This window comes from Enterococcus sp. BSD2780061688st2 D3, assembly GCF_005844145.1.
Lineage (GTDB): Bacteria > Bacillota > Bacilli > Lactobacillales > Enterococcaceae > Enterococcus_B > Enterococcus_B durans.
The window spans coordinates 1-109,937 of sequence record NZ_SPHN01000012.1; the positions used below are offsets into that span (position 1 = coordinate 1).

Sequence of the window (109,937 nt, forward strand, 5' to 3'; positions counted from 1 at the left end):
ACGAAAATTGCTTTTCAAATTTTTGTGAATTTCGGCTTATTTCCGAAGGAGTTGCTTCTGCTCCCACCGTTTATTCGTTTTTAAAGAATGAGACAAAAGTGTTTCTTAATTTTGTCCCAACCTCACATCATTATTCTCTTGGGATCAAAGCGAATTGTTCAAGGTCAGGGGAATAAATCACTTTATGACCTTGCCAAGTCTTGACCATCAAAGAATGATCGAATCTATTTTTAACTTCAGCTAATTTTTGTTCATAAGTAGCATTCCTCAATGGAAAATGCTGGATTTTGTCTGGTGTGATCAAAAAAACAAAATCAGGATGAAACGTTCGTGTGATTTCTTCAGGAAGAGAGTCTAAACGTTCGATTGGGTCCATAGCTATCTAACTTCCTTAACTTAGAATTGAGCAGTATCTGGATCTTTTGCTTTTCCAACTACGCCGTCCAATTGATCGATTTGTTTCATTTCTTCTTCGGACAATTCAAAATCAAATAGTTCAGTATTTTCTTTGATACGGCTAGGTGTTACTGATTTAGGCAATGGTAAAAAGCCGTGTTGTAAAGACCAGCGAAGAGAAACTTGAGCGATGCTCTTGTCATGTGCTTTTGCAATTTCTTGCATTTCAGGAACATCGAAAATTTTCCCAGTTCCTAGTGGGCTGTAAGCCTCCAAGATCATATCGTGTTTTTTAGCATAATCCACGACTTCTGGTTGTAATTCTCCTGGAGCAAGGAAGATTTGATTGACCATTGGCATTACTTTTGCTGTTTTAGCCAAAGTATCTAAATGGTGAGGTAAGAAGTTGCTGACACCAATCGCTTTGATTTTACCAGCTTCATATAATTCTTCAAATGCACGCCATGTTTCTGCATTTGCTTCTTCCCAATTGTCGCGAAATGCAACGGGATTAGGCCAGTGGATCAAGAATAGATCAACATAGTCTGTTTGCAATTTTTTCAAGGATTCTTCAAAGGAAGACATCACTAAGTCATAGCTGTGATTTGCATTCCACAATTTTGTGGTAAGAAAAATTTCTTCTCTAGGAATGCCACTTTCTTTTATTGCTTGTCCTACACTTTCCTCATTTTTATAGCCTTGTGCAGTATCGATGTGACGATACCCTGCTGCTAATGCTTCTTTTACTGATGCAACGGCAACATCTCCATCTGGTGTTTGCCATGTGCCAAAACCAACGACTGGGATCTTATAGCCGTTTGCTAAACGATACGTACTTGTTAATGAATCCATACTCTCAACTCCTTAATTTTTATTTCCTCTTTAATTCTAGCTCATTTTCCAAAAAAAAGAATCCATTTTGTTTCTTCTTTTTTTATTTTAGTAAAATCAATAAAAAAATGTTTTTCATTCTAGTATTTTGCCGGTAAATTACGTAAACTAAATCAGAAGGGAATGAGAGAATGGATATCTATTTAAAAAAAGCAATTTTGCATATTATTGATCGCGAAACTGGTTCTCCAGTTTTTTCTCAAAAAGAATTGGATTTGACAAAAGATTTTACTCGAGAGTTTTTACAAAAGAAAATCCAAAAAATTTCTTCTGCACAAACAAAGACCGGCCAGTTGACACAAGAAAGTGTAATCGGTACGCATTTAAAAAACTGTGAAGAAAATTTTGTTGAAGCGAGTGAATTGATTGTACAACGGTGGTTTGACGTCTATCAAGAAAGTGAAGAGGCACCAAGCGCAGATGTTTTTGTTGTCTTGTACGAGATGGATACCGTCATGTATTTAGCTTTGTTAAAAGTAAATTACCGAGAATCATATACTCACTTTGTCGAAGCAGATGAAACAGGCATCGATAATCGTTTGATTTTGAACAGGGCGATCCTTGGTTCAAAATCACAGAAAGCGGATGAAGCACTTGCTGTGAACTTAACTGAATTGACGTATGAATTGATCGAAAAGAAGTATGAATTCTCTGGGAAAAAAGAACTTTACTTTTCTGGAAGAGTGATCGAGAGTGTTCCCGCTCCCTCGTTAGAAGAAAACGTCAAGGTTATCCAAAAGGTTGCCAAGAGTCTAGGTAAGAAATTTGAAACGGAAGAGTTTGATATCATGGCAGATTTGAAGGAAGCTGTCTATGATACGATTGAAGAAAAGGGCAGATTAGATCATGAAATGATTGCCGAAAAGGTGTTCAAAGAAAACATCACAGCAAAATTGGCGTTTCAAGAAGAAGTACAGGAACAAGGTTTTGTTCCAGAAGCGCCACCTGTTAAAGAAGTACAAGAAATATCCGAGAAAAAATTTGGAAAACAAAAATTTAAACTATCAAATGGAATCGAATTGATTGTCCCTGTCGATGTTTACCGCAATCCTGATTTGATCGAATTCGTGAATAATCCAGATGGAACGATTTCAGTCATGATCAAAAATGTCGATGAAGTTTTAAATCGTTTATAGGACACGACTGAGCGATTCAAAAAATCGGTTAGATTTTCAACAAATAAGCCTGAGCACTGCGGAAATGATTATTTTCGTAGTGTTCAGGCTTATTTTTATTATTCTAACTGTTGCGCAGCAGCTTTTGGAATCTCATTGACCTTTACTTCTTCCCAATTCAAAACGCCTTTTCTCTCGTTCACTTCTAATTTGAGATATGCGTTCATCTTCAATGGTCTTTCTCTTAGTTCTTTAAAAGAGACTTCTTTTTCTTGACCTTCTTCATTATAAGCCGGTTGTTTATACGTATAGTACGTGTTTTTTCGGTCGCCCTCTGTATGTCTTTCGCCATTTGTCGTGATCTTTGTATAATAGGTTTCTCCCATGTAGTAATAACGATAAGTAGCAAAACTACCGCCTAAAAAAATCGCAACTACAATGAGCGCGCCAAGCCATTTTTTCATCATCCATTTCACCTCAATCTTATTATTCAATAAAATAGTCGATTCGTCTATTGAATCAATTGGAATGTAAAACTTTATAAAGAAAAATTAAATCTTCTACTTTTTAATACTAGGTAGTTGATTCTTTTTGATGATGTTGTTATGATACTCCAGTACTAAGTGTTACAAAGTATTTTTACACATAGAAGGTGACAGAAGTTGAAAGGGATGACCGAGTTATTAAAAGGCTCATTAGAAGGTATCGTCCTGCAAATCATCAAGAACAAGCAGGAAACATATGGATATGAGATCACGAATGAGCTAGTGGCTACTGGCTTTTCAGAAATCGTGGAAGGAACAGTGTATACTGTTTTATTGCGATTGGAAAAGAAAGGGTTAGTAACGACTGAAAAGAGAAAGTCAGAACTTGGTCCAGCAAGGAAGTTTTATCAGTTGAATGATAAGGGTGATAGATATCTAGAAGAATTTTGGGAAAAATGGCGTTTCTTAGTCTCTCAATTGGCAAAAGTAAAGACAAATGAAGCAAGTGAAGAAAGAAGAGATGAAAAATGAAATTTTATGACAAAATCACAGGTAATGATATTAGAAGAGCGTATCAGGAATTTGATGTGCGTTCAGATAAACTGCCGCTAGATTATCAGATAGCATGGAAAGAGATCCAAAGTAGTTTATGGGACTATTCGAATTTTTCCGGTAGGAACCTAGTCCCTATTTTGGATGGGATTCTGGGACTACTAGAAGAATCTGCACTAGATGGAATCTCAATCGATCAAATCATTGATGGGGATGCGAAGAAATTCAGTGCAGCGGTCGCAGGAGTTGAAGGTGCAGAAAATTACCGCGATAAATGGCGGAAGCAATTAAACGAATCCGTAGCTAAAAAACTGAAGAATTGAGGGATGAACTATGGGAATCCAACAAATGATCGATGAAAAAAAAGAGTGGCGTGTCCACATGATCCGTGTCAAGAGTTTACCGAAAGACTATCAAATCGTTTATAAAGAGATCCAAAAATATTTTTTTAAAGTAGCGCCGATTGGTGTGACTGAAAAGGATGGTGTGCTTTCTGAATTAGTAGAGTTATTCGAAGAAGGGGCGCAAAGCGGGAAAACAGTTCTTGATATCACAGGAGAAGACGTCGCTTTATTTGCAGATCAACTAATTGAAGGAAAACCAACATTGATCGAAAATCGTCAAATGAAACAAACACATTAGATAGAGTGATAATTCGTGTAACTTTTGTATTACATCAGTAGATAGGAAGAGGCCGAGACAAAAGTCGTTTAGGTTTGAGAAATTGGAGAAAAAAACGAACAATACGCTTTTTGTATTGCTCGTTTTTTTGAATTTCCGAAAAGCCTGTCTTCTGCTCCCACCGTTTATTCGAGTCTCTGTAGCAAACCTGATTTTTAGATTTGTTCCACATTTTTGTTCATTTTAGTTTATCATAGAAAAATAGAATAGGAAGATGACGCTTTATGTGAATTATCAAGCGTGGTATAAATAATTATCTAGATTTAAAATACAAAGGAGTGGAATTCATGCATATCGAGCATATTGCGATTTGGACAAATGATTTAGAAAAAATGAGAGCGTTTTACGAGGGCTATTTTGGCACAAAAAGTTCAGAAAAATATACTAATCCCAAAACGAGATTCCAATCTTATTTTTTAAGTTTTCCTACTGGTGGCAGAATCGAATTGATCACCAAACCATTTTTATCTGATCGATCAGTAGATACATTAGGCTATGCGCATCTTGCATTAGCAGTCGGAACAAAAGAAGATGTGGATTCATTTGCGGAACGATTCATCGCTGATGGCTATCCACTACTAAGTGGTCCAAGAACGACGGGAGATGGTTATTATGAGGCAGTGATCCAAGATCCAGAGGGAAATTTTATTGAACTTACAGCTGATTGAGAGTTCAAAAGTCGTTGAAGGGTTTTCGCTAAGCACAAGAAATAATGCTATGTATGATGAAGGAGGTGTAGTTATGCATTTTCATGAACAAAAATGTATCGATGAACAATCATTACTAGAACTTTATGGCTCTGTTGGCTGGACGGCTTATACAACAGATAGCAAACGACTAATGAAGGCGGTGGAGCAGTCACTTAAGGTCATCACAGTTTGGCAAGAGAAAGAATTGATTGGATTGATCCGCAGTGTGGGGGATGGTGAAACAATTCTTTACATTCAAGACTTGTTGGTACACCCTACCTATCAAAAGCAAGGCATTGGGACAGCACTGATGAAGAAGATGGTAGAAGCTTATCCAGATGTGAGGCAAAAAGTATTACTGGCAGAAAATGACCCTGTGATAAAAAGATTCTATGAAAAAAATGGGTTCCATCTAGCAGAGCAACAAGGAGTAGCTTGCTTTTATAAAGAATATTAAAAAGAATATCAGTATTCAGTTGATCCCAACGAACCGATCAGAGTGTGTTTTTGTTACAAGCAGATTTGGTAATCACGAAATACCCCTCACTTTTCCAAGTGATCATTGATGAATGGCAAGGTTATTTTTAAAAGACTTAATTGCCGAAATTTCAACGGTTGTGTATGTACGTTCTTCAAATACCGAACTGTTCAACAAGGCGAGTGTTCTTAGTTGACTTTGACCAAGTTTGACGTATAATAGGGTTTGTTCAATACTTACAAAAAGTAAGGCGGACATAATCTTTTTTATTTAAGCTAAAAAGGACTATAATGAACAAGTGAGAGCGAAAATCGAGCTCTAAAACATTTAGGAGGTTTGTTAATTATGGCAAAAGAACATTATGATAGAAGTAAACCACACGTAAACATTGGGACTATTGGTCACGTTGACCATGGTAAAACCACTTTGACTGCTGCAATCACTACAGTATTAGGTAAAAAAGGCTTAGCAAATCCTCAAGACTATGCTAGTATCGATGCGGCACCTGAAGAACGTGAACGTGGGATTACAATCAATACTGCGCACGTAGAATATGAAACTGAAAAACGTCACTATGCACACATCGATGCACCAGGACATGCGGACTATGTGAAAAACATGATCACAGGTGCTGCTCAAATGGACGGAGCCATTCTAGTTGTATCTGCAACAGATGGACCAATGCCACAAACACGTGAACATATTTTATTGTCACGTCAAGTAGGTGTTAAATATTTGATCGTCTTCTTGAACAAAATCGACTTAGTAGATGATGAAGAATTGATTGATCTTGTCGAAATGGAAGTTCGTGAATTATTAAGCGAATATGGTTTCCCAGGTGACGATACACCAGTCATCAAAGGTTCAGCATTAAAAGCTTTACAAGGAGATCCTGATGCAGAAGCAGCTATCATGGAATTGATGGATACTGTTGATGAATATATCCCAACACCAGAACGTGATACAGACAAACCATTATTGTTACCAGTGGAAGATGTCTTCTCAATCACAGGTCGTGGGACTGTTGCTTCAGGTCGTATCGATCGTGGTGCAGTTCGTGTAGGTGATGAAATCGAAATCGTCGGTATCAAACCTGAAACACAAAAAGCTGTTGTGACTGGGGTCGAAATGTTCCGCAAGACATTAGACTATGGTGAAGCAGGGGATAACGTTGGGGTATTGTTACGTGGTATCCAACGTGAAGATATCGAACGTGGACAAGTAATCGCAAAACCAGGTTCAATCACACCACATACAAAATTCAAAGCAGAAGTGTACGTATTGACAAAAGAAGAAGGTGGACGTCATACACCATTCTTCAATAATTATCGTCCACAATTCTACTTCCGTACAACTGACGTAACTGGAACAATCGTTTTACCTGAAGGCACTGAAATGGTTATGCCTGGAGATAACGTAACGATCGATGTTGAATTGATCCATCCAGTTGCCATCGAAAACGGAACAACTTTCTCTATTCGTGAAGGTGGTCGTACAGTAGGTTCAGGTATCGTAACAGAAATCGAAGCCTAATTTGCTCATTAAAGAGAATCTATTTAAATAAAAGACTGCAGACAAAGAAAAAATTCTTTGATCTGCAGTTTTTTTGTTATAATAAAAGATAACGTTTGCTTTTTACGAAGTAGTTCTACGAACATCCAGTTCTGTTCAAGATGCGCAGATCAAGATTGTCGTTTACAGCTTGATCCAGGTGTATCCAGTCAGAGTGAATAGTTTTATAGAATAAAAAGCAGTGATGAATGTAGGGATGCGGTGGAACTCAAAATGGTTGTAGGAGGGAAGAAACGATGAAAGCAGTTTTGCTTGAGAATGTATCAAAAGTATTTCCTGATAAAAACAAAGCGATAGACAATATAACAATTAGCATTGAACCAGGAGAAGTGTTTGGATTCTTAGGTCCGAATGGTGCGGGGAAAACCACCACTGTGAAGATACTCAATGGTATGCTTCAACTATCAGGAGGGCAGTGCCGGGTATTCGATATCGATCCTATGGAAAATCCTGAAAAAGTACATGCATTGGCTGGTGTAGTCACAGAGCATGCACAAATGTACGATAACTTGTCAGGTATTGAGAATCTTATGTTTTATGGAGCAGCATTCGGTATAAATAAGAGCGAGAGTTTCAAGCGTGCTACTGCACTTTTGGAAAGACTGAATCTGACTGAAGCAAAAGATCGCAAGCTAGGGTCTTATTCTACTGGGATGAGACAAAGACTTTCTCTTGCGCGTGCAATGATCCATCAACCTAAAATTTTGTTTCTAGATGAACCTACCTCTGGACTGGACCCTGAAAGTGCCCAAAGCGTCAATCACATGATTCGAAAATTGGCCCAAGAAGAAGGGATGACGATTTTCTTATGTACACATCAATTGCGTTATGCTCAGGAGATTTGTACTTCTTATGGTTTGATCGACAAGGGAGCATTACTTGCAATGGGCACACTTGAACAGCTTCGCGCAAAGATCCATTCTGGTATGACGGTAAAAATCGAGACGAATTATATGCCCGATAGTGTGTCTTATCGAAAAATCGAACAAGGGATGTTTGAAGTTGACGTCCAGAAAGAAAAAGAAATCCCTTCACTTGTGAAGCAGATCGTGGAGGCAGGTGGGGATATTTACCATGTTTCTGCCGAGCAGCCAACGTTGGAAGATATCTATTTCAGCTTGATCGAAAAACGAAAGGGGAACGAGTAAAATGTTGCATACTATGCAGTGGGCCATCATCAAAAAAGATTTGCAAAGTATCACGACCAACAAACAGGTATTTGTTACCATATTGATGGTTCCTTTGGCATTGACGATTGTTCTACCCACTATTTTTATTATGATGGTCCATTTTGTCCCATTAGATTCTCTCAATTTACAAGCACTATTAGAGATGATCCCACGGACAGGTGCGGATCAGGATGTCAAACAGAGTTTGATCAAGCTATTGATGAATAATATCATGCCTGTGTTCTTTTTGATGATACCTATCATGGCTTCGTCTGTTATGGCGGCAAGCTCATTCGTGGGAGAAAAGGAAAAGCAGACCTTGGAAACATTGCTTTACTGTCCTCTTCCACTAAAAAAAATTTTCCAATCAAAAATAGCGGCAGCATTTCTATTAAGTATGATCGTTTCCTTTACTTCTTTTTTTGCCATGATGATCGTGACGCAAGTTGAAATACTTGTTTTGATGGGTACCATGTTCTTACCTAGTATAAGTTGGCTAGTCATTCTGTTATTGGCGTCACCTGCAATATCTTTTATCGCGATCACGATTACTGTACGCGGTTCTGCAAAAGCGCAGACTGTAGAAGAAGCACAGCAGCGCGCTGTTTTTCTTATTTTACCTATCTTGCTTTTTATCATTGGGCAGTTTATGGGAATCATGCTTGTAAACACTTGGATCACATTAGGATTGAGTATTGCTTTGATCCTCCTTGCTTGGTTGCTTGTACGAGGAGTTACGAGGAAGTTAAGCTATGAAACATTATTGAAGTAGAAGCATCTTTCGAGGAGAGTAGTCCAGTCAGGAATGAAACTAGAAGTGACGTTTAGGATCAAAAGAACATATTTTGCGGAGTGAAATGGAGGAATACGAAATAGACAAAAGCAGCAGTTATCTTCTTACTAAGAAGATAACTGCTGCTTTTGATTTACCGTTTCCGATGAAAGACGGCAAGTATTTGCAAGATAGGATTCTTGAGAAACAATACTTTTAAGATTTCTTTTTATTCGCATTAGCGTCTGCGAAACCATTTCTTTAATCCAAATAATCGGTTTTTTGGAGTTTCTACAGGCGCATTATCGATGATCAATAAGGCAATCATGACATAGGTGATCCAACTATCTCTTGAGTAAAGCGTATAGCGTGGAATCCAGTTGGTTGCATATTTATCTTTGTATTCACGTAACCCATGGAATGAGTAGAAGTGAGAACCGAATTCATAGACAAGATAAGCGATTCGCTCTTGAATGAAACTCTTTCTAGAAGTTCCCACATTTGCTAAAGGTGCCATTCCCAAATTAAAGTATTCGATCTGTTCTTCTTTCATATACTCGAAGAGATGTAAGAAGAGAAAATCCATACTTCCAGATGGTGCTCGGTCTAGATCGTAACGCATCAAATCGATCGTGCCGATTCTATTATCTGTATAGGTAGGCATAATGGAGGCGAAAGCGACCATTTCTCCTTCTGGGCTATTCACAATAGCAATCGGTGCTCGTTGCAAGTAATCTTCTGAAAAGAATCCTAAGGAAAAACCTTTTTCTTTTCGCGTACCTAACCAACTATCAGAAATTTTCTTCAAGTCAGCCATTTGACTAGCTGAAAAGGGTGGTTGGATGACTTCAAAGGTAAATCCTTCACGTTCGATTCGGTTTAAGATTGCCCGAGATCCCTTCATTTTTTTGCCGGAAGTAGTGAAATCGGCTAATTTTACGTGCGCTTCTTCGCCCATTTTAATGAAGTCGTACCCAAATTCATGAAGGATCATCACGATCTCTTCACTTGTCTCATAGAAAACAGGGAGGTAGCACAAACGGTCTGTTTCTTCGATAAATGCCTCGATTGCTTCAGCAAAATCTTCTTTTTTCCCAGAAGGGTCACCCATCACGATGCATTTATTGTTATAGCAAGCAAATTGCAGTAAGACAGTTGGTTGCCCATCTTTTTCATAAATGAACATCCGCTTGTCTTTTAAGAAAATCAGTTGACTATCTGAATTTCCGCCAAAAGAATGTAATACTGACAATGCTCGTTCCTCGTTAAATGGTTCGCCGATCTGTTGTTTCTTCCCTTGTAAAAAATGAACGAGGAGAATGATGATGAAACTTACAGCGATAATTGCAAGTAATCCAGAGAACCAAATCTTTTCAGAAGGGAAAAGGAAAAACGAGATAAAGTGATGCTTCCGATGGGGGAATTCCGGCATGTTATATACCCCGATAATAATGTAAAGAAGGGATAAAGTGCCGGTGATCAGACCATCTACTGTCAACCATTCCCAAGAATAGATGATTTGTTCCCGAAATAGTTCATTTTTGGAAGCAACGATGATCAACAATAAGATCGTTAGAAAAACAACTGCTGTTAGGCTAAGATCTGTGATGCCAACATAGATCAGTGAAAGGAGGATCAAGCAAATCGTTGGCCAGTAGGCTCTTTTTACGCGAGCTGCCATTGCTCTTCCCATGACTACAAATAAAAAGCCTAATAAGATACTTGGAAATTGAATGATCAAGTGCAACCTCAAAGGATTCAAGCTGTGCAACCAGCGAAACTCAGTAAAAGCTTGTGGGATCGTTGCAGAGAGAACCAACATGATGCCCGAAAAATATAAAAGGACAACAACGATTTTATGCGCGATTTCTGTCGCTAATTGCCTTGGGATACCTGAGTAACGTTTATCAAAAGTTGAGCCGATATTTTTAAAGAAAAAGACGATCCCGATCAAGAAAGGGATAATATAATAAAAGACCCGATAAAGTAAGATCCAAACAACGACAGTTTCTTTAGGTACGCCAATCGCGGATAAGCCGATGATCATCATGACGTCAAAACTACCGATTTCACCGGGTATCATGGAGACGATCCCGATAACCGAAGCGGCAATAAACAGAGGAATCGTTTGCCAAAGATCGATCTTGATTTCCATCAAATAGCCTACTGCTAGGAAACTAAATAATACCCCTGACCATTCAAGAAAAGATACGAGCAATAATTGACCTTGTGTTTTTAAGGAAAGCCCGCCGACATACCCTTCTTTTTTCAGCGTAGTGACAAGGAACACGATCGGGAAATACAATCCTCCGCCAATCAACCAGATCCAGTATTGTTTAAGGAATGGAGCGACAGGACTGAATAAGACCATGAAAAAGGAAATCAGACTGTAAACCGAAAGACCAGCCATCAAGAAAAGAAAGATCTTAGAGAGGGCTTGCATCAGCTGTTTACTTTCTTTTTTGTGGCCATAAAGTTCAGAACGCAAGCCGATACTGACGAATCCGCCAAATCCTGCGATATTGTTGATGGTATTGATCAGCCAGCTTGTCTCAAATAAATATTGCGGTTTTTGCTTTTGTCCAAGCAATCGATTTAAAATAAGATCATAACCAATCATAGGAAGTACCGCGACTAAGCCGATGAGCAGCATCAATCCGGTTTTCCAAAGAGGAATGGTGGCGAATGTCTCTGCTAACTGGTCAACAGATAATGTTTTTCCAATTGAAATTAGTTCACTAACGATAATTACGATGACTGAAATCAAAAATATCATTTTAAAGAGACCTAAATGGTTTTTGATCCACTGCACGGTCTGTTTTATCAAAAAAATCACCTACTATTCTTTATTATTCAGCTAAAAATTCTAGTACTTCTTGATTAAATCGTTCTGGATCTTTTCTAGCGAGTTGATGCCCCTGCTCTTTTACAAGAACGAAGGAAGCATTTGGGATCGTTTTGGCTAAGTAAAGTGAATGCTTTAATTTGATCACATCTTTTTTCCCAACAATGATCAATGTCTTCGATTTGATTTTTTCCAAATCTGCTGTAGAAAGTCCCACATCTTGCAATAATAGATTTATTACTAGTAGATTTCTTCTAAGCGTTGGACGAAAGATCGATAGCAGCCAAACCCATGCATAATGCAAGTAACTAGCTATTCTTGCAGAAAAAAGAACACCTTCTACTAGAGTATTTCCTGAATTTAAAATCAGCCGATGCACTTTTTCAGGATAACAACTTGAAAATACTAAAGCGAGGTTTGCACCATCGCTAAATCCTAAAATGTTTGCCTTTGTAATCCCTTCTAACAACATGATGGTATAAAGATCTTCAGCCATTAAACGGAAGCTCAAGGTATTTGCATTGTTCGTTGATCGACCGTGTCCGCGACTATCGATCAGATATACTGTATAAAACTGTTTAAAAACAGGTACTTGTTCTGAAAAAAAGCGGCCACTGCCGTCATTACCATGAAGTAAGAAAAGCGGAAATCCTTTACCGCATTTTTCGTAATAAATCTCACTACCATCAGCCATTTTTGCATATTTCTTTTCATTTTCCACATAATCACCTACTGGTTAAATTATAACGACTTTTCTTTGATAAGGACAATGCTTTTCCTAAAAAAACAACGATCAATTTCGTAAGATAAGAAAAAATAGTGAATTTTTCATTTTTTATTAAGAGAAGCAACGAATTTTCTCTCTTAAATAGCCAAGGAAGATAATAAATAGTAAGATAAATAAGATGTCAAAATAACTAGGTGAGTTTTTATGAAGAAAAAAAGAAAATCGATTTTTCGATGGCCGTTGCGGTTGCTTGCCATTGCGGTGCTTGTAGGTATCCTTTTTATCGGAGGAAGAACCTATACATCCATCAAGCAGGTGGAACAATACGATTCGGAAATTGCGGTAGCTACAAAAAAATATCAAATGGAAAATTACAAAAATCTGATCAAAGGGATCATTCTCACAGAATCAAAAGGTAAGGGTACTGATTTGATGCAAAGCTCGGAAAGTGCCTATGGAAAAGCAAATATGATCAACAACCAAGAAGAAAGCATTGATCAGGGAGTTAGCTATTTGGCTGAAATGATCACTGAGGCAAACGAACAAGGCTGTGATCTTGCTACGGCTATCCAGGCGTATAACTTTGGCAAAGACTATATTGCTTACGTCAAAAAGCATGGAGGCAAAAATAGCGTAGAATTAGCAGAAGAATATTCCAAAAACGTACTAAGCCCGTTACTAGGAAATAATGGGAAAACGAAATATCGTTATTGGCGAGTTCAGTCCTTACTTTACAATGGTGGGTATCTCTATCATAATGGAGGTAACATGTTCTATTCAGATGTTGTGGATATGAATGAAAAACTAATCGAATTATATGAAAAAGTATGGAAATAGTTCCAAGTATTGAATGATTAAGAAAGAAGGAGTGCTAATATAGGTGGAAAATAGACAAGAAGCAACAGAAAATGTCACTAGAAATGGATCAAAAGATTGGCTTTTACGTTTTATCAAAGGAATGTTTATTGGCTCTGGATTTATTTTGCCAGGGGTAAGTGGTGGCGCATTAGCTGCTGTTTTTGGTATGTATGAACGGTTGATTTCTTTTTTGGCTCACATCACGAAGAATTTCAAAGAAAATGTTTGGTTCTTTTTGCCTGTGGGACTTGGAGGCATCACCGGCGTTTTCTTACTTTCATTTTTAGTTAGCTTTTTATTAGGGGCGTACGAAACAACCATTCTCTGGTTTTTTGTCGGTTGTATTGCTGGAACAGTTCCTGCGTTGTGGAAAGAGGCAGGGAAAAAGGGGCGGCAAACGACGGATGTCGTGATCATGGTCGTCACTTTTGTAGTTGCTTATCTTTTTCTACTTTATGGGGCACAACTTTTCGATGGTCAAGTGGAGCAAAATACAGTTACTTGGATCATTGCAGGCGGACTGATCGGTCTTGGAATGATCGTTCCTGGACTTAGCCCTTCTAATTTCCTTGTATACATGGGTCTTTATAAAGCAATGGCAGATGGCTTTAAAGAGATGCGTTTGGACGTGATTTTACCGATTGCATTGGGCGGAATTGTCTGTGTGTTGGGATTATCAAAGATCATGGACTATATTTTCTCTAAAGCCTATAGTAAACTGTTCCATTTTATTCTAGGTGTCGTCTTTGCTTCAACGATCATGATCATTCCAACAGATTATTCTGGACTTGGACTCTTGGGAATCTTACTTTGTCCAGTTTTATTCATTGCCGGAGCACTGCTCGGTTGGTGGATGAGTCGTCTGGAAGAACGATATAAATAGAAACGGTTGCTTTACACATGATTGGTCAAACCAGCAACAAATGCTTGGTGTTCGATCGTGTGTTTTTGTTTTGTTTAAAATATAAAAAAATAAGTTGTTTTTGCTACTGGAACAAGCTAGACTTAATTACGTTGATTATTTTTTGAAAGTTGGCGAAAAATGGAAAATAAAGAAATAAGAGGTCTCTCTCAGGAAGAAGTGAAAGAAAGAATTGCCTCTGGACAACAAAATGATTATCAAGAAGATGCTACGAAAAGTACTGGGCAGATCTTCAGCGATAATATTTTGACGCTTTTTAATTTTTTGAACTTTGGTATTGGAGTATGTTTACTCTTTGTCGGTGCGTACTCGAATATGGCATATCTAGCAATCATCATGGTAAATATCATCATTGGTATTTATCAAGAAATCCATGCCCGAAATCTCGTGCGAAAATTATCGATTGTTTCGCAATCGGAAGTTTTAGTTATCCGCGAAGGGAGAGAGTTATCCCTTAGTACAAAAGAATTGGTATTAGGTGATATCGTCAAAATCGGTGCAGGGGAACAAATCCCGTCAGATCTGCGGGTGCTATCTGGTCGCGCTGAAGCAAATGAAGCGTTATTGACAGGTGAATCAGATTTGATAGTAAAAACAGCAGGTGATGAATTACTGTCAGGTAGTTATCTGACAAGTGGTTCCGTCTTTGCAGAAACGATCCGAGTTGGTGCAGACAATTATGCAGTCCGCCTGACCAGTGAAGCAAAAACACACAAAGCAATCCATTCAGAATTGGTGGATTCGATCCGTAAGGTTTCAAAATTCACTAGTTTTGTCATTATCCCACTAGGTATTATTTTATTTTTAGAAGCATTGTTCATTCGTGATGCGTCGATCAAAATATCAGTTATTGCTTCGGCAGCTGCTTTATTAGGAATGTTGCCAAAGGGCTTAGTGCTTTTGATCAGTATTGCCTTAACGACTGGTGTCACAAAACTGGCGAAAAAGAGAATCTTAGTCCAAGATATGTATTCGATCGAAACACTCGCACATGTCGATACGCTTTGTCTAGATAAGACAGGAACGATTACAGAAGGTAAAATGAGTATCCAACGAGTTGAAGCACTTCATCCTGTCTATGAAAATGCCATTTCTGAGATCATGGGTACTTATTTAGCTGAGAGCAGCGACAATAATATCACGATGCGCGCATTAAGAGATTATTTTGCCGTTTCAAATCGCTACGATGTAACGGAAAAATTAGCTTTTTCATCTGACCGTAAATGGGGGGCGATGGAATTCCCTGAGTTAGGAGTCATTTATGTTGGGGCGCCTGAGCGTTTAGTTACAGAGGAACAATTACCAGAAAGTTTATTGTCAGCGCAAGCCAACGGGTATCGTGTACTAATGCTTGGACTTGCACCAAATCAGCGGTTGACGGATGGTGCACCACATGGCGTGGAGCCACTCGCATTGTTTGAAATTGATGATCCGATCCGTAAAAATGCTAAGCAAACTTTGGCTTACCTGCATAATGAAGGAGTCGATCTAAAAGTCATCTCAGGTGATAATCCATTTACAGTATCGAATATTGCCAGACGTGCAGGTCTATCAAACTATGATTCTTATATTGATCTTTCAACATTGACGGAAGAATCAGAAGTTCGAAACGCCGTACATGAATACTCCGTCTTTGGACGAGTGAGCCCGCAACAAAAGAAAATTTTAGTGAACGAATTAAAAGAAAGTGGACGTACAGTTGCCATGACAGGCGATGGCGTCAATGATGTTTTAGCATTGCGAGAGGCCGATTGTAGTATTGCAATGGCGGAAGGTGATGGTGCAACTCGTCAAATCGCTAATTTGGTCTTGTTGGATTCCGATTTTACTACTTTACCAGAAGTTTTGTTTGAAGGGCGACGAGTAGTAAATAACGTGACGAAAGTTTCAGGGATCTTCTTCATCAAGACGATCTATTCGTTTATCTTGTCTATTATATGTGCAGTGACAGCGATTGGTTTTCCTTTCATCCCAATCCAAATCACTCTGATCGATCTAGCCATTGAAGGCTATCCTTCTTTCTTCCTTTCGTTTGAACAAGATCGAAGAAAAGTCACTTATCGCTATTTACCAACCGCTCTGATCAATGCATTACCGAATGCGTTGTTAGTTGTATTAAATATCATTGTGGTGTACTTGTTAGGCGACATTTTATCGTTTACGAATATGGAAACAACGACACTGATGTATTACTTGTTGATAGGGATCAGCTGTATGGCAGTAATCAAAGCTTGCTACCCATTCAATCCGTTACGTATATTCTTAGCAGTCACGACAGTTATCGGTATATATGTTGCAGCAATGCTTTTCCATCATTTACTAGAAGTCAATCTTGGTCTAGGAACGACTTGGCCATACTTTGTCGGGTTCATGGGAATAAATATCGTCTTACGTTTGCTTTATTGGAAGGCAGATATCCAAAGTTATTTGCTCAATAGATTTGCAACAACTAAAGTTTTTGAGTAAGCAATAGTGCCACTTTCTGTAGGAGTAGATGGGCAAAAAATGAATCGTGAGTATAATGCTTGAAAAAGTATTGAATTATGATACAATGAACGATGTATAATTGTGTCCTTTAAAATCGCACTGATTTTCGTTAGTGCGATTTTTTACCGGTTATTCTCCTGAGAGTATCTCTCTTAAGATACTACAAGTATTGCTTACAGGGGGTGAAAACATGGCTCAGCGAATACCTCAAGAAGTCATTGAATCGATCCGAAGTCAAACGAACATCGTTGAGGTAATTGGGCAATATGTCCAATTAAAAAAATCTGGAAAAAATTACTTAGGGTTATGTCCATTTCATGAAGAAAGAACGCCATCTTTTTCAGTGGCTGAAGATAAGCAGATTTTTCATTGCTTTGGTTGCGGAAAAGGAGGAAATGTCTTTACCTTTCTCCAAGAGCTAGAAGGGCTTAATTTTCCGGAAGCAGTGATAAAAGTTGCTGATTTTGAACAAATCCCTTTGGAAGAACAGTGGCGTAATCAAGCGTTGCCTGTTGAAAACAGTGACTCAATAAACGGAAAACTGATTTTAGCCCATGAAAAAGCAGAAGAAGTGTATCATCACATGTTGCTTCATACAAAAGCAGGTGAACAAGCTTTGAACTATCTGCTCCAACGAGGGCTGACAGAGGAACTGATTGCCGAGTTCAAAATTGGATTTGCACCAAATGAGCGGTCATTTTTAAATCAAGTATTTAAAAATGAAAACTATGATCAAGAAGTTTTGGAACGTTCTGGTTTATTTGTATCCCATGATGATGGCCGATTATCAGATCGGTTTTATCAAAGAGTCATGTTTCCGATCAAAAATCCACAGGGACGAACGATTGGTTTTTCTGGGCGCTGGCTCGCACCGGAAAAAGGACAAGAAAAAGACCAGCCTAAGTACTTAAATAGTCCTGAAACAGAGTTGTTCAATAAAAGACAAGTGTTGTTTAATTTGGACAAAGCCAGAAGTGAAATCCGAAAAAGTGGTGAAGTTCTTTTATTTGAAGGTTTCATGGATGTGATTGCAGCATGGCAAGCAGGCATAAAAAATGGCATTGCTTCTATGGGGACTAGTTTAACAAATCAACAGATCCAGCATATCGAACGTTTAACAAAAGAGCTAGTCTTTTGTTATGATGGTGATAAGGCAGGTTTTGAAGCAACAAATCGAGGAATTGAATTGCTTCGGCAAAATAGTCGATTACGCCTATCGATCATTGTGATACCAGAAAAACTTGATCCTGATGAATATTTACGTAAATATGGAAACGAGTCTTTCAATGAATTGCTTTCTCATGGTCGAGAAACGGTATTTACATTTAAAAGCCGCTATTTGAAGCAAGAAAAGAATTTAGATAATGAAAAAGATAAAATAGAATATCTTGAAGAGGTGATCACGGAGTTAAGTAAGGTCGTTTCACCGATTGAACAAGATATGTATCTCTCGCAATTAGCAGCTGAATTTCAAGTGAACCGTGAAACGATCCAGACGCAATTGAGAGAACTTCGACGAGAAAATCAGCGAAGTCGCACAGAACAACAGCCAACGGTGGTCCCAGAAAGACAAGCTGTCAAAACAAGTACAGCGAAAAAAAGACCACTGACCCAGGTTGAAAAAGCAGAACAAATACTTTTGTATCGGATATTCAAAGAGGTTTCTGTTCGTAATCTTCTAAAAGAGCAGAATTTCCAGTTTATCCATGATACTTATGCAGAGGTCTATTTTTTATTCGATGCATTCGTATCACAACATGATGAATTCAACCTTGCAGAGTTTTTAGACTTTTTGCAAGATGAAAAATTAAGGCGGTTAGTGGTGGAGATCGAATACTTGCGCGTGGCAGAAGAAAGTACGCCAAGGGAGATCCAAGACCTATTGCGAGTGATCAGTAAATCTGGTTTAGCTGATGAAATAATGATAAAAAAACAGATGCAGCAAGAAGCTAGAAGAACTGGTAATAAGCAGTTGGAGTTGGAATTGACGATTGAAATCATTGATTTAACAAAACAGTTAAAAAAAGCCGAATAGCTACTCAAGGGGGGCCTTCTTTTATGGCAAATGTAACAGAAAAGAAAAAGTATGAAGCAGCGGTAGCAGCTTTTATCAAAGAAAACAAACCAAAAAAACAAGTTGTATATGATGATCTTTCAAATAAACTTGCGACACCATTCACGTTGAATGCAGACGAAATGGATAAATTGATCCAAAAAGTGGAAGATGCAGGAATCAGTGTCGTTGATGAAAACGGCGAACCATCTGTTCACAGTTTAAAGAGTGCAGAGAAAAAAGCAGAACAAGCGAAGACCGAAGATCTATCTGCACCAACGGGTGTAAAGATCAATGATCCTGTAAGAATGTATTTAAAAGAAATCGGCCGTGTGTCCCTTTTAACAGCAGAAGAAGAAGTAGCTCTAGCATTGAAAATCGAAGAAGGCGACCAAGAAGCAAAACAGCGTTTAGCTGAAGCAAACCTTCGTTTGGTTGTAAGTATTGCTAAAAGATATGTAGGACGAGGTATGCAATTTTTAGACTTGATCCAAGAAGGTAACATGGGCTTGATGAAGGCTGTTGAAAAATTTGATTACCGCAAGGGATTTAAATTTTCTACGTATGCTACTTGGTGGATCCGTCAAGCAATCACTCGTGCCATCGCTGACCAAGCGCGTACGATCCGTATCCCAGTGCATATGGTTGAAACAATCAATAAATTGATCCGTATCCAACGTCAATTACTGCAAGACCTTGGAAGAGAACCAACGCCTGAAGAAATCGGTGCAGAAATGGATCTCCCTACAGAAAAAGTACGTGAAATATTGAAAATTGCGCAAGAACCAGTTTCTTTAGAAACACCAATCGGTGAAGAAGACGATTCACATCTAGGTGATTTCATTGAAGACCAAGAAGCAACGAGTCCTGCGGAACATGCAGCGTATGAATTATTGAAAGAACAATTAGAAGATGTATTAGATACCTTGACTGACCGTGAAGAAAATGTTCTGCGTTTGCGTTTTGGTTTAGATGACGGACGCACTAGAACATTAGAAGAGGTCGGAAAAGTGTTTGGGGTTACAAGAGAACGTATCCGTCAAATCGAAGCGAAGGCATTGAGAAAACTACGCCATCCTTCTCGCTCAAAACAATTGAAAGATTTCTTAGAATAGTATCTGCAATAAGATTGGGACAGAAGTGTTTAACTCCGAGAATTTCGGCTTATTTCTCGGAGTTGCTTCTGCTCCCACACTCTTCGTGGAATCATTCAAAGTAGAACAACCAGAACAGAAATTATACATTTCTGTTCTGGTTTTTTGCTTTTTCGCTTTACTATTGAATATTCATCTTTACTGAATAAATAAGAATTTCTCGATCACATACCATCACATTACATCAAGCATTTTTTAGAATCAATTGTTGGAAAAACCAATAATTCTAAAAAAGAAAATAATTGTTTCAAGCAATTTTATGGAAATCATAAAAATAGGCTATTGGCGTGAGGTTCAGAATATGGTAGATTTAATGATAGCGTAAACCTAACAAAAGGAGCCGATCCCTAAGTGATAAAAAAATGTCCAAAGTGTGGATCAGATAAAATCGAGGACAAATCGACTTGTCCTGATTGCGGTTATCAAATCGAAGAGATAGATCAACACACCAATGAAGAAAACGAATCAATTTCCCAGTCACACGAGGGTTCTTCAGAAGAAGTTTTTCCAGATAGTGAATTAAATGATCCAATCGAGTGGTCAGAACTAAAAGATCTACCTTTGGAATCTGTGATGGAAATCTTTAAAAATGATGTAACCCCTGAAGAAAACGTAATGTCGCAAACGGCAACGAACTTGAATGATAAAGAAGAAAAGCAATCGCTGACGATAGAGAAAAAGCTGGTAAAAGAAGAACAAACAAAAGATCAGCCAAAAGACCAGTCTCTTGAAAAAACAATAGATACTGAACAGAAAAAACGAGTGGCGGAACTAAAGGAATTTGTGGATCAGGAAGAAGAAAATTCCATCTTAGCTGCCTACATCAAAGCCCATCGTGAAGATACGACCGAAGAGCATGCAAAAGAATTGATGAAGATGATCAACGATAAAATCGCAGCAAAAGAGGGTCAATCGTCAGTTCAAATGCAAGAAGTCACAGATGCATCTGCATCAGAAAAAGCAGAGGTATCAAAAACGCTAGAAGCAAAAGCACGATTGGAAGAAGAAGTGCCGCCAGTAATCGAATCCATAAAGGAAGAGGAAAAGGCGGAAAAAGAAGTAAAAGAAGTAGAAGAAGTAAAAGAAGAAAACAGTGGACCATTAGAGCCAATAAAAACGAATAAGCCACTTTCTGATTCGGAAAAAGAGATAGATACACCTATTGCTGCTTCTATCAAGAAGAGCGAAGAGGCAACTGATACGAAAGAAAATGAAACACAACAGCCGACTCCTGAAACGGTGATTCCTGAGACAGAGCCTCAAAAGGAAGAATTGCCATCATCAGAAGAAAATGAGGATGACAAAAAAGCGGCTAGAAAGAAAAAATCAAAAAAAATCCCGTATATAGTATTGGCAATTGCGGTACTGATTGGAGCGGGCGGCTGGGCGTATTATGATCACCAGCAAACGGTTCAAGCACAAATTGCAGCAGAAGCGAAAAAGCAACAGCAAAAAGTAAATGAGTTGAAGAAGACACTCGCTACTTTCTACTATGATGGGGCGCATCAGTTTTTACGTACTTCTATGATCAATCAAGATTTGACGAAGTTAAAAACATCGTTGAATGAGGTCAAAGGAGAAAAAGGCTATGCTGATCTAGAAAAAACGTATGAAGATATCCAAACAAAGGTAAAAGATATCAAAGGTGTCAACGAGTTGTTTACTACTGAGGCGATCATTGATGATCACTTAGCTGATGATCTGAAATTAAAAGCGGACCAAGAAATCAAACGTTTCGCAACAGACGATTCTGATTTTGGACAACTGCTAAAAAAAGCGCAAGATGAAGCTGAGGCACAATACGATCAACTGCAAACAGCGAAAGAGAAAACCAATATCGTTTTTGCTGATGATAAAGTCGCAGACTCTGCAACTCGTGAGCAATATACAGATGCACAAAAGGCTGTAGATCAGGTGAAAAATCAAGAGCTAGCTGTGACTCTAAAAGATCAGTTAAAACAAGTAGATGATATATTGACCAAGAAAGAGGAACAACAGAAAAAAGAAGAGGAAGCGAAAAAGGCAGAAGAAGCGAAGAAAGCAGCAGAAGCAGCAGAGGCAGCAAGAAAAGCACAGGCGGCACAGCAAGCAGCACAAGCACAAGCTGCACAGCAAGCAGCCAATTCTTCTTCAGTAAATAAAAATTCTGCGAATCAGCCAATCATGGCTACACGTCCAAGTGATGTAGCAGATACAGCAAATGCAGCTTGGAATTGGGCACCCGGTGTTCAAGAAAGCGTGATTAATACATGTATTCAGCGAGGCTACATCGTTCAAGGCGGTTATCGGTTGGAAAAAGTTAGAATCGAAAATGGCCAAGGGTACTACAATCTTTATGCAACTTCTACCAAATCTTCATTAATGAATGGAATCGGTGAAAGTGCGTTACCATTTTATATTGTGACGATCAACTGTAAAACAGGCTGGTTTGGCGGTAACGGCAGTCGTTAAAAGGATACGCAGAACAAAAACTTAGGTTTACTTTATTTTTCTATTCAACATGAGTAGGGGATCTCTATTCAGTATGTTGGGAAATGAGGGACCTAAGTTTTTTTGTAGTTATTGCCGGGTAACACGCTACTAATCAAAGGGACATTATGGTATGATAGCAAAGAAAGTTGGCAGAGATAACCTGTCTTTCGTATAAAGGAGAAATAAAATGAATGAATTATTAGCAACGATATTTACCGGTATGGTAATTGATGAAAATGAAAAAAATTATTTTGTTCAAAAAAATGGACAAACTTTTGGATTAAGTAAAGTAGAAGGCGAACATCGGATCGGTGAAGCGGTTGAGGGATTCGGCTACCAAAATCAAAAGCACGAAAACCGTTTTACAACAGTGATACCGAAAAGTCGGATCGGACATTACGCGTTTGGCACAGTCACTTCTTCCAGAAAAGATCTAGGGGTTTTTGTAGACATCGGCTTGCCCGATAAAGATTTTGTCGTTTCACTAGATGAATTACCTACAATGACAGAACTCTGGCCTAAAAAAGGCGACCGTTTGATGATTTCTCTAAAAGTGGATGCGAAGGATCGTATTTGGGGTAGTTTAGCGGATGAAAAAATCTTTAAATCATTAAGTAAATTTGGAACAGAAGAAATGAAAAACAAAGATATCACTGGGACAGCGTATCGCTTAAAATTAACTGGTACCTATATATTGACAGATGATTTTTACCTAGGATTCATCCATCCATCTGAACGATACAATGAACCAAGACTCGGAGAACAGGTAAAAGGCCGGGTAGTCGGTGTCAGACCAGATGGGGTACTAAACATCTCTTTGAAGCCAAGAGCATATGAAGCAATTTCTGATGATGCACAAATGATTTTAACGATCATCGAACGGTCTGCCGATCAGCAAATCAATTTCACAGATAAATCAGATCCAGAAGAAATCATGAAAGCATTTGGAATCAGCAAGGGAGCATTCAAACGTGCACTAGGCAATCTATTGAAACAAGGATTGATCAAGCAAGAAGATGGTGTAACGAAACGAAATAAAAATTCTAATTGAGAATGGCTTGCATGTTTTTCTTAACTAGCTTATAATTATTTTAATTTAGAGAGTAAAAATAGTCTGGTTAATTATAATTATTATAAATTGTTGGGGTTGAAAAAAATGGTTATGAACGCTATGTCAGTAATGAAAAAAACAAAACAGCAGTTACACGAATCTGGGTTTAAACTGACCCCGCAAAGAGAAGCAACTTTGCTTGTTCTGTTAGAAAATGAAAAAGAACACTTATCCGCAGAAGAAGTTTTTTTTCTAGTAAAAAAGAAAAGCCCAGAAATTGGTTTAGCTACAGTGTATCGTACATTAGAAATATTAACTGATCTAAAAATCATCGATAAGGTGAACTTTAACGACGGTGTTGCACGATATGACTTGCGAAAAGAAGGGGCTAAACATTTCCACCATCATTTATTATGCTTGAAATGTGGAACGATCGAAGAAGTGGAAGAAGATCTATTGATTCAGGTAGAAGAAGTAGTAGAGGACCGCTATCACTTTTTAGTAAAAGATCATCGCTTAACTTTTCACGGTATCTGCCAAAAATGTTATAATCAGGAAAAAGAAAGTAAAACCGTCTAATGGAACAGACGGCTTTTTCTTTGTCTGCACCTAAAAGAGACTATCGAAAATGAAGGCTATCTGATATGATAGAGTAGCACGAGGTGGATTATTATGAAAGAAGAACTCAATGATTATCTCCACTATCTGACGATTGAACGAGGATTATCATTAAATACTAGAAAAAGTTATGAACGTGATTTAGCGCAATACCTTCATTTTTTGGAGGAAAAAAAAATTACTGCATGGCAAGATGTCGATCGTTTCATAGTGATCAGTTATCTAGAGAAGATGCATGATGAAAAAAAAGCACCCGCGACTGTCACACGGATGATCACAAGTTTAAGAAGATTCCATCAATTCTTACGCCAAGAACGTATTACTGATCATGATCCGATGCAGCATATCGATACACCTAAAAAAGCCCAAAAGTTACCTAGCACACTGTCTTTGAAAGAAGTTGAACGTCTGATCGAAGCTCCAGATACAACCAAAAATCTGGGGATCAGAGATCGCGCAATACTGGAAGTCATGTATGCTACAGGAATGCGGGTGAGTGAACTGATCGGTTTGAAATTGAGCGATCTGCATTTATCTTTAGGGTTAGTACAGACGATCGGTAAAGGAGATAAAGAAAGAATCATTCCTTTAGGTGATTATGCAATCCAATGGTTGGAACGTTATTTAGACGAAGTGAGACCATTACTTGTCAAAGACGCTACTGAAGTCCACGTTTTCGTGAATAATCATGGTTCAGGATTATCACGACAAGGTATTTGGAAAAATTTGAAACAATTAGTGCGTGATGCCGGTATCACAAAAGAAGTGACGCCACATACTTTACGCCATAGTTTTGCTACTCATTTACTTGAAAACGGTGCGGACCTCCGAACTGTTCAAGAATTGCTAGGCCATGCGGATATATCAACGACCCAAATCTATACACATATCACGAAGAAAAGAATGACGGATGTTTATAAGCAGCATTTTCCAAGGGCTTAGTCATAGGAAGGTGAAAAAATGTTAACACATTACCGAAAAGAAAATCGTAAAATCGCTATGGGACTTTTAAGTTTCCACAAGAAATTAGCGGATAAAGAAAACCGGCTGAAAGAGATCGATACGTATGAAACAGAAGAAAAGTATGAGATTTTCTTCTTCACTCCTGAAGGCTCAACCAATATCCAAGGGATCATTGGCGTTTATTGGGGAGATGAAGAGGAACTAGTCATTCATGATGTAGCGTTGAATCCTTCTTATCGTGGAGAAAAGATGGGCTTTCTAATGTTGGATGAACTTGAACAGAAATATCCTGAAAAGAAAATTCGTGCCACAGAGATCACAGAGCCTTATTTTACCAAATGGCTGAATGAGAAAAAGAAGAAAGAGTGAACACGGTGACAGAGATCAATATCAAATTAGATGTATTTGAAGGACCATTGGATCTCCTTCTTCATTTGATCCAGCAAATGGAAATCGATATTTATGATATCCCTATTGCGACGATCACGGAACAATACATGAATTATATCCATACCATGAAGACGCTAGAACTTGCAGTTGCGGGAGAATACCTGGTGATGGCTGCTACCTTGATGGCTATCAAAAGCAAGACTTTACTGCCTGTTCAAGAAACAATCATTGAAGAAGACGGCTATTGGGAAGAAGATCCGCGCGATGAGTTAGTGAATCAGTTGCTTGAATATCGGAAATACAAATATGCTGCTGAAAAACTAACAGAAAAAGCACAGGAAAGAAGCTTGTATTTTACAAAAGAACCACTAGCCGTTGATGACTTGATCGGACAGGAAAGGCCGTTGAAACGTGGACAAGTGAAGCAAGTCGATTTGTTTCGTGCAATGCAGAAGATTTTGGAACGAAAGCAATTTTCGAAAAAAATTGAAAAGACCATTGCGCCAGACGATACAACGATCGAGGAGCGGATCATCTTTGTTGAAGAGCGTTTAAAAAGAAACAAACAAGGTTGCACTTTTGATTCTTTTTTTGAATCGCCCTCAAAAACAGATATCGTGACAACCTTTATGGCAATATTAGAGATGATGAAAAATGGACAGATCGTTGCCCAACAAGAAGAAAATTATGAATCAATCATGCTTTATCCAGCAATAGGAGATACCAACAATGACGAAATTAAGTGAACTTGAAGCGATTCTTTTTATAGTCGGTGAAGAAGGAATCGCCTTAGATGAAATCAGCCATATTTTAGCAATCGACAAAGAGGAAGCACTACGACTGGTCGCAGAGCTAGAAGAGAGATATGAAAATGACTCAACGAGCGCATTACATATCTTGGAGACAGAGGCGCATATCGTTTTGACGACCAAAAAAGAGCTAGCGCCGTTGTTGAAACGGTATGCTCAAGGAACGTCAAATACGCTTTCCCAAGCAGCTGTTGAAACTTTGGCAATCATTGCCTACAAACAGCCAATCACAAGAGTCGAAATCGAACAAATCCGAGGTGTACAAGTTTCAGGGGCCGTTCAACGTCTATCTGCCCACAATCTGATTGAGGAAAAAGGAAGAGTAGAAGGACCAGGACGTCCGATATTATACGGGACAACTTCTTATTTCTTAGATTACTTTGGTCTCAAATCGCTGAAAGAATTACCGGATATACAAGAAATGGAACTTTCATTAAAAGAAGATGCACCATTAGATCTATTTTTTGATGGAACGAATGAAGGAGAACAATCGTAATGGAAAGACTACAAAAAGTAATTGCCCATGCTGGCATAACTTCACGACGCAAAGCAGAAGAATATATTTTAGCTGGCAGAGTGAAAGTCAATGGCCAAGTCATCAAAGAACTAGGGGTCAAAGTAACGAAAAATGATGTGATCGAAGTAGATGAAGTGCCAATCTATCAAGAAGAATTTGGCTACTATCTATTGTATAAACCAAGAGGGGTCATTTCAGCAGTCGCTGATGATAAAGGACGTAAAGTTGTGACCGATCTTCTTCCGATGGTCAAGGAACGGATCTACCCAGTTGGACGTTTGGATTATGATACATCAGGCATCCTGTTATTGACAAACGACGGTGATTTTGCACAACGTTTGACCCATCCAAAACATGAAGTAGATAAAGTATATGTTGCTAAAGTAAAAGGTATTGCCACGAAGTCTAACCTAGCACCGATCACTAAAGGTGTCAAAATCGAAGGAAAATGGACTTCTCCAGCTAGATATCAAATCTTGTCTGTAGATCCAAAGACAAACCATAGTATCGTGGAATTGACTATCCATGAAGGCCGCAACCACCAAGTCAAAAATATGCTGCAGGCAGTAGGGCTACCCGTCCAAAAACTAAAGCGTGAAAAATATGGTGATTTGACGCTTCAAGGCTTGCGTCCTGGAGACTATCGTGAGTTGAACAAAAAGGAAGTAAGCAGTTTATTGAATCACTCAAAATAATTACTTACTAATTATAAGTATAAAAGATTGCATTTTTTCTAAAGGTATGTATAATGAAAGGGTAAACAAAAAATCATAAATGGTTCGTCTTCAGGGGCAGGGTGAAATTCCCGACCGGTGGTTAAAGTCCACGACCTACTTTTCAAGTAGCTGAACCGGTGAAATTCCGGTACCGACAGTACAGTCTGGATAAAGAAGATAGAGCTTATTTGACGCAGACTTTTGCCAAATAACTCTAACTCTCCCTGTGCTAAGGAGAGTTTTTTTATTTGCAAATGATCGAGTCGTTAAAAAAGTTCGCTGAAGAGGAGTCCTAACAGGAGGATTTCAAATGAAGAACACCCGTGTACAAAAAATGGTCGCTGTAGCAATGTTTGCTGCGATCGGTTTGGTTTTGCAATATTTTGCATTTCCAATCATGCCAGCTTTTGGTTTTCTAAAGATCGACTTTAGTGATATCCCAGTACTGATCAGTATGTTTTTATTTGGACCACTAGCAGGCGTAGTCACAGCATTCTTGCGTTCAATCCTACATCTAGTGACTACTGGCTTTTCACCAGATAATCTAGTAGGAGATGCGGCAAGTTTCTTAGCAACATCGATCTTTACATTACCGATATTCTACTTCTTTAGAAAGAAAAAAAATGAAGGTAGAAATAAATTTGCTGGAGTGATTTCTGGTACTCTTGCGATGACTTTGTTCATGAGCGTAGCCAACTATTTCGTGATCACGCCATTATACCTGATGTTTCTTGGTTTAAATGCGAATCAGATGTTGGGGATGCCTTTAACAAATTACGTGTTGATCGGTATCGTACCGTTTAATTTGATCAAAGGATTTATCGTTAGTGCAGCGTTCCTAGTGTTGCATGCAAAACTACTCCCTTGGTTAAGTCGCAAACAACATAAACTGGAACAGCGACATACGGTAATAAAATAGCTGCTCAATCATTAAATAACTTATAAAATATAAAGCTTGGAAGAATCTCATGTAGATAATGATGTTTCTTCTAAGCTTTTTTGCTGTTTTAAAATTACATATACCTTGTTATTATAGTAAAGATACAGAGGATGAATTATACTGTACATATAAATTAGATAAGGGGAAAATCAGAAAAATCCTATTTTAAATAACATTTATTCCCTTTGACTGGTGATTAGCATTCTTGAAATAGTCATTCGAGATACGAGGAATGGTTGAACTTAGCTACATTGAAAAAATAAATCAGGAAGAAGTATAGCAAAAAGAAGTAGCTAATGACAATAAATTGAGTAAGTGACTTATGATGTCAAAAATAGAAGGAATCATCTTGATTTGTTTAACCTTTTTGATTATTGGTTTTTCAGAGTATGCATTTGCAGATATCGCTATCAGTGAGAGAGGAAAAAATCGAACGATGACGAAGAAACTAACGATCGAAGAAACAACCAATGAAGTAAGCCAAACATTTTTCATTGATTCAAACGTGTCACTAACAGAAACAGAAAAGCACGAGTTATTAGAGAGAATACATGAGAGTAGAAGACAGCTCTTGCCGAGAGCAACTGGTGTTGCCTTGACCTATTTCATTATTCGCAGTGGCAATACAACAAATTGTGAGCTACTAACAAGATTTAATGCGACTAGTTCGATCAAGACTATTTGGTGGGACCAATTAAAGGTGCAAAACTTGGATTTGATCAATAAACAAACGTACGCTACTTTTCGTTCAGTACTACGAAGTTTGGATGCAAATCGTTATGGAACGGAAAGAATCGGCCATTTGTCCATACCATTAGGAGAAACGAGAGGGTATGTAACAACTACAGGTACGATGGTTGAATCAATGAAAGATGGTTGGGGAACCTTAATGAACTTTTCAGGTGGGGCAACGATCAATTAAGGAGGGGACGGAGAATGAGAGGACTTGTGCCACAGGCATTAAAAATTTTGAACGAACGATTTACCTTAACAGAGATCAATCCAGAGATGATTCCAAAGTCTACTTATGAAGGAGAATGTTTCAACGCTCTTGTCTCAATGAAAAATACGCAAAAACTCTCGTGGATGGAGCTACATGTCAAAGTGTATCAAATCAAACGAGAAACAGCATCAGAACTGTATTTTTCGGTTGGTCAGAGTCAGTTTAATCCGATCCCTTCATTGGAAAATATGGAAGAACTTTTATTGGTTTTTGTGGAAGAACAAGTCGACTACTTTCACCTCAACTGTGTACGCCTTTTTCTAGAAATATATGTAGCAATCGGTGTCACAGAGAAAGACCGGCAAGAAAAAAATGATTGGTATTTAGAATATCAGCGCAGCAAAGAACTATTGGATAATTTTCATTTGTATACGTATTGATTGGAAGAATCACCGACAGTGAAATAGAAAAATGATAGTAAGATTTGAGAAAATCATGAATAAACGTAAAGACCAACATTTTTAGTGGACCCAACCAGATTTCCCGATGAGCGTGAGAAGTAAGAAACACTTTTGTCTCATTTCTCATTCTTTAAAAACGAATAAACGGTGGGAGCAGAAGCAACTCCTTCTTAAATAAGCCGAAATCCACAAAAATTTGAAAAGCAATTTTCGTGGATTTCTTCTTATTTCTCGGAGTTAAACACTCCTGTCCCAGCCTCAATTTTTTTACTGAAAATGTGAATAGAATAGTTATCAACAAATAAAATGAAAATTTTCTCGCATTATTTTTATGAAAAAAAATACATTATATAAAATAATGTAAGCGTTTTATAGATGGTGTTTGAGTATTTTCTTCTTTAATGCATAAAAATGTATTTTATACAAACAAGTGTGAAAATCATCGCTTTTTGAATGATAAATAGGTTTATTTATTAGCTGAAAGAAACCGCTACAATAAAGATGAAAAAGCTTTCCAATAATTTTATAGAAGGAGGTATAGAAAAAACGAACCTTTTTGAATAAAACTTTTCGATTCTACGAGTTATTATTTTTGTTATTTAGCTATTTTTGATAAAATAACATTTGAATCGAAACTAAAAAGATTCTAAAGAAATAAGAAAGGAAGAAGAACATGGAACAAACAAAAAAGAAAAAATTTCAGATGCCTTCAGCGTATACGGTCTTATTCATCATTATTGCGATTATCGCTGTATTGACATGGTTCATCCCGGCAGGACATTATGGTGTTGACGCTGATGGGAATATTATTGCTGGATCTTATGAACGAGTGCAACAAAATCCCCAAGGACTATGGGATATTTTCATGGCACCAATCAATGGGATGTTAGGGGTTCCTGCTGGAGAACTAACAAAAGAAACACCAGCGGCTATTCCAATTTCTTTCTTTATCTTGGTTGTTGGGGGATTCCTAGGGATCATCAACAAGACAGGGGCACTAGATGCAGGGATTGCTTCTGTAGTGAAAAAATTTAAAGGTAAAGAAAAAATGTTGATTCCTGTATTGATGATCTTGTTTGCTCTAGGCGGATCAACTTATGGGATGGCAGAAGAAACGATTCCATTTTATGCGTTGCTTATTCCAGTAATGATGGCAGTTGGTTTTGATACTGTAGTTGCTGTTGCAATCGTTTTAGTAGGCTCACAAGTGGGTTGTTTGGCTTCAACAGTTAACCCATTTGCCACAGGGGTTGCTTCACAGGCTGTAGGTATCTCTATGGGTGAAGGAATTGGCTTACGTTTCTTGATGTTCGTTGTATTAATCACGATTTCTATTCTATATGTTTATCGTTATGCATCAAAGATCGAAAAAGATCCGACAAAATCACTGGTTTACAACCAACGCGACGAAGACATGAAACATTTTGATATCGATTCGATTGGTCGCCAAGAAACGATCACGAAACGTCAAAAACATGTAAACGTTCTATTCTTTATTACATTTGGTATCATGATCATCAGTTTGATTCCTTGGACGACTTTGAATTCAAACTTCACTATTTTTGAATCGTTGACAAAATGGATAACAGGTATACCTGTTGTTGGTACAGTTTTAGGTAAGAACATGCTTCCGCTAGGTGATTGGTACTTCCCTGAAATCACAATGCTATTCTTAGTAATGGCAATCGTTGTGGCATTTACTTATGGGATGAAAGAATCAGATTTTATCTCTGAGTTTTTAGCTGGTGCTTCTGACTTGATCGGTGTAGCAATCGTTGTAGCAGTAGCTCGCGGTATCCAAGTCGTAATGAACAATGGTTTGATCACAGATACGATCTTACATTGGGGCGAACAAGGACTAAGTTCATTATCATCAAGTGTCTTCTTGATCTTGACATTCATCTTCTATATCCCAATGTCATTCTTGATCCCATCAACTTCTGGTTTAGCAGCTGCTACGATGGGAATCATGGGACCAATGGGTGAATTTGCTGGAGTCGGCAAAGACTTAGTTATCACGGCTTATCAATCTGCATCAGGTTTAGTGAACTTGATCACACCAACTTCTGCAATCGTGATGGGTGCGGTAGCAATTGCCCGCTTCGATATCTCAGTATGGTGGAAATTTACTGGTAAGTTGATTGCTATCCTTTTTGTATCCATTTGTGTTATCTTAGGTGTAGCAGCAATGTTATGATCCTCTCCTAACAAATTTTAGATTTGTAGAGGAAATATGTGGTGTAGCAATAACCCTACACGTTACAAGATCCAAGCTCTTGTAGACTAATTATTTTTGAAAAAAGAGGTTGTGTCTGTTGTTTTGACATGACCTTTTTATTATATTAGGAGGCTAAAAACATGAAACAATTTGTAACTGAACAACATCGTGAACAAGCAGTAGAATCTTTAAGTGAATTGATTCGAATCCCGTCTGTTTTAGATGAAGGAGATTCTGGTGAAGGTCATCCGTTTGGTAAAAAAGTTGTTGCGGCTTTAGACAAAGTGTTAGAAATCGCTGAAGGTTTAGGATTCAAATCGTTTAAAGATCCTGAAGGCTACTATGGCTATGCAGAAGTTGGTTCAGGAGATGAACTCTTCGGTATTTTATGTCATATGGACGTGGTGCCTGCCGGAGATGAAAATAACTGGAAGACAAAACCATTTGATCCAACTGTAAAAGATGGTTTCATCATCGGACGTGGATCAGAAGACGATAAAGGGCCTTCTATGGCGGCGATGTATGCTGTTAAAGCTCTGATGGATGCAGGTGTTGAATTCAAAACGCGTATTCGTTTCATTTTCGGAACAGACGAAGAAAATCTATGGCGTTGCCTAGAAAAATACAATGAAAAAGAAGAAGGCGTTACACAAGGTTTTGCGCCAGATGCTGTTTTCCCATTGATCTATGCAGAAAAAGGCCTATTACAAGCTTATTTAACTGGACCTGGAACAAGTGAATTCTCTGTTCATGCTGGTGGAGCATTAAATGTTGTTCCTGATGAAGCACCTTATTCAGGTGAAAAATTAGCGGAAGTTAAAGATGCATTGAACAAACATCACTTCGATTTTGAAGACAAAGGTGATGGCATCGTGGTCCTTGGTAAGAGTATCCACGCAAAAGATGCGGCAGAAGGCGTCAATGCTATCTCACGTTTAGCCATTGCCCTTTCAGAAGTATTTGATTTTGCACCTATCCAATTTTTAGGTCAGTTAGTACAAGAAAATGCGACTGGTGAAAAAGTGGTAGGTAAAACAATCGATGAACAGTCAGGCGAATTGACAATGAACTTTGCTAATTTGGAAATCACACCAGAACATACAAAAATTGGTGTAGATATGCGTATCCCTGTTTCATTCAAAAAAGAAGATCTTGTTGAAAAAATGAAAGAAACTGTTGAAAAATACGATTTGACATATGAAGAGTTCGACTTCCTTGATTCACTTTATGTTCCAAAAGATAGCGAATTGATCCAACAATTGTTAGGAACGTATCGTGATATCACTGGAGATATGACCGAACCACTTGTGTCTGGTGGAGCTACATTTGCGCGGACGATGAATCAATGTGTAGCCTTTGGTGCCTTATTCCCTGATACTCCAGACCTAATGCACCAAGCAAACGAAAAATGGGAATTAAGCAGTATGTATAAAACGATGGAAATCTATGCAGAAGCGATTTATCGTTTGTGTGGGAAATAAGTTTCACTAGGTTTTCTTGAAAAATAGTGTGAATCAGAAATTTCTTGAAGTGATCTTCAAAGGTTAGTGCAAAATCTAACACTTGAGGATCGCTTTATTTATTTACCTCAGGAATCAGTAAAAAATAGTTGCATTTTCAGCGTAATTTCCTTAGTGTAACTTTATAATGATCAGATAAAATTGATTGAAAAAGGGGAGAGACAGTGAAATTATTTAAACGAATACTTATAGGTTTAGTCATCATATTAGGCATAGGAGGCGGCGCTGGCTATTACTATCTGCAACAGAGTACGTATGAGCCTTCCATGCAAGCAACTCAAGCTTCTCAACATGGCAAAGATAAAGGAGACTACTTATTATTTGGACAAAAGAACAATAAAAAGGAACCTTTAGTGATCTTTTACCCAGGTGCATTAGTAGAACCAGAAAGTTACAGTATTTGGGCAAATGATTTAGCAGAAAACGGCTATACTGTTGCTATTGCCAAAATGCCGCTAGATTTAGCCATTTTGAGTGGAAACCGCGCAGATAAAATCAGAGAAGATTTTCCCGATAGAAATTACGTGATTGGTGGCCATTCGCTGGGTGGCGTGATGGCAAGCCGTTATGCGAATGCAAACTCAAAAGAACAACAATTAAAAGGGATCTTTTATTTAGCAAGTTACCCTGACAAAAAAGGAACACTTGCAAAAAGTAAACTACCTATCTTGAGCATCACTGCTTCCAACGATCAGGTATTGGACCAAGAAGCTTATGAGTCAGCAAAAGAATATTTGCCAACGCAGACAGAATATGTTTCGATCGAAGGTGGAAATCATGGGGGCTTTGGTAGTTATGGCGAACAAAAGGGAGATGGAAAAGCGGAGATCACGAACGCAGATCAACAAACAGCAATCGTCAACACTCTACTGAATTGGTTAGCTGGGCTGTGATCTGCTCAGTCGCTGTTTAGGGTCAAATAAGACACAAGAAGAAGGAGCGTGGGACAAAAGTAAGAAACACTTCTGTCCCAGCCTCTTCTTTCTTCTAAATTTTTTCTTGTTAATGAGATAGCTGTATTATGATCTTTCTAGTAAGATTGCTCTTACCGGACATTTTTGGTAGGCTTTTTGTACGGGTTCTTTTTCTTTTTCAGAGACGAATTGTTGATGGGCTTCTGGTTCTTGTGCAAATAGCACGATGCCCTCTTCATCATAATCAAAAATATCTGGCGCCTCGATTTGGCAAAGTCCACAAGCGATACAACGCTCAGGGACGAGTTTACATAGTAATGACATTTCTAACCATCCTATTCTTAAGGGGATTAATATGACTGAATTTATTTTATCTTTATTTTTATCAAGAAACAAGCTAAGGGTATCTAGCCTATTTCAACTAATTAGTGGGAAGCGTACGACGTCTGTTTTGATTTATAGTTTTTTGAATGATCTTTTATTGGTTCATGGGAGTTTTCCAACATTGAAGCAAGAAGAATTTTTGGCGATCATTACTCGCTTGGAGCAAGAAAAGCTGATTGTTCTGATTGATAACCACGCATCAATCACCACGCTTGGGAAGAAGAAATTAGAAAAAATCGAATTTTCTTATCAAGGAGTGCACTATGATCGATATGGCAGGACCTATTTGACTTGCTGGCGTCTCCTCAAGTTTGCTGTCCAAGTAGTCTCGAATCTGACAAATGGTACAGCAAATTATTTACCGATTGAAACAAGTCCGTTTTATACATTCCAAATAAAAAGATGGCTAGCTAGTACAAAGTTGAACCGAGAAGAATTATCAGAAAAAATCTATCAGGAATTCGTAGCGTTGTTTACTGGGATGCCAGAAGAATTGGCTGACTTTCTAGCCAATCAATTTTCAGGAGAACATGACTTAGGGCTTTTACCTTATCAATTGACGGATAAACAAGAAACTCAAGCAACGTTATTCGAAGCAAAAGCAATTCATGTCATGTTACAGAATCTCGAAAAAAGAAATGACTTCTTACTTTTTAGATTGCTCAAGCCGCTATTTGATCAGAATCTAAATCAGAGTATGCTGATTACGCGAAAGCTTATTTTAGAAGGATATTCTGTTGAACAAGTGATGTCTGTGCGTCAACTAAAAAAAGGAACAGTAACAGATCACTTGATTGAATGGTTGCTTTTTTTTGATGATTTTCCTTACACAACGATGATTTCAAAGAAAACAGTGGACTCTCTTAGTCGGTTGAATGATGTCCGTTCTTGGAATTATCGAGAAATAAATGCGCAGTTCTCTCTAGATTACGGAGAATTCCGCTTTTATCAACTTGGTCTATTGAAAGGAGAACTTGAACATGGAACTGATCGATGAGCTACGCAAACGATTTGGTTTTTCATCTTTTCGACCAGGTCAAGAAGAAATTATCCAAGCCCTTTTGCAAGAACAAAATGTGCTAGCTGTCTTACCAACTGGCAATGGGAAAAGTCTATGCTATCAGCTAACTGGCTATTTGAGGGAAGGGCTAGTAGTCATCGTTTCCCCGCTTCTATCGCTGATGGAAGATCAGGTCACACAGCTTCAAAAGCAAGGAGAGAAAAGAGTAGTTGCATACAATAGTTTGTTGTCTAAATCAGAAAAAGCTTATGTGCTGCAACATCTAGCAGAATATAAATTTTTGTTTTTAAGTCCAGAGATGTTGACTCAAAAAGAGCTTCTGAATGTTTTGCAACGACAAAAAATAGGCTTATATGTCATTGATGAAGCCCATTGTGTTTCTCAGTGGGGAGTGGATTTTCGTCCGGAATATCAGCAATTGGGAGTGATTGGTAAACGGTTAGGATCACCCGTGACGCTCGCATTGACGGCAACGGCGACAACGGTTGTTCAACAGGATATCGAAAAGGTGCTTTTTGATTTGCCACCGCAAGTAGTGAGACATTCTGTCAATCGTAAAAATATTTCTTTATTTGTCAGAAAAACGGAAGACAAAGATGAAGAATTAGCTACTTTGATGAAACAGGCGAATGGCTCAATGATCATCTATTGTGCGACTAAAAAAGAAGTGGAACGACTGTATCAATTGTATCGAGGATCATTTTCAGTTGGCTATTATCATGGTGGATTAGATGCTTCACAAAGGAGACAGTTGCAGTTACAGTTCAGTCAAAATAAATTACAATTTCTAGTTGCTACCAATGCTTTCGGAATGGGTATCGATAAACCAGATATCCGAGCAGTCGTCCATTATGATCTGCCAGATAGTTTAGAAAATTATGTTCAAGAGATTGGTCGAGCCGGCAGGGATCAGCAACCAAGCAAAGCAATTTTGTTATACAAAAAAAACGATGAGCGTATCCATTATTTCTTTAACCAATTGTCCAGAGAGCAACGCCAAGTATTTGAATTTTATCTAGAAAATGATCTTGATAACAACGAATTTTTTGATGAAGTACAGCAAAAGTGGTTGGAGGTCGTTGAAAAAATGACTGATCCGCAACAATGGGTGGATCGATTAAAGGCACAAGAAAAAGCAAAGCAGTATCGCTTACAGCAAATGCTTCATTATATCAATAGTGAAACTTGTCGAAGAGAATTGATTCTTGATTATTTTGGTGAAAAATTGGTCGACAAGCCAATACAATGTTGTGATAAAGACGGAGCAGAGTTATATGGAGAAGCAAAAACAATAACACCACCAATTGTACAGAAAAGCTCGTGGCAGGAGATTTTACTAAATTTGTTTAAAAAAAACAACGGATAGCATTTTTTTAAGACAATGGAGTTCTTACTATGGTATAATACTCACGAAAGAATTTAGGAGGTTAACAAGGTGAGCAGAAAAGATCGACATCAATCATCAGAAAATAACGAAACACAAGAACCATGGGAACAACCGATCTATGATACGGAAGATGAATTTTCTTCAAGAAGTTCTCAACGACAACAAAAGAAAGGCAATACATTATTCTTGTCTCTCTTTTTAGTTCTATTAGTTTTATGTATCGCGATTCCAGCAGGAGCTTATTTCTGGATCAGAAACGGTTCAACGAATAGTGCATCAAGTGCATCATCTTCTTCGACAACATCATCATTGGTTGAAAGTTCTTCCACAAAAGAAGAATCTTCGGCTGTAGAATCAAGTAAAGAATCTGAAAGTACTTCTGAGAGTCAAGCAGTAGTGGAAACTACTCCTTCAAGCAGCAGTGTTAGTCAAGGAGAAGCAACTCCTTCTTCATCTGTTGTAGATCAAGAGGAAGTACAACCTTCAAGTAGTGCGGCGGCTGAAACGACACCATCTTCTTCATCTACTGCGCCAGCAGGTTCAACTACAACGGTCCAATCAGGTGAAGGTCCTAAACAAGTTGCAGAGCGTGCAGGTATTACGATCGATCAACTGTTTGAATTAAATGGGATCGATCCAAACAACTACTTCCTTTACCCAGGACAAGAGTTACGAATTAAATAATCATGAGACATGTTAGAAAAAGAGTCATCTGATACTCAAGACTCTTTTTCTACAGTCTCTTTTTGTATGAAGGTAGATAAAAAAAGAGTGCATCCATGAAGTTGTTTGCACTGTTGACTGTAAAAAAAGAAGGCGCAGTGACTTTGGTCGCAGCCCCTTCTTTTTTGAGAAAAGGGAGTTAGAAAATGACAAGAATCAGTATTGCAATAGACGGACCTGCTTCTTCAGGAAAAAGTACTGTTGCGAAAATTTTAGCAAAAGATTTCAACTATATTTATACTGATACAGGAGCAATGTATCGCGCAGTGACCTATCTGGCTATAACTCATCAGATTGCTTTTTCAGACGAAACAAAGTTAGTAGAATTATTGGATCACTATCCGATTTCTTTTAGTCAAGAAATTGATGGGCAGCATGTATGGGTAGCAGACGAAGATGTTACAACAGCTATCCGTCAACCAGATGTGACTCGAGCTGTTTCGGAAGTTTCAGCACATAAAAAGCTGCGTGAAGCGTTAGTGGCGATCCAACGTCAAATTGCTAAAGACGGAGGAGTCGTGATGGATGGACGTGACATCGGAACTTCAGTATTGCCACAGGCAGAAGTGAAGATCTTTTTAGTTGCCAGTGTCACTGAACGAGCACAGCGACGATATAAAGAGAATCTCGAAAAAGGAATCCCTACAGATTTAGCGACATTGACGGAAGAGATCCAAGCACGCGACCATTATGATTCCACCAGAAAAGCATCTCCATTGAAACAAGCAGAAGATGCAGTTCGAATCGATACTACTGGTAAATCGATCCCGCAAGTCGTGCAAGCAATCAAAGATGTAGTCAACGAAAAAGGCTATCGTTTGTAAAAAAATGAAAAATTACGAAAATTCCGCTTTTTTTAGAGTAAAACAAACGAAATCGCTTTATTTTTTTTAAATAATCAATTAAACTTAAAGCAGTACCGTGGTTACGGCAGAATGTTGGTTAGGAGGACAAGTGTTATGACAGAATTTGAACAAAATCAAACAGATAGCAATCAATCGATGGAAGATGCAATGAATAGCGTCCAAGAAGTAAATGTCGGTGATGTTGTCAAAGGCGAAGTGTTAGTAATCGAAGACAAACAAGTGGTTGTAGGGATCGAAGGGGCTGGAGTAGAAGGCGTCATTCCTGCAAAAGAGTTGTCAACTTCACCTGTCGAAGAAATCAACGATATAGTAAAAGTTGGAGATGTCTTGGATCTAGTTGTTATCAGTACGATTGGCAAAGATAAAGAAAACGGGAGCTATTTACTTTCCAAACGTCGTTTAGATGCAAAAAAAGTATGGGAAGATATCGAAAAAGATTTCCAAGCTGGAAATGTGATCGAAGCACCAGTGACAAACGTCGTGAAAGGCGGATTGGTCGTTGATGTAGGCGTTCGTGGCTTTGTACCAGCTTCAATGGTGGAAGACCATTTTGTTGCTGATTTTTCAGAATACAAAGGGCAAACGTTGACGTTCAAAATCGTTGAAATCGAACCTTCAGAAAATCGCTTGATCCTTTCACATAAAGCAGTTGTCGAAACTGAAAAAGAAGAGAAGAAAAAAGCAGTTTTAGCAAATATTCATGAAGGCGACACGATCGATGGTCGTGTAGCACGTCTTACTGATTTTGGTGCTTTCGTTGACTTAGGCGGAATCGATGGACTAGTCCATGTATCTGAGATTTCTCATAGCCATGTTGCTAAACCAAGTGATGTCTTAGCTGTAGGCGATGAAGTAACAGTGAAAGTACTATCTATCAACCCAGAACAGGAACGTGTATCATTATCAATCAAAGATACGTTGCCTGGACCTTGGTCAGATATCGAAGAAAAAGCGCCAGCTGGATCAGTCTTAGACGGTAAAGTGAAGCGTTTGACAAGTTTTGGTGCCTTTGTGGAAGTATTCCCTGGGGTAGAAGGACTTGTTCACATTTCTCAAATCTCACACAAACATATCGCTACACCTCATGAAGTTCTTCATGAAGGCGATGATGTGAAAGTGAAAGTGCTAGAAGTAAATCCTGAAGAGCATCGTATTGCTCTTAGCATCAAAGCTTTAGAAGAAAAACCAGCTTCTGAAGAAGAACCTAAAGATGTAGAATCTTATGAATTGCCAGAAGAAAACACTGGATTTACAATGGGAGATCTTTTAGGGGATGCATTAAAAGAAGAAGTAGAAGGAAACACATCAGACGATTCAGAAAAATAATCGTATCGTTTGGTAAAATCAAAAGCAAGCGGATCGAAAATCTTAAAAAGGTTTTTGATTCGTTTTTTGTTTTTGATGGTTGTTTGAAGTTAGGGGGAAGTAGCGGAAATAGTAAATATGAATCCGTAACTTCGAGAGAACTTTTTAGTATAGTAGGCTAGAATAGACTTTTTTTGATTGTAACTTTCAAATAGGACAGGTTTTACGATCAAAAAGCTGTTTTTGCCTGAAAGGAAGATAAATACTTTGTTTATTTGTCAGTCTATGCTTGAAAGTTAGTGAGACATTCGTTAAACTGAATAAGATTGGAAACTTGTGAGGAGGAAATAACTATGGCAAATCCAACAATTGCAATCGTTGGCCGCCCGAACGTCGGTAAGTCTACGATTTTTAACCGCATCGCTGGTGAGCGTATCTCGATTGTCGAAGATACTCCTGGAGTAACTCGCGATCGCATTTACGCAAAAGGTGAATGGTTAGATCGTGAGTTTAGCGTGATCGATACAGGTGGGATCGATTTAGGTGATGAACCATTTATGGATCAGATCAAACACCAAGCTGAGATCGCCATCGAAGAAGCGGATGTGATCATCTGTGTGGTTAGTGGACGTGAAGGTGTCACTGATGCGGATGAGGTCGTTGCAAAAATATTATATCGTAGTAACAAACCAGTGATATTAGCTGTTAACAAAGTAGATAATCCTGAAATGAGAAATGATATCTATGAGTTCTACTCATTAGGGTTAGGCGATCCATACCCAGTATCTGGGAGCCATGGATTAGGTATTGGTGATATCTTGGATGAGGCAGTGAAATTCTTTTCTGATGAGAATGAAGAGGAAGATGATGATACGATCAAGTTTAGTCTGATTGGTCGTCCAAACGTCGGTAAATCTTCTTTGATCAATGCAATCTTGGGAGAAGATCGTGTCATTGTTTCTGATATTGAAGGAACTACACGTGATGCAATCGATACGCACTTTGTATCAGAAAATGGTCAAAAATTCTTGATGATCGATACCGCTGGAATGAGAAAGCGCGGCAAAGTCTACGAAAATACTGAGAAATACAGTGTGATGCGTGCGATGCGTGCCATCGATCGTTCTGATATTGTTTTGATGGTATTGAACGCAGAAGAAGGAATCCGCGAACAAGATAAACGAGTAGCGGGCTATGCTCATGAAGCTGGCCGTGGTGTGATCATTGTGGTAAATAAATGGGATCTTGTCGAGAAAGAAACGAATACGATGCGTGATTTTGAACAAGAAATCCGCGAAGAATTCCGCTATCTCGATTATGCACCGATCGTTTTTGTTTCTGCAGTCACAAAGCAACGGCTTGAACGTTTGCCTGAAATGATTGAAGATGTGAGCATGAATCAAAACTTACGGGTATCATCTGCTGTTCTTAATGATATCATCATGGATGCAGTGGCCATCAATCCGACACCAACGGATAAAGGAAAACGTTTAAAAATCTTCTATGCAACTCAAGTAGCTGTTAAGCCACCGACCTTCGTTGTTTTTGTCAATGAAGAAGAGTTGATGCACTTTTCTTATGAACGTTTCTTAGAAAACCAAATTCGAAAAGCATTTACCTTTGAAGGGACATCGATTCGCATCATTCCTAGAAGAAGAAAATAGGCATTTTAACACATCAAGTAGAATTTTTCAAAAAAAATAGTTGGTTTTAAATATTACGTTTTCATGACTAAAAAAAGCATGTGAAAATTGGTAAAAACCTTGCTATTAAGCGGTTCATATGATATCGTGATAACAGAATATTGAACTTGATCAATATTTCTTTTAAACTTCTGGACCACTCAGAATGTTTTTAACTAAACTGATGTTTTACATCATATCTCTTGTGGAGGAGGTGAATCTATCCATGGCAAACAAAGCAGAATTAATCGAAAAAGTTGCTTCAGCTACTGACTTAACTAAAAAAGATGCAACTGCAGCAGTAGATGCTGTATTTTCAACTATTCAAGATGCTTTAGCTAACGGCGAAAAAGTTCAATTAATCGGTTTTGGTAACTTTGAAGTTCGCGAACGCGCAGCTCGTAAAGGACGTAACCCACAAACTGGTGAAGAAATCGAAATCCCAGCTAGCAAAGTACCTGCATTCAAACCAGGTAAAGCATTGAAAGATGCTGTTAAATAAGACAGCTAAAAAGCACTTGTAGCTCTCCTGCTACAGGTGCTTTTCTTTATACATGACGTGGGGCTTAAGCATAAAAATGAGAAAGGCTCCTCGTTCGCTCTCGTGAGTTGTAGGAACTAGCAAAGTTTCGTGGAGCGGGTCTTTTTACAACTTAGCCCATAGTGTTCAAAGTGCTGACCTTCAACAATAAATCAAAAAATCTCAAAATATGGAAAGCTATTTCGAGATTTTCTTCCTTATTGCTCAGGTCAAGACGCTCTTTTCACAACCTATTCCACGGTGTTCAAAGACCAACTCCTTGAAATAAGTCTGAATTTTTCAAAACATGGGAAGCTGTTTCGAAAAAATCCATTCTTATTGTCGGCGGAGCTGAACGGTCTTTTCACAACCTATTCCACGGTGTTCAAAGACCAACTCCTTGAAATAAGTCTGGATTTTTCAAAACATGGAGAGCTGTTTTGAAAAAATCCATTCTTATTGTCAGCGGAGCTGAACGGTCTTTTCACAACCTTATCCACGGTGTTCAAGAAGCAACTCCTCAGCAATAAGCTCTAGATTTCCAAAATATGAGAAGCTATTTTAGAAATCTAGTTCTTATTTGCTCGGAGCTGTGCGCTTCTTTCACAACCTTTATCCACGGTGTTCAAAGGCTTGCATCTTCAACAATAAGCCTAAACAGATTAAAAACATGAGAAGCTGTTTTTCTCTGTTCATTCTTATTGCTTGATGCAGAACAGCCTTTTCACAACCTTTATACATATCTTATCCTTTTTCGTTTTTACTTACTAATGGTAAAATAAGGGAAAGGAGGGGTGCACATGGAATTGGATTATGAGTTGCATGGTGAAACGGCTAAAATCTTTTATGCAGAAACTTTAGTTAGTCAGTTAAAGTCTCTGAAGATCGAGCAATCTGTGCTGTTTTTGACGAATCAGCGGTATTATGACTTATTTGCTGATAAAATCAATCAGTTGTTTGCGAATCCTCGTAAGATTGATTGGTACATCTGTGCAAACACGCAATGCAATCATTTGATCGAATTAAGCAATCTACTTACTTTTGCCAAACGTTATCCTGAAAATGAAGCATTCCTCATTATTGGTTTTGGAAACGAAGGGATCATGGACTTGGCTGGCTTTTTTCAAAAACATACACCGCTGGAATCGAAGCTATGGCTTATTCCAGTATCTATTCGCTCGATGGCTCGGGCATTGACACCAGAGCGAATCATTTTGCAGCTGCCTAACCAAGTTGTTCTTCAAACGCAGACCCTCCCAGAACGAATCGTCTACGATCAAACCATCAGTGAAAAACAAATCAGTGGCAAACAAATCGATTTTTTGACTTTTGTTTTTTGTGGGATCCTATGCGACCACTCATTTTTACAGACATTATATAAAAATTATCCAACTACGCAGCAGTTATACCATCGGCCATTTACTGGGATGCTAGAAGAAATGATCTATTTTTATCAAGAAGAGGCTGACAAACTCACAAATTATGGTAAACTGTTTGAACAAGCTTTTTATTTGTCAGAAAACGGGCATTTATTATCTGCTAGTATGAAAAAATTACTAGGGATGCTTTTCCAATTTGTTTGGAATGTGGAAATCACAAAGATGCCTTTTCAACTAAAAAATTTCTTTATATGGTTAAAGCATCTCAATTATCCGATCGATTGGCCAGAGCAGCTATCGAAAACGGATTATTTAGAAAATGTTCTGCAATTAGCTGAAAAAAGCAAAAAAATTCTCATTTTGGAAGAAATCGGTATAATAGGTGGTTACCAATCACCAACTGAGAAAGAATTATTGAAAACTATGGCAACTTACGAAAAGATTGTCAATGAGATAAGAGGGATTAAATGAATACAAATAGTGAAAAGATGCTACAAGCATTATCAGAGGAAGACTTAACGCAAGCACAGCTATATCTAGCACAGGCTCTAAAAGAAGATCCAGCAGATGTATTAGCTGAATTGGGAGAAGAATTATTAGCGCTCGGTTTCTTAGAAGAAGCGAAACAAATCTATGAGCAGTTACTTGTACAATATCCTGAGAATGACGAGTTGAATATTCCATTAGCGGAGATCGCGATCGAAGACAATGAGATCGATCAAGCGTTTGATTATTTAGAACGAATTTCTAAAGACAGTGAGTATTACCCACAAGCTTTATTAGCGATTGCTGATTTATATCAAGTAATTGGTATACCAGAGGTCAGTGAAGCAAAATTGAAGGAAGCAGCAGTGTTATTACCAGAAGAACCACTGATCCAATTTGCTTTAGCAGAACTTTATTTTTCAGTTGATCGTTTTAAAGAAGCAGCAATGATCTATGAACGTCTGCTATCTTCTGACATAGATGAAATCTCTGGTATCTCTATGCAAGAACGCATGGGTCAATCGCTTAGCATGCAAGGAGAATTTGAAGCGGCGATCGAACCATTAGAGAAAGCACTCCAAGAGGAACGAACAGATGACCGTCTTTTCCAACTTGCTTTTACAAATCTTCAACTAAAAGAAAATGAAAAAGCCATCAATTATCTCCAAGAATTGCGAGAAGTTAATCCGCAATATCAGTCTTTATATCTTTATTTAGGACAAGCATTACAGGAAGAAGAACTGATCGAAGAGGCTCAAAAAGTTTTAGAAGAAGGAATAAAGGAAAATCCATATCAAGTAGAACTTTATCATTTGGCATCAGAGAATGCGTTTCGACTTCATGATAAAGAAAAGGCTGAGAAGCTGCTGTTAGAAGCGCTTGAGTTAGGGGAAAAACAAGATGAAACGTTATTGACGTTAAGTAATCTTTATCTAGATGATGAAAGATATGAAGATGTGATCGAAGTCGTGAACCAGATGGAGGAAACAGCTAATCCTTATGCAGAATGGAATCTAGCCCATGCGTATAATGAACTAGAAGATTTCTCTGTAGCGGCTGTCCATTATGAACAAGCTTATCATGAACTAGAACATGAACCAGACTTTCTGAAAGAGTATGCCTTTTTCTTACGTGAGGAAGGACAACTAGAGCGAACACGAGAATTACTTACCCATTATTTAGAACATGAACCTGGAGATTTGGAGGCACTGTCAGTCTTAGATGATCTAGCAGAGAGGTGAGAAAGATGCTGATAGATGTAAGAGAAAAAAAGAATTTTTTGACTTGGATGGTGAATCACGTCTCTTTTAGTCGAAGGGAAGTTTTTTGGATCTTAAATTATTTAGCAAACCATGAAGCGATATTGAGTAATGTTCACTTCGTGGAGGGAGCCAACCAAGCAAACCGCGGCTTACAGATTAGTGATCTGTCTTTCGATGGGGAACCAATGAAGCTGTTTTTGGAAGGAAAAGAATTTACCGATACAGATCAAATTTTTCATGAGATCCGTTTGAATTGGAAAAGACCATTATATGTAGAATGCTTATTTGAGAATGCGTGGCAAACACGAGAGTATTTAATGATATTGGAGGATAATCCTTTTGCTTCATGGGATGATTCGATCAGTGAAGAAGATGCAGAATTGATCGAACATTACTTTAAAGAAAAAGAGCAAGAAGTACGGTTGAAGATGCTCTATGCACAAATCGATCAAGCATTAGAAAAAAAAGACAAAGATGCATTTCTTGCATTGTCAGATGAGGTCAATCGGCTCATTCTCAAAAATAGTTCGGAAATGAGCGAGCATACACGAGAACGTCCGTAACAAGGCGTAAAAAAGTATTTTAAAACCCCGTATTTCCAAAGTCAGGAAATACGGGGTTATTTTGATGGCGAAATCAGGCAGTTTGGTTATTATAATCGCTTCAACAATTTTGTTTGAGGTTTAAGATAAGTGAACCCTTCTCCTTCTACTTCATGGACGTTGATCACAGAAACAAATGCTTTTTCATCAATATCATGGATGATTCGCTTCACTTCGGTTATTTCACTTGAACTAACGACGATGTAGATGATTTTCTTCGACTGTCCAGAAAAACCACCTTCACCAGATAAAAACGTCACACCGCGTTCTAAACCAGTCATAAGGAGTGGCGCAATCTCTTCATTTTTATTCGATACGACCAAGATTCCCTTAGCAGCGTAGCCACCGTCTAAAATCGAATCAATGACTCGACTAAATACGTAAGAGACGATCAAGGTGTACATCATTCGTTTTAGATCAATATAAGAAAGGGAAGCAAGTAGGACAATGACATCTAGCGCCAACAGCGAACGCCCCATGGAGATGCCATAATTTTTCTCTAAGATCCGTGCGATGATGTCACTACCACCGGTTGTTCCACCCATCCGATAAACGAGACCGCTACCGATACCAGCAACTAATCCAGCAAGTAACGATACGATCAGCAGATCATGTTGTAGATTGATCTGTAAAGGTACACGTTGCCAGATCCAAAGAAATGCAGACAGTGAGAGCGTACCTAAGACGGTGTAAGCCAAGGAACGTTTACCGAGGATCTTACCACCGATAAGGATCAACGGTATATTGATAAATAAGGTAGAATAGGCGGGGTCAATCCCAAAAAGTGCTTTAAGTATCAAGGTGATACCTGATACACCGCCTTCTGCTAATTGATTAGCGATATTCAAATAAACTAAACCAAAAGCATAGATGCTTGTCCCGATAATGATAAGCACTATCTCTTTGATTGTTTTTAATGAAGTCATCAAATCCCTACTTTCAAATGATTAATTTTTCAAAATATTTCAACTTTTTACATTTCCTTACATAATGTAGCATGGAATATTCATTTTCACAATTGCTCTTGCCTAGGATTTGGCAGAAAATTTTGGTAAGATAGTGTGTGAGGTGAAACTGATGAGTGACGAACGTTCATTAAAAAGTATGCAAAAAGAAGTAGATGACTATATCCAACAATTCAAGGTGGGCTATTTTTCACCGCTGGCGCAGATGGCTCGATTAACCGAAGAAGTAGGCGAACTAGCACGAGAAGTGAACCATACATATGGAGAAAAAAGTAAAAAGGCCTCTGAACCTGACAATTCTGTTGCGGAAGAATTAGGAGATGTATTATTTGTGACGATGATCATGGCGAATTCTTTAGAAATAGATCTAACAGAGATCTTTGAAAAGAATATGGCGAAATTCAATCAGCGAGATCATGATCGATTTGAACGAAATGAAGAGAAATAAGAGACACGGAAGAGGGAAAATGATGAAATTAAAAGAATTACCACAGGAGTATGAAAAAGCCATCCCAGTATTGAAAAAACTAGAGAATGCAGGTTTTGAAGCATATTTTGTGGGAGGAAGTGTCAGAGATACCCTTTTGAAACAAAACATTCATGATGTGGATATCGCTACAAGCGCATTTCCAGAAGAAATCAAACAACTTTTCCCGAAAACAATCGATATTGGTATCGAACATGGCACAGTGTTGGCTCTAGTTGACGATGAGCAATACGAAATCACCACCTTTCGTACGGAATCGACGTATCAGGACTATAGAAGACCTGATAGTGTTGAATTTGTCCGTTCATTGGAAGAAGATCTCAAGCGACGGGATTTTACCATCAATGCATTTGCTTTAAAGGAAGATGGACAAATCATTGATCTGTTTGACGGACTATCTGATTTAGAGAACCAGGTCCTTCGAGCTGTGGGAAACCCCCATGAACGATTCCATGAAGATGCGTTGCGCATGATGCGTGGCTTGAGATTTGTTAGCCAGTTAGGATTCGAACTTGAGGCAGAGACGGCGCTAGCAATCCAAGAAAACCATCATCTATTAGAAAAAATCTCTGTAGAACGTATCAATGTCGAGTTTGTCAAGATGTTGCTAGGACAAGAGCGTTCGGCAGGACTTCGTGCCTTTGTTGAAACAGAATGCTACGTTTATTGTCCAGGATTGAAGGAATTTGGGGAAGCATTATTGCGTTTCGCTGATTTACCTAAAAAACCGTTGAGAACAGAAAGTCAGGCATGGACATTGCTGATCGATCAATTAGGTCTTGAAGAAAAAGAAATCCGTTCATTTTTAAAACAATGGAAATGTTCCAATCAGATGATCAAAGAGGTCCAGTTATTAGTATATGGATTGAAACAACGTAAACAGCACTCTTTAGAAGCACTTGATTTATATCGTTTGGGAAGAGAATCCGCTTTGAACGTAGAGGAGCTGATCGGCTATTTTGCTGAAACACCTGAGTTGCAGCAAGTGATGGTAAATTATGATAAGCTTCCTATCAAATCGTTAAGTGAACTTTCTATTGATGGAAATCTATTGTTAGAAACAAGTCAAAAAAAGCCTGGAAAATGGGTAAGTGAAGCGTTGCAATTAGCTGAACGTGGCGTTATTACAGGAGCAGTTGCTAACGATAAAGATGAACTACTTGTTTATTTGAAAGAGCAAAATATAGGGATCTGACAATTCAAAGGTATTGCTCACGAGTGTGGGACAAAAGTAAGAAACACTTTTGTCTCATTCTTTAAAAACGAATAAACGGTGGGAGCAAAAGCAACTCCTTCTTAAATAAGCCGAAATCAACAAAAATTGAAAAGCAATTTTCGTTGATTTCTTCTTATTTCTCGGAGTTAAACGCTTCTGTCCCAGCCTCATTCCTGTAGAGGATTTTCTGGTAAAAAAACGTTAGATGTGACCATGAAGCGATGTTTATGCTAAACTAAAGATGAACCAGAATAAATGACGTCAAAAAGGGGATTTTTTAATGAGTAAAGAAATGACAGCGCTAAAATTTTATTTCCGAAACGGCGAAACTTGGACAATCAACCGTCGTCATATCGGGGACTTGTGGATCAAACAAATTACAACTAGCTTTGGTCGGATCAACGGCAGTGAGTTCATGGAGATCCATCCATGTGCTGGATTTAAAATCGAAATCTTCCATGAAGGGGATTCAGTGGCAACGCATGATATCAATTTGGGCGGACTTGAGATGGGAATGTTCAATCGCGCATTGAAATATGAAGATATCGAACGCATGGAAATCCTATACCGTAATGGTACGCCAGACCTTGTTTATTTCCCATACCTTGATAAAGGAACAGAAGGTCTAGATAATCAATATCAATCAACAAAAATCAGTGAAAAAACAGGCAATCTTTATATCGTAATCAATCCAGAGCAACGAGTAGACGATGTTTATGGAGAATTTTTTGAATAGATCCGTCATGTAAGCCGGACGATCATAAGCCAAGAAGGGGAGGACAGTCGCGTATAAATGTCCATTTTCTTGGCTTTTTTTCTGTACTTGCTATTTTATGTTTTTTGGAATAGAATAAGCTTCGGAAATTGAAGCAAACTTATGAACAGCTAAAAGTATAGAATAGTTTAAGAGAAACTTGGTTGTTTTTCATTTACACTAGCTTTTGTTATAATGGTAAAAGTTTGTATATAGGAGATCTTAAAAATGAGAGAGAGTTTTGAACAACAAAAAAAATTGTTGTATGATCGTTACGGCGTGTTTTCAATGGAAGATCGTCGTCAAATTCTTTGTAAGCTACGTAAAAGAAATATACTCATGTACCGCCAGTTAGAGCGCTTGAAACATGATCTATTGCGTTTGGAATCCAAACGCGTACAGTGTGAACTGGAAGGAAATGCGATTCAAGTCGAAGCGGTAGAAAATAAAATATTGAAAAAGAAAGAACAATTTCTGAAGGTACTTGCTCAAAATAAAAAATAAAGGGGATGGACCATGGAATTTGCAGAGTTAGTTATTGTATTTGCAGTAACGATTACGCTATCTAATATAGCTAGCCGCATCTTACCAATGATTCCAGCTCCACTGATACAAATATTACTAGGAATTGTCTTAGGCTTGACTAAATGGGGGCAATCCATCAATTTTGAACCGGAATTATTTCTGGTCATGATCATTGCCCCGTTGCTATTTAGAGAAGGTGAAAAAGCAGATATCTCCTCGATACTTAAAAACTTCGATACGATTTTGTTTTTAGCTTTCGGTGGTGTGATTTTGACACTGATCGGAGTTGGAGTGACCTTATCTTTTCTATTACCAAGTGTCCCGATTGCCGCTTGTTTTGCTTTTGGCGCAGCACTCGGTCCGACCGATGCTGTAGCAGTCAGTTCATTGTCTGGACGAGTAAATATCCCTAAAAAGGCGATGCACATTTTGGAAGGCGAAGGATTGCTGAATGACGCATCTGGCGTTACCGCGTTTCAATTTGCGTTAGCTGCTTTGATCACCGGGTCATTTTCAGCAGTCCATGCTGGATTTAGTTTAGTGATCTCAAGTATAGGCGGAGCAGTTGTAGGTTTCTTACTTGTGTGGGTCAAAAGAAAAGTCATCAACTTGATTGAGAAAGCTTCGGCTAGGGATGTCACAGGCTATTTATTGATTGAATTGTTATTGCCATTTTTAGCGTATGTTTTAGCAGAAGTATTTGATGTTTCAGGAATTATTGCCGCAGTGGCAGCCGGAATACTACAGGCTTCCGGTTTTAGAAAAATCACGGTGTTTGATGCAGAATTATCGAGTTTATCCAATAGTACATGGACAACGATTGCTTTTACCCTTAATGCGTTAGTGTTCATTTTTCTAGGGATCGAACTTACACAAGTCTTTTCACCTGTTTGGGGAGATGGTGTCTATCCAAACGGCTTGCTCTTAGCAACGATTTTGTTGATTTCTGTTATCTTGTTTGTGATCCGTTTTGTATCGATCAGCCTCTTTTATATCTTCAAAGATGGTTTTGAAAATTGTAAAAAACAGTTGAATGAAATATTGATCTTGACGTTTGGTGGAGTAAAAGGAACAGTGAGTTTAGCAACGATCTTTATCCTGCCTTTTTCGATCAATAACATGATGTTCTACCAACGATCGTTACTTTTGTTTTTGACCGCCGGAGTGATCTTGGTTACTCTGATCGTGGGTATCGTTGTGTTACCAATGTTGACTGAGACAGAAGAAGCGAAAAGCACGGATCTGAATGCATTGATGATCTTAGAAGAAGTTGTTGCCATATTGAAATCTGAAATGAAACAATTAGACAAGGATTCCAAAGAATTTTTAGCGACAGATGCGGTGATTGAAAACTATCAGGAACGGATTCGTGATTTATATTTAGCAGATCTTTCTGACGATGAGAAACAAGAAGTACAGGAGATCCAAGCACTCATACTATCGATCGAACGTGACGGATTAGATGAAAGTTTTCGTTCAGGGAAGCTTTCTGCTAATGGCTATCGTTTTTATTCTCGTTTTCTTTCGAACTTCGAGCACTCGATTACTAGTCAATTTCTCTCATTCATCGGTTTTTGGTTTATCTTCGTTCGTCGATTGATCCGGATCATTTTGCATCCTAAGATGTTCTGGGAACGACGCCATTCTGATCGACAAACATTTATTTCAGAAAAAGATATACAGGAAATCCGAAATACCTATCAAAAAAATACACAATTGATCATTGAAAGTTTAGAAAACTTAACAGATGTTTACGATGAAACAATGGTTGATTTTTTTATTCAACAAAGAAAAATCCAAGGAATCAAAATGGTTTCAGGAAATCTTATTTCAGCGTGGCTGATCCAACAAGATAGTCTGTTTTCAAAAAGGATGCTGCGAGGCTATTACCTTGAACGTAAAATCGTTGATGAGTATGAAGAAGCAGAAAAGATAACGACATTTTCTGCGAACATTTACCGTAAAAATATCAACTTATTAGAATCCTATACAATGAATAAACCAACCGATAATTTTTCGTTTAGATTTGCTTTAAGAAAGAGGAGAAAACCTTTATCTGAAGCAGAAATGAACGATAGTAATGAAAAATGAATCCGTTGATTAGCAGCGAATAGTTGAAAACTTTCTTTCGGCTATCCGCTGTTTTTTATACTACGATTTAGACAAAATTGGAAGAGTAAAAAGCTACTCCATCGGAAAATAAATGGAAATTCAAAAATACTTGAAAAGCGATTTCCATGAATCCTTTTTTATTTCTTGGCGTGAAATATTTCTGTCTCGACCGCTCCTTTTTATTAGAAAAACATATCTAAAAACAAATTGTTTATGATACAATGTCCAAGACGAGGAGGGAATGTATTGAAAGAATTAAAAGTAACTGACCTCAAAAAAACTTATGGAGAAAAAGATTTGTTCGATGGAATCTCGTTTTTGATCCATGAAAAAGATCGTATTGGTCTGATTGGGACAAATGGGACTGGGAAAACAAGTCTATTAAATATTTTAGCGGGAATCGATACAGGTGACGGAGATCGTCAGACTGTTTTTTATCCGAATGATTACCGCATTGGTTATCTTTCGCAAGCATCAGCATTTGATGAAGGATTGACGGTGCTACAAGCTGTTTTTCAAGGGGATAGCCCGATGATTCGTGTAGTAAGAGAATACGAAGAGGCGCTGATTGCTCTGTCTGCAAATGGGGATGATCCAGCAATCCAAAAACGTTACTCAAAAGCCGAAGAACAGATGAACAAAGAAGATGCTTGGACGACTGATACAAATGCTAAAATCATTTTACAGAAATTAGGCATCAGTGAATTAGAGAAAAAAATCGGTGAACTTTCTGGTGGGCAAAAGAAACGCGTAAGTTTAGCTCAAGTGTTAATCGATGAACCTGATTTATTATTATTAGATGAACCAACGAACCATCTTGATTATGAAGCAATCGAATGGTTAGAAAATTATCTTAGACAATACCGCGGCGCATTGCTGATGGTCACACATGATCGTTATTTCCTAGACCGCGTGACAAATCGAATCTTTGAACTTGCGTTTGGAAAACTCCATGAATACAAAGGGAATTATGAAGCCTATGTACTAGAAAAGGCAGAAAGAGATCGTGTGGAAGTTGAGCAGGAAGAAAAACGAAAACGTCTTTACAAACAGGAATTAGCTTGGATGCGTGCTGGAGTACAAGCAAGGGGAACAAAACAGCAGGCGCGGATCAATCGATTTGAGGACCTCAAAGAAAATCTCTATCAAGTGAATCACGAAGAAGATCTTGAGTTGAATATCGCAACAAAACGTTTAGGGAAAAAAGTATTAGAAATAAAAGACGGTAGCTATTCTATTGATGGCAAACAGCTATTGGATCATTTTGAGTTATTGATCCAATCAAAGGAACGACTAGGGATCACTGGGAAAAACGGTGCTGGAAAATCAACATTACTGAATATCTTAGCAGGCCGTATCCCATTAGACAAAGGAACACTGTCGGTGGGAGAAACAGTACGTTTCGCTTACTACACGCAGGAAAATGAAGAAATGAATCCTGAAAAACGGATGATTGCTTATTTACAGGAAGCGGCAGAGGAAGCACAAACGGCGGATGGTACGCAGATCGGTGTAGCAGAATTACTCGAACGATTTTTGTTTCCACGATTTATGCATGGAACGTTGATCAAGAAACTTTCTGGTGGCGAAAAACGTCGCTTGTATTTGTTGAAATTATTGATCCAACAACCGAATGTGTTGCTTTTAGATGAACCAACGAATGATTTGGATATTGCGACTTTAACGATTTTAGAAGATTATTTTAGAAGTTTCCCAGGAGCTGTGATCACAGTTTCCCATGACCGTTATTTCTTAGATAAAGTTGCAGAAAAACTGTTGGTGTTCCAAGGAGATGCAAAACAAGAATTATATTATGGAAATATGTCGAGCTACTTGAGCAAACAAAAAGAAGCAGAGCAAACAAGTGACAAAACAAAAAGAAAAATAGAACCAGTAAAAGAAGCGGCAACGAAAAAGAAGCTTTCTTATATGGAACAAAAAGAATGGGAAACGATTGAAGATGAGATCGCTGTACTTGAAGAAAAGATCGACCAACTTCAAGAAGAAATGAATCATCAAGGAGATGATTTTACTCGCTTGCAGGAGTTGCAAACGGAGGTTTCACAGACTGAAAGTAAACTAGAAGAAAAGATGGCACGATGGGAATACCTAAGTGAATGGGCAGAAGAATAGGAGGAGTAACATGGAGCAAGCATATCTCGATTTAGGAAGAAAACTACTCGAAGAAGGACATGAAAAAGGCGATCGTACAGGTACAGGTACACGGAGCATATTTGGGTACCAGATGCGGTTTGATCTGCAAAAAGGCTTTCCATTACTGACAACTAAACGTGTTCCTTTCGGATTGATCAAAAGCGAATTGCTTTGGTTTTTAAAAGGAGATACGAATATCCGTTTTCTGTTGCAAAACAATAATCACATTTGGGATGAGTGGGCATTTGAACGTTATGTCAAAAGTGACGAATATCAAGGTCCTGACATGACAGACTTTGGTCATCGAAGTTTGACTGATCCAGTATTCAACGAGCAATACAAAGAACAACATCAGCTATTTTGTGAAAAAGTCTTGACTGACGATGACTTTGCTAGAAAATTTGGCGATCTTGGACACATCTATGGATATCAATGGCGTCATTGGGAAACAAAAGAAGGGGGCTTCATTGATCAAATCAAAGAAGTGATTGAATCAATCAAAAAAACACCCGATTCAAGACGTTTGATCGTTTCAGCATGGAATCCAGAAGACGTACCAAGTATGGCATTACCACCGTGTCATACAATGTTTCAGTTCTACGTTGCTGACGGCCGTCTCAGCTGTCAGTTATACCAACGGAGTGGCGATGTCTTTTTAGGCGTACCATTCAATATTGCAAGTTATGCGTTATTGACACATCTGATCGCACATGAAACAGGTCTAGAAGTCGGAGAATTCATCCATACTTTAGGCGATGCACACTTGTATTCCAATCATGTCGAGCAAATGAAAGAACAATTATCACGCGAGGTTCGTGCATTTCCTACATTGAAGTTGAACACAGAAAAAGCCTCTGTTTTTGATTTTGATATGGAAGATATCAAAGTAGAAGGATATGATCCACATCCTTCTATCAAAGCACCTATCGCAGTATAAGGTAGAGAGGATGAGCGTATGTTAGCTGCAATCTGGGCACAAGATGAGAATGGTTTGATTGGAAAAGAGAATAAGCTACCTTGGCGATTACCCAATGATCTGAAATTCTTCAAACAAATGACTGAATCGAACACTCTGGTCATGGGCAGAAAAACGTTTGATGGAATGGGGAGTCGTCCGCTGCCAAATCGTCACACGATTGTATTGACGCACAATCGGGATTATACAGCAGAAGGTGTAATGGTGATGCATAGTATAGACGAAGTGTTAGCGTATGAGAAGGAAACGGATGGAATTATTTTTATTGCTGGAGGATCAACGATCTACAAGGAATTTCTCCCTTTTTGTACAGTCCTTTATCGTACAGTGATCCATCACACGTTCGAAGGCGATAGCTACTTTCCTACGCTTGACTGGGAGGATTGGTCAATGATCAATGTCAGTCAAGGAGAAACAGATGAAAAAAATCGTTACAATCACCAGTTTGAAACCTATCAAAGAAAAGAAACCCAATCAGAAGAATCTCCCGAATAAAAAAGATGAGCGTGAGGCAAAAGTAAAGAATACTTTTGCCTCACACTCAAGCATGAATATACGACCGAAACAGAAAGTGACTTTCACAGAGTTCACTGCTTCTGTTTCGGTCTCTTTTTTAGGTATAAAACAAGACTGAAAAGTAAATAAAACCAGCACCTAACATAACAAAGAGATGCCACACCACATGCATAAAACGAATGGAATGCAAACTATAAAAAAAGGCACCAATGGTATAGGAGAGACCGCCAGCAACTAGCAAAATCACCCCAGTTAGACTTAACGAGTGGTACAAAGGACCCGCTGCCACTACACAGAGCCATCCCATCAAAATATAAATAAGCGTGGAGATTTTTGAGACTCGCTGTTGTTTATGAAGGGTCAATGATTTATAAATGATCCCCAAAATCGCAAATAGCCAGATGGCCCCAAACAAAGTCCAACCCAGCCAGCCACGGATACTGATCAAACAAAAAGGGGTATAACTACCAGCAATCAACAGAAAAATCGTGCTGTGATCCAGTACTTGAAAGACTGTTTTTGCCTTCGTAAAAATCAGCGCATGAAACAAGGTAGAAGTCAAAAATAGCAAAATCATCATAGAGCCATAAATGGCATAGGAGACGACATGGACGGATGAATGGAGTCTAGCACCCTTCACTAAAAGAATCGCTAAACCAGCAATACTTAGCCCAGTTCCGATACCATGTGTGACAGCATTGAAGACTTCGTTTAAAATACGATAGGTACGATTAAATTTTGTGTTTTCCATGAAAACGGCTCCTTCCCGAATGTATTTAATGAAAAAACCAGACTTGTCTGTTATACTAAAAAGAGTAATTGCCTTTATTTTAGTTTACCACGAAGAAGGCATCTTGTTAAAGGAAGAGTGAGATAGAATGACAAACGTAAAAATCGTAACAGATTCTTCTTGTACAATCGAAAAAAGTGTGCGAGATAATTTAGATATCCACGTGATGCCGTTAGCGATAATGATCGACGGTGTGGTTTATCCTGATGATGATCAGTTAAGTGGAGAAAAGTTTATGGAAATGATGGCACAAGCAAAGTCATTGCCAAAAACGAGTCAACCACCAATCGGGGAGTTTATTTCGATGTATGATTCTCTTGGAGAAGATGGCAGCGAAGTCATTTCGATCCATATGACAAAAGGATTAAGTGGCACTGTCGAAGCGGCTCGCCAAGCAAGTAATCTAACAAAAACAAAAGTAACGGTGATCGATAGCGACACCACCGACCAAGGGCTGTCTTTCCAAGTTATCCGAGCAGCTGAATTAGCAAAAGAAGGAAAAACGGCAGAAGAAATTCTAAAAGAAGTCCAAAAAGTACAAGAAAATACAACACTTTATATTGGAATATCTACTTTAGACAATTTGGTCAAGGGTGGCAGGATCAGTCGGACCACTGGGCTACTTTCTAGTGTCTTGAATATCCGCGTTGTCATGAATTTTACCCATGGTGAATTGATCCCAGTTGCAAAAGGCAGAGGCAAAAAGACATTTGATAAATGGTTCAACAATTTGAAAAAAGAACTAAAAGCTTTGCCAAATGTTCGACAGATCGGTATCTCTCATGCTGATGCTGCAGAACTCGCTCAAGAGTTTAAGGAAGGGCTGCAAGAATTATTCCCAGATATGAATATCCCCGTTTTGCACACAAATCCGGTTATTGCTACGCATACAGGTAAAAACGCCTTTGCGATCATGTATTACGTCGATTAATTTAATTTGAGAGGATAAGACAGTGGCCGGTCCATTGTGTTATCCTTTTTCTTTTGGAAAAATTATTTATTTTTTTCGTAATTACTACTTTTTTAGTGGAAAGTTTGATAACATAAGAAACAATCGAATAATATGAGGTGAAAAGAATGAAATTTACAAAACGACAGGTATTGCTCGTTTTGTTCCCGCTACTGATTGCCGTTATCGTTTTTGCGGGATTGTCGTTATCGATCCCAAAAGCGGCGCCTTTGTTGAAACCAGCAGCAACTGCTAGTAAGGCGACAGATCACAAGGAAAAGATCCATTATGTAGCAATCGGTGATTCCTTAACCGAAGGAATCGGCGATCAAACGAAACAAGGTGGTTTCGTTCCATTGGTTGCAAATGATTTGCAAGATCGATATGATTTGACAGCTGTTGAAATCGAAAACTATGGAGTAAATGGTGAACGAAGCGACCAGATCCTAAAAAGAGTGAAGAAAAAAGAAGCAATCCAAAAAAATATCGAATCTGCAGATTTTATTACATTGACAGTAGGTGGAAATGATTTGATGAAGGTCATCCAAAATGATCTTTTTGGAATCAGCATCAATTCGTTCAAGAAGCCAATGAAAAAATACCAAGAAAATGTAACAAAATTGATCGAAGAAATCAGATCTCTCAATGCACACGCACCGATATACGTGCTTGGTATCTATAATCCGTTCTATTTGAATTTCCCAGAAATAACGGATATGCAAACAATTGTGGACAACTGGAATGCTAGTACAGAAAAAGTTACTAAAGATTCTAAAGATTGCTATTTCATCCCAATCAATGATCTGCTCTACCAAGGATTGAATCAGGAAGTTGGAGTGGCTGAAGAAGGAACGACCCAATCTAGCACAGGTGAATCTTCTTCTGGCACAAAGAATAATGTGCTGTATGAAGAGGATCATTTCCATCCCAATAATCTAGGCTATCAGTTAATGGCAAATGCTGTTCGTGATAAATTGATAGAAACGCAAGAACAATGGCTGCCAAAGGAGGATAAGTAGCGATGGAAAAACGCTCAAAAGATGTATCAACGGAATCAAAAAAGAAGAATTACTGGAAATTCGCTTTCTTGATCCTTTTAGGAATCGTACTCGGTTCGTCTATATTTTTAGGTACTCGGATTTTTGCTAATCGAGAGCCTGAGTTTGCCAAAGTACCGGAAATCACTGAACGACAAGGTGATCCAGTCTTAACGATCAATACGAATAAAGAAAAAGTCAATCAGATGATCAGCTTCTTTTTATCTGACTATCAAAAAGATCAAGATATCCAGTATAAATTTTATTTAGAAAATGAAGCAATGTTGAACGGTACGTTTGAAGTACTTGGTTTTCCAATCAATTTTTATCTTTATTTTGATCCTTATGTGATGGAAAATGGGAACGTCCAGTTAAAAGCTCGAAGCCTTTCAATCGGGACACTCAGCTTGCCGATCAAAGATGTCATGAATATGATCAAACGTAATTACAAATTACCTGATTGGATCGAAATCAACACGGACGAACTAACGATCATGCTTCGTTTAGATCAGTTCCGTATGCAAAATGGCATGTATATCAAAGCGAACAAAATCGATCTGGTCAATGATGACATTCGTTTTAGCTTATACCTTCCTAAAGATACGAAGCAAAAATCAACAAAAGAATCAACGAATGAAAAAACAACTGATAGTAAAAGTACAACACAGAGTAGCAAACAATAATGATTTTTAGGGGGAATTGAAATGGAACGAGCTATTTTCGCTGGTGGATGTTTTTGGTGTATGATCCAACCCTTTGATACATTACCAGGAATCCACACGATCATGTCAGGCTATACAGGAGGTCATGTCCAAAATCCAAGCTATGAACAAGTAAAGGCTAAGACAACAGGGCATACAGAGGCAGTAGAGATCATCTATGATCCGAAAAAGATCACGTATGAAGAATTGTTGGAAATCTATTGGCAACAAACGGACCCAACGGATGCATTCGGACAATTTGAAGACCGAGGAGAAAATTATCGACCTGTTATTTTCTATACTACAGAGGAGCAGCGTGTGATTGCTGAAAAAAGTAAGCAAAAATTAGCTGAAAGTGGACGATTTGATGAACCAATTGTTACCATGATCGAATCTGCGAAGCCTTTTTATTTAGCAGAGGATGAACATCAAGATTACTATAAAAGAAATCCTGAAAATTATGAACGAAACCATGCAAGAAGAGCAGCATTCATAAAAGATAACTGGGAGGAAAAAGAGTGAACCGAAGCTTTTACCATTATTTGATGACACTACGTGGAGGAAAACATACGGATATGATCTCCTCTTTTGCAACCGATGCTGGGAAGGATATTCAATTCCCAAAACACAGTACAAGCTACGAAGAAATTTCAGATTACTTAGAATTGAATGTTGATTACCTACCTTCAATGGATATTTTTGATGAAGTATGGGAAAAATATTTAGAAAATAGTCATTGAGCAGGTTGTCTGCGTAGATAATTGGATGAGCTCTTTGGGTCGCATGAACATCGTATTGTTTATTGTAACTGGACATCTTGCGGATGTTTTTGAATCATTTGTAAAGAGATTGGAACAAAAAAGTGTGCAACTTTCTAGCAAGAGATGCCTTTTGTTTCTGTCGTTTAAGCGTGTTTTGAGTGTGAGGCAAAAGCATTCCTTACTTTTGCCTAGCACTCTTTTTTTGTAAAGATAGTGTTTTCAAATGAGGACGCATAAAAGTAAAAAAATGCGACTGATCACAATTTGTTAAAAATTTAAAAAAGCTACTCAGCTAGTCGCATTTTTTGGTTAGATTTTCTATAATGGAGAAAGAAGGAAAAAATTAAAGGATGGATTGATGGATATTGACAAAAAAACAACAATATATAGACCGTTTTTGGCTTGTATTTAAATATGTCCTCTGCTCCATTTTTATTGTATTCATCATCAGAGGATTTGTTCTGATTCCAGTTCCAGTTGAAGGAAATTCAATGGAGAACATACTGAAGCAAGGCGATATGGTAGTAATGGAAAAATTTTCAACAATTAAACGGTTCGACGTTGTTGTTTTTCAATTGGCAGATGGAACGATTTACATCAAACGAGTGATTGGCTTACCTGGTGAAACAATCAGCTACGAAAATGATCAGTTACGAGTAAATGGAAAAATAGTCAAAGAACCTTTTTTGACAAAAAATATCAAAACAGACCATGAAAGTTTACCGTATACGACAGATTTTACTTTAGAAGAATTGATCAATCAAAAAAAATTGCCAGAGAATAGCTATTTTGTTTTAGGGGATAATCGGCGGGTCTCAAAAGATAGTCGATCATTTGGTACGATTTCGCAAGAAGATATTTTAGGGAAAGCTCGGTTCGTTTATTATCCATTACACGAGATAAAATGGATTGGCTGAATCTGGCTATATTATATGATGAGAAAAACGAATGGGTAGAAGTGTATAACTCCAATAAGTAAGAAGGAAGTAATGAGAATCTTTTTTGTGATTTTTTGTGACTTTTGACTTATTTACGAAGGAGTTATTTTTGTTTCCGATAGTTATTTTACGCTCTTTCTTTCAAGGTTATTATTCGCCATAGTGTATCTCTCAAGCGGGTGAAAATGCCCTAATCTTTACGTAAACTAAAAATAAATTTTAGTACAGATATTTGAGGTGAATAATACAGTATTTAGTCAAAATAGTTGCCATTTTGAAGGAGAAAAGAGAAGATAGAACCAACAATTACATCAGATAAGAGGGGTTGCTCATGCGGTACCATATCATGGAAAGTCGAGATATCCGTAAAAATTTAGCCACTGAAGAATACTTAATGAATCATTATGCTGGCAACGAACCATTATTGCTGTTATACATTCAGGAACCATGTGTGATCATCGGCAGAAATCAAAATGTTTATGAGGAAATCAATCAAACTTACGTACAACAGAAAAAAATCACAATCACACGGCGAACTTCTGGTGGCGGAGCAGTGTATGATGATCTTGGGAATCTTAGTTTCAGCTTTGTCACAAAGAAAGATCAGACAGTATTTGGCGAATATAAAACTGTTACCTCACCCATTGTACAAGCGTTAAAAAACATGGGTGCCACAACTGTCGAAGCTAGTGGACGCAATGACCTGTATGTTGATGGTATGAAATTTTCAGGCAATGCAATGTATACGAAAAAGAATCGGTTATATTCCCATGGAACATTGATGTATGATGTGGATTTATCTGTACTAGATAAGATATTGACAGTCTCAAAAGAAAAGATAGAGTCCAAAGCAACGAAATCAGTACGGAAAAGCGTCACAAACATCAAGCCATACTTAAATCCTGAATTCCAATATGTGCATATTGAAGATTTCCGTGATGCGCTTTTAAAAGAACTTTATCATGTCACTGATTTAGCTGAAATTGAAGATAAAAAATTAGTACTAACTTCTGCAGATAAGCAAAAAATCAGCGAATTAGTGAATGACCGCTACGGCAATGATGAGTGGATCTACGGTGAGACACCAGTGTTCTCTTTAACTCGTCGTACACGCATTCCGTCAATAGGGATCATCGACATCCGTTTGGCAACAAAAAAAGGAAAAATCACAGATATTCGCTTTTTGGGCGATTTTTTTGGACAAAAGAACATCAGAGAGCTTGAAGAGGCTCTTAAAGGTCAGCCATTTCTATATGAATCGCTTAAAACTAAGCTGAATGAGGTGAATGTTTCGGAGTATATCACTCATTTTAGTACGGAAGGGTTACTTGATTTACTTTTCGGAGAGGACGTTTAGAATAGTTACATTATCCTTGGACTGGCAGAAATCAAAAAATTAAATATGTATTATTGAATAAAAATAAAAAAACTCTCAATATGCGAATGAACACAGTAAAAGATATTGTTACACTTTTTTTGCTCGTGTCGCTCGCTATGAGAGCTTTTTTGTTAAGGCATCTTCATCCAAACTGGTTCTAAAGTGTTTCCATCTAAGTCTTGGACTTCCAGGGAGAACATTTCTTCCTCTGGTATCCCCATATCGACTGCATGATAGTTACCGCCGTTTGCTTTTGCAATTTCTGCAAATTCTTTGACAGCATCTGCATTTTCTACACTAAACGAAATCAAGGCCCCACTAGATTTGTGATTGTCTGCAATTTCTTTATCTTTCAAGAACTTTTTATAAAAATCATGAGAAAGTAGCATGATCCAAAAGGTATCATCCCAAACCATCGAACTCGCCTGTTCATTTGAAAATTCCTCGTTTTTTGTAAAACCTAATTTTTCATAGAAAGTGACAGAAGCATCCACATTCTCCACTGGAAAATTAACAAAAACCATACTATTCATTTTCAACAGCTCCTTTCTTTTACTCATCATCCGCCTTTTTGTAAACGTTGTCAAAAAATTTCAACTATTTGTTTAAGGAATATATACGAGTTTATCTAAAAATTTTCTGTTTTTCTTCTTTTCAATGTGTTTATCGAAAAATGTATAATAATTCCGAAATGGCGTTTTTTTGTATGATAATTATCAATGTATATAAATCTTCAATGGTCTGTACTATAATTAAGAAGGATGTGTGGCAAAAGTAAAGAAGCTTCCACCACAGCCTTAGTACTAGGATAGTATAGATACTAATATCAGAAAAATTTGACTTCTATCACTCATTTGATACAGTATTACAACTAAAGAATAATCAGTTGTCAGAAATAAAAGATATCTCATAATTGCTGAAAAAGAAAAAGTGAACTAGATTAACGTATAGATTAATGTATCCAATACACGCGGGATAATGGGAAACAAAATTATCAAGGAACTGCCAAAAACAGGGGTTAGTATTTGATATCGAAACAATTTATGATAAAATGTGAAAGATACTCAGCTATAAAATAACATATGATGAGAATGAGTTTTTTTTAAATTGATGAAACTTATGAAGGCAATTTTAGCCAAAAGTATGGAAGATCAGGGTCAAAGAAACCTTGATACGAAAGGAGTTTATTTCACACTATGACTATCCAATGGTTCCCAGGTCACATGGCGAAAGCACGCCGTGAAGTATCTGAGAAAATGAAATATGTAGATATCGTTTTTGAACTGGTGGATGCGCGGTTACCTTTATCTTCAAGAAACCCGATGCTCGACCAGATCATCCAACAAAAACCACGATTAGTATTATTGAATAAGGCAGACTTGGCAGATCCGCAGCAGACTAGATTGTGGCAAGACTATTTTAAAAAGCAAGGTCATTCAGCACTTGCAATCACGGCACAAGAAAGTAAAGGAATTAAAGCACTGATTCCTGCGGCAAAAGAAGCCTTAAAAGAAAAACGGGAACGTGATGCAGCTAGAGGGATCAAGCCTCGTGCGATACGGGCAATAGTCCTAGGAATCCCCAATGTGGGTAAGTCAACATTGATGAATCGACTAGTTGGGAAAAAAATTGCACAGACAGGGAATAAACCCGGCGTAACAAAAGGTCAGCAATGGCTGCGTTTAGGCAGCGAACTCGAATTATTAGACACCCCAGGGATACTATGGCCTAAATTTGAAGATGAAGAAATCGGCAAAAAATTGGCATTGACTGGTGCGATCAAAGATCAACTTGTGCATTTAGATGATTTAGCGATCTATGGCCTAGATTTTTTTGCGCGCTATTATCCAGGAAGAATAGCAGAACGCTATAACATATCGGAAGATCAAGAACAGAAATTAGGTTCTGAACTACTGATGGATATTACCGCTAAACGGGGCTATAAGGATGACTATGAACGTGGGAGTGAAGTCGTCGTATTCGACATCCGTCAAGGGAAATTAGGCCGCTACACATTAGACCGTTACGAAGAAGTGGGTCAAGAAGAACATGAGTGAGTCGATTCAAAGTATCAAAGAGCACTTAAAAGCCATTCATTCGCTAACAGATCCAACTATTGAAGAATTTCGGCAGGACTCACGTAAAGGCGTAAAGCAAGCATTGGTTGCTTTTGAGAACCGCTTAAAAAAAGAAGCATTGATCAAAGCAAAATATCAAGAAATGTCGATTTTTGAAAAAAAGGGGTATGAAAGTGGTCATGAATGGATCGCAGGGATCGATGAAGTAGGTCGCGGACCATTAGCTGGACCAGTTGTGGCTGCAGCAGTCGTTTTGCCTAAAAATGAAGAAATCCTTGGTTTAAATGACTCCAAACAATTGTCAGAGAAAAAACGAGAATTGCTTTATGCGCAAATCCAAGAAAAAGCGATTGCTATCGGGATCGGAATAATTGATGAAAAGACGATTGACGAGGTCAATATTTACGAAGCAAGTAAACTTGCGATGATCCAAGCAGTTGAAAAACTAGATGTAAAGCCTACGTATTTATTGATTGATGCGATGACGCTTGATTTACCGATTCAACAAGAAAAGCTCATCAAAGGGGATGCACGTTCTGTATCGATTGCTGCGGCAAGTATTATTGCCAAAGTTTATCGAGATGATCTGATGAAACAGTATGACAAGTTGTATCCTGGCTATGGTTTTGATCACAATGCAGGCTACGGCACGAAAGAGCATTTACTTGGTTTAGCAGAAAAAGGCGTGACACCGATCCATCGCAAAACATTTGCGCCTGTAAAAAACTATTTGCTTTAAAATAATTGATCGCCTCTTGCGCATGTTACTTATGAGAAAGAGAGGCGATCTTTGTTATGTATAAAATAGATTTATTTTTGGTAAAATTAGCATGTGTAAAAGGGTTGAGCATCCAAAGAAAATGGCAAGTGATTCAAGATCTGCTGAAATCTGGGAAAAAAGAATTATCCCTAACAGAAATCATTGCTATTGCAAAAATCGGCGACTCCCATCATCTATTTGAAGAGAGCTGGGCAGAGATTTGTGCAAAACAGGCGGATAGCTTGTCAAAACAATCAGTCGTGACATGCCTAGATAAAAAGTATCCATCGCAACTACTGCATCTTACAGCGCCCCCTATTGCACTTTTTTACCAAGGTGATCTTTCGTTGTTGGATAGAAAGATGATCAGTGTCGTTGGTGGAAGGAAAACGTCTGTTTTAGCAAAAAAAGTAGTGCACCATCTGCTGGCTCCAGTCGTTGAAGCAGGAGTTGTGATCGTGAGTGGCTGTGCAAAAGGTATCGATACCTATGCACATCAAGCGGCAATCAATTACTCTGGCAAAACAATCGCTGTCATTGGCACAGGGATGAATAAAGTCTATCCTGAAGAAAATCGTGCATTACAAGCAGAGATAGGAAAAAATCATTTGCTACTCAGTGAATTTCTTCCTGATACAGGTCCGAAGAAATATCATTTTCCGATGAGAAACCGGCTCATCGCAGCTTTATCAGAAGGAACCTGTGTGATTGAGGCAAGAGAAAAGAGTGGTTCTCTGATCACTGTCCAGCACGCTTTGGAGTTGGGAAGACCCATTTTTTCTGTTCCAGGAAATATTTTGACAGAACATTCGAAAGGTTCCCATCAATTGATACAAGATGGCGCAGTTTGCGCGGTTTCTGGTCAAGATATATTGGCTGAATTAAAAGAATAACAACGGATTTATCATTGGCTTTTCTTGACAAACGTTTTCTGAATGGATATGATAAGCTACGATTTGTATGAATCCTATATATATAGTAGGAACACGACAATGGAAAGGAGTCCATTCAGTAATGGCATATAAATATTTAGTGATCGTTGAATCACCTGCAAAGGCCAAAACGATAGAAAAATATCTTGGTCGTAATTATAAAGTAATGGCTAGTGTTGGCCATATACGTGATCTACCTAAAAGCAAAATGGGGATAGATGTTGAGAACAACTATGAGCCCCATTATATTTCAATTCGCGGTAAAGGCGATGTCATCAAAAGTTTGAAGTCTGCTGCCAAAAAAGCACAAAAAGTTTATCTCGCAAGTGACCCGGATAGAGAAGGGGAAGCAATTGCATGGCATCTTGCTTATTTATTAGGATTAGACTTAAATGACAAGAATCGGGTGGTTTTTAACGAAATCACAAAGGATGCGGTTAAAGCAGCCTTCAAAGAGCCACGAACGATCGATGTTGATCTAGTCGATGCCCAACAAGCACGAAGAGCATTGGATCGTCTAGTAGGTTACTCGATCAGTCCGATTCTTTGGCGCAAAGTGAAAAAGGGGCTAAGTGCTGGCCGAGTTCAATCCATAGCTCTGAAGATCATCATTGATCGCGAACAGGAGATCCGTGAATTTATTCCAGAAGAATATTGGAGTATTGATGGGAATTTCAAAAAAGCGCGTAAAAAATTCAAAGCGAATTTTTGGGGGATCGACGGGAAAAAGAAAAAATTACCAGACGCACAATCCGTGAAAGAAGTCACTGAGCGAATCGATGGACAAGATTTCACTGTTCAAAAAGTTGAGAAAAAAGAACGGAAGAGAAATCCAGCCAATCCGTTTACGACTAGTAGTCTTCAACAAGAAGCTGCCAGAAAACTCAACTTTAGAACACGTAAAACGATGATGGTCGCTCAACAACTATACGAAGGAATTTCTTTAGGAAAACAAGGAACAGTTGGTTTGATCACTTATATGCGTACTGACTCGACACGTATTGCTGAAACAGCGAAAGCGGAAGCGGCTGATTTTATCGAAGAAACATACGGAAAAGAATTTTCTAGTCATGCCAATCGTAAAATCAAAAACGCTCAAGGGGCACAAGATGCCCATGAGGCAGTACGACCAACGAGTGTATTGCGTACACCAGATGAAATCAAGCAGTATCTAGATAAAGATCAATTGAAACTTTATACATTGATCTGGTCACGGTTTGTAGCAAGCCAGATGACACCGGCTATCTTAGACACAATGAAGGTAACCATTGAACAAAACGGCGTGATTTTTATTGCGAATGGCTCAAAGGTTAAATTTAAAGGGTTCATGCAAGTGTATGTCGAAGGACGTGATGACGGCAAAGAAGACAAAGAAAATATTTTGCCAGATCTTGCCGAAGGAGACGTTGTCCAATCTACTGATATTGAACCAAAACAACATTTTACTCAACCACCAGCACGATTTAGTGAAGCAACGTTGATTCGTGCATTGGAAGAAAATGGAGTAGGACGTCCATCCACGTATGCACCAACTTTAGATACGATCCAACGTCGTTATTACGTCAAATTGACGCAAAAACGTTTTGAACCAACAGAACTTGGTGAAATCGTCAATTCATTGATTTGCGAGTTCTTCCCACAAATCGTCGATATCCACTTCACCGCTGAAATGGAAGGCGATTTAGATAAAGTAGAAGAAGGAAAAGAAGCTTGGGTCAAAGTAGTGGACCGTTTCTATAAACCTTTTGAAAAAGAACTAACAAATGCAGAAGAAAAAATCGAGAAGATCCAGATCAAGGATGAACCTGCTGGCTTTGATTGTGACATTTGTGGGCATCCGATGGTCATAAAATTAGGTAAGTATGGTAAATTCTATGCATGTAGCAATTTTCCAGAATGTAGAAATACCAAACCAATCGTCAAAGAAATCGGTGTAACTTGCCCAGTTTGTCATGAAGGACAGGTCATCGAACGTAAATCTAAGAAAAATCGTATTTTTTATGGTTGTTCTCGTTTTCCAGAATGTGAGTTTACTTCATGGGATAAACCTGTCGGCAGAAATTGTCCAAAATGTGACCAATATCTTGTAGAGAAAAAGGTTAAAGGCGGCAAACAAGTCGTTTGTGTAAATGGCGATTACGAAGAAGACATCCAAAAATAAGAAATGAAAAGAGGTCAATCATTGAAAACTGTTAATGTTGTAGGAGCAGGTCTTGCTGGAAGTGAAGCTGCGTGGCAGATTGCGCAAGCAGGAGTCCCTGTTCGTTTATATGAAATGCGTCCAGTAAAATCAACTGAGGCACATCACACAAGTAATTTTGCTGAACTAGTCTGTTCCAACTCCCTAAGAGGCAATAGTCTAGCAAATGCGGTCGGTTTGTTGAAAGAAGAAATGCGTCGTTTGAATTCCGTAGTCATTACTTCAGCTGATGAAACAGCTGTTCCTGCTGGAGGAGCTTTAGCGGTTGACCGTGATTCCTTTTCTGAAACCATTACGCGAAAAGTCAAAGAACATCCTTTGGTAACAGTCGTCAACGAAGAAATAACTGCCATACCAGAGGGCATCACGATCATTGCGACAGGTCCGTTGACTTCTCATCCTTTGGCGGAAAGTATTAAAGAATTCAATGGATCAGAAGGATTTTACTTTTATGATGCGGCTGCGCCAATCGTCGATAAAGCAACGATCGACATGGACAAAGTCTACTTGAAATCTCGCTACAATAAAGGGGAAGCAGCTTATTTAAACTGTCCAATGACAGAAGAAGAGTTCAAGGCTTTTCATGAAGCATTAACGACAGCAGAAGTTGCCGAGTTGAAATCTTTTGAAAAAGAAAAATACTTTGACGGCTGTATGCCAATCGAAGTGATGGCACAAAGAGGCTTCAAAACAATGCTGTTTGGTCCTATGAAGCCAGTTGGATTAGAAGATCCAAAAACGGGCAAAAGACCGTATGCAGTCATTCAGTTACGCCAAGATAATGCGGCAGCGTCTTTGTATAATATTGTCGGTTTTCAAACACATTTGAAGTGGGGCGAACAAAAACGTGTTTTCCGGATGATCCCTGGATTAGAAAATGCTGAGTTCGTGCGTTATGGTGTGATGCACCGTAACAGTTTCATGAATTCGCCAGAATTATTGAAGCCTACGTATCAATCGACAAAACGCGAAGATCTATTTTTTGCCGGACAAATGACGGGTGTCGAAGGGTATGTTGAAAGTGCCGCCAGTGGTCTACTTGCAGGTATCAATGCCGCTCGTTTGGCAAAATCTGAGGAGCCAATTGAATTTCCACAAGAAACTGCTATCGGCAGCATGGCATACTATATCACACACGCAGAAGGCAAACATTTCCAACCGATGAATGCAAACTATGGATTGTTCCCTGAGTTACCGAAACGTATTCGTGATAAAAAAACACGCTATGAAACAATTGCTCAAAGAGCATTGGAAGTGGGCGAACATTTCAAACGTGAATTATTTGAAGAAGTTCCTGCCAATTAGACAAAAGAGGGTAGAAGCGTTTAACTACGAGAAATAAGAAAAATTTCATGGGGATTTCTTTTCAAATTTTTGTGGATTTTGATTTATTTTCGAGGGAGCTTCTTCTTCTACCCTCTACTCGTGTTGAGAGTGTGAGACAAAAGTGTTCCTTACTTTTGTCCACGCTCTTCTTTTGGTGGGGAACTTTTTTTTTCAATGGTCGATAAATAAAAGAAGACGCCTTCTTTTTGTCAAGATAATTGTTTTAATTGTGAATAAACTTAGAAATATTGGTTAAATTCTGACAATTTATTTGTCTTTTTATTTTTGCTATGCTAAATTTATCTCTGGGATCAAAAGGAAGGTGATGAAATGACAGAACAACCATGGAAAGAAAAATTTTTACGTTATTTAATCGTTGAACGAGGGTATTCCGAAAAAACAAGGGAAGCGTATGAAGAAGATATCAACAACTTCCATCAATTTTTGGCTGACTCTGGTGATGACGATTTATTAAAAGTAAAACATATGGATGTACGCGTGTATTTGAGCTACTTGACTGATGAGATGTACAGCAGAAATTCGATTAGTCGAAAGATCGCCAGTCTACGTTCATTTTATCAGTACCTTTTAAAAGAAGAGCTGATCATTGAAAACCCTTTTTCCTATGTGCACCTCAAAAAGAAAAATTTAAAATTGCCCCGCTTTTTTTATGAAGATGAAATGCAGGCACTATTCGATAGTGTAACGGGAGAAAAACCGTTGGAACTGAGAAATCGAGCATTATTAGAGATTCTCTATGGTTCGGGTATCCGTTTAAGTGAATGCAGCAATCTGAAAATGTCGGATATCGATCTTGATTCGGAAGTCATGCTGGTCCATGGGAAAGGAAACAAAGAACGATATGCGCCGATTGGATCATTTGCACATGATGCTTTAATGGAATATGTTGAAAATGGCCGTCAAGTCTTGATGACGAAGTATCAGAAAGAGCATGATATCGTTTTTGTCAATCATCATGGAGAACCAATCACACCAACAGGCATTGAATATGTTTTAAACCAAATAATAAAAAAAAGCAGCTTAGATAGTTCGATTCATCCCCATATGCTTAGACATACATTTGCAACCCATCTATTGAATAATGGTGCAGATCTGCGTACGGTGCAAGAATTGCTTGGTCACGCGAACCTCTCAACGACCCAAATCTATGCGCATGTAACCAAAGAAAGCTTACAAAAAAATTACCGTTCTTTTCACCCAAGAGCGTGAGATAAAAGAGAAAGTTAACTATTTAGGAGGAAATAACTATGGTAGAATCACAATTCCATTCAACGACAATCTGTGCTGTTGAAAAAAACGGCAAGTTCGCAATGGCGGGCGATGGTCAAGTAACGATGGGGGAATCTGTTGTTATGAAAGGCACTGCCAGAAAAGTACGCCGCATCTACAATGACGAAGTGGTTGTCGGTTTTGCTGGAAGTGTGGCAGATGCTTTTACTTTAGAAGAAAAGTTTGAAGGAAAGCTAAATGAATATAACGGCAACTTGCAAAGAGCAGCAGTAGAATTGGCGCAAGAATGGCGCACACAACAATCGATGCAAAAATTAGAAGCAATGCTGATCGTTATGAATGATAAAGAGATGCTTCTAGTATCGGGGACTGGTGAAGTGATCACGCCTGATGATGGTATTTTGGCTATCGGTTCAGGAGGTAACTTCGCATTAGCTGCCGCCCGTGCAATGAAAAACTATGCTCAAAATGATATGAGTGCAAAAGAAATCGCAGAAAATGCATTGAATATCGCAGCAGATATTTGTATTTTCACAAATCATAATATCATCGTGGAAGAAATATAGAGGTGAACAAACTATGAATGAATTAAAACAAACACCAAGACAAATCGTCAGCGAATTGGACCAATACATCGTTGGTCAACATGACGCTAAAAAATCAGTTGCTGTAGCATTACGTAACCGCTACCGCCGTCTACAACTAGATGAAAAAATGCAACAAGATATCACACCTAAAAACATGTTGATGATCGGACCGACTGGGGTAGGTAAAACAGAAATTGCCCGCCGTTTAGCGAAAATCGTCAATGCACCTTTTGTCAAAGTCGAAGCAACTAAATTTACTGAAGTAGGTTATGTAGGGCGCGATGTCGAATCGATGGTGCGTGATCTAGTTGAAAATGCGATCCAAATCGTAGAAAAAGAACAATATAGCCGTGTATATATGGATGCGAAAAAGAATGCTGAAAAACGCTTAGTAAAAGTGTTGGTTCCTGGTATCAAAAAAGAACAAAAACAATCTGGCAATCAATTTGAACAGATGATGAATATGTTCAATATGGCGCAGCAAAATAATGCAGAACCTCAAGAAGATGTCACTGAAGACATACGAGTGAATCGCAAAACGGTATTGGAACAGCTACAAAAAGGTCTTTTGGATAACCGCGAAGTAACGATTGAAGTGGAAGATCAAAAGAAACCAGCACCAATGATGAACAACGGATTAGAGCAAATGGGTATCGACTTGAACGAAACACTAGGAGCTTTGACACCTAAGAAAAAGGTCGAACGCACAGTGACAGTCAAAGAAGCCTTAGAATTATTGACAAAAGAAGAATCTGCTAAACTTGTCAAAGATGCGGATATCCATAGTGAAGCAATCAAATTAGCAGAATCAAGCGGGATCATTTTTATTGATGAAATCGATAAGATCACGTCAAAATCACAGCAATCCGGTGAAGTATCAAGAGAAGGGGTCCAACGTGACATTTTACCAATCGTTGAAGGCTCACAAGTAAATACGAAATATGGTACGATCCAGACTGACCATGTCTTGTTCATTGCTTCAGGGGCGTTCCATCTGTCAAAACCTAGCGACTTGATCCCTGAACTACAAGGACGTTTCCCGATCCGTGTTGAATTGGATGATCTGACGGCAGAAGACTTCATCAAGATCCTGACTGAACCAAACAATGCGTTGATCAAGCAATATGTGGCTTTGATCGGTACAGAAAATGTCTCAGTAACGTTCACAAAAGAAGCGATTGAGAAAATTGCACAAATCGCTTATGACGTGAACCGCGACACAGATAACATCGGTGCGCGTCGCTTGCACACGATTCTTGAAAAACTATTGGAAGATCTACTATTTGAAGCACCTGATATGCAGATGGGGGAAATAACCATCACAGAAGCATATGTGGATGAAAAGTTGGGCTCAATCGCGGCAAACGAAGACTTAAGCCGCTATATTTTATAAAATCGGAGGAAGAAAATGACGGATTTATTGACAAAGACCCGCAAGATAAATAAACTCTTGCAACAAAAAAATACTTTTGATATGCAAGCAGATTTACCTTACGATAAGATGGCTGTTACTCTAGGTGCTATTTTAGATAGTAATGTATATATCATCGGTAGTGATGGTGTACTTTTAGGTTATAATGAACGTCACGATGTAAACAACGATCGTGTAAAAAGCATGTTTGTTGAAAAGCAATTTCCCGATTCTTATACAGACACTGTTGGTCAACTAAATAAAACAGAAGCGAATATTCCTATCACCAGTGAAATCACTGCTTTTCCTTTTGAAACCAGAGAAAAGTATCCTTTTGGTTTAACCACTGTTGTACCGATCTTTGGTGCAGGGGAACGTTTAGGGACGATCATTCTTGCGAAAATGGAACAAGCTTTCAATGATGATGATCTAGTATTGGCTGAATACGGAGCAACAGTAGTTGGGATGCAGATCTTGTATCAAAAATCTCGAAGTATCGAAGCCGACGTTCGCAGTGCGACTGCGGTCCAGATGGCGATCAATACGTTATCATACAGTGAATTAAAAGCGGTGCAGGCGATTTTTGATGCATTAGAGGGAGATGAAGGCCGTTTGACGGCTTCAAATATTGCTGACAAGATCGGCATCACTCGTTCAGTGATCGTGAATGCATTACGCAAATTAGAGTCAGCCGGTATCATTGAATCTCGTTCTCTGGGGATGAAGGGCACGTATCTAAAAGTTTTGAATTCTCGCTTTAAAGAAGAATTGACTAAGCACAGCTATTAACTGATTCAATCTAAAAAAGCAGTTCAACATTTATTCAAATAGAGGAAAAACTTATAGACCTGAGACACAGCTATCGTCTCAGGTTTTAGGATTTAATGATGGAGGAATTACTATGACTGTTATCATTCAAAATGATCAATTGATTGCTGAAATCGCTGAACATGGCGCAGAATTGATTAGTTTAAAATCAAAAGAATCAAATTTGGAATACATTTGGCAAGGTGATCCTGAATACTGGGGACGCCATGCGCCAGTATTATTTCCATTTGTCGGTCGCCTTAAAGATGACCAATATACTTATCAAGGGAAGACTTATTCGATGGGGCAACATGGCTTTGCTAGAGATATGGATTTTGAGGTCATTGAGCAAGGCGAGGAATTAGCTAGTTTTATGCTAAAAAGTACTCCTGAAACAAAGAAAAATTATCCATTTGATTTTGAACTCGTCATTTCTTATGAACTAGGTGGGGATGGGATCACTGTTCATTACCAAGTAGCGAATGTTGGAGAAGAAGAAATGTTCTTTTCGATTGGCGGGCATCCTGCCTTTAACGTTCCACTTGAAGAAGGATTGACTTTTGAAGATTTTTATCTTGCATTCTCACCAAGAAAATCTAGATTGCGTTTACCTCTAAATGGTCCGTATATCGATATGGATCAAAAAACATTGGGCCAGACAAATACGAATCTTGCATTGATGCGTGAATTATTCGATCAGGATGCGTTGGTCTTTGAGACAAAAGGGTTGAATGCTTATGCTATCAGAAGCGAAAAAACGAGTCATAGTGTGACTTTGAGCTATAAAGATATGCCTTACGTGGGTATTTGGTCTCCTTATCCCAAAGAAGCTCCGTTCGTATGTATCGAACCTTGGTGTGGGATCGCGGATACAGTGGACAGCACAGGTAAGCTGATGGAAAAAGCTGGAATCAATCAATTAGGGGCCCATGAAATCTTTAAAACAAAATATTCGATTACAGTAAAATAGAACAGAATTTCAAGAAATATGTTAAAAAACAATAAAAAAAAGCGTGGGACAAAAGTAAGAAACACTTTTGTCTCATTCTTTATAAACGAATAAACGGTGGGAACAGAAGCAACTCCTTCTTAAATAAGCCGAAATTCACAACAATTTGAACAGCAATTTTCGTGAATTTCTTCTTATTTCTCGGAGTTAAACACTTCTGTCCCAACTTCTTTTTGTCTCACTTGCTCTCTGCTTTTCAATTATTCTTTTTGCTGCTGTTCAAGCCAAAAGGGACTCTACTTTCAGTTTTATCTTTGATACGTTTGATATTGTCTTTGTGACGATAAAAAATAAAAGATGACACTAAGAAGGCAATGATCGTAAGCAACCAGTTAGGCTCAGGTAAAATGCTAGGGGCAATATAAGGCAAGAAGATCGTGGATAATGTGATCAACACTGCACTGATCATACTGCTCAAACTAACCATGCTTGTACAAAAAAGACTAACGATGAAAATAATACACGAATAAACGAAAAAGAGCGGATTGAATCCCAAAAGCATGCCGGCACTTGTAGCTACAGCTTTTCCGCCCTTGAATCCTGCAAATATCGGGAATGTGTGCCCTAAAATCGCACAAACACCAAACCAAAGCGGATTAATGCTCGTAACGTGGAAAATAAACGGCAGACAAGTTGCCAATGTTCCTTTCAGGATATCCATGAACAAAACAATGGTTCCTGCGGTTTTACCTAGTACTCTGAATGTATTCGTCGTGCCAGTATTGCCGCTGCCGTGTTGGCGAATATCTTTTTTAAAAAACAATTTGCCTACCCAAACGCCCGAAGGAATCGAACCTAAAAGGTATGCTACAATAAATAATAAGATCAATTTCATTTTTAACCCTCTTTCAAGTTGAAAACTAAGGTTTATTTTAGCATGAATAGTAAGCAGGAACAATCGGAAAAACTTGAAAGATCAGACGAAAGGAAGCGTAAAATAGATGGCATTTGAAAATCCAACGCAAGAAAGAATCTTTGATTATTTAAAAGAAGCGAAAACGATCGCGGTCATAGGCTTAAGTAATAAGGAAGAGCGTACAAGCTATAAAATTGCTCAGTTGCTCCAAGACAAGGGATATCGAATTTTACCAGTCAATCCTGTTTTAGCAGGACAGGAAGTCTTAGGAGAAAAAGTATTTGCACGTCTTTCAGATATAGATGAACCTATCGATATTGTCGATATTTTTCGTCGCAGTGAATTTTTACCAGGAATCGCCGAAGAGTTTTTACAGACGAATGCAAAAGTTTTTTGGGCGCAGTTAGGGATCCAAAATGAAGAAGCAGCGAACATACTCCAAAAAGCAAATCATGAAGATGTCGTGATGGACCGTTGTATCAAGATCGAGTGGAACAAAATGCAAGAACAGAACAATGGTTAGAAAAACTCAAAAGACAGAGAAATGCCAAAAGAGAAATGGCTCAAAAAGAGCATATGTGGGTAGGAAACGAGGTATTAAATAGTTTTTAATTCGCTTCTACCCTCTTTTTTTTCAGGAGCTTTTCTAGTATGATTATCGTGGTGCGGTTTTTACCGCAAAGTATTATTGAAGGAGCGTTTGCCTTGGCAAAAAAAGTAAAGAACGAATATAATGATGCGTCAATCCAGGTTCTTGAAGGATTAGAGGCAGTCAGAAAAAGACCAGGGATGTATATTGGGTCGACTGACAGCCGAGGCTTACATCATTTAGTCTATGAAATCGTCGATAATGCTGTAGATGAAGCATTATCAGGATATGGAAATGAAATTGGCGTAACGATACATGAAGACAATAGTATCACCGTCGTAGATAGCGGACGTGGAATGCCAGTAGGGATGCATGCGTCAGGTATCCCAACAGTCGAAGTGATTTTTACGGTATTGCATGCCGGCGGGAAGTTCGGCCAAGGAGGATATAAAACCTCTGGAGGACTTCATGGTGTAGGTGCCAGCGTTGTAAACGCATTGTCAAAATGGCTGGTTGTCACGATCGTACGTGATGGCATTGAATATCAACAAAAATTCAGTAATGGCGGAAAACCAAACGGCACACTGAAAAAAATCGGCAAAACTAAAAAAGCAAATGGCACGACCGTCCATTTCTTGCCAGATGATTCGATTTTTTCTACCACAAAATTTTCTTATGAAATATTATCAGAACGTTTGAGAGAATCAGCTTTCCTATTACGCGGCGTACGGATCACTCTCTCTGATTTACGTGGAGAAGAGCCAGTTAATGAAGTCTTTCATTATGAAGAAGGAATCAAAGAATTTGTCGATTATTTGAATGAAGAAAAAGATACATTGACACCAGTTGTTTATTTCTCTGGTGAAAAAGACGGAATCGAAGTGGAAGTAGCTTATCAATATAATGATGGCTATTCTGAAAATGTCTTGTCTTTCGTTAATAATGTTCGAACAAAAGATGGTGGTACCCACGAAGCAGGAATGAAAACTGCTATGACAAAAGCATACAATGAATATGCTAGAAAAGTGGGCTTGCTGAAGGAGAGAGACAAGAACCTTGAAGGTAGTGATTTTAGAGAAGGTCTCGCCGCTGTCCTTTCAATTCGCGTGCCAGAAAACCTGCTTCAATTCGAAGGACAAACAAAAGAAAAACTAGGGACACCAGTAGCACGGACCGTCGTAGATAACGTCATTGGTGAACAAATGGGCTTTTATTTACAAGAAAATAGTGAAATGAGTCAAATGCTTGTTCGAAAGGCTGTAAAAGCCAGAGAAGCGCGAGAAGCAGCACGAAAAGCGCGAGAAGAAAGCCGCAACGGCAAGAAGCGTAAAAAAGGGGAATCTCTCTTATCAGGGAAATTGACGCCTGCGCAATCCCGTAATCCCAAAAAGAATGAATTGTATTTAGTCGAAGGGGATTCAGCCGGTGGGTCAGCGAAACAAGGACGAGATCGCAAGTTCCAAGCTATTTTGCCACTTCGAGGAAAAGTTATCAATACCGAAAAAGCGAAGATGCAAGATATTTTAAAAAATGAAGAAATCAATACCATGATCTATACGATCGGTGCGGGTGTTGGTCCAGAATTTTCGATTGAAGATTGCAATTATGACAAGATCATCATCATGACCGATGCAGATACGGATGGTGCACATATCCAAGTATTGTTGTTAACTTTCTTCTATCGCTACATGAAACCTTTGATCGAAGCTGGGAAAGTCTACATTGCTCTACCGCCATTATACAAAGTATCTAAGGGACAAGGGAAAAAACAAGTAATCGAATATGCTTGGACGGATGATGAGCTTGCAGCAACGATCAAGAAGATCGGTAAAGGCTATATGCTTCAACGTTACAAAGGGCTTGGAGAAATGAATGCGGAACAATTATGGGAAACAACGATGGACCCAACATCACGTACGTTGATCCGCGTTCGGATCGATGACGCAGCCCAAGCAGAGCGTCGTGTCACCACGTTGATGGGAGATAAAGTCGAGCCACGTCGTAAATGGATCGAAACCCATGTCCAGTTTACTTTGGAAGAAGATGGAAGTATCCTTGATAAAAAAGAAGAAGTTGAGATCACACCATCTGTTTCAAACGAATTACTGGATGAAGAGAAACAAACAGATCAAATTGTTGTAGAATAGGAGGTCACCTGATGGAAAATCGTCAAGAAGTACAAGAGCTAACGCTAGAAGAAGTAATGGGTGACCGCTTTGGACGTTACTCAAAATATATTATCCAAGAAAGAGCGTTGCCTGATATTCGTGATGGATTGAAACCCGTTCAAAGACGGATTTTATTTGCCATGAATAAAGATGGTAATACTTTTGATAAAGGCTTTAGAAAATCTGCTAAATCTGTTGGGAACATCATGGGGAACTATCACCCTCATGGAGATAGCAGTATCTATGAAGCAATGGTTCGTATGAGTCAAGATTGGAAACTAAGAGAAGTCTTGATCGAGATGCACGGAAACAATGGGAGTATGGATGGAGATCCACCAGCTGCCATGCGTTATACAGAAGCCCGATTATCACAGTTGAGTGGTGAAATGCTGGCAGACATCGAAAAAAACACAGTGGATCTTGTCTGGAACTTTGATGATACAGAAAAAGAACCCACTGTTTTACCAGCCAGATACCCTAATCTGCTGGTCAATGGATCGACAGGGATTTCAGCAGGGTATGCAACAGAGATCCCCACACATAACTTAGCGGAAGTGATCGATGGAACGATCTACATGATCGACCATCCAAAAGCTAGTTTAGACAAGTTGATGGAATTTATCCCAGGACCAGATTTCCCAACTGGCGGAATCTTACAAGGGAAAGATGAAATCAAAAAAGCCTACGAAACTGGACGGGGCAAGGTCATACTTCGTTCAAAGACAAAAATCGAGGCCATCAAAGGGAACAAACAACAAATCGTGATCTCTGAGATCCCATATGAAGTAAATAAAGCAACGCTTGTCAAGAAAATGGATGAGATCCGTTTGAATAAAAAAATCGATGGAATCGCTGAGGTACGAGATGAAAGTGACCGAACAGGGTTACAAATCGTCGTAGAACTAAAAAAAGATGCAAATGCACCTGGAATCTTAAATTATTTATTCAAAAATACAGAACTGCAAATCAACTACAATTTCAATATGGTCGCTATCGATCATATGACACCTCATCAAGTCGGCTTGGAAGATATCTTGAGTAGTTATATCGACCATCGAAAACAGGTGATCACGAAGCGTAGTCAATTTGATTTGGAAAAGGCGCAAAAACGTCAGCACATCGTTGAAGGATTGATGAAAGCTTTATCGATCCTTGATGAAGTGATTGCGACGATCCGTGAAAGTAAAGATAAAAAAGATGCAAAGAAAAATTTAGTGGACGTTTTCCAATTTACTGAGGAACAGGCAGAAGCAATCGTGACACTGCAATTGTATCGTTTAACGAATACAGATATCACGGAGTTACGTGCAGAGTCAGAAAGCCTGATTGCTCAAATCACTGAATTGAATAAGATCTTGTCTGATGACAAAGAACTATTCTCTGTGATGAAAAAAGAACTTCGCGAAGTCAAGAAAAAGTACGCGAATGCTCGTATGACGAAGATCGAAGATGAAATCGAAGAAATCAAAATCGATACCAAAGTATTGGTGGCACAAGAAGACGTTGTTGTCAGTGTGACCAGAGAAGGCTACGTGAAACGAACTAGTCTACGTTCATATAGCGCCTCTAAACCTGAAGAAATCGGGATGAGAGAGGGCGATTACTTGCTATATTCCGGAGAACTGAATACATTGGATCATCTTCTCCTCGTCACGAACAAAGCTAATGTCATTTATCGTCCGGTCCATGAGTTGCCTGATTTGAAATGGAAGGATGCAGGGGAACATATCTCGCAAACGATTTTAAATCTTTCTGTAGATGAGTCGATTTTGGCAGTCTTTCCTTACAAAAAAATCGATCCGGAGAAAACATTTGTGTTCATCAGTAAACAAGGATGGATCAAACAAACGAGAATGACAGAATTCGAACCATGGCGTACGTACAAGAGCCGTCCGCTTAGCGGGATGAAGCTGAAGAGCGAAGACGATGAATTAGTCGCCGTTTACCTTGAAGACGGTCAGACAGCCTTAGATGTCTTTTTAGTCACACATCAGGGCATGGGACTACGTTATCCGCTCCAAGAAGTGCCAGTAGTTGGGACAAAAGCAGCTGGTGTCAAATCGATCAATCTTAAAGAAGAAGATACTGTGGTCAATGGACTCTTAGTGATTGCTGAAGGAGATACACCGATCGTGATCGTTACTCAGCGTGGAGCCGTTAAACGAATGTTAGCACAAGAAATCAGTCAAACCTCGCGTGCGAAGCGTGGTGTCACAGTTTTGCGTGAATTAAAGAAAAATCCGCATCGTATCATTTACATGTCGGAAGGCAAATCGAAAGAGATGACAGTGATCAACCAAAAAGGACAAGAGCTAGTCATTGATCCAACGGACTATCCGATTGGTGACAGAACATCCAATGGTTCCTTTGCAATGGATGAAAAAAGCGGTGGCGAAGTCATCAAAGTAATTGATTCACCAGAGATTTCGATTGACGAGTAAACTGTTATGGTATTTTTTGATAAGAGGGTTATCTGTACTAATACAGATAACCCTCTTATTTCATGTTTGTTAATAAAATATTAATAGATATTGTCAAAAATATGAAAGTGTTCACAATGGCTAAACACTGGTAAATCAACGTTGGTCCAATGTCTATACTAAAAAGCTTTTATTTTGTTAAATAAAAAACAAGAAAACCCTTGCAAAGGTCTGCTTCTGTGTTATACTAATCACGTAAAAACTGTTACATTAAACAGAAAATAGGAGGTCCATACAATGGAGCAATGGAATGGATTTAAAGGAACGAAATGGAAAGAAGGCGTGGATACACGCGATTTTATTCAAAATAACTACACGGAATACCGTGGGGATGACAGCTTCTTAGAAAAACCAACAGAAGCAACAGAAAAATTATGGGCAGAACTACAAAAATTAAATGATATCCAATTCGAACGTAACGGTGTTTACGATATGGATACAGAAATCGTATCAACGATCACTTCACATGACGCTGGCTACTTGGATAAAGACTTAGAAAAAGTTGTTGGTTTACAAACTGACAAACCATTGAAACAAGCATTCATGCCTTTTGGTGGAATCAACATGGCAAACAATGCACTAAAAAGTAATGGCTATACACCAAATGATGAATTGACACATATCTTTACTGATTGGAGAAAAACACATAACCAAGGTGTTTTCGATGCGTACACTGCTGAAATGCGTGCTGCACGTAAAAACAAGATCATCACTGGTTTACCAGATGCTTACGGCCGCGGACGTATCATTGGTGACTACCGTCGTATCGCTTTATATGGAATCGACTATTTGATGGAACAAAAGAAAAAAGATCATGATATGACTGGTTACCATACAATGAGTGAAGACGTGATTCGTCTTCGTGAAGAAATCACAGAACAATATCGTGCATTAGCTCAAATGAAAGAAATGGCTGCTAAATATGGCTATGATATTTCAAAACCAGCAGCAAATGCAAAAGAAGCTGTACAATGGTTGTACTTTGGTTATCTAGCTGCAATCAAATCACAAAATGGTGCTGCGATGTCTATCGGTCGTGTTTCTGCTTTCTTAGATATCTACATCCAACGTGACTTAGACAATGGTGTGATCACTGAACAAGAAGCACAAGAATTGATCGACCATTTAGTGATGAAACTTCGTATGGTAAAATTTGCTCGTACGCCAGAATATAACCAATTATTCTCAGGTTTCCCAATCTGGGCAACACTTTCCATTGCAGGTATGGGCTTAGATGGCCGTTCATTAGTAACGAAGAATGATTTCCGCCTATTGCATACATTGACAAACATGGGACCTTCTCCAGAACCAAACTTAACTGTTTTGTATTCAGAACATCTTCCAGAAGGATTTAGAACTTATGCAAGCAAGATCGCTATCGAAAGTTCTTCGATCCAATTTGAAAATGATAATCTATTACGTGAACAATGGGGTTCAGATGACTGCGCGATCGCATGTTGTGTATCTGCAACAGTTGTCGGTAAAGACATGCAGTTCTTCGGTGCCCGTGCAAACTTAGCGAAAGCTTTATTATATGCTATCAATGGTGGTGTAGATGAAGTTACAGGCGCACAAGTTGGACCAGAATATCGTCCGATTTCTTCTGAAACATTAGACTTTGAAGAAGTAAAACATAACTTCATGAATGTGATGGATTGGTTGGCTGAATTATATGTCAATACATTGAACATCATCCACTACATGCATGATAAATATTCTTATGAAGCAGCACAACTTGCATTGATGGATTCAGAATTGAAACGTACGTTTGCAACAGGTATCGCTGGTATCTCACATGCTGCTGACAGCTTGGCTGCAATCAAATATGCAAAAGTAAAACCAATCCGTAATGAAAAAGGAATCGCTGTAGACTTTGAAGTAGAAGGCGACTTCCCTAAATATGGTAATGACGATGATAATGCAGATAAATTAGCAGAATGGATCTTAGAATACTTCATGACACAGATCAAACGTCATAAAACTTACCGCAACTCTACACCAACAACATCATTGTTAACTATTACTTCAAATGTAGTGTACGGTAAAAATACAGGGAATACTCCGGATGGTCGTGAAGCTGGAAAACCTCTTGCACCAGGAGCAAACCCAAGTTATAATGCAGAACAAAATGGATTATTAGCAAGCTTGAACTCAACAGCTAAAATCAATTATGCATATGCTCGTGATGGTATCTCAAATACACAAACGATCAACCCAACTGGACTTGGTAAAGATGAAGATACAAGAATCGGTAATCTACGTAATGTATTAGATGGTTACTTCTCTAAAGGAGCTTACCATTTGAACGTGAATGTATTCAGTAATGATTTATTGCGCGATGCGATGGAAAATCCAATGAAATACCCTAACTTAACAATTCGTGTATCTGGCTATGCTGTTAAGTTCCGTGATTTGACAAGAGAACAACAACTAGACGTCTTGATGAGAACATCACACGACAGAATGTAATCAACTTGAGGGCAGGACGACTCATTGTCCTTGCCCTCATCTTTTAGCTTTGCTCAGAAGAATATTTTTATAAAATGAAATCAAAGAAAAGAAGTGATCCCTATGGTAGAAAAAACAATTGGCTATGTCCATTCGATTGAAACGTTTGGTTCAGTAGATGGCCCTGGAGTTAGATTTGTCGTTTTTATGCAAGGCTGTCGCATGCGCTGCGAGTTTTGCCACAATCCTGATACGTGGAATATCGGCGGAGGAAAAGAATATACGGCAGATGAGATTTTAGATCAAGCTGAACGTTATCGTTCTTATTGGGGCTCAGAAGGCGGTATCACCGTTAGTGGAGGAGAGCCGTTGTTACAGATCGATTTCTTGATCGAACTATTTCAAAAAGCAAAAAAACGCGGCATACACACCACACTAGATACATGTGGTAAACCTTTTACACGTGATGAACCTTTCTTTTCTCGTTTCCAAGAGTTGATGAAATATACTGATTTATTACTGTTTGATATCAAACATATCGATAATGAAGAACACAAAAAATTAACGCATTGGGGCAATGAAAATATTCTGGACATGGCTCAATATCTCTCTGAAACCGGCAAATCAGTCTGGATCAGACACGTGTTGGTCCCAGAGCGAAGTGACTATGATGAATATTTGATCCGCTTAGATGCATTTATCAAAACATTGACGAATGTAGCGAAAGTAGAGATCCTTCCTTATCACACGATGGGAAAATATAAATGGGAAACACTTGGCTTGAAATATCCTTTAGAAGGTATCGAACCACCAACAAAAGAGCGTGTTGAAAACGCCAAGCGCTTGCTTCATACCGAAGAATACAAAGGATATCTTACAAAATAGCGAGGGACGGAAAAGAAGATAAGTATTGCTTCTTTTCCGTTTTTTGCTATTATTAAATAGGAGAAATCACAAAGGAGCGAAAAAAATGTCAAAAATTTTAGTTTTTGGACACCAAAATCCGGATACAGATGCAATTGGAGCAGCGATTGCTTTCTCACATTTGCAAAATCAATTAGGTAAGGACACTGAAGCTGTGGCTTTAGGAGAACCTAGTGAAGAAACACAATATGCATTAGATTATTTCAAACTTGCTGCCCCTCGTGTCGTAGCTTCTGCGAAAGACGAAGCTGCACAAGTGATGCTTGTCGATCATAACGAATTCCAACAAAGTATTTCTGATATTGCCGATGTTGAGATCTTGTCAGTTGTCGATCATCATCGTATCGCTAATTTTGAAACAGCGAACCCACTTTACTATCGTGCAGAACCAGTCGGATGTACAAGTACGATCGTATTGAAGATGTACAAAGAAAATCAAGTGGCTATTCCGAAAGAGATCGCTGGGATCATGTTGTCTGCAATCATTTCAGATACACTGTTGTTCAAATCACCAACTTGCACACCAGAAGATGTAGCAGCAGCGAAAGAACTTGCTGAATTAGCCGAAGTTGAGTTAGAAGCTTATGGATTAGATATGCTAAAAGCTGGTACGAACTTAAGCGATAAAACAGCAGCAGTCCTTCTAGACTTAGATGCAAAAAGCTTCCCAATGGGTGAAGCAAATGTGCGGATCGCTCAAATCAATACCGTTGACCTAAACGAAGTCATGGATCGCCAAGCAGAGCTTGAACAAGCGATGGCTGAAGAGATGGCTAAGAATGGATATGATTTGTTTGTACTAGTTGTTACAAATATTTTAGATAGCGATTCTGAATTATTGGTAGCAGGAAATGCAATCGATAAAGTCGAAGAAGCTTTCCAAACAAAATTAACAAATAATCGGGCACTATTGAAAGGCGTTGTTTCTCGTAAGAAACAAGTTGTCCCTCAATTGACAGCGGCATTTAACTAAAAAATGATCAAATAGTGGCCAGTGAAAAGGTGGGATGAAAGTCAACGCGACGATTCTCCCGCCTTTTTTATTCAATGAGAAAACAACGAAGAAGGGAACTAAATGAACTATTTCTATTCAAATAGCAAGAAAAAAAAGCTAGGAAAAATAATCGAGCAACCTATTTTTTCGGAATTTGTGGCATATATGTATGAAAATCAACAGCACGAAATTATTTTAAGAGAACTAAAAACAAAATTTCCTCAGAAAAAATTCGAACATTTTTTAGATCAATTGATCGAAGAAAAATTGGTGCTCCGTGAAAATAGACGATACATGTTGAATTTTCCGATCTTCAACAATGAAAAAGACCTTACTGAAAGTCAAAACATCACAAATGAACTCCTGCCACAACTGCGGGAATTATCACAAGAAGAACAGAAATTAGCTATGGGGGAAGAGGTTTGGCGTTATTGTTTTGAAGGTGAAGAAGATTATTTTTATGGAACAACTGCGGATATTCTTCTTGTCAACAAAGTAAGTGCTGGAAATGAAGAGTATCAGTTTATTTCAGTGAACCATGAGAAGGAACTACCAGTCACCTTGGCAAATTATTTCTACATTCAGAAAGAACAACTACCAATGCCAAAGAATTTTACGGACTTAGCACATACTATCGGTGATGTGAACGAATCCTATTTCTTCGACCAGATCGAGGTCATCTTAGAACGAATCCAAAAACAAAAATACAAAAAACGCCGACCAAGCATCTTTTTTGATGCACTTGTTTTATCGGCTACTATAGAAACAAATGAAATCGAAGAAATACGATTACCAATCTTTCATCCAAGTGAAGAAAAAATCGTTTTCCCTGTTTTGGACACCAAGATCGTTCCAGCAGAACGGGCATATATAAAAAGAAAAGTATATGAATCTTTGATTGCAAAATTATCTTTGACTGACTACTCTTACATTTTAGAAAAACGATAAAAGAGGTCGAGACAAAAGTGTTTCTTACTTTTGTTCCACGCTCTAAATAAAAAAGGCTGAAGCAGAAGCAACTCCTTCTTATTTCTCGGAGTTGATGACTTCTGTTTCCGCCTCTTTTTTCACTTTCCACATCATCCACCCAAGACTCAACATGAATAACAAATCTAAAAAGTTGCCGGTGATTTGAATATTTTCTGGGTCAAAGGTTGGTGCTAACGCTAGAATAAAGAAAGAAAACATGCTATAACCAAAACAAAAAAGTGGGATGAACTGGATATAACGCGGTAACTTTAACTTTTTAAAAACCAATGAGAAAATAAAATAGGTGAAAATAGATAAGATGACGACTAATCCATTGATTATAAAAAAGAATAATGAGGACTGATCAAACGAATAAAAGAAAACACTGATCAAAGAAAGAACTTTCAATGCAGTGAAAACTCCGGCAGCCTCATTCATCGTCCCTGGCAATTGGTAAAATACATAAGCTTGAAAGTAAACAGAAAACAAAAAACCGCACAGCGATGAAAGAATCAATAGATAAGGGAATTCTTCTATCTGAGTAAGCTCAGAGTGGTTCGATAATAACCAACCAAACGCATTGCAGGGAGTGCTAGACGTCTTCAAACAAGCGTAGCTTAAAAATAGGATAGTAGTTAATAAAACAAAAGTAGAGCCTGTCAGTAAAAATCTGGTGGTTCTTTTTTTTATATTCATAAGTTCTCCTGAAAATAGATTGATATGAATATAATAACAAAATGATGAGTATATGTCGATGGGTTTTAATCAAAATGAAAAGAAACGACTAATAGGAACAGACTAATTTCATTTTATTTCTTTTGATCGTTGAAAGAAACGCTCAATGTGATTGACGTTTACGTACTTTTTTCGTCCAGAATCCACCAGAAATGTATTTTGGTTCATAAGAGATGATAAATGCTCGTGCTTCGATTTCTTTTATCAAATGATAAAGTTCTCTTTCATTTTTTCTAGGAGAAAGAATTTCTAGTACAACACGTTCTCCTTCAAGACCCATAGCAGAACTTTGAGTAACGCCATACCCGTGTTGTCGCAAGATGAGTGGCAGATGTTGTTCTACTGTACTGCTAGTTGGCAAGATCGTAGTGACCATGATATAACCTAGTGCTAACTTGTCTTCGATCAAGATGCCAACGCTGATCCCAACAGCATAGCCTAGGGCATAGACAAACAGATTCAAAGGATTGTCTAGACGGTCTAACACAAGAGATAACCCGAGAATATAAATCGTGATCTCGACCATGCTGACTAACGGGGCAATCAGACGGTACCCCTTCATTGTTAACATAAAGCGTAGCGTATTAAGTGTGATATAAGCAAAATTAATAAAAAAAATCATCAGTAACATACGTGTATCGACCATAATAATCTCCCTTCAGTTCGTTCTAAAGTCCATATTATCCTAAAAATTATAGAAAAAATTAAAAAATGAGTTTTAAAATGCACAAAAAATGATAAAATGATTATAATAGAATTATAGAAAAATATAATACAGGTACAGGAAGATGGTGATAGAAATGAAAACAATCAATCGAATAATCAGTATAACTCATATAGCTAGTATTGTCGCTTGTGTATATCTCGGTGTATATTCCATACAACAACCGATCGAAACAAACGATCTACTATTCCAAATATCGTTGACTGATGGATTGATTTTAAGCATTTTTTTGTTTGCAACCATATTTATCGGAAATATTTTCGGAAGTATTGCAAGTTTCTTGAATTTCTCGATTTATCCTCTTCTTTCTTTAGGATTAGGTGTGACAGGAATTTGTGCACTTCTTTTATTTTCTAAATCTTTTAATTTATTTTTAATTTTATTTGGTATAATCAGTTTATTCCAAATTGTAGTTAGTATCTGGCTATTATTTCGGTATGTGACACTTATGAAGATAGGGGAGTAATCACTTGAGTCCACTCATATTGAAACGAACAGTAAAAAATATTCCACTTCTAGAGGTCGTATTGGAAGAGTTAAGAGATGAAAAGATTCCGATAGTCATCTATTATCATGGTTGGCAAACCAGTAAAGAACTTGTATTGACACAAGGAAGAAAATTTGCCAAGAAGGGCATTCGTGTTTTATTACCGGATGCGATGAACCACGGTGAACGAAAACAGCCAGTGTCTTCTGTCCCATCCTATACTTTTTGGAGTAGTATTTATGGGAATTTATTCGAATTTAGTACATTGATCGAACATTTAGATAAAAGAGGAGTACTCCACGAAAAGGTAGCGGTAGGTGGTGTATCGATGGGCGGGATGACCACTTGTGCCTTGTTGACTCGACATCCACGTTTAGTTGGCGGTATCTGTTTGATGGGGTCACCAGCACCGATTCAATATGGAAAAGAAATCCAAAAAAGAGCAAATGAATACCATTATAAATTGCCCGCAGATTACTTTGATTTGATTTCTTGGGTCGAAAAATACGACTTGTCCTTACATCCAGAAAAATTAGGTGGACGCCCATTGTATTTTTGGCATGGTGAAAAAGATGAAAAGATCCCATTTGCACATACGAAAGAATTCGTTGATGAAAACCGAGATACAGCTTTTGGTGAGAAAATCGTTTTTCGTTCTTCTATAACCGAACGACATATGGTGAAGGTACCTTTGATGGAAGAAGCTGCTGATTTTCTAGCTAAGATGATGGATAAAATAGAATGAGGATGCAACAGTTTTATCTATAAAAGAATAGCACAAATAAATCGAAATGCCATTTCTTGGTCTAGATATGGATTTCGGTTTATTTGTTTGATCTAAGTTGCTGTATTTTTGATTTTTTGCATAATTACGGGTGGAAATTTGCTATACTATTCTTAATGAATAAAACGTTTTTACCATGGAGAGGAGTTTTTTATGCCGACTTTAGCCGATGTTGCCAAAAAGGCCAATGTTTCCAAAATGACTGTTTCCAGAGTGATCAATCATCCTGAACAAGTAACAGACGAATTGAAAGAGTTGGTTTTTTCTGCAATGGCAGAACTAGATTATCGCCCGAATATAGCTGCTAAAGCACTTGTTTCAAATCGTTCCCAAATAATCAAATTATTCATCTTGGAAGAGATCGATACCACCGAACCTTACTATATGAATTTGCTGATGGGAATCGCAAAATGTATCGGAAAAGCCCATTACTCTTTACAATTAGTGACAAACGATGCCTTCGATGTGGGTTCCTGTGACGGCTATATCATTACTGGTGTTAGAGAGAAAGATTTTGATTGGATCGATCGTTTGGAAAAGCCTGTGGTATTGTTTGGCGAAAATCGTTTTGGGTACGACTATGTAGATAGTGACAACCATTATGGAACGGCAAAAGCTACACAATATGCGTTAGATAACGGTTATCAGACGATCGTTTATATTGGTATCGATGAAGATGAGCCTTTTGAGTTATCTAGAGAGAAGGGCTATCTTTCCATAATGAAGGATCAAGATCTTCCATCTAAGATTTTACGGTTTCCGAATCATTCAACGATGGCTGAAAATTATTTGACAGAAAATTGGCAGGATTTTCAAGAAAAAACTTGTTTCATCTGTAGTTCTGATCGACTAGCCCTAGGTATCGTCAGAGGGATCACCAAAGAAAAAGGGCGAATACCAGATGATTTCGGCGTGATTGGCTTTGATGGTGTATTTCTTGATCAAATCAGTTCACCGAAATTGACTACAGTGAAGCAAGACATTGTTCGAATGGGAGAAGTATGTGGTGAAATGTTGCTGAAAAAAATCGCTGAAAAAGGTGAGAGTCAAGGATATCGTCGCTTTTTCCCTGAGTTGATATTAAGAGAAACCACTCGCTGAATGAGAAAGTAGTGGATTTTAGACGAGGTTACTATTGAAAACACCAAATTTATGCTATTATTTAGAAAAGCTCCATTGATGAGAAGGATGGTTTAAATGAAAGAAATTAGACGAAAGCATTTTCGTTTTCCCGCCTACGATGATGTAACAGGTGTAAAGCTACCGAAAAAAGAAAAACGTGTCTTGTTTGATGGACATGATGAGTTATTGACAGAAATAACAAAGCAACCAATGTTTGAACCAATGCAAGAATTCCATTTTGCAGAGGATAGTGAAAAAGAACAACGCAAACGGCGCAAAGTAGGTCATTCCAAGAAAACAACTGTCGTCAAAGAAGATTTAGAAAAATACAAAGAACATCTGCCTGATTACACAGGACACAAAGAAGTGGGAAAAACGTTACCGAAGACCCAAAACCGGTCATTTTCAACGACTAGATCTTCGAATGAAGGACGTACGCAAAGGACAACGGAGACGCATAGAACGAGAAGAGAACGTTCTTATTTTGTGCCAAAATATGTGCCAGCGTCGATTATTTCCGAACCGAAAGAGCAGACGATTCCGGATAGCGAATTGATCCAATCAATGAAAAAAACGGAAGATTCTTATTTATTATTTGATAATGAACAAGTACCTTATCAAGAAAAAAAAGTAGATGAACCTTCTGTCAAACCTTTCCATAAGGCAGAAAAGAGCACGTCAGAACAAAGTAAAAAAGAGCGTAGCCACGGTATTTTGGAACGATCTTTACAAGGATTGATCGAAGACCAAGGGAATTCGTTAGGTGAAAACAGTTATTTCAAAAAATAAAAGAGGCCGAGACAAAAGTCGTTTAGGTTTGAGAAATTGAAAAAAAACGAACAATACGTTTTTTGTATTGCTCGTTTTTTTTTTTTTTTTTTGAAAATCAGTCAAATTGTTCGGCAGAATCCAATCCTTCAAATGGTTCAGAGGATGTTCTCTTGAAAGATTTGAATGAAAGTGGGATCTCCAGATACTTCACTTTGTTCAAAGTGTATGAGAGGATCGAGCAGCTGATCAATGTATAGAAGAAATGCCGTAGGTCCAAATAGAGCAAGGAAACGACTAAGATACTAAAAGTGATCAAAAATAAACTTTTTCCGATTTTTATCTGAAAATATTTTTCAAACGCTTGGTAGAGGATGTCTGTTCCGCCAGTACTTCCACCAAAGCGAAAAACAAGCCCACAACCAATCCCAGAAAGGAGCCCAGTCATCAGACTATTCACCAAAAGATTCTGCACCGCAAAATGTATATGAAGACTTTCCCATGTACGCAAAAAGAAAACCAAAGCAAAAGTACCAACAATTGTCCGTAAAAATGCTTGCTTTCCAAAAATGAACAATGAGAAAAGTAATAAAGGTAAATTGATCAACAAGGAAGTGATAGATGGAGCAAAGCCAAATAAATTATTTAATAAAAGTGCGATACCGGTAACGCCGCCATCTGCTAACTTTGATGGGATATTGATCCCAGTCACGGCTAAGCTGTAAAGTGCAGCCCCCAGAGTAATACCAACTAGATCAATCAATAAATTGTTTTTTTTCATGTCTAACCTCTTTCCTTTTGAAAATTTTCAGCAACTTCTTTATTATACTGATAGATACTTATTCTTCAATAGGAAAAATAAAAAAATAGTCAGAAAAGGGGAAAAAAGATGCGTGCTGCAGATTTGTTGACAGTTTTGTCAAATCCACCTACAAAAAAACCTTACGAAAGCATCGAATTAACAGCCGACAGTCGATCCTATCCTTTGACCGGTGTCGAAATAACTGAAACTGGCCAATGCAATTTTTTATTTACACAAGGGCAAAAACAACTTCCGATGAAAGAACTATTGGTTTTTTTGATGAAAAATCGTGAGAAAGAAATCTTTTATCAAAAAGATAAAGAAAAATTACCTTTATATGGAATAAAAGAGAAGGATCAACAGTTGATCATTTAACAAAATATTTTTATTTTATTTAGGAAATAAGGGGAAAAGTACAACGTTTATGATCTCAAAACAACTGATTGTTACATTTTTAGTAAAAATAGTTGGTTTTCCAGTATAATAATCGTTGAACAAGCCAGTAAAAAAAATCTCCCCCACGAGGTCCAATATTTACTGGCTGTTTTAATTTATATTCGATAATCGCGCACTTTATGTCTTAGAACATAAGGTGTGTATTTTTTTTGCCTTTCTCCAAACAACTATCTTCAAAGAAAGAATATGAGGAAGTCGGAAGAAATTTTGAAGAGGTACGGATCAATGTATACTTTTTGTACCAGATTCTCTTCCCATAAATGAGAATGTTTGAGGAAAGCAGAAAGTATTTATCCGTACTGTTTTTGTACGAGGTCAATTTAGTTGGGGAATTGTTGTTCGTTGTTTATACTTGAATTATAGCTAGAAAGGAAGGTCTTATGAATAATTTTATACAAACGCTCAATGAGCGAAAAGGTGAGTTACTGACAGCTACCTTTCAACATTTATCCATATCACTGATTGCGTTGTTGATTGCGATCTTGATCGCGATACCAATTGCAATTTGGTCAGTCAACCATAAAAAAATGGCTGAAGTACTACTACAAACGACAAGTGTTCTTCAAACTATACCTTCACTGGCGTTATTGGGGTTGTTGATTCCATTTGTCGGGATCGGTACTTTGCCAGCATTGATCGCTTTGGTCATCTATGCGCTATTACCGATTTTTCAAAGTACGTATATTGGTCTGAGTGAGATCGATCCGTCAATTGAAGAGGCAGCTCGCGCATTCGGTATGTCTAGAATGAGGCGGCTGATCAAAGTAGAACTTCCTATTGCGCTTCCTGTCATTATTTCAGGTATTCGAACAGCTTTAGTGTTGATCATTGGTACGGCTACATTAGCAGCTTTGATTGGGGCTGGTGGTTTAGGAACATTCATTTTATTAGGGATCGACCGTAATATACCTGTCTTGACGTTGATTGGTGCAATCAGTTCAGCGTTACTAGCCATTGTCTTTAGTAGTTTGATCCGACTGCTGCAACATTTAAAGCCTAGATACACAGTGATTACATTGATCGTTATCCTGTTAGGAATCGGTGGTGCTTCATTGGCTCAAAGTGAGATATTCAAGGAAGAAAAGATCACTATTGCTGGTAAACTTGGAGCGGAGCCAGATATATTGATCGAGATGTATAAGGAACTGATTGAGGAAGAAACAGATACTAAAGTTGAACTGAAACCTAATTTTGGTAAAACAAGCTTCTTGTTCAGTGCTTTGGAGAATCAACAAATCGATATTTATCCTGAATTCACAGGAACTGTTTTGGAAAGTTTAGTAAAGGTTCCTGAAAGTTTAAAAAATAAAAAATTAAATGAAGAAGAAACCTATGAGCAAGCAAATACTTTATTGAATGAACAATTCAAGATGCGTTTGTTGCAACCGATGGCTTACCAGAATACGTATGCACTAGCGGTTAAAGCCAGCTTTGCACAGGAAAATGGACTAAAAACGATTTCTGACTTGAAGAAAATAGAAAATCAGATCAAAGCAGGATTTACTCTAGAATTTATTGATCGATCAGATGGTTATAAAGGCATTCAAGAAACATACGGATTGGATTTTCCAAGTGTACAGAGTATGGAACCTAGTCTAAGATACCAAGCAATCAATAATGGTGATGTGAACATCGTGGATGGCTATTCGACTGATAGTGAATTGAAGCAATATGGGTTAGTCACCTTAGAAGATGATCTAGGACTGTTTCCAGCTTATCAAGGGGCACCTTTGATGACAACTGAATTTGCCGATACACATCCGAGGATCGTTAAAGCACTAGAGAAACTTTCAAACAAAATCACTGAAGAACAGATGATCGACATGAACTACCAAGTAAATGTGGAGAAAAAACAACCTGCAGAAGTCGCTCATGCATTCTTGATAGAAGAGGGACTACTGAAGGAGGAAAGCAAATGACCAAGATGATTGAATTTAATAAAGTCCAAAAAAAATATGGGGACAAATACGCAATTAAAGAATTAGATCTAGCCATCGAAGAAGGAGAAATCTTTGTGCTAGTGGGCCCTTCTGGTAGTGGAAAAACGACTTCATTGAAGATGATCAATGGTCTTTCTCAGCCTACTTCAGGTGAAGTCTCTTTCAAAGGGAAAGCATTGAAAGACTATGATCTGCAAAAAATGAGATGGAATATGGGGTACGTACTGCAGCAAATTGCACTGTTCCCGAATATGACGGTCAAACAAAACATTGAAGTCATTCCAGAAATGCTAGGTTGGGAAAAAACGAAAAGGGAACAGACGGCAGATCGTTTGTTAGAAAAAGTTGGACTTGACCCCACTAGCTATAGAAACAGGATGCCTCAGGAATTATCAGGGGGAGAACAACAGAGAATCGGGATCATTCGAGCATTAGCAGCAAATCCAGAGGTGCTTTTGATGGATGAACCATTTAGTGCGCTAGATCCTTTGTCACGGGCCTCTTTACAGGATCTGGTATTGTCTTTGCATCAGGATCTAGGAACGACGATCGTCTTCGTTACGCATAATATGGATGAAGCAATCAAACTAGGAACAAGGATAGCGGTAATGAAGGATGGAGAGTTGATCCAATGCGAGACACCGGAACAACTATTGACCAATCCGAAGAACGAGTTTGTGCGCAGCTTTTTTGATGATTCTCTTTCTCAAAAAGAACAAACTGTAAAAGAGATCCTCTTGGCCAAGAATTACACAAAAGGAATCAGCGAAAAAGATCGTCCTGTGGTTCAATTCAATACACCATTGAATGAAGTTTTTACATTGCTGGTTAACCATGAATCTGTAAATATTCAGGAAAATGAACGTATTTCTGGTGAAATCACGAGAGGAGATATGTTTGCTTTTCTAAGTAGAAAGGAAGAAGACAATGAAAAAGTATGATGCGGTCGTCATCGGTTCAGGAGTTGCTGGGTTAAGTGCTGCGTATGGGTTGAAAGCGGCAGAAAAACAGGTGCTTGTCGTGGAAGAAAACCTTTGGGGCGGAACTTGCCCAAATAGAGGATGTGACCCGAAGAAAATTCTATTAAATGGTGTTGAAGCAAGAAAAAGAATCGAACAACTCATTGGTAAAGGTTTCTCGGATGTACCTCCTGTTGATTGGGCAGAATTGCAAGCATTCAAACGAACATTCACAGATCCTGTTTCTAAAAATCGCCAAGAAGAACTAGCGGCTGCAAAAATCGATCATTTATCTGGTACTGCCCAGTTTATCGATCCACAAACGATCAAAGTGGGAGAAGAAACCATCACTGCTGAGCATTATGTCCTTGCGACTGGGCAGCGACCAGCTATTTTACCTATTGAAGGAAAAGAATTTCTGCAAACTAGTACGGACTTTTTAGCGTTGGAAAAATTGCCAAAAGAGATTATTTTTATCGGTGCAGGTTATATTGCATTTGAATTAGCAATGATTGCTCATGCTGCTGGAAGCAAAGTAACGATCGTTCATCATAATCAGCAACCTTTAAAAGGATTTGAAGAAGAGTTGGTCAACAGTTTAGTTGAGCAAATGCAAAAGGCAGGGATCACTTTCATTTTTGACTTTGAGTCACAGCGTGTCATTCAAGAAGCATCTACGTATCGTCTTGTTTCAAAAGACAAAGAGTTACAGGCAGATGCAATTTTCGTTGCGACTGGTAGAAGACCGAATATTGAACATCTGCAACTTGAGCAGGCAGGTGTACACACAGTGAAGCAAGGAATTGTCGTCAATGAGTATTTACAGACAAGTAATCCGAATATCTTTGCATGTGGGGATATTATCGCAAAAAATGAACCCAAACTAACTCCTGTTGCGACGTTTGAAGGGACATATGTTGCTGATTATTTAACGGGGAAAACAGCACCTATCCACTATCCGGTAATCCCAACGATCGTTTACAGTAGTCCGAAGGTGGCACAGGTCGGACGAACAAAAAAACAGGCAACTGAAAAAGACCAAGTGACCGATGTATCAATGATAGATTGGTTCACCTACCGTCGAGTAAACGAACCTCTAGCGAAGGCTCAACTTACCTATGATGCGAATGATTTTTTAGTTGGTGCTGCTGTTATCAGCGAACAAGCAGATGATTTGATCAATGATCTAACTCTATTGATCAATCAAAAAGTAAAAAAAGCAGAGCTAGATCAATGGATTCTGGGATATCCAACTTTAGCTAGTGATCTTTCCTATTTGCTGAAGTAAAGTACCTTGTTACTAAAAATAAGTTGTGTTACACTAAACGAAAATAAAGATTGTTTCTGGGGATGTCGTCGACGACATGAGAGTAAGTTGTGAACTTAGACCCATCGAACCTGTCAGTTAACACTGGTGAAGGGAGAAACGTAGTAAACGCTTGAAGTTGGGCTTTCTATGTTGCGCCCGATTTCAGGCGTTTTTGATGTGCCCTTGAAACATGTGAAAAGGAGGGGAGAAATGAAGAAAAAAATTTATCCAGTCGTAAGCATTATTTTCTTACTAGCCCTTTGGCAACTACTAGTAACGATTTTTCACACGCCTGCATTTATTTTACCAAGCCCGCTAAATGTCCTCTCAGCACTGTTCGCAGATGGGGCTACGCTCGTTTATCATTCTCTCGTAACGTTAGAAGAAGCCGTCATCGGTTTGGTCATTGCGGCCTTACTTTCTTTTGTGACAGCTATTGCTATGGACCACTGGCAAATTTTTAAAAATTCGTTGTATCCACTTTTAGTCGTCTCACAAACATTACCGATCATGGTCCTTGGACCGCTTTTGGCGTTATGGTTCGGGTTTGGGCTGTTTCCTAAAGTGATTTTAGTTATTTTGATGAGCTACTTTCCTATTGTGGTTGCTTTTGCCGATGGGTTAAGTAAAGTTTCAAGTGAACAGATCAGCTTTTTTAAAACAATGGGAGCGAATGAATGGCAGCTGTATCGGATCATCAAGATTCCGCAAGGATCAAATGATTTCTTTTCGGGATTGAAAGTAGCTGCGACCTATTGTGTAAGTGGCGCGATCGTTGGAGAGTGGCTAAGTGCGCAAGCGGGTCTAGGGTATTATATGATTCGTGTAAAAAATAGTTATCAAATCGATAAGGTGTTTGCAGCGATTTTTTGTGTGATCATCCTAAGTCTATTGTTAAATATGCTCACTGTACTGTTAAAAAAAGGATATTACTATATCTTATATCGTTCATAAAGAGGCTGGGACAGAAGTGTTTAACTCCGAGAAATAAGAAGAAATGAACGAAAATTGCTTTTCAAATTTTTGTGAATTTCGGCTTATTTCCGAAGGAGTTGCTTCTGCTCCCACCGTTTATCCGTTTTTAAAGAATGAGACAAAAGTGTTTCTTACTTTTGTCCCACGCTCTTATATCATTCATAAAAGGAGAAAAAAATGAAAAAAATTTGGTTACTCATTCCTTTATTATTTGCTTTAACAGCTTGTAGTACAGGATCAAAAGCAGCACCGGAAGAAAAAGGATTAAAGAAAGTTACAGTAGTACTTGATTATGTGCCGAACACAAATCACACCGGTATCTATTTGGCAAAGGAAAAAGGGTATTATAAAGATGCAGGCTTAGATGTGAAGATCATCGAACCAGGGGATGATTCAACGAGCATCGGTCTGGTCGGTGCAAACAAAGCTCAGTTTGGTGTCAGTTATCAGGAGGATGTGACGTATGCACATGTGGATGGTCAAAACATTCCCGTTAAGGCGATCGGCACGATTATCAAACATAACACATCAGGATTTGTTTCGCTAAAAAATAGTGGAATCAACTCACCAAAAGACTTTGAAGGAAAAACGTATGCAGGGTGGCAAAGTCCAAGCGAAGAAGCTGTACTGAAAGCCACGATGAACAAAGAAGGAGCAGATTTTTCTAAATTGACGATCATTGGCAGCAATGGTGAAGGTCCTCAAAGCTTGGGGAAGGAAGCAGATATCCAATGGTACTTTGAAGGATGGGATATGATCAAAGCAAAAGAGTTGGGGATCGACTTGAATTATATGCCTTTAAGAGAATTGGATAAACGGTTAGACTATTATACTCCGCTGATCATCACGAATGATCAGATGATCAAAGAGGACCCTGATACAGTCCAAGCGTTTATGGATGCTACTAAAAAAGGTTATCAAGAAGCGATGGAAAATCCTAAAGAAGGCGCAAAAATCTTACACAATTACGCAAGTGACTACGAACAATCCTTTTTAGATGCTTCACAAGAATTCTTATCGAAAAATTATACGGATGATCCTGCTAAGTGGGGAATGATGGATGCGAAAGTATGGGATAACTATACTGACTTTATGAAGGAAAATGGTCTGATCAAAGAGAAAGTATCTGCGAAAGAATTATTTACGAATCAGTTTATCGAATAGGAGAAGGAAGCATGTCGATAGAAGTTGAACACCTCAGCGTAACCATCAATCAACTTGAAATTTTAAAAGAGATTGATCTGTCCATCCCCAAAAATACATTTACGTCGATCATTGCTCCAAGTGGTGCCGGAAAATCAACTTTATTGAAAGTGTTGACAGGAATTCTGGAACCTTCCTCTGGCAAAATTCTGATAGATGGTCAAGAAACAAGTAAGTTGAATACACTATTTAGTTATATGCCACAAGAAAATATGCTATTGCCATGGCTAAGTGTCTACCAAAATGTGACGTTATATCAAAAAATCAACCATAAGACAATTGATAAAAAAAAAGTATTAGATGATTTAGCACTTTTTGGGTTAAAAGACTATCAGCATTTTTTGCCACCGCAACTTTCAGGTGGGATGCAGCAACGAACAGCGCTATTGCGAACAATGCTAAATCCGGCACCCTACCTTTTATTAGATGAACCATTTGGCTCGTTGGATGCGATGACACGCTCACAGATGCAAGATTGGTTACTTTCTCTTCCAGAAGAAATGAAACGGACGACTATTTTAGTCACCCATGATATCGAGGAAGCAATCTATCTTTCAGATCAGATTTTTGTCTTGTCGCCACGACCGGCGAAAGTTCTGACCACTATCAAGATTCCATCGGTGGAAAAAACACGTGCATGGCTGATCGGCCAAGCTGCTTTAAAACAAGAAATCTACCAATTATTGGGAGGTGATTCGATTGCTTAGTGATGCCCATTGCCATCTGGAAGGAAACCAAGAACTTGCAACACTCCAACAAGAAAATGATGTCTTGACGATCATCAATTGTGATTCTCCCGAGGAATGGCACAAGAATCAGCAATTAGCTGTTGGTCGTCATCAATATCTAAGTTTTGGTCTCCATCCCTGGAAAACAGAAGACTATACTTTTGAAGAAATCTACCCTTATCTTCAACAAGCAGCCATCATTGGTGAAATAGGGCTTGATCGTGTTTGGACCAATATTCCTTTAACGCACCAAGTCAAATTATTCCGAAAACAACTAGCGTATGCCGCATTAACGGATAAACCAGTAGTTTTGCATACCAAAGGATGTGAAAGAGAGATATTGACGTTCATCAAAGAATATCCGAATCGCTATCTTGTTCATTGGTACTCTTCTCTGGAATTACAAAAGGAATATATCGAAGCAGGTTGCTATTTTACGATCGGTGTCGATTTAAAAATAAATCAGGCAGTGCAACGACTAGCAAAAGGAGTCCCTTTCAATCGTCTATTAGTCGAAACAGACGGATTAGGGGCAATCGAATGGGCATTAGGGACTCCTGCTCCTACAAAGGAATACTTAATGCTACTTGAAGACCATTTCCATCAGATCAGTAAAATTAGGGAAGTTTCTCAAGAAAAGTTAGAGAAACAAGTTCAAACGAATTTGTTCGAGTTTTTAAGGATTTGAACATGCTTATGATTTCTTTTTGTTGAGTCTATGCAATGTACTGTCCTTGCATAACGAGTTGATTTTGACAGCGAATTTTTAAGTCAAAATGGTGCTCTTTATCAAAAAATGATTGCAAAAAAAGAGTCAAACTTCTGTCCGCTGAATTGCGAATGATGAAGTTTGGCTCATTCTTTTTCTTAGAAATTCTGGAATCTTAAAAGAAAGTCACCAGACCGCCCAATATAAGAATCATGATTGGCAGATAGCGTGGTTTAGCAGGCGAACTTTCCTTGTTGGTAGTAAAAATCTTGGCCAATAACCAATAACAAGCAAAGCCACAGACGCCACCAAAGGTATTTGCGAGCAAATCATTGATATCAGTTGCTCGATACAAGGTAAACAGTTGGCTGAGTTCAATCGCAAGCGAAGCACAAAAGACCAACAAACAAGTATTTTTCAGCTTTTGAAAAACTGGGCTAATCCAAGGGGCTAAAAATCCCATAGGCATAAAAATAAGGATGTTCAAAATAAAGCTGCGGGAAAAGCCATCGGCGAGAAAGCCCCATTCGATGTTAGGATTGAAAATTTTCTCATCTAACTCATGCAAGCGGGAAAATTCCGCTAAACTTGGGGTACCAAAGATATTTGTTAAGGCAATCACCCAAAAAAAATACAGACAACATGATGCCAGGCTGACGCGCAGTTTTTGCTTCCAACTAACGTTTACCAACGAGAAGTGCAAGGAAACGAGCAAAACGAGCAAGCCCAAGATGCTGAGTGGACTGATAACAAATAAGTCCAAAATTGAGTCGAGTAAAGAAAGCTGTTGTTGCATCACGTCATCCTCCTTTAAGGGTTATTTTGGATACTAACGCGCCAATCTTCGAGCTTTAAGTGAGCGGAAAAAGTGCTTGATGCAAGAAAAGAAAACAACCACAAAACAAATCCCACCACAAATGACAATTATAGTAAGTGTTGTCATCATCGTAGCCATGAATGACACTTCAAAGTTATACTGCAAGCCGCTCAGATAATAAGACCAAGGATTTTTTATGGCAAACACTAAGACAAAACTTGTGAGTACGGTCATGAAAAACCAAATTTGCCAACGTGATTCAGGTGTTAAAAGATACTCGCTTTCATGTTCCAAACTGATGACCTGAAACTTGCGGTATGCCCAGTAGATGAAAGAAATACTGATAAGTAAAAACAACAGGCTCATATACCAATGTCCAGTCGTTTTGCCGATTTCAAAAATAAATAAAGTGTTGAAGTCGAAATCACGTAAAAAGTGTGCGTGTAGCATGCGGATCATACTCAATAGACCACCTACGGCACTTGGGATTTGACATAAAAAAATCAAAAAGACAAACCAAGTCAATGGACCAAACACCAAATTACCTACCATTACTCCAACAAAGACACTTAGGCAAAAGAACACTATGATCAACGAAAAACTATTCACAACAGAGGCGAACATATCTCCTAGACTCGCATTTAAGTACGGTTGTGGGATTCCTAAACGAAGAATAGCCAGATAGAGTAGTTGACCAACGAAAATCGTTGCTAAAAATGGTAAGGCAAGGTAGAGCAGTTTTTTGGCGAATAATTCTTTCCGACTGACAGGTAAGCTAAATAAAAAGCGTGTGAAATGGGTTTTTAGATCGACAAAAAATAAGCAAAAACCAACAAAAGAGGCTAAAAAAAGTACGAACACTGTAGCTACGTTGCTTGATTGGTTGAAATAAGTTTGATTTGGGTCGGTTTTTTGCGATATTTTGTCTGAAAAATCATTTTTATGGTAGACATACAGTTGGTGTTCGATATATTTTTCAAATGAAGCGTAGGGAATATGTTCTTGTTTTTTCTCATCCAAATAAGTGTAGTGCTCCGGATAGGCGTTAAAATCTGCTTTTAATTCTTTGTCGGTAGTTAGATAGCGCTCGTTATCATGCCAATTTTTAACATTACTCCAAGCATTGAAGGCAAACATGAGCAATATCAAACCAATCAATGGCAACAAGATTTTACTGTAACGCGTGAGATAGATATTTTTTACCATGTGATTCTTCCTTTCTAGCGGGGCATTTTTTCTTTTAAGTTGGCTTCGAACAAATCTTCTAAACTTAAGGGCAGCTCTTCAAATAAAACTGGTTGAAGTGTTTGGATCTTATTAGCCAAATCTTGATTAAAATCTTCAAAAATCGCAGTTATGACACGTCCTTGAATGGTCAATAATCTTGAGTGTTCTTTGACAAGTGATGGGATTTTTTTTGTTTTGAAAACCATTTGGATTTTTTTTGCGGATTCTCGCATTTCTTCCAGACGATAATCTTTAATGATGGTTTGATTTTTCAACAACAAGACGCGATCAGCTAAATTTTCAAGTTCATTTAAATTGTGTGATGCAATCAATGCGGTGCGCTGATTGTCACTGATATGTTCTAATAATAAGCCGATGACATCTTTGCGTACAATCACGTCCAAGCCATCAAAAGGTTCATCAAGCAATAAAAAGCGCGCGTTCGAGCTGATAGCTAAAATCATGTTAAACAAACCCTGCATACCTTTTGACAAGCCATGATAATTCACATGCAAGGGCAGCTGATGCGAGCCTGTCAATGTAAGAAATAAATCTTGGTTAAAATTCGGATAGGCAGTACGGTAAAACTGATTGATCGTTTTCAACGTGTAGGGTGCTAAAAAATTTTCTGCTTCATCAATGTAAAACAATTCTGATTTTGACTGTGTTGCGGTCAACAGCGAGATACCATCAAGTTCGATCTCTCCTTTATCGGGTAAATATTGACCGGTCAGTGTACGAAACAAAGTGGTTTTGCCAGACCCATTACGACCAATCAAGCCGACGATTTCGTTTGCTTTAAGTTCAAAATGAACGTCGTTGAGAATTTGTTTACCTTCAATCATTTTGGAAAGTTTCATGACTTTCATGTTCAGGACCTCCTAAGGCTGCTTGAGTTTGTTCAATCCAAGTAATGAGCTCTTGTTCTGTGACTTTTAGATGTGTTGCTTCGATGACCAGATCGTTCATCTGGTCTTTTAACTGTGAAATGCGAAGTTCATCGCGCGGCAATTTTGCAAAATCTTTGACAAAGGTTCCTTTGCCTTTGATTGTGATTAAAACTTGCTCGGCTTCCAAAACTTTGTACGCTTTACTGACTGTGTTAGGATTCATCAACTGTTGTTTTGCCATTTCACGTACTGAGGGGATCTTGTCACCGGGCTGTAAAATACCTTGGAGAATCGCTTCTTTAATGCTAAGCATCAACTGTTCGTAATAGGGTTTGCTGCTGTTTTTATCAATCGTAATCATGGCGTTGCTCCTTCCATTTGATACCGTACCCTCGTGTACTAGTATACGTAGTACACTAGTGGATGTAAAGTTTTTTTCTAAAAAAGTTTTATAGAATACTGGACAATAAGACAGAAAGTTGAAGTGAATGGTGCCGAAGCGTATTAGTTCGTGAAGTGAGAAGAGGTCGAGACAGAAAGGTCGGTAGCTGAAACGGTTTTGTTTAGTTTTTTAGAATAGAAACTAATTTGAAATAGTTATATTTGTTATTAATAAATTTAGTACTGTTATTCAAACATAATTGTACACATTGGTGTAATTATAAAATGATTTTTAATATTACTATGTTTATATTTTAATCTAGTTATAGACATCTTTCGTTTAGTAAATTAAAATTGAATTATGGGGGAGTAATAAAATGACAAATAGTTCTATCAGGAGGGGAAAATGGAGGAAGTATTAAATAAGCAGAGTTTGAGACAACTCGCTTTATTAGAGTTGTTGTGGAACAAAGAGTGGGTGACAGTTTCTGAAATAGTCAAGGAAATCGGCGGGGTTGAGAAAACGATCCGCACAGATATCAAACAGCTAAATGAGATCATTGAACCATTAACTATAGAGACATCCTTTAAACATGGCGTCTTTTTAAATAAAGAAATGTGTATTTCTAAGACACATCTGTATGCGCTCTTTTTACAAAAGAGTGTTGAATGTCAGCTACTTGAAATGATTCTTTTTAATCCTCATATAACGAAAGGAGAAGTATGTGATCGACTGTATATTTCTGAAACACAATTGAATCGATTGCAAGTGAAACTAAACAAAGGGCTTGAAAAATATGGCATAAAAATCACCACTGATTTAACAATTGTTGGGGACGAAAGGAATATCCGTAAATTACTTTCAAGTCTATTTTATGAGAAATATCTTTCCCCAGACCATTTTTTCAAAGAAAAAGAATTTCAATTGATTGATCAGGTGATCCGAAAATTCTATAAAGCAAATACGGCGATCATTGCTGCGAACAATCAATATCATTTTTTATTGAATAAAATGCGTATGAAAATACTTGTGGCGATCTATCGTTGTAAATCAGACTATTTTTTAGAGCAAAAGCAACATTTCTTCGATTATACGATGATTACTGAAGACAAAGAATTGAATAAACGGTGGCAAGTTGTCTTTGGAATCTCATTGACAGAAAAAGTTCTGCATAACATTTTTGAACATTATTATGCTCCTTTTAAAGTCACTGAAACCTGTCTTGAGTTAGGAACGAGCCAGTTTACCTTAAAGACTAGACTTGAACAATTGATTGGTATGATTTGTCAGCAACTGAAAATCGAATGCCGAAACCAAGATGCTTTGATCCATGCAATTTTATGGAGTAGTTTTCTAACAGTTGGTCCAAGTTATATTTTACACAATACGAAAGAAGAATTCGTGTTGGAATTATTGAGAGACAAGCAAGCAATCGCCAATGACTTACAAAAATATTTTGCCGACATTTATTCTGACCTATCCCTATCGGCTGAGGATAAAAATAATATTCTTTACCAGTCTATTTATACATTAGTGACCCAATGGCATGAGTTTCGCGTAGAGATTCGTAAGACGATCATGAAAATCAAAGCAGCATTGCTACTAGATGCGCCGGAAGAACATATGATCATGTTAAAAGAAGAAATCGAATATCACTTTAGAAATATGTATAAAGTAGATATTTTATTACCAGATGATCCAATCACTTTTTCCCGCTTGAATTGCTATGATTGTATTTTAACTAATTTATTAAATATCGATGAGTTGGGAGAAGTAAGCGTGATTGGTATACCAAACTATTTTGGAGAAGAGTTCATAAAGAAATTGCATCTTTTTTTTAATAGTAAAAAAAATGAGCGAAGGATTTAAAGCAACACTTTTGACATAGGTCTTGAGGAATAGAAGAATAAATAAGATACATAAAGAGATACGTTCAATCAGGCCTATCTCTATTTTTTTGAGTTTTTTTCTTGGACACGATTTTTTATGTATCCTATTTTTATTATTTGAAAAAAAACAGATGAAAAAATGCAATCTCAATTGGAGTTATTTATAAATGGTCGACTAGGAAATGTAAGAAGTCTTGACATAGAAAAAACTAAAATGTAACGTTGCTAATGTTATTTTACCAAGCGCTCGGTATATTACGGTTATTTTTAGGCGAGCGGTTGTGCTAAAAATTATTTAGAAGAGTTTTTTCGTTAAGACGAGAGGTGGAAGAAAAATGAGAGAAATATTAGACGGGCGTTTGAAACGTCAATTAAATATTTTAGAGATACTTTGGGAAACAGAATGGATCACGACTTCTGAATTAGCAGAAAAAGCTGATAGCTCGGAGAAAACGATCAGAAATGATCTTTCTCAAGTGAATGAGATGATCGCTCCGTTGTCTATTGAAACCTCTTTTCGATCAGGCGTCATTTTAAAAAAAGATCTGATGACCCCAAAGTCATTTATTTATTCTAAGATACTCGAAAAGAGCTTAGAATACACGCTTTTAGAAACAGTATTTTTTGGAATTGTCCATTCTAAAGAAGAGCTAAGTGACATCTTGTATGTTTCAGAAACACAGGTGGCACGTGTCATTAACCGTATCAACCATGAGTTGCGCTTTTTTGATTTTCAAATAACTAAGCAACTGGAAATTATCGGTAATGAGGGAAACATTCGGGACTTTTTTGCAGTCTATTTTTCGGAAAAATATAGTTTGCCTGAGAAGTTGATCCAGAAAGACGAAATCAATTTGATCTCAGATATCATTGAATTGTTTATTAAAGAAAATATGATCTGGGCAATCGTATACAATGACAATCATCTATTTTTAGGAAATATAAAATTCCAATTGTTTGTTTGCTTAACCCGCTTGAAGCAAGGGTACAAGATGCCCTCAGATATTACTCCGTTTAGTTTTTCACATCTATCAAACAAAAAGAAAATAATTACCAATATACATAATATATTTGATGTAGAAATCAAAGAAGAGAATCTTCCACAATTATTCTATGAATTTTATCAACCAATCCATCCCACAGCACGATTCAATTATGAAGGAATCGACATTGACTCTGTAGCAATCAAAAATGAAATCAAAGCTGTCATCACTTTACTAGAAGAACAGTTCCATCTCCTTTGCGAGAATAAAGATAAGCTTGTTCATGATATTTATTGGACTACGTTAAGTGCTGTCAGGCCAACTTACGTCCTACATAATAAGAAGGCAGATTTTTTTGAAAATACGTTGAGAGATAGTCCAGATTTGATCAATGCATTAAGAGATGAGTTCTTTGATATTTATTTTTCGTTAGGAAATCCGTTTCTTTCTTATTTGGATGAAATGATCCATCAATCTGTTTTTAAATTGCTTACTTCCTGGTCTGAGTTATGGGTCCAAGTAAGAGCAAGCAAAGTCAGCATAAAGGTCGCCCTTTTATTGGATAGTTCGTATGATCACATGAGGATGCTGAAAGAAGAAATCCAGTTTTATTTTAGACACAATATCAAAATAGAGATAATGACTCCTTCAACGAGAATCCAAAAAGATTATTTGCAAAAGTTCGACTGTATTTTAACAGATATCTATTCGCAAGACTATTTTGGTATTCCTACCATTGGTATCTCAGACTATCTTGATGAAGATGTGATCAATAAATTAGTTGATTATTATCACACTAAATTGAATGCAGGAGCCAGAGTATGAACAGATGAACACTCAAGAGAGAGTAAGTATGATCTGGATGACTGACGTTTTGTTGAAGCGCTTTTTACATTTTTTAACAGGATGTTCAAGTGAGTTTTTCGTCAATTTACCAACCTATCGGTAAAACTTGGTTTTAATTATTTTTCGCTTTTTAGCATAATTATAGCTGTGGAAGTTGCGTCATTAAGTAATGGAGGTGAAGAATAAATAAAAAAATTTTTGTATATTTTGACAGGTATTATACTAATCAATTTAGGTATTACAACAAACTGTCATGCGCAAGCCACAGATACACAAAATGTTCGTGTCGAAGCAACGATAGGACCATGGGATGTCAGTTCAAACAATCAAGGAAATGGCGCTGGAACAAAAGAAAAACCAACTATAGCAATTCCACCATCTGATTCAGGTTCTTCTGCAAATCTTCCACAAACTGGCGTAAAAAAACAAGGTCATATTCTAGCAATCGGATTGCTGCTTTCTATTTTTTCGGTAGTGATGTTCGTCACTGTGAATCGGGAAAAAGACAGTTGGGGCAAAGTGGGTATCGCTATCAGAACGAAATAATTCACTATTTCAATAAGGAGAGAAAAAAGAAAAATGAAAAAATTGACAAGTATGATTCTTTTATCGTCTGTTTTACTAGGCGGCTTGGCTGTCGGAACGATGAATGCTAGTGCAGAAGATCTAGGTTGGATCCCTGGTCAACCAGATCCTGCACCAGGACAAACGATTAAAGGTGAAGACAATGCAAGCGTTGCTGTTTCTGGATGGGTCGGAGAATGGACGCCAGTAGATCCAGAAGATAAAACATATGTAGATATCACTGTTCCAACAACAGTTCGTTATGCGAATGCGATGTCTGAAGACGGAAAAATTCTTCCAGATATCTTATCTCCGCTATATACGATCACAAATAATTCAAAAGTACGTGATGTGATGGTTGAAGTAGCAAGTTTTTCTGAAACAGGAAATTCAGGTGTCAAACAAGACTTGTTCTTTACACCAGTCAATGAAGCAGGCGTACGTTTACAAAGTGCTGCAGGACAGTTCTTAGATACACCGACTCATTTAGCGACTATCGGTATGGGACAAAGTAAATATTTGAAATTCGAAGGTAAGATCGCTGAAGGATTCAAAGCGGATGAAGTCATCAAACCTTCTTATACAATGACGTTCAATTTTACAGCTTTAAAAAATTGAGTTGACGCCAAGTAGTTAAATATAGCATAGAGTTATTTTGGAAAACCGTGATCAGGTGTTTTCGCACATATTTTTTAGGTGAACAACGAGTCGATAGAGCAGCAAGATTACTCGAAATGAACATCAACTTAAAAATGTCACTATTTGCAAAAATCAAAGCAAAAGCAGCAACTTTCAGCAACGACAGAGAAGGGAGTGTTTAAAATAGCACATAGTAACAATGCAACACAAGACAAGAATAAAAAAAGAACATATATCCTCATAGCTCTAATAGTGTTGTTTTTCGCACTCGGAGTTGGTGGATACTATTATTTTAATCAATCTCCCCCAAAGGTCGTTACTGGACTTCCAGAATTAGACAAGAATATTTCTAAATTGAACAACGACGATCTATTGAAATTGATGCAAACTGAAGTAGATAAAGACAATATTCGGATTACATTAAAACATGAGATTGAAGTAGACAAGAACGGGAAAGCAAATGTCGATATTCGTAATAGTGGAGAGAATGCGTACAACATCCAAGTAGAATATTATTTAGCTACTAATCAGAAAAAATTGTACGTTTCAGGGTTAGTACCGCCAAATAATGGAATCGCCACTGTTCCTTTTGAAAACATACCGAATAAAGGGGAGCATACTGTAAAAATCTATTATAAAATGTACAACAAACAAGAATTGATCAACACAACAACGATTGATGGAACCATAATCGTAAGTTGATGATTCAAAATAATGGGTAGCATAGACTTTGGGGTAATGCTAGTACACATTGATTGCTCATTTTGGCTAATGATTAAAGAGGATTTCTTTTGGGGAAGAAGTCCTCTTTTTTATGGCAAGGCGGCTTATATTTTTACCTAGAGGTAGGAAGATATAGGTTTGTTTTTAAGATCGACATTTCATAAAATAAGTATATAAGTAATTTGAGTTAGAGGAGGGAAGAAGATCAAGCCAATTAGTTTAGAAAGAAAAAATTATCGTTTTTATGAATTAGAAAAGGTTCAAATACACAATCAAAGAGAAATTTGCGAGTCACTGATCGTTCATTCTGAAAAGACCCTTTTGAATTATGATGTCTTGAACAAAAAAAATATAAACTATAAGAAAGCCATTAAACGTTGGTTGACACATCTATCTGCATCTAAGTCAGTCTGTTCTAATTGGACAGTCTTGGTTGAATGGCGTGTCTTGTTCGAGGAGTACTCTTTACAAAAATTATCAAGTAGAGAAATGAAATTATTCTTTTTACAAGTCGTACAGACATTTCAAAAATTTTATGGTATAGCAAATATTATTTATGCAAGTGTACATTTTGATGAAGAGCAACCACATCTACATATCGGTCTGATTCCAATGAAAGAAGGACGTTTGAATTCTGCTCAAATGATCACTAAATATAAAAAGAATGAGTTGGAAACTGAACTTTCTTTGAAGCTTGAGATGATTCTCAAACAAAAAAAGACCGCAATTTCTGGAAACAACACATCCAGAGCACATATTTCTTTAAATACGAATAGTCAGCGTTTAGAATACAAGCAGCTTTATGACAAAATCGTGAATACATCTATTTTGCCCTCAGAAATTGGAATAAAAAAGCCAGAGCAGAATAAACGAGATCCACAGAGCAAGTTTATGAGAAAAAAGAATAAAACAATAGAAGAATTTCAAAAAGAAAATGATTATTTGGAATATTTAGTAAAACAACTAAAAGCAGAAAAAAATTATTTAGTGAAGGTCATTCGAGAAGCTGAAAACAATATCCAGCAATTGGAAAAGCAATTGTTTTCGACCCAAGAGCCCAATCAGAAAGTAACAAAGTTTCAACAAAAAAAATACGCAAAAAAATTGGCTGAAACCTAAGGATTCCCGCCAATTTTTTTATTTTCTATTTGTACTTCTTAGTACCAACCGTTAGCTAACCAGAATGCTTGGGCAGCATCCCATGAACCATAACGTGAAGTAACATATTGATCG

At 38.1% G+C, this 109,937-nt stretch carries 105 protein-coding genes, 2 pseudogenes and 2 riboswitches; of the genes and pseudogenes, 89 read left to right on the forward strand and 18 right to left on the reverse strand.

The window, feature by feature from the left end; genetic code table 11:
- Positions 1-84, forward strand: a pseudogene (locus FGQ66_RS15425) (DUF3788 family protein); the annotation flags it as partial.
- Between the two features lie 46 nt (positions 85-130).
- Here FGQ66_RS15425 and FGQ66_RS10135 read toward each other — a convergent pair.
- Together FGQ66_RS10135 and FGQ66_RS10140 are read right to left on the reverse strand one after the other, a co-directional pair.
- Positions 131-376: a hypothetical protein gene (locus FGQ66_RS10135; RefSeq protein WP_138302338.1), complete on the reverse strand. Its 246-nt coding sequence runs from the start codon at positions 374-376 to the stop codon at positions 131-133.
- A gap of 20 nt (positions 377-396) precedes the next feature.
- Positions 397-1,248 carry an aldo/keto reductase gene (locus FGQ66_RS10140; protein WP_138302339.1) on the reverse strand — a complete coding sequence of 284 codons (852 nt, stop codon included), beginning with the start codon at positions 1,246-1,248 and terminating at the stop codon, positions 397-399.
- 170 nt (positions 1,249-1,418) lie between these two features.
- On the opposite strand from FGQ66_RS10140, the gene FGQ66_RS10145 reads away from it, so the two are divergent.
- Positions 1,419-2,423: a nucleoid-associated protein gene (locus tag FGQ66_RS10145; protein ID WP_138302340.1), complete on the forward strand. Its 1,005-nt coding sequence runs from the start codon at positions 1,419-1,421 to the stop codon at positions 2,421-2,423.
- A 98-nt stretch (positions 2,424-2,521) separates the two neighbouring features.
- On the opposite strand, the gene FGQ66_RS10150 is transcribed toward FGQ66_RS10145, so the two are convergent.
- Positions 2,522-2,866: a YxeA family protein gene (locus FGQ66_RS10150; protein WP_005878641.1), complete on the reverse strand. Its 345-nt coding sequence runs from the start codon at positions 2,864-2,866 to the stop codon at positions 2,522-2,524.
- A 198-nt stretch (positions 2,867-3,064) separates the two neighbouring features.
- On the opposite strand from FGQ66_RS10150, the gene FGQ66_RS10155 reads away from it, so the two are divergent.
- The 8 genes from FGQ66_RS10155 (at position 3,065) to FGQ66_RS10190 (ending at position 8,800) form a co-directional block, all read left to right on the forward strand.
- Complete coding sequence (locus FGQ66_RS10155; protein ID WP_138302341.1) at positions 3,065-3,418, forward strand: PadR family transcriptional regulator; 354 nt, start codon at positions 3,065-3,067, stop codon at positions 3,416-3,418.
- Positions 3,415-3,762 (forward strand): DUF1048 domain-containing protein, encoded by a 348-nt coding sequence (locus tag FGQ66_RS10160; protein ID WP_115235471.1) that lies wholly within the window; start codon positions 3,415-3,417, stop codon positions 3,760-3,762. The genes FGQ66_RS10155 and FGQ66_RS10160 overlap by 4 nt, the downstream gene beginning before the upstream one ends.
- Positions 3,763-3,772: 10 nt before the next feature.
- Positions 3,773-4,081 carry a DUF1048 domain-containing protein gene (locus FGQ66_RS10165; protein WP_138302342.1) on the forward strand — a complete coding sequence of 103 codons (309 nt, stop codon included), beginning with the start codon at positions 3,773-3,775 and terminating at the stop codon, positions 4,079-4,081.
- 326 nt (positions 4,082-4,407) lie between these two features.
- A complete protein-coding gene (locus FGQ66_RS10170; protein ID WP_138302343.1) occupies positions 4,408-4,788 on the forward strand; it encodes a VOC family protein in 381 nt (126 codons plus the stop codon).
- A 73-nt stretch (positions 4,789-4,861) separates the two neighbouring features.
- On the forward strand, positions 4,862-5,266 hold the full coding sequence (locus tag FGQ66_RS10175; RefSeq protein WP_138302344.1) for a GNAT family N-acetyltransferase: 405 nt from the start codon (positions 4,862-4,864) through the stop codon (positions 5,264-5,266).
- Positions 5,267-5,632: 366 nt separating this feature from the next.
- Entirely contained in the window at positions 5,633-6,820 is a 1,188-nt protein-coding gene (gene tuf, locus FGQ66_RS10180) for an elongation factor Tu (protein WP_005878630.1), read from the forward strand.
- Between the two features lie 275 nt (positions 6,821-7,095).
- A complete protein-coding gene (locus tag FGQ66_RS10185) occupies positions 7,096-8,007 on the forward strand; it encodes an ABC transporter ATP-binding protein (RefSeq protein WP_138302345.1) in 912 nt (303 codons plus the stop codon).
- Position 8,008: 1 nt separating this feature from the next.
- Positions 8,009-8,800, forward strand: coding sequence for an ABC transporter permease (locus tag FGQ66_RS10190; protein WP_081134427.1), 792 nt, complete (start codon positions 8,009-8,011; stop codon positions 8,798-8,800).
- 238 nt (positions 8,801-9,038) lie between these two features.
- On the opposite strand, the gene mprF is transcribed toward FGQ66_RS10190, so the two are convergent.
- Entirely contained in the window at positions 9,039-11,627 is a 2,589-nt protein-coding gene (mprF, locus tag FGQ66_RS10195) for a bifunctional lysylphosphatidylglycerol flippase/synthetase MprF (protein ID WP_138302346.1), read from the reverse strand.
- A 22-nt stretch (positions 11,628-11,649) separates the two neighbouring features.
- Positions 11,650-12,366, reverse strand: a complete 717-nt coding sequence (locus FGQ66_RS10200; RefSeq protein ID WP_005878622.1) for an alpha/beta fold hydrolase — start codon at positions 12,364-12,366, stop codon at positions 11,650-11,652.
- Positions 12,367-12,576: 210 nt separating this feature from the next.
- Between FGQ66_RS10200 and FGQ66_RS10205 the strand changes: the two genes are divergently transcribed.
- The 19 genes from FGQ66_RS10205 to FGQ66_RS10295 all read left to right on the forward strand — a co-directional run bounded on the left by FGQ66_RS10205 (position 12,577) and on the right by FGQ66_RS10295 (position 34,357).
- Positions 12,577-13,209 carry a lysozyme family protein gene (locus tag FGQ66_RS10205; protein ID WP_115235477.1) on the forward strand — a complete coding sequence of 211 codons (633 nt, stop codon included), beginning with the start codon at positions 12,577-12,579 and terminating at the stop codon, positions 13,207-13,209.
- Positions 13,210-13,330: 121 nt separating this feature from the next.
- Positions 13,331-14,113, forward strand: coding sequence for a DUF368 domain-containing protein (locus FGQ66_RS10210; protein ID WP_192918877.1), 783 nt, complete (start codon positions 13,331-13,333; stop codon positions 14,111-14,113).
- A 159-nt stretch (positions 14,114-14,272) separates the two neighbouring features.
- A complete protein-coding gene (locus tag FGQ66_RS10215) occupies positions 14,273-16,618 on the forward strand; it encodes a cation-translocating P-type ATPase (RefSeq protein WP_138302347.1) in 2,346 nt (781 codons plus the stop codon).
- 211 nt (positions 16,619-16,829) lie between these two features.
- The gene (dnaG, locus tag FGQ66_RS10220; protein ID WP_138302348.1) at positions 16,830-18,674 is read left to right on the forward strand and encodes a DNA primase; all 1,845 of its coding nucleotides are present in this window, start codon (positions 16,830-16,832) and stop codon (positions 18,672-18,674) included.
- Positions 18,675-18,697: 23 nt separating this feature from the next.
- Complete coding sequence (gene rpoD, locus FGQ66_RS10225; RefSeq protein ID WP_016176834.1) at positions 18,698-19,807, forward strand: RNA polymerase sigma factor RpoD; 1,110 nt, start codon at positions 18,698-18,700, stop codon at positions 19,805-19,807.
- 390 nt (positions 19,808-20,197) lie between these two features.
- Positions 20,198-22,297 (forward strand): cell division site-positioning protein MapZ family protein, encoded by a 2,100-nt coding sequence (locus FGQ66_RS10230; protein WP_138302349.1) that lies wholly within the window; start codon positions 20,198-20,200, stop codon positions 22,295-22,297.
- Positions 22,298-22,505: 208 nt separating this feature from the next.
- Positions 22,506-23,369 (forward strand): CvfB family protein, encoded by an 864-nt coding sequence (locus FGQ66_RS10235; RefSeq protein WP_016176831.1) that lies wholly within the window; start codon positions 22,506-22,508, stop codon positions 23,367-23,369.
- A gap of 105 nt (positions 23,370-23,474) precedes the next feature.
- Positions 23,475-23,948 (forward strand): ferric iron uptake transcriptional regulator, encoded by a 474-nt coding sequence (fur, locus tag FGQ66_RS10240; RefSeq protein WP_005878606.1) that lies wholly within the window; start codon positions 23,475-23,477, stop codon positions 23,946-23,948.
- 93 nt (positions 23,949-24,041) lie between these two features.
- Complete coding sequence (gene xerD, locus FGQ66_RS10245) at positions 24,042-24,929, forward strand: site-specific tyrosine recombinase XerD (RefSeq protein WP_005878604.1); 888 nt, start codon at positions 24,042-24,044, stop codon at positions 24,927-24,929.
- An 18-nt stretch (positions 24,930-24,947) separates the two neighbouring features.
- Entirely contained in the window at positions 24,948-25,319 is a 372-nt protein-coding gene (locus FGQ66_RS10250; RefSeq protein WP_005878601.1) for a GNAT family N-acetyltransferase, read from the forward strand.
- Positions 25,316-26,086: a segregation/condensation protein A gene (locus FGQ66_RS10255; protein WP_171024598.1), complete on the forward strand. Its 771-nt coding sequence runs from the start codon at positions 25,316-25,318 to the stop codon at positions 26,084-26,086. The genes FGQ66_RS10250 and FGQ66_RS10255 overlap by 4 nt, the downstream gene beginning before the upstream one ends.
- Positions 26,070-26,645, forward strand: a complete 576-nt coding sequence (scpB, locus tag FGQ66_RS10260) for an SMC-Scp complex subunit ScpB (RefSeq protein WP_104662050.1) — start codon at positions 26,070-26,072, stop codon at positions 26,643-26,645. The genes FGQ66_RS10255 and scpB overlap by 17 nt, the downstream gene beginning before the upstream one ends.
- Entirely contained in the window at positions 26,645-27,361 is a 717-nt protein-coding gene (locus FGQ66_RS10265) for a pseudouridine synthase (RefSeq protein ID WP_005878594.1), read from the forward strand. The genes scpB and FGQ66_RS10265 overlap by 1 nt, the downstream gene beginning before the upstream one ends.
- 82 nt (positions 27,362-27,443) lie before the next feature.
- Positions 27,444-27,565, forward strand: a riboswitch (FMN riboswitch).
- Between the two features lie 127 nt (positions 27,566-27,692).
- The gene (locus FGQ66_RS10270; protein ID WP_005878592.1) at positions 27,693-28,301 is read left to right on the forward strand and encodes an ECF transporter S component; all 609 of its coding nucleotides are present in this window, start codon (positions 27,693-27,695) and stop codon (positions 28,299-28,301) included.
- Positions 28,302-28,644: 343 nt separating this feature from the next.
- Entirely contained in the window at positions 28,645-29,244 is a 600-nt protein-coding gene (locus FGQ66_RS10275; protein WP_230315283.1) for a hypothetical protein, read from the forward strand.
- 14 nt (positions 29,245-29,258) lie between these two features.
- The gene (locus tag FGQ66_RS10280) at positions 29,259-29,705 is read left to right on the forward strand and encodes a hypothetical protein (protein ID WP_138302351.1); all 447 of its coding nucleotides are present in this window, start codon (positions 29,259-29,261) and stop codon (positions 29,703-29,705) included.
- A gap of 694 nt (positions 29,706-30,399) precedes the next feature.
- Positions 30,400-31,923 carry a YfcC family protein gene (locus FGQ66_RS10285; protein ID WP_138302352.1) on the forward strand — a complete coding sequence of 508 codons (1,524 nt, stop codon included), beginning with the start codon at positions 30,400-30,402 and terminating at the stop codon, positions 31,921-31,923.
- Positions 31,924-32,084: 161 nt separating this feature from the next.
- On the forward strand, positions 32,085-33,425 hold the full coding sequence (locus tag FGQ66_RS10290) for a M20 family metallopeptidase (protein WP_138302353.1): 1,341 nt from the start codon (positions 32,085-32,087) through the stop codon (positions 33,423-33,425).
- A gap of 203 nt (positions 33,426-33,628) precedes the next feature.
- Positions 33,629-34,357, forward strand: a complete 729-nt coding sequence (locus FGQ66_RS10295; RefSeq protein ID WP_138302354.1) for an alpha/beta hydrolase — start codon at positions 33,629-33,631, stop codon at positions 34,355-34,357.
- 126 nt (positions 34,358-34,483) lie between these two features.
- Here the strand turns inward: FGQ66_RS10295 and FGQ66_RS10300 are convergent, their stop codons facing one another.
- A complete protein-coding gene (locus FGQ66_RS10300) occupies positions 34,484-34,702 on the reverse strand; it encodes a ferredoxin (protein WP_081134414.1) in 219 nt (72 codons plus the stop codon).
- Between the two features lie 31 nt (positions 34,703-34,733).
- Between FGQ66_RS10300 and FGQ66_RS10305 the strand changes: the two genes are divergently transcribed.
- The 10 genes from FGQ66_RS10305 to FGQ66_RS10350 all read left to right on the forward strand — a co-directional run bounded on the left by FGQ66_RS10305 (position 34,734) and on the right by FGQ66_RS10350 (position 45,956).
- Positions 34,734-35,759, forward strand: a complete 1,026-nt coding sequence (locus FGQ66_RS10305; protein WP_016176825.1) for a helix-turn-helix domain-containing protein — start codon at positions 34,734-34,736, stop codon at positions 35,757-35,759.
- Positions 35,743-37,149 carry a RecQ family ATP-dependent DNA helicase gene (locus tag FGQ66_RS10310; RefSeq protein WP_005878572.1) on the forward strand — a complete coding sequence of 469 codons (1,407 nt, stop codon included), beginning with the start codon at positions 35,743-35,745 and terminating at the stop codon, positions 37,147-37,149. The genes FGQ66_RS10305 and FGQ66_RS10310 overlap by 17 nt, the downstream gene beginning before the upstream one ends.
- Positions 37,150-37,218: 69 nt before the next feature.
- Positions 37,219-37,854, forward strand: a complete 636-nt coding sequence (locus tag FGQ66_RS10315; protein ID WP_095443803.1) for an SAG1386/EF1546 family surface-associated protein — start codon at positions 37,219-37,221, stop codon at positions 37,852-37,854.
- Positions 37,855-38,039: 185 nt separating this feature from the next.
- Entirely contained in the window at positions 38,040-38,717 is a 678-nt protein-coding gene (cmk, locus tag FGQ66_RS10320) for a (d)CMP kinase (protein WP_005878569.1), read from the forward strand.
- Between the two features lie 135 nt (positions 38,718-38,852).
- Positions 38,853-40,085, forward strand: a complete 1,233-nt coding sequence (rpsA, locus tag FGQ66_RS10325; protein ID WP_005878568.1) for a 30S ribosomal protein S1 — start codon at positions 38,853-38,855, stop codon at positions 40,083-40,085.
- 332 nt (positions 40,086-40,417) lie between these two features.
- On the forward strand, positions 40,418-41,728 hold the full coding sequence (gene der, locus FGQ66_RS10330; protein ID WP_138302355.1) for a ribosome biogenesis GTPase Der: 1,311 nt from the start codon (positions 40,418-40,420) through the stop codon (positions 41,726-41,728).
- Between the two features lie 244 nt (positions 41,729-41,972).
- Positions 41,973-42,248: a non-specific DNA-binding protein Hbs gene (gene hbs / locus FGQ66_RS10335; RefSeq protein ID WP_002290178.1), complete on the forward strand. Its 276-nt coding sequence runs from the start codon at positions 41,973-41,975 to the stop codon at positions 42,246-42,248.
- A gap of 818 nt (positions 42,249-43,066) precedes the next feature.
- A complete protein-coding gene (locus FGQ66_RS10340) occupies positions 43,067-44,116 on the forward strand; it encodes a hypothetical protein (protein WP_138302356.1) in 1,050 nt (349 codons plus the stop codon).
- On the forward strand, positions 44,113-45,372 hold the full coding sequence (locus tag FGQ66_RS10345) for a tetratricopeptide repeat protein (protein ID WP_138302357.1): 1,260 nt from the start codon (positions 44,113-44,115) through the stop codon (positions 45,370-45,372). Before FGQ66_RS10340 ends, FGQ66_RS10345 begins: the two co-directional genes overlap by 4 nt.
- Positions 45,373-45,377: 5 nt before the next feature.
- Positions 45,378-45,956 (forward strand): ReoY family proteolytic degradation factor, encoded by a 579-nt coding sequence (locus FGQ66_RS10350; RefSeq protein WP_138302358.1) that lies wholly within the window; start codon positions 45,378-45,380, stop codon positions 45,954-45,956.
- Positions 45,957-46,045: 89 nt separating this feature from the next.
- Here the strand turns inward: FGQ66_RS10350 and FGQ66_RS10355 are convergent, their stop codons facing one another.
- The gene (locus FGQ66_RS10355) at positions 46,046-46,921 is read right to left on the reverse strand and encodes a YitT family protein (RefSeq protein WP_005878555.1); all 876 of its coding nucleotides are present in this window, start codon (positions 46,919-46,921) and stop codon (positions 46,046-46,048) included.
- Positions 46,922-47,072: 151 nt separating this feature from the next.
- Here FGQ66_RS10355 and FGQ66_RS10360 point away from each other — a divergent pair, with 151 nt between their 5' ends.
- The 8 genes from FGQ66_RS10360 (at position 47,073) to FGQ66_RS10395 (ending at position 55,679) form a co-directional block, all read left to right on the forward strand.
- Positions 47,073-47,408, forward strand: a complete 336-nt coding sequence (locus tag FGQ66_RS10360) for a nucleotide pyrophosphohydrolase (RefSeq protein WP_005878553.1) — start codon at positions 47,073-47,075, stop codon at positions 47,406-47,408.
- A 22-nt stretch (positions 47,409-47,430) separates the two neighbouring features.
- Positions 47,431-48,642 carry a CCA tRNA nucleotidyltransferase gene (locus FGQ66_RS10365; protein ID WP_138302388.1) on the forward strand — a complete coding sequence of 404 codons (1,212 nt, stop codon included), beginning with the start codon at positions 47,431-47,433 and terminating at the stop codon, positions 48,640-48,642.
- A gap of 301 nt (positions 48,643-48,943) precedes the next feature.
- Positions 48,944-49,399 carry a hypothetical protein gene (locus FGQ66_RS10370; protein WP_005878550.1) on the forward strand — a complete coding sequence of 152 codons (456 nt, stop codon included), beginning with the start codon at positions 48,944-48,946 and terminating at the stop codon, positions 49,397-49,399.
- Positions 49,400-49,645: 246 nt separating this feature from the next.
- Positions 49,646-49,921, forward strand: coding sequence for a hypothetical protein (locus tag FGQ66_RS10375; RefSeq protein WP_005878548.1), 276 nt, complete (start codon positions 49,646-49,648; stop codon positions 49,919-49,921).
- 12 nt (positions 49,922-49,933) lie between these two features.
- The gene (locus tag FGQ66_RS10380; RefSeq protein WP_138302359.1) at positions 49,934-52,033 is read left to right on the forward strand and encodes a cation:proton antiporter; all 2,100 of its coding nucleotides are present in this window, start codon (positions 49,934-49,936) and stop codon (positions 52,031-52,033) included.
- Between the two features lie 267 nt (positions 52,034-52,300).
- Positions 52,301-54,187: an ABC-F family ATP-binding cassette domain-containing protein gene (locus FGQ66_RS10385; RefSeq protein ID WP_283205174.1), complete on the forward strand. Its 1,887-nt coding sequence runs from the start codon at positions 52,301-52,303 to the stop codon at positions 54,185-54,187.
- 10 nt (positions 54,188-54,197) lie between these two features.
- On the forward strand, positions 54,198-55,145 hold the full coding sequence (locus FGQ66_RS10390; protein ID WP_130095628.1) for a thymidylate synthase: 948 nt from the start codon (positions 54,198-54,200) through the stop codon (positions 55,143-55,145).
- 18 nt (positions 55,146-55,163) lie between these two features.
- On the forward strand, positions 55,164-55,679 hold the full coding sequence (locus FGQ66_RS10395) for a dihydrofolate reductase (RefSeq protein ID WP_138302361.1): 516 nt from the start codon (positions 55,164-55,166) through the stop codon (positions 55,677-55,679).
- A gap of 118 nt (positions 55,680-55,797) precedes the next feature.
- Here the strand turns inward: FGQ66_RS10395 and trhA are convergent, their stop codons facing one another.
- A complete protein-coding gene (gene trhA / locus FGQ66_RS10400; RefSeq protein WP_005878539.1) occupies positions 55,798-56,451 on the reverse strand; it encodes a PAQR family membrane homeostasis protein TrhA in 654 nt (217 codons plus the stop codon).
- A gap of 127 nt (positions 56,452-56,578) precedes the next feature.
- On the opposite strand from trhA, the gene FGQ66_RS10405 reads away from it, so the two are divergent.
- The 7 genes from FGQ66_RS10405 to lplA all read left to right on the forward strand — a co-directional run bounded on the left by FGQ66_RS10405 (position 56,579) and on the right by lplA (position 62,233).
- Complete coding sequence (locus tag FGQ66_RS10405; RefSeq protein WP_138302362.1) at positions 56,579-57,421, forward strand: DegV family protein; 843 nt, start codon at positions 56,579-56,581, stop codon at positions 57,419-57,421.
- A 146-nt stretch (positions 57,422-57,567) separates the two neighbouring features.
- The gene (locus tag FGQ66_RS10410; RefSeq protein ID WP_138302363.1) at positions 57,568-58,458 is read left to right on the forward strand and encodes an SGNH/GDSL hydrolase family protein; all 891 of its coding nucleotides are present in this window, start codon (positions 57,568-57,570) and stop codon (positions 58,456-58,458) included.
- Between the two features lie 2 nt (positions 58,459-58,460).
- On the forward strand, positions 58,461-59,159 hold the full coding sequence (locus FGQ66_RS10415; RefSeq protein ID WP_005878533.1) for a YpmS family protein: 699 nt from the start codon (positions 58,461-58,463) through the stop codon (positions 59,157-59,159).
- 21 nt (positions 59,160-59,180) lie between these two features.
- Positions 59,181-59,699: a peptide-methionine (S)-S-oxide reductase MsrA gene (msrA, locus tag FGQ66_RS10420; protein ID WP_081134401.1), complete on the forward strand. Its 519-nt coding sequence runs from the start codon at positions 59,181-59,183 to the stop codon at positions 59,697-59,699.
- Complete coding sequence (locus FGQ66_RS10425; protein WP_005878529.1) at positions 59,696-59,917, forward strand: YozE family protein; 222 nt, start codon at positions 59,696-59,698, stop codon at positions 59,915-59,917. The genes msrA and FGQ66_RS10425 overlap by 4 nt, the downstream gene beginning before the upstream one ends.
- 386 nt (positions 59,918-60,303) lie before the next feature.
- Positions 60,304-60,855 (forward strand): signal peptidase I, encoded by a 552-nt coding sequence (gene lepB / locus FGQ66_RS10430; protein ID WP_005878138.1) that lies wholly within the window; start codon positions 60,304-60,306, stop codon positions 60,853-60,855.
- 352 nt (positions 60,856-61,207) lie between these two features.
- Positions 61,208-62,233, forward strand: a complete 1,026-nt coding sequence (gene lplA / locus FGQ66_RS10435; RefSeq protein ID WP_138302364.1) for a lipoate--protein ligase — start codon at positions 61,208-61,210, stop codon at positions 62,231-62,233.
- A 152-nt stretch (positions 62,234-62,385) separates the two neighbouring features.
- Here the strand turns inward: lplA and FGQ66_RS10440 are convergent, their stop codons facing one another.
- On the reverse strand, positions 62,386-62,787 hold the full coding sequence (locus tag FGQ66_RS10440; protein WP_138302365.1) for a VOC family protein: 402 nt from the start codon (positions 62,785-62,787) through the stop codon (positions 62,386-62,388).
- A 663-nt stretch (positions 62,788-63,450) separates the two neighbouring features.
- Between FGQ66_RS10440 and ylqF the strand changes: the two genes are divergently transcribed.
- The 10 genes from ylqF to FGQ66_RS10490 all read left to right on the forward strand — a co-directional run bounded on the left by ylqF (position 63,451) and on the right by FGQ66_RS10490 (position 74,576).
- The gene (ylqF, locus tag FGQ66_RS10445; RefSeq protein WP_138302366.1) at positions 63,451-64,311 is read left to right on the forward strand and encodes a ribosome biogenesis GTPase YlqF; all 861 of its coding nucleotides are present in this window, start codon (positions 63,451-63,453) and stop codon (positions 64,309-64,311) included.
- Positions 64,304-65,071, forward strand: a complete 768-nt coding sequence (gene rnhB, locus FGQ66_RS10450) for a ribonuclease HII (RefSeq protein ID WP_138302367.1) — start codon at positions 64,304-64,306, stop codon at positions 65,069-65,071. Before ylqF ends, rnhB begins: the two co-directional genes overlap by 8 nt.
- 56 nt (positions 65,072-65,127) lie before the next feature.
- Positions 65,128-65,985, forward strand: a complete 858-nt coding sequence (gene dprA / locus FGQ66_RS10455; RefSeq protein WP_138302368.1) for a DNA-processing protein DprA — start codon at positions 65,128-65,130, stop codon at positions 65,983-65,985.
- Between the two features lie 121 nt (positions 65,986-66,106).
- Positions 66,107-68,185 (forward strand): type I DNA topoisomerase, encoded by a 2,079-nt coding sequence (gene topA / locus FGQ66_RS10460; RefSeq protein WP_081134393.1) that lies wholly within the window; start codon positions 66,107-66,109, stop codon positions 68,183-68,185.
- Between the two features lie 21 nt (positions 68,186-68,206).
- Complete coding sequence (trmFO, locus tag FGQ66_RS10465) at positions 68,207-69,529, forward strand: FADH(2)-oxidizing methylenetetrahydrofolate--tRNA-(uracil(54)-C(5))-methyltransferase TrmFO (protein ID WP_138302369.1); 1,323 nt, start codon at positions 68,207-68,209, stop codon at positions 69,527-69,529.
- A gap of 351 nt (positions 69,530-69,880) precedes the next feature.
- A complete protein-coding gene (xerC, locus tag FGQ66_RS10470; protein ID WP_115235505.1) occupies positions 69,881-70,780 on the forward strand; it encodes a tyrosine recombinase XerC in 900 nt (299 codons plus the stop codon).
- A 38-nt stretch (positions 70,781-70,818) separates the two neighbouring features.
- A complete protein-coding gene (gene hslV / locus FGQ66_RS10475; protein ID WP_005878157.1) occupies positions 70,819-71,367 on the forward strand; it encodes an HslVU peptidase proteolytic subunit in 549 nt (182 codons plus the stop codon).
- A 13-nt stretch (positions 71,368-71,380) separates the two neighbouring features.
- The gene (gene hslU, locus FGQ66_RS10480) at positions 71,381-72,781 is read left to right on the forward strand and encodes an ATP-dependent protease ATPase subunit HslU (RefSeq protein ID WP_016176813.1); all 1,401 of its coding nucleotides are present in this window, start codon (positions 71,381-71,383) and stop codon (positions 72,779-72,781) included.
- A gap of 15 nt (positions 72,782-72,796) precedes the next feature.
- Positions 72,797-73,588: a GTP-sensing pleiotropic transcriptional regulator CodY gene (gene codY, locus FGQ66_RS10485; protein WP_005878161.1), complete on the forward strand. Its 792-nt coding sequence runs from the start codon at positions 72,797-72,799 to the stop codon at positions 73,586-73,588.
- 112 nt (positions 73,589-73,700) lie between these two features.
- Positions 73,701-74,576 carry an aldose 1-epimerase family protein gene (locus FGQ66_RS10490; protein ID WP_138302370.1) on the forward strand — a complete coding sequence of 292 codons (876 nt, stop codon included), beginning with the start codon at positions 73,701-73,703 and terminating at the stop codon, positions 74,574-74,576.
- Between the two features lie 235 nt (positions 74,577-74,811).
- Here the strand turns inward: FGQ66_RS10490 and plsY are convergent, their stop codons facing one another.
- Positions 74,812-75,450, reverse strand: coding sequence for a glycerol-3-phosphate 1-O-acyltransferase PlsY (plsY, locus tag FGQ66_RS10495; RefSeq protein WP_005878164.1), 639 nt, complete (start codon positions 75,448-75,450; stop codon positions 74,812-74,814).
- 106 nt (positions 75,451-75,556) lie between these two features.
- Between plsY and FGQ66_RS10500 the strand changes: the two genes are divergently transcribed.
- The 7 genes from FGQ66_RS10500 (at position 75,557) to FGQ66_RS10530 (ending at position 86,022) form a co-directional block, all read left to right on the forward strand.
- Positions 75,557-75,994, forward strand: coding sequence for a CoA-binding protein (locus FGQ66_RS10500; RefSeq protein ID WP_138302371.1), 438 nt, complete (start codon positions 75,557-75,559; stop codon positions 75,992-75,994).
- Between the two features lie 182 nt (positions 75,995-76,176).
- On the forward strand, positions 76,177-78,207 hold the full coding sequence (gene parE / locus FGQ66_RS10505; protein WP_025479917.1) for a DNA topoisomerase IV subunit B: 2,031 nt from the start codon (positions 76,177-76,179) through the stop codon (positions 78,205-78,207).
- An 11-nt stretch (positions 78,208-78,218) separates the two neighbouring features.
- Positions 78,219-80,669, forward strand: a complete 2,451-nt coding sequence (parC, locus tag FGQ66_RS10510; protein WP_138302372.1) for a DNA topoisomerase IV subunit A — start codon at positions 78,219-78,221, stop codon at positions 80,667-80,669.
- A gap of 276 nt (positions 80,670-80,945) precedes the next feature.
- On the forward strand, positions 80,946-83,177 hold the full coding sequence (pflB, locus tag FGQ66_RS10515) for a formate C-acetyltransferase (RefSeq protein WP_005878172.1): 2,232 nt from the start codon (positions 80,946-80,948) through the stop codon (positions 83,175-83,177).
- A gap of 102 nt (positions 83,178-83,279) precedes the next feature.
- Complete coding sequence (pflA, locus tag FGQ66_RS10520) at positions 83,280-84,041, forward strand: pyruvate formate-lyase-activating protein (protein ID WP_081134386.1); 762 nt, start codon at positions 83,280-83,282, stop codon at positions 84,039-84,041.
- Positions 84,042-84,126: 85 nt separating this feature from the next.
- Complete coding sequence (locus FGQ66_RS10525) at positions 84,127-85,053, forward strand: manganese-dependent inorganic pyrophosphatase (protein WP_081134385.1); 927 nt, start codon at positions 84,127-84,129, stop codon at positions 85,051-85,053.
- A 102-nt stretch (positions 85,054-85,155) separates the two neighbouring features.
- On the forward strand, positions 85,156-86,022 hold the full coding sequence (locus FGQ66_RS10530) for a DUF1803 domain-containing protein (protein ID WP_138302373.1): 867 nt from the start codon (positions 85,156-85,158) through the stop codon (positions 86,020-86,022).
- 78 nt (positions 86,023-86,100) lie between these two features.
- On the opposite strand, the gene FGQ66_RS10535 is transcribed toward FGQ66_RS10530, so the two are convergent.
- Positions 86,101-86,739 carry a hypothetical protein gene (locus FGQ66_RS10535; RefSeq protein ID WP_171024599.1) on the reverse strand — a complete coding sequence of 213 codons (639 nt, stop codon included), beginning with the start codon at positions 86,737-86,739 and terminating at the stop codon, positions 86,101-86,103.
- 142 nt (positions 86,740-86,881) lie between these two features.
- Positions 86,882-87,424, reverse strand: coding sequence for a DUF2179 domain-containing protein (locus tag FGQ66_RS10540; protein WP_005878182.1), 543 nt, complete (start codon positions 87,422-87,424; stop codon positions 86,882-86,884).
- 154 nt (positions 87,425-87,578) lie between these two features.
- Between FGQ66_RS10540 and FGQ66_RS10545 the strand changes: the two genes are divergently transcribed.
- From FGQ66_RS10545 to FGQ66_RS10560, 4 genes are all read left to right on the forward strand, one after another.
- Complete coding sequence (locus FGQ66_RS10545; RefSeq protein WP_025481341.1) at positions 87,579-87,968, forward strand: hypothetical protein; 390 nt, start codon at positions 87,579-87,581, stop codon at positions 87,966-87,968.
- 4 nt (positions 87,969-87,972) lie between these two features.
- A complete protein-coding gene (locus FGQ66_RS10550) occupies positions 87,973-88,734 on the forward strand; it encodes an alpha/beta fold hydrolase (protein WP_138302374.1) in 762 nt (253 codons plus the stop codon).
- A gap of 192 nt (positions 88,735-88,926) precedes the next feature.
- The gene (locus FGQ66_RS10555; protein ID WP_005878189.1) at positions 88,927-89,874 is read left to right on the forward strand and encodes a LacI family DNA-binding transcriptional regulator; all 948 of its coding nucleotides are present in this window, start codon (positions 88,927-88,929) and stop codon (positions 89,872-89,874) included.
- A gap of 96 nt (positions 89,875-89,970) precedes the next feature.
- Positions 89,971-90,684: a hypothetical protein gene (locus FGQ66_RS10560; protein ID WP_138302375.1), complete on the forward strand. Its 714-nt coding sequence runs from the start codon at positions 89,971-89,973 to the stop codon at positions 90,682-90,684.
- 97 nt (positions 90,685-90,781) lie between these two features.
- Here the strand turns inward: FGQ66_RS10560 and FGQ66_RS10565 are convergent, their stop codons facing one another.
- On the reverse strand, positions 90,782-91,444 hold the full coding sequence (locus tag FGQ66_RS10565; RefSeq protein ID WP_005879433.1) for a YitT family protein: 663 nt from the start codon (positions 91,442-91,444) through the stop codon (positions 90,782-90,784).
- Positions 91,445-91,552: 108 nt separating this feature from the next.
- On the opposite strand from FGQ66_RS10565, the gene FGQ66_RS10570 reads away from it, so the two are divergent.
- The 8 genes from FGQ66_RS10570 to FGQ66_RS10605 all read left to right on the forward strand — a co-directional run bounded on the left by FGQ66_RS10570 (position 91,553) and on the right by FGQ66_RS10605 (position 99,723).
- Positions 91,553-91,840 (forward strand): hypothetical protein, encoded by a 288-nt coding sequence (locus FGQ66_RS10570; RefSeq protein ID WP_005879432.1) that lies wholly within the window; start codon positions 91,553-91,555, stop codon positions 91,838-91,840.
- Between the two features lie 461 nt (positions 91,841-92,301).
- Positions 92,302-93,840, forward strand: a complete 1,539-nt coding sequence (locus FGQ66_RS10575) for an ABC transporter permease/substrate-binding protein (protein WP_138302376.1) — start codon at positions 92,302-92,304, stop codon at positions 93,838-93,840.
- A complete protein-coding gene (locus FGQ66_RS10580; protein ID WP_138302377.1) occupies positions 93,837-94,802 on the forward strand; it encodes an ABC transporter ATP-binding protein in 966 nt (321 codons plus the stop codon). The genes FGQ66_RS10575 and FGQ66_RS10580 overlap by 4 nt, the downstream gene beginning before the upstream one ends.
- Positions 94,789-96,108, forward strand: a complete 1,320-nt coding sequence (locus FGQ66_RS10585; protein WP_138302378.1) for a dihydrolipoyl dehydrogenase family protein — start codon at positions 94,789-94,791, stop codon at positions 96,106-96,108. The genes FGQ66_RS10580 and FGQ66_RS10585 overlap by 14 nt, the downstream gene beginning before the upstream one ends.
- A gap of 47 nt (positions 96,109-96,155) precedes the next feature.
- Positions 96,156-96,260, forward strand: a riboswitch (TPP riboswitch).
- Between the two features lie 79 nt (positions 96,261-96,339).
- Positions 96,340-97,083, forward strand: a complete 744-nt coding sequence (locus FGQ66_RS10590; protein ID WP_138302379.1) for an ABC transporter permease — start codon at positions 96,340-96,342, stop codon at positions 97,081-97,083.
- Between the two features lie 198 nt (positions 97,084-97,281).
- Positions 97,282-98,268 carry an ABC transporter substrate-binding protein gene (locus FGQ66_RS10595; RefSeq protein ID WP_138302380.1) on the forward strand — a complete coding sequence of 329 codons (987 nt, stop codon included), beginning with the start codon at positions 97,282-97,284 and terminating at the stop codon, positions 98,266-98,268.
- 11 nt (positions 98,269-98,279) lie between these two features.
- Positions 98,280-99,014, forward strand: a complete 735-nt coding sequence (locus FGQ66_RS10600) for an ABC transporter ATP-binding protein (protein ID WP_138302381.1) — start codon at positions 98,280-98,282, stop codon at positions 99,012-99,014.
- Complete coding sequence (locus FGQ66_RS10605) at positions 99,007-99,723, forward strand: TatD family hydrolase (RefSeq protein WP_081133409.1); 717 nt, start codon at positions 99,007-99,009, stop codon at positions 99,721-99,723. The genes FGQ66_RS10600 and FGQ66_RS10605 overlap by 8 nt, the downstream gene beginning before the upstream one ends.
- A gap of 196 nt (positions 99,724-99,919) precedes the next feature.
- Here FGQ66_RS10605 and FGQ66_RS10610 read toward each other — a convergent pair whose 3' ends face one another.
- The 4 genes from FGQ66_RS10610 to FGQ66_RS10625 are packed head-to-tail and all read right to left on the reverse strand — an operon-like array spanning position 99,920 to position 103,039.
- Entirely contained in the window at positions 99,920-100,540 is a 621-nt protein-coding gene (locus FGQ66_RS10610; RefSeq protein WP_138302382.1) for a VanZ family protein, read from the reverse strand.
- A 33-nt stretch (positions 100,541-100,573) separates the two neighbouring features.
- Entirely contained in the window at positions 100,574-101,767 is a 1,194-nt protein-coding gene (locus FGQ66_RS10615; protein ID WP_138302383.1) for an ABC transporter permease, read from the reverse strand.
- Positions 101,768-101,781: 14 nt separating this feature from the next.
- On the reverse strand, positions 101,782-102,657 hold the full coding sequence (locus FGQ66_RS10620; RefSeq protein ID WP_171024600.1) for an ATP-binding cassette domain-containing protein: 876 nt from the start codon (positions 102,655-102,657) through the stop codon (positions 101,782-101,784).
- The gene (locus FGQ66_RS10625) at positions 102,626-103,039 is read right to left on the reverse strand and encodes a GntR family transcriptional regulator (RefSeq protein ID WP_115235527.1); all 414 of its coding nucleotides are present in this window, start codon (positions 103,037-103,039) and stop codon (positions 102,626-102,628) included. Before FGQ66_RS10625 ends, FGQ66_RS10620 begins: the two co-directional genes overlap by 32 nt.
- Before the next feature lie 426 nt (positions 103,040-103,465).
- Here FGQ66_RS10625 and FGQ66_RS10630 point away from each other — a divergent pair, with 426 nt between their 5' ends.
- From FGQ66_RS10630 to FGQ66_RS10655, 6 genes are all read left to right on the forward strand, one after another.
- Positions 103,466-104,929: an AcpB/EbpR/MafR family transcriptional regulator gene (locus FGQ66_RS10630; RefSeq protein WP_138302384.1), complete on the forward strand. Its 1,464-nt coding sequence runs from the start codon at positions 103,466-103,468 to the stop codon at positions 104,927-104,929.
- Between the two features lie 355 nt (positions 104,930-105,284).
- Entirely contained in the window at positions 105,285-106,757 is a 1,473-nt protein-coding gene (locus FGQ66_RS10635) for an AcpB/EbpR/MafR family transcriptional regulator (protein WP_138302385.1), read from the forward strand.
- Between the two features lie 228 nt (positions 106,758-106,985).
- The gene (locus FGQ66_RS10640) at positions 106,986-107,324 is read left to right on the forward strand and encodes an LPXTG cell wall anchor domain-containing protein (protein WP_016176792.1); all 339 of its coding nucleotides are present in this window, start codon (positions 106,986-106,988) and stop codon (positions 107,322-107,324) included.
- 33 nt (positions 107,325-107,357) lie between these two features.
- Positions 107,358-107,960 carry a hypothetical protein gene (locus tag FGQ66_RS10645; RefSeq protein ID WP_005877390.1) on the forward strand — a complete coding sequence of 201 codons (603 nt, stop codon included), beginning with the start codon at positions 107,358-107,360 and terminating at the stop codon, positions 107,958-107,960.
- Between the two features lie 273 nt (positions 107,961-108,233).
- Positions 108,234-108,683, forward strand: a complete 450-nt coding sequence (locus FGQ66_RS10650; RefSeq protein WP_249361095.1) for a hypothetical protein — start codon at positions 108,234-108,236, stop codon at positions 108,681-108,683.
- A gap of 234 nt (positions 108,684-108,917) precedes the next feature.
- Positions 108,918-109,823: a plasmid recombination protein gene (locus FGQ66_RS10655; protein WP_081133415.1), complete on the forward strand. Its 906-nt coding sequence runs from the start codon at positions 108,918-108,920 to the stop codon at positions 109,821-109,823.
- Positions 109,824-109,861: 38 nt separating this feature from the next.
- On the opposite strand, the pseudogene FGQ66_RS10660 reads toward FGQ66_RS10655, so the two are convergent.
- Positions 109,862-109,937: pseudogene (locus FGQ66_RS10660) on the reverse strand (aggregation-promoting factor); the annotation flags it as partial.

Excerpts from the sequence above, each read along its gene's own strand:
- FGQ66_RS10555 (WP_005878189.1), top strand. The coding sequence starts at position 88,927 with ATGCCGACTTTAGCCGATGTTGCCAAAAAGGCCAATGTTTCCAAAATG.
- FGQ66_RS10600 (WP_138302381.1), top strand. The coding sequence starts at position 98,280 with ATGTCGATAGAAGTTGAACACCTCAGCGTAACCATCAATCAACTTGAA.
- hbs (WP_002290178.1), top strand. The coding sequence starts at position 41,973 with ATGGCAAACAAAGCAGAATTAATCGAAAAAGTTGCTTCAGCTACTGAC.
- FGQ66_RS10530 (WP_138302373.1), top strand. The coding sequence starts at position 85,156 with ATGAACTATTTCTATTCAAATAGCAAGAAAAAAAAGCTAGGAAAAATA.
- tuf (WP_005878630.1), top strand. The coding sequence starts at position 5,633 with ATGGCAAAAGAACATTATGATAGAAGTAAACCACACGTAAACATTGGG.
- trhA (WP_005878539.1), bottom strand. The coding sequence starts at position 56,451 with ATGGAAAACACAAAATTTAATCGTACCTATCGTATTTTAAACGAAGTC.
- FGQ66_RS10135 (WP_138302338.1), bottom strand. The coding sequence starts at position 376 with ATGGACCCAATCGAACGTTTAGACTCTCTTCCTGAAGAAATCACACGA.
- FGQ66_RS10140 (WP_138302339.1), bottom strand. The coding sequence starts at position 1,248 with ATGGATTCATTAACAAGTACGTATCGTTTAGCAAACGGCTATAAGATC.
- FGQ66_RS10395 (WP_138302361.1), top strand. The coding sequence starts at position 55,164 with ATGTTAGCTGCAATCTGGGCACAAGATGAGAATGGTTTGATTGGAAAA.
- fur (WP_005878606.1), top strand. The coding sequence starts at position 23,475 with ATGGTTATGAACGCTATGTCAGTAATGAAAAAAACAAAACAGCAGTTA.
- xerD (WP_005878604.1), top strand. The coding sequence starts at position 24,042 with ATGAAAGAAGAACTCAATGATTATCTCCACTATCTGACGATTGAACGA.
- FGQ66_RS10380 (WP_138302359.1), top strand. The coding sequence starts at position 49,934 with ATGGAATTTGCAGAGTTAGTTATTGTATTTGCAGTAACGATTACGCTA.
- FGQ66_RS10615 (WP_138302383.1), bottom strand. The coding sequence starts at position 101,767 with ATGGTAAAAAATATCTATCTCACGCGTTACAGTAAAATCTTGTTGCCA.
- FGQ66_RS10540 (WP_005878182.1), bottom strand. The coding sequence starts at position 87,424 with ATGGTCGATACACGTATGTTACTGATGATTTTTTTTATTAATTTTGCT.
- FGQ66_RS10415 (WP_005878533.1), top strand. The coding sequence starts at position 58,461 with ATGGAAAAACGCTCAAAAGATGTATCAACGGAATCAAAAAAGAAGAAT.
- FGQ66_RS10310 (WP_005878572.1), top strand. The coding sequence starts at position 35,743 with ATGGAACTGATCGATGAGCTACGCAAACGATTTGGTTTTTCATCTTTT.
- FGQ66_RS10285 (WP_138302352.1), top strand. The coding sequence starts at position 30,400 with ATGGAACAAACAAAAAAGAAAAAATTTCAGATGCCTTCAGCGTATACG.
- FGQ66_RS10535 (WP_171024599.1), bottom strand. The coding sequence starts at position 86,739 with ATGAATATAAAAAAAAGAACCACCAGATTTTTACTGACAGGCTCTACT.
- lplA (WP_138302364.1), top strand. The coding sequence starts at position 61,208 with ATGCGGTACCATATCATGGAAAGTCGAGATATCCGTAAAAATTTAGCC.
- rnhB (WP_138302367.1), top strand. The coding sequence starts at position 64,304 with ATGAGTGAGTCGATTCAAAGTATCAAAGAGCACTTAAAAGCCATTCAT.
- dprA (WP_138302368.1), top strand. The coding sequence starts at position 65,128 with ATGTATAAAATAGATTTATTTTTGGTAAAATTAGCATGTGTAAAAGGG.
- FGQ66_RS10175 (WP_138302344.1), top strand. The coding sequence starts at position 4,862 with ATGCATTTTCATGAACAAAAATGTATCGATGAACAATCATTACTAGAA.
- FGQ66_RS10570 (WP_005879432.1), top strand. The coding sequence starts at position 91,553 with ATGCGTGCTGCAGATTTGTTGACAGTTTTGTCAAATCCACCTACAAAA.
- FGQ66_RS10275 (WP_230315283.1), top strand. The coding sequence starts at position 28,645 with ATGATGTCAAAAATAGAAGGAATCATCTTGATTTGTTTAACCTTTTTG.
- FGQ66_RS10360 (WP_005878553.1), top strand. The coding sequence starts at position 47,073 with ATGAGTGACGAACGTTCATTAAAAAGTATGCAAAAAGAAGTAGATGAC.
- FGQ66_RS10365 (WP_138302388.1), top strand. The coding sequence starts at position 47,431 with ATGAAATTAAAAGAATTACCACAGGAGTATGAAAAAGCCATCCCAGTA.
- FGQ66_RS10305 (WP_016176825.1), top strand. The coding sequence starts at position 34,734 with ATGACTGAATTTATTTTATCTTTATTTTTATCAAGAAACAAGCTAAGG.
- FGQ66_RS10545 (WP_025481341.1), top strand. The coding sequence starts at position 87,579 with ATGAAAACAATCAATCGAATAATCAGTATAACTCATATAGCTAGTATT.
- FGQ66_RS10160 (WP_115235471.1), top strand. The coding sequence starts at position 3,415 with ATGAAATTTTATGACAAAATCACAGGTAATGATATTAGAAGAGCGTAT.
- FGQ66_RS10490 (WP_138302370.1), top strand. The coding sequence starts at position 73,701 with ATGACTGTTATCATTCAAAATGATCAATTGATTGCTGAAATCGCTGAA.
- topA (WP_081134393.1), top strand. The coding sequence starts at position 66,107 with ATGGCATATAAATATTTAGTGATCGTTGAATCACCTGCAAAGGCCAAA.
- rpsA (WP_005878568.1), top strand. The coding sequence starts at position 38,853 with ATGACAGAATTTGAACAAAATCAAACAGATAGCAATCAATCGATGGAA.
- FGQ66_RS10575 (WP_138302376.1), top strand. The coding sequence starts at position 92,302 with ATGAATAATTTTATACAAACGCTCAATGAGCGAAAAGGTGAGTTACTG.
- FGQ66_RS10440 (WP_138302365.1), bottom strand. The coding sequence starts at position 62,787 with ATGAATAGTATGGTTTTTGTTAATTTTCCAGTGGAGAATGTGGATGCT.
- cmk (WP_005878569.1), top strand. The coding sequence starts at position 38,040 with ATGACAAGAATCAGTATTGCAATAGACGGACCTGCTTCTTCAGGAAAA.
- msrA (WP_081134401.1), top strand. The coding sequence starts at position 59,181 with ATGGAACGAGCTATTTTCGCTGGTGGATGTTTTTGGTGTATGATCCAA.
- scpB (WP_104662050.1), top strand. The coding sequence starts at position 26,070 with ATGACGAAATTAAGTGAACTTGAAGCGATTCTTTTTATAGTCGGTGAA.
- FGQ66_RS10565 (WP_005879433.1), bottom strand. The coding sequence starts at position 91,444 with ATGAAAAAAAACAATTTATTGATTGATCTAGTTGGTATTACTCTGGGG.
- FGQ66_RS10185 (WP_138302345.1), top strand. The coding sequence starts at position 7,096 with ATGAAAGCAGTTTTGCTTGAGAATGTATCAAAAGTATTTCCTGATAAA.
- FGQ66_RS10585 (WP_138302378.1), top strand. The coding sequence starts at position 94,789 with ATGAAAAAGTATGATGCGGTCGTCATCGGTTCAGGAGTTGCTGGGTTA.
- FGQ66_RS10590 (WP_138302379.1), top strand. The coding sequence starts at position 96,340 with ATGAAGAAAAAAATTTATCCAGTCGTAAGCATTATTTTCTTACTAGCC.
- FGQ66_RS10215 (WP_138302347.1), top strand. The coding sequence starts at position 14,273 with ATGGAAAATAAAGAAATAAGAGGTCTCTCTCAGGAAGAAGTGAAAGAA.
- FGQ66_RS10630 (WP_138302384.1), top strand. The coding sequence starts at position 103,466 with ATGGAGGAAGTATTAAATAAGCAGAGTTTGAGACAACTCGCTTTATTA.
- FGQ66_RS10580 (WP_138302377.1), top strand. The coding sequence starts at position 93,837 with ATGACCAAGATGATTGAATTTAATAAAGTCCAAAAAAAATATGGGGAC.
- FGQ66_RS10345 (WP_138302357.1), top strand. The coding sequence starts at position 44,113 with ATGAATACAAATAGTGAAAAGATGCTACAAGCATTATCAGAGGAAGAC.
- FGQ66_RS10300 (WP_081134414.1), bottom strand. The coding sequence starts at position 34,702 with ATGTCATTACTATGTAAACTCGTCCCTGAGCGTTGTATCGCTTGTGGA.
- FGQ66_RS10205 (WP_115235477.1), top strand. The coding sequence starts at position 12,577 with ATGAAGAAAAAAAGAAAATCGATTTTTCGATGGCCGTTGCGGTTGCTT.
- FGQ66_RS10375 (WP_005878548.1), top strand. The coding sequence starts at position 49,646 with ATGAGAGAGAGTTTTGAACAACAAAAAAAATTGTTGTATGATCGTTAC.
- FGQ66_RS10235 (WP_016176831.1), top strand. The coding sequence starts at position 22,506 with ATGAATGAATTATTAGCAACGATATTTACCGGTATGGTAATTGATGAA.
- FGQ66_RS10410 (WP_138302363.1), top strand. The coding sequence starts at position 57,568 with ATGAAATTTACAAAACGACAGGTATTGCTCGTTTTGTTCCCGCTACTG.
- FGQ66_RS10625 (WP_115235527.1), bottom strand. The coding sequence starts at position 103,039 with ATGATTACGATTGATAAAAACAGCAGCAAACCCTATTACGAACAGTTG.
- FGQ66_RS10150 (WP_005878641.1), bottom strand. The coding sequence starts at position 2,866 with ATGAAAAAATGGCTTGGCGCGCTCATTGTAGTTGCGATTTTTTTAGGC.
- FGQ66_RS10390 (WP_130095628.1), top strand. The coding sequence starts at position 54,198 with ATGGAGCAAGCATATCTCGATTTAGGAAGAAAACTACTCGAAGAAGGA.
- pflA (WP_081134386.1), top strand. The coding sequence starts at position 83,280 with ATGGTAGAAAAAACAATTGGCTATGTCCATTCGATTGAAACGTTTGGT.
- plsY (WP_005878164.1), bottom strand. The coding sequence starts at position 75,450 with ATGAAATTGATCTTATTATTTATTGTAGCATACCTTTTAGGTTCGATT.
- rpoD (WP_016176834.1), top strand. The coding sequence starts at position 18,698 with ATGGCAAATGTAACAGAAAAGAAAAAGTATGAAGCAGCGGTAGCAGCT.
- FGQ66_RS10210 (WP_192918877.1), top strand. The coding sequence starts at position 13,331 with ATGTTTATTGGCTCTGGATTTATTTTGCCAGGGGTAAGTGGTGGCGCA.
- FGQ66_RS10595 (WP_138302380.1), top strand. The coding sequence starts at position 97,282 with ATGAAAAAAATTTGGTTACTCATTCCTTTATTATTTGCTTTAACAGCT.
- FGQ66_RS10250 (WP_005878601.1), top strand. The coding sequence starts at position 24,948 with ATGTTAACACATTACCGAAAAGAAAATCGTAAAATCGCTATGGGACTT.
- FGQ66_RS10610 (WP_138302382.1), bottom strand. The coding sequence starts at position 100,540 with ATGCAACAACAGCTTTCTTTACTCGACTCAATTTTGGACTTATTTGTT.
- FGQ66_RS10190 (WP_081134427.1), top strand. The coding sequence starts at position 8,009 with ATGTTGCATACTATGCAGTGGGCCATCATCAAAAAAGATTTGCAAAGT.
- FGQ66_RS10560 (WP_138302375.1), top strand. The coding sequence starts at position 89,971 with ATGAAAGAAATTAGACGAAAGCATTTTCGTTTTCCCGCCTACGATGAT.
- FGQ66_RS10635 (WP_138302385.1), top strand. The coding sequence starts at position 105,285 with ATGAGAGAAATATTAGACGGGCGTTTGAAACGTCAATTAAATATTTTA.
- der (WP_138302355.1), top strand. The coding sequence starts at position 40,418 with ATGGCAAATCCAACAATTGCAATCGTTGGCCGCCCGAACGTCGGTAAG.
- FGQ66_RS10270 (WP_005878592.1), top strand. The coding sequence starts at position 27,693 with ATGAAGAACACCCGTGTACAAAAAATGGTCGCTGTAGCAATGTTTGCT.
- FGQ66_RS10350 (WP_138302358.1), top strand. The coding sequence starts at position 45,378 with ATGCTGATAGATGTAAGAGAAAAAAAGAATTTTTTGACTTGGATGGTG.
- FGQ66_RS10405 (WP_138302362.1), top strand. The coding sequence starts at position 56,579 with ATGACAAACGTAAAAATCGTAACAGATTCTTCTTGTACAATCGAAAAA.
- FGQ66_RS10500 (WP_138302371.1), top strand. The coding sequence starts at position 75,557 with ATGGCATTTGAAAATCCAACGCAAGAAAGAATCTTTGATTATTTAAAA.
- codY (WP_005878161.1), top strand. The coding sequence starts at position 72,797 with ATGACGGATTTATTGACAAAGACCCGCAAGATAAATAAACTCTTGCAA.
- FGQ66_RS10370 (WP_005878550.1), top strand. The coding sequence starts at position 48,944 with ATGAGTAAAGAAATGACAGCGCTAAAATTTTATTTCCGAAACGGCGAA.
- FGQ66_RS10355 (WP_005878555.1), bottom strand. The coding sequence starts at position 46,921 with ATGACTTCATTAAAAACAATCAAAGAGATAGTGCTTATCATTATCGGG.
- FGQ66_RS10645 (WP_005877390.1), top strand. The coding sequence starts at position 107,358 with ATGAAAAAATTGACAAGTATGATTCTTTTATCGTCTGTTTTACTAGGC.
- FGQ66_RS10280 (WP_138302351.1), top strand. The coding sequence starts at position 29,259 with ATGAGAGGACTTGTGCCACAGGCATTAAAAATTTTGAACGAACGATTT.
- hslV (WP_005878157.1), top strand. The coding sequence starts at position 70,819 with ATGGTAGAATCACAATTCCATTCAACGACAATCTGTGCTGTTGAAAAA.
- FGQ66_RS10145 (WP_138302340.1), top strand. The coding sequence starts at position 1,419 with ATGGATATCTATTTAAAAAAAGCAATTTTGCATATTATTGATCGCGAA.
- FGQ66_RS10265 (WP_005878594.1), top strand. The coding sequence starts at position 26,645 with ATGGAAAGACTACAAAAAGTAATTGCCCATGCTGGCATAACTTCACGA.
- FGQ66_RS10170 (WP_138302343.1), top strand. The coding sequence starts at position 4,408 with ATGCATATCGAGCATATTGCGATTTGGACAAATGATTTAGAAAAAATG.
- hslU (WP_016176813.1), top strand. The coding sequence starts at position 71,381 with ATGAATGAATTAAAACAAACACCAAGACAAATCGTCAGCGAATTGGAC.
- pflB (WP_005878172.1), top strand. The coding sequence starts at position 80,946 with ATGGAGCAATGGAATGGATTTAAAGGAACGAAATGGAAAGAAGGCGTG.
- parC (WP_138302372.1), top strand. The coding sequence starts at position 78,219 with ATGGAAAATCGTCAAGAAGTACAAGAGCTAACGCTAGAAGAAGTAATG.
- ylqF (WP_138302366.1), top strand. The coding sequence starts at position 63,451 with ATGACTATCCAATGGTTCCCAGGTCACATGGCGAAAGCACGCCGTGAA.
- FGQ66_RS10525 (WP_081134385.1), top strand. The coding sequence starts at position 84,127 with ATGTCAAAAATTTTAGTTTTTGGACACCAAAATCCGGATACAGATGCA.
- FGQ66_RS10620 (WP_171024600.1), bottom strand. The coding sequence starts at position 102,657 with ATGAAAGTCATGAAACTTTCCAAAATGATTGAAGGTAAACAAATTCTC.
- FGQ66_RS10290 (WP_138302353.1), top strand. The coding sequence starts at position 32,085 with ATGAAACAATTTGTAACTGAACAACATCGTGAACAAGCAGTAGAATCT.
- dnaG (WP_138302348.1), top strand. The coding sequence starts at position 16,830 with ATGGCTCAGCGAATACCTCAAGAAGTCATTGAATCGATCCGAAGTCAA.
- FGQ66_RS10165 (WP_138302342.1), top strand. The coding sequence starts at position 3,773 with ATGGGAATCCAACAAATGATCGATGAAAAAAAAGAGTGGCGTGTCCAC.
- xerC (WP_115235505.1), top strand. The coding sequence starts at position 69,881 with ATGACAGAACAACCATGGAAAGAAAAATTTTTACGTTATTTAATCGTT.
- FGQ66_RS10340 (WP_138302356.1), top strand. The coding sequence starts at position 43,067 with ATGGAATTGGATTATGAGTTGCATGGTGAAACGGCTAAAATCTTTTAT.